Here is a 115343-nt window from a genome sequence, read left to right as displayed (position 1 = left end):
GCCCGACTTTCCGACCGCCATGACAACGCGGCCCCAATTGGCATCCTCGCCGGCCACCGCCGTCTTCACCAGCGGCGAATTGGCAATCGACAGCGCGATGCGCTTGGCCGCGGCATCACTTTCGGCACCGGTCACGGTGACTTCAACCATCTTGCGGGCGCCTTCGCCATCGCGCACCACCTGCAGAGCAAGGTCCTTCAGCAGATCGTTCAGCGCTGCGCGGAAGGAGGAAAGCCGCGGATCATCCGCCGTCTCCACCACCACCTGGCCATCGTCTTTCGCCTTGCCCGTCGCAAACAGCAGAAGCGTGTCCGAAGTCGAGGTATCGCTGTCGACCGTTACGGAATTGAAGGTTGGCCCAACGCCTTGGGACAACAGCGCCTGAAGCGCGGCCGGAGCGATATCGGCATCGGTCGCCACGAAGGAGAGCATGGTCGCCATGTCGGGCGCGATCATGCCGGCACCCTTGGCGATGCCGTTGATCGTCACCGTCACGCCGCCGATCTCGGCGGTGCGGGTCGCGACCTTCGGATAGGTATCGGTCGTCATGATCGCCTTGGCGGCTTCCAGCCAGAAATCGCCGGTCGCCTGACCATGCATGTCGCCCAAAACACCGGCAAACTTGGTGGCATCGAGCGGCTCGCCGATCACGCCGGTGGAGGCGAGATAGACCTCGTTGGTGGCGCATCCCACCGCTTCCGATGCGGAACGCGCCGTCAGTTCCGTCGCGGCCTTGCCCTTGACGCCGGTAAACGCATTGGCATTGCCCGAATTGACGACCACGGCGCGCGCCTTGCCGGTCGGCAGGTTGGCACGGCAGAAATCAACCGGTGCCGACGGGCACTTGGAGCGCGTGAAGACGCCGGCGACGGCAGCCGGTTCGTCGAACACCATCAACAGAACGTCGGTGCGGTTCTTGTACTTGATGCCGGCGGCAGCCGTTGCCATGCGCACACCGCGCAGGGTCGGCATTTCGGGATAGGATTTCGGGGCGAGCGGGGAAACGGTTGCGGACATGAGCCTTGAGATCCGGATATGGAAAGGCCCGCAAATGCGGGCCAGGTTGATCTTTCGACGAGCGGATTATTCGCCCTTGGTCAGTTCCTCATAGCCTTTGCGCATGGCCTCGTCCATGATCTCGACCTTCTGGTCCTTCTTCGCATCGTCGATGATCTGGGTATACTTCTCCTGCATGACGATCTGGCGAACCTGCGGCTCGACCTGGTCGAATGCCGGCGGCTGTGCGTCACGCTTGTCTTCGACCTTGATCACGTGCCAGCCGAACTGCGACTGGACCGGGGTCTTCGTGTAGGCACCCTTTTCCAGAGCAAAGGCAGCCTGTTCGAATTCCGGAACCATGCGGCCCTTGGTGAAATAACCGAGGTCGCCGCCATCGGACTTGCTGGTGTCTTCCGACTTTTCCTTGGCCAGTTCGATGAAGTCCTTGCCGGCATCCAGCTGCTTGATGATCTCCTTCGCCTCTTCCTCGGTCTTCACCAGGATATGGCGGGCATGCACTTCCTCTTCCTTCGGAAGGGCAGCGACTTCCTTGTCATAACGTGCCTTGACCTCTTCCGGCTTCAGCTTGTCGAACTGGTCACGCAGGTAAGCGTTGTGCAGTTCGCGCTCCTGCAGGTAGGCCATGCGCTTCTTGAAATCGTCGGCATTCTGCAGACCGGCCGCTTCCGCCTTCTTCGCCACCAGCTTGATGTCGATCAGCTGCGAGAGGGCGGCGATCTTGCGCTGGTCTTCCGGCAGCTGCTGATACTGCTGGCTCAGATTGGCAAGCGCCGTGTCCAGATCCGACTGGCGGATTTCGACAGTGCCGATCTTGGCGATAACGGCATCGTTCTGAGCGAATGCCGGCGCCTGGAAGGAAACCGCGACGGCCAGGGCGGCAGCTGCGATGAATGTGGGGCGAAACATTGAACTACCTTTCGGATTGAACACCGGTCCGATGACAACCGGGACCGGCCGGAACACTCTCAGAAACACCGGATTATGGCCTTTCTGTATCGGTCGGAACCGTTGACATCATTCGACCCCCCTCTTATCTGTCACGCTACTTCGCGTCCAGAAGAGTTTCCGGGCAGATCCGGCATTTTGCCTGTGTAAAAACGGCAGACAGATGCTGGGTCATCCGGTCACGTGATGACACATCAGTCTAGAAAGGACCATTCGTATGGTCAGCCTTGGTGGGATTGCCCGCAAGTTCTTCGGTTCAGCCAACGACCGCCGTGTACGCTCCTATCGTTCCCGTATCAGTGCCATCGGCGCACTGGAGGAGAACATCAAGGCTCTGAGCGATGCGCAACTGGCAGCCAAGACCCAGGAATTCAAGCAGCAGCTTGCCGACGGCAAGTCTCTCGACGACATTCTCGCCCCCGCCTTTGCCGTTGTCCGTGAAGCCTCGCGCCGTGTGCTGGGCATGCGCCCCTTCGACGTGCAGCTCACCGGCGGCATGATCCTGCATGAAGGCGCGATCGCCGAAATGAAGACCGGCGAAGGCAAGACGCTGGTGGCGACGCTGCCGGTCTACCTGAATGCCCTGTCAGGCAAGGGCGTGCACGTCGTAACCGTCAACGACTACCTGGCAAGCCGCGACGCCGCCATCATGGGCCGGCTTTACGGCTTCCTCGGACTGACCACGGGCGTCATCGTTCACGGCCTCGACGACGAGCAGCGCCGCGCGGCCTATGCCTGCGACATCACCTACGCGACGAACAACGAGCTCGGCTTCGACTATCTGCGTGACAACATGAAATATGACCGCGGCCAGATGGTGCAGCGCGGCCACAATTTCGCGATCGTCGACGAAGTGGACTCGATCCTGATCGACGAGGCGCGCACGCCGCTGATCATTTCCGGCCCGCTGGACGACCGCTCCGATCTCTACAACACGATCGATGCCTTCATTCCGCTGCTGTCGGCGGAAGACTACGAAATCGACGAGAAGCAGCGCTCTGCCAACTTCTCCGAAGCCGGCACCGAGAAGCTGGAAAACCTGCTGCGTCAGGCGGGGCTTCTGAAGGGCGAGTCGCTCTACGACGTGGAGAACGTCGCGATCGTCCACCACATCAACAATGCGCTGAAGGCCCACAAGCTCTTCCAGCGCGACAAGGACTACATCGTCCGTAACAACGAGATCGTCATCATCGACGAGTTCACCGGTCGCATGATGCCGGGCCGCCGTTATTCGGAAGGCCAGCACCAGGCGCTCGAAGCCAAGGAAAAGGTGCAGATCCAGCCGGAAAACCAGACGCTGGCCTCGATCACCTTCCAGAACTACTTCCGCATGTATGAAAAGCTTGCCGGCATGACCGGCACGGCCTCCACGGAAGCGGAAGAATTCGCCAACATCTACCGGCTCGACGTCATCGAAGTACCGACGAACCTGCCGATCCAGCGTATCGACGAGGACGACGAGGTCTACCGGACCAACGAGGAAAAGTTCAAGGCGATCATCGAGGAAATCAAGACTGCCCACGCGCGCAACCAGCCCGTGCTCGTCGGCACCACCTCGATCGAGAAATCCGAGCTGCTGGCCGCCATGCTGAAAAAGGCAGGTTTTGACGCATTCAGCGTTCTGAACGCCCGGTATCACGAACAGGAAGCCTATATCGTCAGCCAGGCCGGCGTTCCGGGTGCCGTCACGATCGCAACGAACATGGCAGGCCGCGGTACCGACATCCAGCTCGGCGGCAATATCGACATGCGCCTGGAGCGTGAACTGGAAGGCATGGAGCCCGGTCCGGAGCGCGACGCCAAGGAGGCGGCCATCCGCGCCGAGGTCAAGCAGCTCAAGGAAAAGGCGCTCGCCGCCGGCGGTCTCTACGTGATCGCCACCGAACGCCACGAAAGCCGCCGCATCGACAACCAGCTACGTGGCCGCTCCGGCCGCCAGGGCGATCCGGGCCGCTCGAAATTCTACCTGTCGCTGCAGGACGACCTGATGCGCATCTTCGGCTCCGACCGCATGGACGGCATGCTGCAGAAGCTCGGCCTCAAGGAAGGCGAGGCGATTGTTCACCCCTGGATCAACAAGGCGCTGGAACGGGCCCAGAAGAAGGTCGAAGCCCGCAACTTCGACATCCGCAAGAATCTCCTGAAGTATGACGACGTCACCAACGACCAGCGCAAGGTGATCTTCGAACAGCGCATCGAACTGATGGATGCGACCGATCTCACCGAGACCGTCAGCGACATGCGCCATGAGGTCGTCGACATCCTCGTGACGAAGCACATTCCCGAGCGCGCCTATGCCGAACAGTGGGATGCGGCAGGCCTCAAGGAAGCGGCCCAGCGCCTGCTGAACCTCGACCTGCCGATCGAAGAATGGGTGCAGGAAGAAGGCATTGCCGAAGACGATATCCGCGAGCGCCTGATGCAGGCGGCCGACGCCGCCGCCCAGGATCGCGCCGAACGCTTCGGCCCGGAAATCATGACCTATGTCGAGCGCTCGGTGCTGCTGCAGACGCTGGATCACCTGTGGCGCGAGCACATCGTCAACCTCGACCATCTGCGCTCCGTCGTCGGTTTCCGCGGTTATGCGCAGCGTGACCCGCTGCAGGAATACAAGGCGGAGGCCTTCGAACTCTTCCAGGCCCTGCTGGCAAACCTGCGCGAGGCCGTCACCGCCCAGCTGATGCGCGTCGAACTCGTGCGCGATCAGCCAGCCCCGGAACCGCCGCCGGTCATGCAGGCCCATCACATCGACGCGACGACCGGCCAGGACGAATTCGCGCAGGCCGCCATCCTGCCGGCCGTGGCGCCGGAAAATCGCGACCCTGTGGACCAGTCCACCTGGGGCAAGGTCGGCCGCAACGAACCCTGCCCCTGCGGTTCCGGCCGCAAATACAAGCATTGCCACGGCGCGTTCGAACAGGTGTGACGCTGCCGCCGGACAAGATCCGAACAAGACATTCAAGGGTCGCCCACCGGGCGGCCCTTTTGTTTGTCCGCGGCAAGGGAAAGGTGTCGTTGCAACCACGGGCAATCGTTTCTTAACCCTGTCGGGAGCATAGTCGGCTGCGGAAAGTCCTGCGTCCCACGGGTAGTGCGCCTTACATGACAGTGATCGAAACAGCGGAGAAACTCATCCCGCTCAGCCTCCGGATTCGGCTTGTGCCGATCGCCCGGAAGCTTGCCCCGATCCTGAGCGGCAGCGACGAAACCGCCCGCGCCCAGCGCATGGCCCTGATCGCCTTCGTCATCCGTGTCATCAGTGCCGCGATCGCCTTCGTGTCGCAGATCATCATGGCGCGCCTGATGGGCGAGTTCGAATACGGCATCTTCGCCTTCGTCTGGGTTCTCGTCGTCGTTTTCGGCAATCTGTCCTGCCTCGGCCTGCATACCGCAGTGATCCGGTTCCTTGCGCACCACGCAACGCGCGGTGAGATCGAACTGCTGCGTGGCCTGAACTGGACGGCGCGTGTTCTTGCCATGCTCGCCGCCACCGTGCTGGCCGCATCGGGTTTCACCGTCCTGCAGGTCTTCGACCACATCATTCCGGATTACTGGATGGTTCCGGTCATCCTTGCACTCTTCACCCTGCCGATGATTGCGCTGGGCGACGTTCTGGACGGTACCGCGCGGGCCAATGGCTGGACGGTGACCGCGCTCAGCCCGACCTACATCATCCGCCCGCTGCTCATTCTGGCCTTCATGCTCATCGCCGTCTGGCTCGGCCAGCCGCGTGCGGCCCGCACTGCGATGGAGGCGGCCCTTGCCGCCACCTATCTGACGACGCTCTTCCAGTTCATCCGCGTCACGATGCGGCTGAAGCGACTGCACGGCCGGGGAAGCCTTGCCTTCGACCTCGGACCCTGGATGCGCTTCGCCTTCCCGCTCTTCCTGGTCGATGGCATCGGTTTCCTGCTGACCAATTCGGACGTCGTGGTCGTCGGCCTCTATCTGCCGCCGGATCAGGTCGCCGTCTATTATGCGGCGGCAAAATCCATCGCGCTCGTCCAGTTCGTCTATTTTTCGGTGAAGGCCGCAGCGGCTCCGCGCTTCTCCGCCATCATGGCCGCGAACGATCAGACGGCTCTTGCCTCCTTCGCCGTCCAGGCCGCCCGCTGGAGTTTCTGGCCGGCGCTGGCGGTCGGCCTCACCGTACTTGCGCTGGGTGAATTCCTGCTGGCGCTCTTCGGCCCCGGATTCACGGAAGGCTATATCCTGATGGTCATCCTGTTTGCCGGGATCCTTGCCAAATCCTCCGTGGGACCCGGCGAAGTGCTCCTCAACATGGCCGGCCGGCAGACGCTGTGCGTCGCCCTCTACACCTTTGTGCTGGCCTGCAATATCGGCCTCAACATCACGCTCATTCCGCATTTCGGGCTTTCGGGCGCCGCCTCCGCCACCGCCCTTGCGATGATCATCGAAGCGATCCTTCTCCACGTCGCGGTCCGTCTCACCCTCGGCATCACCCTCTTTGCCTTTGCCGCAAACCCATCGACAGCAGGCGTAGAAAGGCCGGACCACCATGGTTGAGCTTCCGCCCGTCGCACGTCCACTGGCCAATGCCGCGCAAACGCCAAACGGCGCGGGTTTCGTGCGTCAGACCGTCGCGATCCCCGATGCGCCGCTGAAGGTAGCGGTTGGCCGTCCGGGCCGTTCCCTTTCCATTTATCCCGCCACCATGGGCTATGACCTGCAAGAGGAGCTCGATTTCCTCTCCAACCGCGTCATGGAGCCGAACGTCTTCTTCAGCGGACGGATGCTGGCGCCTGCCATGCCGCGCGTCGAAGACCGCCAGGTGCAACTCGCGCTGATCCGGGACCAGAGTGACCGCACCAGCCGCATGCGCCTGCTGATGCCGTTTTCCGTCGAGAAACCTGGCTTTTCCGTCGGCGCCTCCATCCTGCGTGTGTGGGCGAACCCCTTCGGTCCGCTCGGCACGCCCCTGGTCGACGCGGAAGATGCCGCTGAAACGCTGGACAATCTGTTGGAAGCACTCGCCAACCGGCAGACGCGCCTGCCGAAAGTGCTGGTTATGCCGGATCTTCGGCTGAACGGCCGTTTCGCCCAGTTGATCCGTGCCGTCGCCGTTGCCCGCAACCTGCCGCTGTCGATCACAAGCCCCTATCAACGCCCGACTCTCGAAAGCCTCGTCGACGGGGAAACATATCTGCGGCAGGCCGTGTCCGCCCACCATCTGCGGGAAATGCGGCGCCTGTGGCGCAAGATGGAAAAGACCGGCACACTGACCTATGAGATTGCCCGCCAGCCCGGTGATATCCGTCGCCGCACCGAGGAATTCCTGGCCCTTGAAGCCAAGGGCTGGAAGGGCCGCAAGCGCTCCGCCCTGATCAACGACCGCTACCGCGCCGCCTTTGCCCGCGAAGCGATCGGCAATCTCGCCGAAGCCGACGCGGTTCGTATCCACACGCTCGACTGGAACGGCCGCGCCATCGCCTCGCTCGTCGTCTTCATCATGGCCGGTGAAGCCTATACCTGGAAGACCGCTTACGACGAGGAGTTCGCCCGTTTCTCGCCGGGCAAGCTGCTGATGATGAAGGTCACGGACTGGCATCTGGACGATGCCAACATCCTGCGCACCGACAGCTGCGCGGTGCCGGACCATCCGATCATGAGCAGGCTCTGGACTGAACGCGAAGAGATGGGAACTCTCGTCATCGGGCTGAATGAATCGGGCGACCGGGACGTGCGCCAGGTCGCAGCCCAGCTTCACCTCTACCGCAACACGCGCAACATGGCGCGGATCCTGCGCGAAAAGATCATGGGACTTGCCGGCCGCGACGCATGACACCACGGCCGGCCGTTTTCTTCATTTGCTAAGATTAATACTTAATGATGCCCCCCGTTGAAGGTGGCGTTGATTATGCTAGGAAATATCCGCCCGATTTTGGGTACGGGGATCCAACATGATCAGGACTTTATTTACTGCGGCGGTTGCTTTGATGGCGCTGTCTGCAACGATTTCAACGTCTAAAGCCGAAGATCTCGTCTTTACGTTGAAGAACAACACGAATGGAACGATTGAACGTTTCTTCACCTCGCCTGTCGGCGTCAACAACTGGGAAGAGGACGTCTTCGGGGACGACGTCATCGAGCCGGGCGAAAGCATGGAAATCACCATCGGAGACGGTCGCTCCGTCTGCCAGTACGACATGCGCTTCGAGTTTACTGCCGATTCCAACATCGAGACGCTGGAAGATACGCAGGACCTGTGCGCCATGGGCTCCTACACCATCAGCCTGTCGAAGAATTGAGGCACGCCATGACCGGATTGCGCAAAAACACCATCAAGGCCGCATTTGTCGTTGCCGGCCTCCTTGCAACCTGCAGCAGCGCGCTGGCCTTCGGCGCGATTGCCGTCAACGATTCCCAGGGGACGGCCGCGCATGAAGTGGGCTACGGCATCGGCTGGGGCAGCACTCGGAAGGAAGCAGAACGCAACGCCATGCGCGAATGCCTGTCTGCCGGCAATGACGACTGCGAAGTGGCCGTCTGGTTCGAAACCTGCGGCGCCTATGCCGGCGACCGCGTGAAATACGGCATCGGTTGGGGCCGCACGCTGCGCGAAGCCGAACGCGGCGCGCTCGAAGACTGCCCGAACTGCAAGATCGTCGTCTCCGACTGCCAGTAAGGCAAAAGATACCCACCCGCCGCTATCAGCCCTGATGGCGGCGGAAGACATCTGCAGAATAGATGTGTCAGGCAATGGGAAGTCGATGGTGCCCCGTGCCGGAATCGAACCAGCACTCCTTTCGGAACCTGATTTTGAGTCAGGCGCGTCTACCAATTCCGCCAACGGGGCATCGAAAGTGGTGGTTGCCGTCTAGCACAGGAAATTCTAGTCGCGCAAGCATGCACACCTGCCAGCCGACGAACTTATTGCATCTCACAAAGAATTGCCCGTGGCAGAATGATGCGCCCGGCCGGTTCGGCGTTTACAGGTTTGAAACCAATCATTAGAGCAGGAGCCAAGAAGTCCAGCGTCCGGAGATCCTGATGGCAGCCACAGACGACACCCGCCCCTCCCTGATGGCGCATTCCGCCATTCTTGCACTCGGCATGGCGGCAACCGTGGGAACGGCGCTCGGTTTCCAGCATATCGGCGGCTACATCCCGTGCGCGCTCTGCCTTCTGCAGCGCGAACCCTATTACTGGGGCATTCCGGTGGCGCTCGGCGCGCTTGCGACCGCAGCCTTCCGCCTGCCGCCCGCCGTCACCCGCGGCCTCATCGCCGTCGTCGGCATCATGATGGTCATCGGTGCAGGCATGGGGATCTATCATTCCGGCGTCGAATGGGGTTTCTGGGAAGGCCCCGCCACCTGTTCCACGACGGCCAACGGCATGACGACCAGTGCCGCCAACCTGCTGAATGACCTCAACACGATCAAGGGCCCCTCCTGTACGGAAGCGGCGCTGCGTGTACTGGGTCTTTCCTTCGCCGGCTGGAACGTCATTGCAAGCCTGGCGCTCGCGGCATTCGCCTTCCGCTCCGCTCTCACGCGGCGCGGCTGATCCTCGCAAAAGAACCGGGCGTTACGGCTGCAGTTCGGTATCCCAGTAGAGATAGTCCATCCAGCTTTCGTGCAGATAGTTCGGGGGGAAGAGCCGGCCATTGTTGTGCAGGTCCTGCACGGTCGGCTGATAGGGCGCCTGGTGGGGGAACATGCCCGCCTGCTTGGGAAGTTTGCTGCCTTTTTTCAGATTGCAGGGGGAGCAGGCAGCCACCACATTTTCCCAGGTTGTTTCCCCGCCATGGGCTCGGGGTATCACGTGATCGAAGGTCAGGTCCTCGCGGGAGCCACAATACTGGCACTCGAATTTGTCGCGGAGGAAAACGTTGAAGCGGGTGAAGGCGGGGTTTCGAGTGGGCTGAACGTAGGTCTTGAGACTGACGACACTCGGTAATCGCATCGAGAAGGTGGGAGAGGAAACCGAGTGTTCATACTCTGCGATGATATTCACACGGTCAAGAAAGACTGCCTTGATCGCGTCCTGCCAGGACCACAGCGACAAGGGGTAATAACTCAGCGGCCGGTAGTCAGCGTTCAAGACGAGCGCCGGCAGGGCCTGCGGGGAGACTGCAATCGTCAACGGACGCTCCTCACCGATTCGGCTTATGTCCTTTCTATATTAGGTCCGTTGTTACAGGAATGTGAAGCCGAATTTATGACGCAGTCCCTGTCACAGGCGATCACGTCACCGGGAGCGCGTCACGCCGCATTTCGCGGGCATAATAGGCCCAGAAGAGGCGTGCGGCGACAGACCGCCACGGGCGCCACAATGCCGCCCGTTCCGCCGCAAGCGTAAGCGACGGACGTTCGTTCATGCCGAAGGCGTGGCCAAGCGCTGCCCTCAACGCCACGTCGCCCACCGGAAAAATGTCCGGCGCGCCGAGGCAGAACATCAGATAGACCTCCGCTGTCCAGGGACCGATCCCCTTCAGCGCCATGAGCCGAGCCATCGCCTCTTCGACCGGCATGTCGCCAAGCCGGGCAAGATCGAGCTCACCATCGACGATCGCCCGTGCCACGCCGGAGATCGTCAGCGTCTTCGCCCGCGACAGGCCGAAACCGGCAACGACATCCGGTGCATGGGCAAGGAAACTCTCCGGCGTCACGGGACCCTGCGCCACCATTCGCGACCAGATGGCATTCGCGCTGGCCTTCGAGACCATCTGCGAGACGATGATATGCGCGAGCCCGGCAAAACCGGGTTCGGAGAGGCGCAGCGGCACCGGACCGGCCGCTTCGATCACCGGCCGCAAGGCCGGATCCAGATCCATGAGCGCGGCAAGCCCTTCCGCAATATCGCGCTCATCCCGTATCACGGCCATCGAATTGCCTCCCGATTCGTGGCAGAAGAAACCATGGTCCACATCGAACGTCAAAAGCCCGTCTTCCGCTTTGCCCCAAGCCCCAACGGCTTCCTGCATCTCGGGCATGCGCTGTCCGCGCTCATCAATCAACAGATGGCGCTGGACGCACAGGGGCGCCTTCTCCTGCGGATCGAGGACATCGACCAGACGCGCTGCCGTCCGGAATTCGAGCACGAGATCTTTTCCGATCTCGCTTGGATCGGTTTTGCCTGGGAAGAGCCGGTGCGCCGCCAGTCCGAACATTTTGACGACTACCATGCGGCGCTGCGCCGGCTGGAAGACCAGGGGCTGATCTATCCCGCCTTCCTGACCCGCGGCGAGGTGAAGGCGCGTGTGCATGCGGCGGAGGCGGCCGGCAAACCCTGGCCGCGCGATCCGGATGGCGCGCCGCTCTACCCCCCGGACGACCGGGACCGAAGCCCGGCGGAACGCCAGAGACTGCTGCAAAGCGGGCTTCGCCATGCGCTGAGGCTCGACATGCAGAAGGCGCTGGCTCTCATCGGCACGCCGCTTGCCTGGACCGAAACCGGCGATGGCGAAAAAGGCGAGATCCAGGTCAACGCGGCCGCCTGGGGCGATGTCATCCTGTCCCGCTCGGATGCGCCCTCCAGCTATCATTTGTCGGTGGTGGTGGATGATGCGGCCCAGGGCGTCACCCATGTGGTGCGCGGGCTCGACCTCTTCCACGCCACCTCCGTGCACCGCCTGCTGCAGCACCTGCTGGACCTGCCGCAGCCGCTGTACCACCATCACCGGCTGATCCTTGGTCCGGATGGGCGAAAACTGTCGAAGAGCCAGGGATCGACGGGCATTGCGGCGCTGCGCGCCTCCGGCCATTCACCGGCTGATATTCGCGACCTGCTTGGTCTTTGACGGCACATCGTCGGGAACGGCCGCTTTATCGCCAGAGGCCCGCCTTGCGTGTTTGAGGGTCGAATAGACGCGGTATTTCATCAGCGCTGCATTCACCTCCGCCCCCAATATGAAGATCACGCCGACCATGTAGAGGAAGACCAGCACGATCATCACCGAGGCAAGGCCGGCATAGGTGGCGGCGTAATTGGCGAAGGTAGACAGATAGGAAGCGAAGGCAAACCCGAAGGCGCTCCAGCAGATCAGCGTCAGAACGATCCCCGGCAGGATGTCGATCAGCCTGCGGTTTCCGGCCGGCAGCCATTTGTGGCAGACGATCAGGCCGAGGAAGAGCACGATGGCGGTGCCGAGCAGCCCGAAGCTGGAGATGTGGGTCAATTCATCCTGCAGCCAGGGCAGACGCGCGCCCGCATACCGGATGGCGATCGGGATCGCGACGAGCACGATGCTGATCGCGGCGAAGATCACCACGGCCACGATCACGTAACCGAGGCTTGCGAGGCGCGTCACGTACCAGGCGCGGCTTTCCGCCACCCGGTAGGCCCGGTTCAGCGAGATCCTGAGCGCCTCCACCCCGTTGGAGGCGAAATAGGCCGCGGCCAGCACCGAGATTGTCAGAAGCCCACCGCGCGGAATGTCGAGAACCCGACGAATTTCCGCGGCGAGCGGCTCGGCAATATCCGCCGGCCAGGTGTCGAACAGAAGATGCACCGCCGTGTCGGAAAAGCTGTTGGCGCCCAGGAAACCGGCAAGCGCCGTGCCGAAGATCAGGAACGGAAACAGGGCCAGCAGGCCGGAGAGCGCCACATGGCTTGCCAGCGCCCAGCCATCATCATCGTTGAAATGACAATAGGCGTCATAGAAGACTTTGAAGCAAAGCCGGAAAGGCCGGATCGTCTGTCCTTGCTCGCTCAAGGGGAACTCCGTTGTCACTGAAGCCCAAATATGGGAAATGCAGAGGCAATGTACAGGAGGGGCCATGTCCGATCAGCGCACGATCATCATTACCGGCTGTTCATCCGGGATTGGCGCCTATTGCGCCCGCGCCCTGCAGAAGGACGGTTGGCGCGTCTTTGCGACCGTGCGCAAGCCGGAGGATGTCGCATCCCTTGAAGCGGACGGCATCGAGACCCTGCTCATGGACTACACGAAGCAGGAGACGATCGACGCATTGGTGAAGGAGGTCAGCCAGCGCACCGGCGGGCGGATCGACGCTCTGTTCAACAACGGCGCCTATGGCCAGCCGGGCGCCGTCGAGGACCTGCCGACGGACGTGTTGCGCCTGCAGTTCGAGACCAATGTCTTCGGCTGGCACGAACTGACGCGGCAGGTCATTCCATTCATGCGCGCGCGTGGGACAGGCCGCATCGTCCAGTGCTCGTCCATTCTCGGCCTGGTTCCCTATCGTTATCGCGGCGCCTACAATGCCTCCAAACATGCGATCGAGGGGCTGGGCGTAACTCTCCGGATGGAACTCGACGGCAGCGGCATCTTCGTCAGCCTGATCGAGCCCGGTCCGATCGCGACCCGTTTTACCGCCAATGCGCTGGCGGCGATCGAAGCCCATATCGATGTCGAGAACTCCGCCCATGCGCGCGAATATAAGCGGCAGCTTGCCCGGCTGGATGGGTCCGGCCCGATCAACAAGCACAAACTCGGGCCGGAAGCCGTGCACGAGGTTCTTGTGCACGCCTTGAATGCACCGCGCCCCCGGCCACATTACCTGGTGACCAAACCCGCCAAGCAGGGTGTGTTGCTGAAGCGGCTGCTGCCGGCAGATCTGTTCTACAGGCTGTTGCGTAAGACGGACTGAAACCTCAGAAAAGGCATCTCCATGTCCAGCTTTACCACCATTCTGGCCCTCATCGTGATGGGTCTCGTGGTTCTCGTCCTGATCCGCGGCCTGTTCAACATGCTGCAGGGCAAGGATGTCAACAAGTCCAACAAGCTCATGCAGCTGCGTGTCATGCTGCAGGCGATCGCGATCGTTCTGATCATGCTGACGCTGTGGCTGACCGGCGGAGGTCGCTGATCGTGGTGAAGCTCAACAAGATCTACACCCGCACCGGCGATGACGGAACCACGGGCTTGGTCACTGGCCCACGCCGACTGAAACACGACCTGCGGGTGGATGCCTATGGCACGGTGGATGAAACCAATTCGGTGATCGGCGTCGCCCGCCTGCACACCGGTGCGATGGCGGAACTCGACGGCATGCTGTTTCGCATCCAGAACGATCTTTTCGATCTCGGCGCTGACCTGGCGACACCCGATACGGGCCAGAAGGTGGAATGGGAACCGCTGCGCATCGTCCAGTCGCAGGTGGACCGGCTGGAAGGCGAAATCGACACGCTGAATGCCAATCTCGACCCCCTCACCTCCTTCGTCCTGCCGGGCGGTTCACCGGCGGCCGCACAGCTGCATGTGGCGCGCACCATCTCGCGACGGGCGGAACGGTTGATGGTCGAGCTCTCCAAGCAGGAGGGCGAAATCGTTGGGGCGCCTGCCCTCAAATACATCAACCGCCTGTCCGACTTCCTGTTTGTCGCAGCCCGGTATGCGAATGGCGGCGGCAAGGCTGACATCCTCTGGGTTCCGGGCAAGAATAGGTAACTGAGCAATCATGGCGCCGGGAGCGGAGTAAAAGGTCACCGATGTTTATTCCGCTCTACGACGTCAATCACCTGAAGCACATCCGCGTCCAATACGTGACGATCGGCCTGATCGTCACGAATGTCCTCGTCTGGGCCTTCGGCAGCGTCGTGCCGGACGGCGCGGCCGATCTTGCGGCGCTCACCCTCGGCTTCATCCCCGCTGTCGCTTTCGATCACGCCATTCTGCCGCCAAGCCTCGATATCCTGCCCGGCGAAGCGACCTTCCTCACCTATGCCTTCGTGCATTTCGATTTTTGGCATCTCGCCCCGAACATGGTCTTCCTCTGGGTCTTCGGCGACAATGTCGAGGATGCGCTGGGGCACATTCGGTTCCTGCTCTTTTACCTCCTGTGCGCCGCGGCCGGCGCCCTCTTCCACGGCCTCATCAACCCGCTCTCGGAGGCCCCGCTGGTCGGCGCCTCCGGGGCGGTGTCCGGCATCGTTGTCGCCTATCTCATCCTCCACCCGCGCGTCCGTCTCTGGACCCTGGTGTTCTTCCGCATTCCGCTGCCGCTGCCGGCCTTCATTCCACTCATCCTCTGGGTCGCCCAGCAATTCGTCATGCTGGTGCTGGATCTGGAAGGCAGGGTGTCCTGGGGCGCCCATGTCGGCGGCATCCTGGCGGGGTCGATTCTCGTGGTCGTGCTGCGCCGACCGGGCGTGCCGCTGTTCGACCGCCGGATCGTTGCGCCACGCGCAGTCGAACTCGAGGATTAGTCTCGATCACCCCACGCGGGAATGGGGGGATGACCAAATTGCACCCCTGAAAAAGCTGAAAAGCCTTTGTGTTCGGTGCAAAAATGCGTATCCATGTCGCCCATTGACAATCGGCCGCTTGGGAGAGGCCGCATTTTCCCCACTGGTTTTATCTGAGGAAGGAAGTCATGAAGATCCTGGTGCCTGTGAAGCGGGTTGTCGACTACAACGTGAAGATCCGCGTGAAGGCGGACGGAACCGGCGTCGAGCTGGCCAACGTGAAGATGTCGATGAACCCGTTCGACGAGATCTCCGTGGAGGAGGCCCTGCGGCTGAAGGAAGCTGGCAAGGCGGAAGAAATCGTCGTGGTCTCGATCGGCCCGGCCAAGGCGGAAGAAACGATCCGCACGGCGCTCGCCATGGGTGCAGACCGCGGCATTCTGATCGAGACGGACGAAACGGTCGAGCCGCTGGCTGTCGCCAAGCTGTTGAAGGGTGTGGTCGAGGCGGAAAATCCCGGTCTCGTCATTCTCGGCAAGCAGGCGATCGACGATGATTCGAACCAGACCGGCCAGATGCTGGCAGCGCTCCTGAAATGGGGCCAGGCAACGTTTGCCTCGAAGGTCGAGCTTTCTGCCGACAGCGCCAAGGTCACCCGCGAAGTCGATGGCGGCCTGCAGACGATCGAGGTCAAGCTTCCGGCGATCGTCACGACCGACCTGCGCTTGAACGAGCCGCGTTACGCTTCGCTGCCGAACATCATGAAGGCCAAGAAGAAGCCGCTCGACAAAAAGGCGCCTGCCGATTTCGGCGTCGATCTCGCACCGCGCCTGAAGGTCCTGAAGACGGAAGAGCCCGGCGGCCGCAAGGCCGGCATCAAGGTCAAGAGCGTCGCCGAGCTGGTCGAAAAGCTCAAGGTCGAAGCAGGCGTCCTCTAAGGAACGGATAAGGAGATACGAACATGGCTATTCTTCTTCTCGCAGAACATGACGGCGCAAGCCTTTCCGATCAGACCGCCAAGGCGCTGACGGCCGCTGCCAAGATCGGCGGCGACGTGCATGTGCTGGTGGCTGGCGCCGGCGCACAGGCCGCAGCCGACGCCGCGGCAAAGCTCTCTGGTGTGTCGAAGGTGCTGCTCGCCGATGATGCGGGCCTCGCCAACAATCTTGCCGAGCCGCTCGCCGATCTCATCGTGTCGCTGTCCGGTGCCTATGACGTCATCATCGCCGCCGCCACCGCCTCGGCCAAGAATGTCATGCCGCGCGTGGCAGCCCTGCTCGACGTGATGCAGGTTTCGGAAATCATCGACGTGATCTCCGCAGACACTTTCAAGCGCCCGATCTATGCCGGCAACGCCATCCAGACGGTGCAGTCGACCGATGCCAAGAAGGTCATCACCGTTCGTTCGGCCGCCTTCTCTGCCGCTGGCGAAGGCGGTTCGGCCGCCGTCGAGACGATCTCGGCCGCCGCAAATCCCGGCCTGTCCACCTTTGTCGAAGACGCGCTGTCCTCCTCCGACCGGCCGGAACTCACCTCCGCGAAGATCATCGTTTCGGGTGGTCGTGCGCTCGGTTCGTCGGAAAAGTTCCAGGAGGTCATCCTGCCGCTCGCCGACAAGCTGGGTGCCGCCGTCGGTGCCTCGCGCGCTGCCGTCGATGCGGGTTATGCACCGAACGACTGGCAGGTCGGCCAGACCGGCAAGGTGGTTGCTCCGGATCTCTACATCGCCTGCGGCATTTCCGGTGCCATCCAGCACCTCGCCGGCATGAAGGATTCCAAGGTGATCGTCGCCATCAACAAGGACGAAGAAGCCCCGATCTTCCAGGTCGCGGATTACGGCCTCGTCGGCGATCTGTTCCAGATCATCCCGGAACTTGAAAAGGCGCTCTGAGCCTTACGACAAAGTCCGTCGACGCCATACAAGGAAGGCCGTGTCCGACGTCGGACACGGCCTTTTCGTTTGAAACATCGGGAAAGATCAGAACTCTTCCCAGTTCTGATCGCCGGTCTTGGCCGGCGCTCCGCCCGCGGCGGACTGGATGCCCTGCGCCACCTTGTTCAGAAGGTTTCTGGCAGGCGAACTGATCTGGCGGCTGCTCGCATCCGCCGGCTTGATCCGCGGCTTGGTCGATGAAGGCACGACTGCCGGTCGTGCCGGAACCGAAACCGGAAGCGGCAGATCCATCAGCGGCCGGCCCGCGGAAGGCCTCGGCTGATCCTCCGAAAGATGGAACCGCGACACGAGACCGGACAATTCCTGCGCATCCTGCGTCAGCCGGGCCATGTCGTTGTTGGTCCGTTCGGCCATCTGCGAATTCTGCTGGGTCGTATTCTCCATCTGGCGAATGGCGGTGGAGATCTCCCGCACGCTTTCCGTCTGTTCGCCTGCCGCCTCGGCAATCGATCCGATGCGTTCGTTGATGCGCGAAACCTGCGTCGCGATCTCGTCAAGCGCGCTGCCGGTATCCTGCACCAGATGGACGCCGGTCTTGACCGCATCCCCGGACTTGCCGATCAGTTCCTTGATCTCGCGCGCCGCCTGGGCGGAGCGTTGTGCAAGTTCGCGGACTTCCTGTGCCACGACGGCAAAACCCTTGCCAGCCTCGCCGGCGCGTGCGGCCTCGACGCCGGCATTCAGCGCCAGCAGGTTGGTCTGGAAGGCGATTTCGTCGATCACGTTGATGATCTGCGAGATTTCCTTGGACGCCGCTTCGATCCGGCTCATGGCATCGACGGCGGAGCTGACGATCTCGCCGGACTTGTCGGTCGATTGTTTGGCTTCGGCCACCATCTTGCGGGCATCGGCGGCGCGCTCGGTCGACAGACGGATCGCCTCGAGGATCTGCGAGATGACGGCCGAGGTTTCCTCGATCGCCGCCGCCTGCTGTTCGGAACGCCGCGACAGGTCGTCGGTGGCCGCCACCATGCCGGCTGCGGTACCGTTGATCGAGGCCGTATTGTTGGAGACCTGCTGAAGCGTGCTCGAAAGATTGCGGATCGACTGGTTGAAGTCGGTTCGAAGGCGGTCGAGACCTTCCATGAAGGGCGTATCGATGGTCGTCGCCAGGTCGCCGGAGGCCAGTCGCTGCAGGCCTGCCCCCAGGATCTCCACGGTCTGCTGGAGGCGAGCGGTCTCCTCGGCACGGGCACGGTCACGGGCCAGGCGTTCTTCCTCGGACAACTGCCGATCCCGCTCCGCCTGACTCTGCATATGCATCTTCTCAACCGCCGCATCCCGGAAGACGGCAACGGAACGGACCATGTCGCCGATTTCGTCGGACCGTGTTTCGCCTTTCAGCGCGATGGAGGTATCGCCACCGGCAAGCTTCGTCATGGCGTCGACCAGATCACGGATCGGCCGGGAGATGCTGCGGGACACGAGCACCGCCGCGATGATGGCCAAGACCAGAATACCGATCGCCATGATCAGGATGGTGTTGCGCATGCTGATGAGGCTGGACAGCGCCTCGTCCTCTGCCATCACGGCAAGCACGGCCCATTTGTGCCCGCCAAAGGCAAGCGGCGTGGCGGCAGCATAATTCACCCGGTCGCGATAACCGGTCAGCGTATCGGTCACCTTCTGGCCGCCGATGGCATTGGCCACCATCGGGGAGTCGATCTTGCCCAGCAGCGCGTCGTTGTCGCCCGTCAGCGCCGAATCCGTCACGATGACGCCGGCTTCATTAACGAGCAGGGTCTCGCCGGTCTGGCCAAGGCCGGTCCGGTTGGCGAACATTGCGTTGAGGCGCGTCGCCGGAATGCCCGCCACGATGACGCCGACCTTGATATCGTTCATGAACAGCGGCAGGGCGAGGAAGGTGGTGGCCTGCTTTTGTGGCCCATAAAGCACGTAATCGGAAAAGGCGTATTGTTCGCGATCCTCGGTTTCCGCCACCGCCCGGAAGGCCTTTGCCAGCGCCGTATCCTTGAGTTCCGGATCGGCAATATTGGCGGCATACTCCGCATTCTTCTGGACCGTATACATGATCGTGCCCTTCGCATCGATCAGGTAGAGGTCGGAATATCCGTAGCGCTTCAGCGAGGCGTAAAGCGCCGGGTGATAAAGGGCGTGGTTGCTGTCATAGGTATCGACACGCGCCGTATCGAGTTCAGCGCGTTTGCCCGCCGGGTTCGGATTGTTGGTGATGTAGCGGTCGGTCAGCGTCTCGCGCGGCTTCTCACCCAGGTAACGCCAGTCACGGCGGAACTTGTGCAGCGCCTCGCCTGTCGTTGCAACACCTGCCAGCGAGCGAAGATTGGTCAGCATATTGGCGAAATAGAGTTCGGCCTCGTTGCGCCGTCCGTCCGCCGTCGCCTCCAGCTTTTCCATCGCCTGGGCCTTCACCACCCGCGAACTCTCGAACAGGCCGGCAAAACTTGCTGCACCAATGGAACAGATCACAACCAGTGTGACAAAAACTGGAAGTTTTCTTGCAATCCGCATCGCGTGTCTTCCCTCGCCAATCGCCGTCATTCAGCAGGAAATCCGGCCATTCTCACAGGATAGACTATGGATGAATCGCTTAAGATCTGCCTAAATTATGCGACATCACCTGCCGAAAAGAGATGCAGGCATCCGCGCCGCTGCCTTTGAAACGGCGGCGGGGGCTGGAAAATCCCGCGCTGCGGCATTATCACAGCTGTGGACGTGCGGGACCCTGTCCGGGCGCGCGCCGGGCTGGGACAACAATCGCTGCAGCCGCAATACCTCTTGATGAGAAACGGGGCGTCATGATCACGAATGTCGGAATAGTGGGAGCAGGTCAGATGGGCTGCGGTATCGCGCATGTCAGCGCGTTGGCCGGCTACAAGGTGACGATCTACGACCTGTCCAGCGAACGGATCGAGGCGGGTCTTGCCACCATCAACGGCAACCTCGCCCGTCAGGTCTCCAATGGCAAGATGAGCGACGAGGACCGAAAGGCAGCCCTTTCGCGCATCAGCGGCACGGTCGATTACCATGATCTCGCGCCTGTCGATCTTCTCATCGAAGCAGCGACGGAAGACGAAAGCGTCAAACGCAAGATCTTTGGCCAGATCTGCCCGGTGCTGAAGCCGGAAGCCATTCTTGCGACCAACACGTCTTCCCTCTCGATCACGCGCCTTGCCGCCAGCACCGACCGGCCGGAACAGTTCATGGGCATTCATTTCATGAACCCGGTTCCGGTGATGAAGCTCGTGGAACTGGTGCGCGGCATTGCGACCGGCGAACAGACTTTCCGCGCCGCCAAGGAGTTCGCCGCCTCGCTCGACAAGACGGTCACCGTCGCGGAGGATTTCCCCGCCTTCATCGTCAACCGCATCCTGCTGCCGATGATCAACGAAGCGATCTACACGCTGTATGAAGGCGTGGGCTCGGTCGAGGCCATCGACACCGCCATGAAGCTCGGCGCCAACCATCCGATGGGACCGCTGCAGCTTGCCGATTTCATCGGTCTGGATACCTGCCTGTCAATCATGCAGGTGCTGCATGACGGGCTGGCCGACAGCAAATACCGCCCCTGCCCGCTGCTGGTGAAATATGTCGAGGCTGGCTGGCTCGGCCGCAAATCCGGCCGCGGCTTCTACGACTATCGCGGCGAAGTGCCGGTTCCGACCCGTTGAGACACAGATCGACCGGGTTTCAGTGCTTCAAAGCGCCGAGACCCGATCGATCAGGGTCTTTGCCTGTTCGCCATCCCAGGCGGCCGGGCCGTTCATCGAGCCGATCAGGCAGCCCTGGCGGTTGATGACGAGCGTCACCGGCAGGCCGAAGGCAAGCCCCTCCTTCTTGAGCGTGTTGAACACACCCATCGAACTGTCGCGGTAATAGGCGAGCTGGTGCACCCCGGTTTCTTCCAGGAAGGCCTTCGGTTTGTCGTCGCCGCCGGTATCGATATTGACGGCCACCACCTCGAAACGATCGCTGCCCTTGGCGGCCTGCAGGTTGTTGAGCGCCGGCATCTCCTCGCGGCAGGGGCCGCACCAGGTGGCCCAGAGGTTCAAAAGCACCGTCTTGCCCTCGAAATCCGAAAGCGTCAGCGTCCCGCCATCCGGCCCCTTGAAGGTCAGCGCCTGCAGCCGGCGCGGCGCGTCGGTTCCCGACAGCGCGGCAATATCGCCCTTGGCAAGCTCGGAGACGGTCTTTGCCTGCTGAACGGCACCTTCGCACTGCGTTTCAGCCGTTTCAGTGGCATTGCCAGACAGGGTCGGCTTCACGTATACCGCCACGGCACCGGCAATGATGCCGGCGACGGCAGCAATCAGGATCAGGCGGGCGGACGGCAGACCCATGGGTCTCTTGTTCGGCATTTCAAAACTCCAGGACGGATACTCATGGCAGACGGCACGAAGGACCAGGCTTCCTCCAACCAGATGTGGGGCGGGCGCTTTGCCTCGGGACCGGACGCCATCATGGAGGAGATAAATGCCTCCATCGGCTTCGACAAGAAGCTCTACGCCCAAGATATCCGCGGCTCAATCGCGCATGCCACCATGCTGGCGAAACAGGGCATCATTTCCGCCGAAGATAAAGACAAGATTGTCGACGGCCTGAACACGATCCTGTCAGAGATCCAGGAAGGCCGTTTCGAGTTCTCCCGCAAGCTCGAAGACATCCACATGAACATCGAGGCGCGGCTGGCCAAGCTGATCGGCCCCGCCGCTGGCCGCCTGCACACCGCCCGCTCGCGCAATGACCAGGTGGCGCTCGATTTCCGTCTCTGGGTCAAGGAAGAGCTGTCCAAGACCGAAGCCATGCTGAGCGACCTGATCGCCGCCCTGCTCGACAAGGCGGAAGAACATGCCGATACGGTGATGCCGGGCTTCACTCATCTGCAGACCGCCCAGCCGGTCACCTTCGGCCACCACTGCATGGCCTATGTCGAAATGTTCGGCCGGGATCGCGCCCGCGTTCGCCATGCGATCGACCATCTGGACGAAAGCCCGATCGGCGCTGCCGCCCTTGCCGGCACCGGTTTTGCGATCGACCGCCACATGACGGCGGAAGCGCTCGGGTTCCGCGAGCCGACCCGCAATTCCATCGACACGGTCTCCGATCGCGATTTCGCGCTGGAATTCCTGTCGGTCGCCGCGATCTGCGCCGTGCACCTGTCGCGGTTTGCCGAAGAGATCGTCATCTGGTCGACGCCGCAATTCGGTTTCATTCGCCTGTCGGATGCGTTTTCGACCGGCTCTTCCATCATGCCGCAGAAAAAGAACCCGGATGCCGCCGAACTGGTGCGCGCCAAGACCGGCCGCATCAACGGGTCGCTGGTTGCGCTTCTGACCGTGATGAAGGGCCTGCCGCTCGCCTATTCCAAGGACATGCAGGAAGACAAGGAACAGGTCTTCGATGCCGCCGAGAACCTGGAACTGGCGCTTGCCGCCATGGCCGGCATGGTGCGCGACATGACGGTGCGTTCTGACCGCATGCGCGCGGCAGCCGGCTCCGGTTATTCGACCGCCACCGATCTCGCCGACTGGCTGGTGCGCGAGGCCGGGCTTCCCTTCCGCGACGCCCACCATGTGACCGGCCGGGCCGTTGCCATGGCGGAAGACAAGGCCTGCGATCTCGCAGACCTGTCGCTTTCCGACCTGCAGTCGATCCATGCCGCGATCACCGACAAGGTCTTCGACGTTCTCTCCGTCGATGCCTCTGTTGCCAGCCGCACGAGCTTTGGCGGCACGGCCCCATCGGAGGTGCGCAAGCAGATCGCCTGGTGGCGCTCGCGCAACTGATCCATCACGAGAATTGACTGCACAAGCGGGCTGAACTTCGCTAAGAACAGGCAGCCCTCTTGCTGACAAAGGCCCGCTGGCAAGGGCCATCCGATAAAGGAAGAAGAATGTCGACCCTGCGCAACACTGCCCGCATCGTCATCGTGCTCTGCATTGCCGGCATCGCCGTCACCGGCTGTGGCCGCAAAGGGTCGCTCGACAAACCGAGCACGCCGGTTGACCAGCAGAACGTGCGCAAGACGCCGGGCCAGAAGAACCAGCCGGTCGCAGAGCGCCCCTTCCTCCTCGATCCGCTTCTCTAAGCCGAGCACGCCCCCGTGAACCATTTCCAGTATATTGACGGCGTGCTGCACGCTGAAAACGTCGCCATTCCCGAAATTGCCAAGGCAGTCGGAACGCCTTTCTACTGTTATTCCACTGCCACGCTGGAGCGGCACTACCGCGTCTTCTCGGAAGCCTTCGCCGATGTCGACGCCATGGTCTGTTACGCCATGAAGGCGAATTCCAACCAGGCGGTGCTGAAGACCCTCGGTCGTCTTGGGGCGGGCGTGGACGTGGTCTCGGGTGGCGAGTTGCGCCGGGCACTCTCCGCCGGCATTCCGGCAAACCGCATCATGTTCTCCGGCGTCGGCAAGACACCGGCGGAAATGGATCTGGCGCTCGAAGCCGGCATCTACTGCTTCAACGTCGAATCCGAGCCGGAACTGGAAATCCTGAACCTTCGCGCCGTGAAGATGGGCAAGAAGGCGCATGTCTCCTTCCGCATCAACCCGGATGTCGATGCGCGCACCCATGCGAAGATCTCGACCGGCAAGAAGGAAAACAAGTTCGGCATTTCCTACGAGCGCGCGCGTGCGGTCTACGCCCATGCCGCGACACTTCCCGGCATCCACGTCAGCGGCATCGACATGCATATCGGCAGCCAGATCGTCGAACTGCAGCCCTTCGAGGATGCCTTCCGCCTGCTGCGCGAACTGGTGGAAACCCTGCGCGGCGATGGCCACACCATCGAACATGTCGATATCGGCGGCGGCCTCGGCATCCCGTACAAGGATGACAACACACCTCCGCCGCTCCCCGATGCCTATGCCGACATCGTCAAGGCGCAGCTCAGAAGCCTCAACTGCAAGATCGTCACCGAACCGGGACGGCTGATCGTCGGCAATGCCGGCATCCTGGTGACCGAAGTCATCTTCGTGAAGGACGCCGGCGAAAAGACCTTCGTCATCGTCGACGGCGCCATGAACGACCTCATCCGCCCGACGCTCTACGAAGCCTACCATGCGATCCGCCCCGTCCTGATCCCGGCACCGGATGCACCGCGCATCAAGGCCGACGTCGTTGGTCCCGTCTGCGAGACCGGCGATTACCTGGCGCTTGACCGCGAAATGGCCCGGCCGGCGGCGGGAGACCTGTTTGCCGTCGCCTCCGCCGGGGCCTATGGCGCCGTTCAGGCCGGCACCTACAATTCGCGTCTGCTGATTCCCGAAGTGCTGGTGAAGGGCGATGAATTCCACGTCATCCGTCCGCGCACGACCTATGAGGAGCTGATCGGGCTCGATTCCATCCCCGATTGGCTGGCCTGACCTGGTCTTGCCGGCACATTAGCATTCACATTTCAGCGAAACGGCGAGAAAGCAGGGGCAAAATCGGCCCATGCCCTCGTCTTCGCCACAAACACTGGTATCCTGTGACGTGTCGGTTCGCGCGAAGCGACATCGACCCCGGTTGACGCCGCCACCACAGGAGACGGACCGCATGAGCCTCATTCGCAAGGGCGCCTTCGACGCGCATCCCGCTTTAGCGCGTCGCGTTGCGCTCAAACGATCGCTCGCACGTTTCGTCCTGTTCCTGGAGCGGCTCGCGCCTCTGCTTTTGGCACCCCTCGCCGTCATAGCTTTGTTTCTCGCCACCGCCTGGTTCGGCCTCTTCCGGCAGATGCCGGACCTGATGCGCTGGGTTGCCTTCGGCCTCTTTGTTTTTGCCTTCCTCACATCGATCCTGCCGCTTGGGCGTCTGCGTTGGCCGACGCCGCCGGAAGCGGACCGCCTGCTGGAAGAACGCAACAACCTGCCGCACCAGCCGGTGGCGGTGCAGGAAGAAGAACCCGCCTTCGATTCGCCCATCGCCCGAGCGCTCTGGAAGGAACACCAACTGCGCATGGCGCGGCGCATCGCAGCGCTCGATGCCGGTCTTCCGCAGCCCGATATCGCCCGCCATGACCGGTTTGCCCTCCGCGCCGTGCCGGCCCTGCTGCTGGCGGCGGCCTTCGGTTTTTCCTATTCCAATGGCGGCGGCAGCCCCTCGGACGTCCTGCAGCCCTCGGCACCGGCGGCACGCATCAACCCGGATCTGCGCGTCGATGCTTGGCTGACACCGCCGCCCTATACCGCCCGCGCGCCGATCTTCCTGACCGGCCGCGAAGCGCCGGTCACCGGCGGGGTGCAGATCCCGCAGTTTTCAGAGCTCACCATCCGCGTCACCGGCGGTGAAGGTGACGAAGCGGTGACCTTCGCGCCTCTGGAAGGCGGGCCGGCGACCACTCTTTCGCCGGAAGAGGCCCGCGTGGCAAACGCCGCCTCCGGCAGCCAGGCAGCTGGCGGACAGTCCGCCGCGAACAAACCTGCCGCAACGCAGGTAACCGTGCGCCCGGAAGGCCAGCCCCTGCCACCGCGCACCTACAAGATGAAGGTTAACGACAGCGGTGACCTGACCGTCAACGGCCAGCAATGGATGTTCGACGTCATTCCCGATCGGGCACCGGAAATCGCCTTCGACAAACAACCGCGCCGCGCCGTGAACGGAGCGCTCGAAATCGGCTTTACGGGCCGGGACGATTACGGCATCCAGCGTGCCTTCGCGCTGATCGAGCCGGCGGACAAACAGGCGGAAGGCGCAACGCCGCTTTATCCGCTTCCCGAGTACAAGCTGGACCTGCCGCGGCAGAATGCCCGCGAGGTGAAAGGGCTCACCAGCCGCAACCTCACCGAACATCCGCTGTCCGGTAAGCGCGTCAAGATCACGCTGGTGGCGACCGATGGCGCCGGCCAGGAGGGCCGCAGCCAGCCGCTGGAGATGGTGCTGCCCGCACGCCGTTTTGTGGAACCGCTCGCCGCCTCGGTTGCCGAGCAGCGCCAGGTCTTCGCGCTCGACACGCGCCAGATGCCGCGCGCGGTGGCGCTCAACGAAGCGCTCGCCATCCGTCCGGACGAAACCATCCCGAACCTCAGCCACTTCCTGCTGATCCGCTCGGCGCTGGAGCGCATGAAGCTTGCCCGCAACGAGGAGCAACTGAAGGATACCGCCGATTACCTCTGGGAGATCGCGCTCGGCATCGAGGATGGCGGGCTGTCGCTTGCCGAACGTCGCCTGCGCGATGCGCAGGAGGCACTGTCGGAAGCGCTGGAAAATGGCGCCTCGGACGAGGAAATCGCCAAGCTGATGCAGGAACTGCGCGAAGCGATGCAGAACTTCATGTCGGAACTGGCCCAGCGCATGCAGAACATGCCGCAGTCCCAACAGAATGCGCAGGCCCAGAACGTCATCCGCCAGCGCGACCTGCAGAACATGATGGACCAGATCGAAAACCTCGCCCGGTCCGGCAATCGCGACGCCGCCCAGCAGATGCTGTCCGAACTGCAGCGCATGATGAACAACCTGCAGGCCGGCCGCATGCAGCGTCCCCAGCAGGGCCAGCAGCAGAACAGCCAGATGCGCCAGCAGATCGACAAGCTCGGCGAGATCATGCAGGAACAGCAGCGGCTGATGGACCAGACCTTCCAGCTGAACCAGGCGTTGCGTGACCGTATGCAGCGCGGCAACCCCAACCAACCCTATAATCAGGGCCAGCAGCAACAGGGTCAACAGCAGCCGGGCCAGCAAGGCCAGCAGCAGCAGGGACAGCAAGGTCAACAGGGTCAGCAGGGACAGACCCCGACCGACCAGATGACCGCCGAACAGCTGCGTGAGGCGCTGAAGAATCTGCGCGCCCAGCAGGAAGGTCTCGGCAAGAAGCTGCAGGAACTGCAGCAGGGCCTCAAGGATCTCGGCATGGAGCCCGGCCAGGGTTTTGGCGAGGCCGGTCGCGAGATGGGCAATGCCGGAGAGGCGCTCGGCCAGGGCCAGGGCGATCAGGCTGTCGAAGGCCAGGGCAATGCACTGAATGCGCTCCGCCAGGGGGCCCAGAACATGATGCAGCAGATGATGCAGGCCATGCAGCAGGGCCAGGGCCAGCAGCCGGGACAAGGTCCTGGTCAGGGCATGGCAAGCGAGGGTGGCCAGAACGGGCGCGATCCGCTTGGCCGTCCGCGCGCGACATCAGGGCCGGAATTCGGCGATCAGGTGAAGGTGCCGGACGAGATCGACGTGCAACGCGCCCGCGAGATCCTGGAAGCAATCCGTGAAAAACTCGGCAATGCACTGTCGGGAGAAGCAGAGCGGCGTTATCTCGAACGCCTGCTCGATATCCGGTAATCCGGATGAAGCGAAGGCCGCGTCAGGCGGCCTTCGGGGCCGCCGTCAGAGCCTGGGCCACGGCCCGGCGGATATCCGGAAGCGCAAATGGCTTGTCCACCACATCGATGATCTTCGCCATCAGGTCGTCGGCGCGTTCGCGCTGCTCGGCATAACCGGTCATCAGCAGGATTTTCAGACCCGGAAACTGCGCAGCCGCCCGGTGGGCGAGCTCGATGCCGTCCATCACCGGCATGCGGATATCGGAAAGAAGAAGGTCGAAACGGTCTTCCTCAAGCAGCTGCAGGCCCTCGGCCCCATCCGCCGCCTCGTGTGTTTCATGGCCATCCAGGCGCAGAGCCCGCGCCACGAATGAGCGCAGCGAATCTTCGTCCTCGGTGATCAGGATCTTGGCCATGGTGAATCGGTACTCCGTGCATCAAATCGGGAACCAACTGACCAGTATTTCCTTTGCGAGGAGTAAACATTTGCCGGGACGGGGCTGGCATGGTTAACACCCCGTCACCGGATTCCGATTATGATTCAGATTGGACATCACCCGTGACGACGCCAACAAAGGGCAGCTCGCGGAAGGCGTAGGCCACATCCATGCCGTAACCGACAACGAAATAGTCCGGGCATTCGAACCCGACATAATCGGCTTCCAGCTCTTCCTTGCGCTTGACGCTCTTGTCGAGCAGCACCGCGAGCGTCACATGGCGGGCGCCACGCTCATAGAGCAGTTCCTTGGCGAATTTCAGCGTGCGGCCGGATTCCAGGATGTCGTCGATCAAGAGAACGTCGCGGTCCTTGACGGAGGAATCGATGTCCTTGACGATCCGGACCCCCTGCGACACCGTGCCGGCGCCATAACTGGAGAGCGTGATGAACTCCACTTCCGGCGCAAGCCCCGTCTCATGCAAGGCGCGCAGCAGATCGGCCGCAAAGATGAACGAACCTTTCAGCACGGCAATCACCAGCAGGTCCTTCGTCGGACCGGCGGCGATCTGTTCGGCGAGAGTGCGGTTGCGCTCGGCAATCTGTTCGGCGGTGAATAGCGGCTCGATGATCTTGCCGCGCACGATGGGCATGGGCGTCTCCAATGTCTTGAAGACCCGCGATAGCACAATCAGGAGGCTGTGGCACCCGTCTCGGCAAACGAAAGGCGAAGCTGTGGATTCTTGCCGCCCGGATGCGGGATTTTGGCGGTAAAGCCCCGGCTGTGATCACGCGCCAGATCGTTCATCGGAAGGGCGATCAGCGTCGATGCGACCGGCTTGCCGTCCACCAGGATGTCGGCGCGGATCGGCGGAACCTCGACGCGGGAACCCGCCCGGTTCTCGACAATGCCGTTGATGACGAGGACGCGCAGTCCATCGGCATCCTGCGGGGTGAGCGTCACGTGGGTAATGTCCAACCCGGCCGCCTGCGCGGGATCTCCGCCAGCACCGGCAACAAGCGAAAATCCGCCGGCAAGGCCAAATACAACGATGAAGACGAAAGCCACGAGCGCGGAAAAGAAATCCGCCGACATGCGCATCAGCATCGCCTCGAAACGTGCGATGATCCGCTGTGTCATCGACGCCGGCGCATCTGCCACCCTCATCGCCGGGCGCGGCGCCCTCTGCCGATTGTCGTTCTGGAAACGTGGCGCCCTGCCATCCTCGCTGAGGGTCACGAAATGGGCATCTTCCACATCGTGTTTTGCCGTCACACGGTTGGGACGGCTGGATCCGATCGCCTCCGGCGGCAGAATGTCGTAAGCGGTGGCGTTATCCCGGCGGCGCGAGCGGAAGGCGTGCATGGATCTTCTCCCCTCCCCCGCTGTGGCACCACAGGAATCGGGGGCATTGCAACGAATCCCGCTCAGTCGTAAATTTAATTGGTTAATGCTTCGCAAATCCGGCCCGGAAACCGCCTGCTTTCCGGGGGATGATTCAGCTTCCGTCAACCCTTGCCGTTTACCAACGGTCGCAGAATGACCACCCAAAGAACTGGACGACGCGTTGATCCACTTTGAAAATGTCGGCTTGCGATACGGGATGGGGCCCGAGATCCTGCGCGACCTCACCTTCGACATCCCGAGGCGATCCTTCCAGTTTCTGACCGGTCCCTCCGGTGCGGGCAAGACGACGTTGCTGCGCCTTCTCTTCATGTCGCTGCAGCCGACGCGCGGCCTGATCCGCATGTTTGATCGCGACCTGTCGCAGATCCCGCGCGCGGAGCTGCCCATGTTGCGCCGGCGCGTCGGCATCGTCTTCCAGGATTTCCGGCTGCTGGACCATTTGACGACCTACGAGAATGTCGCCCTTCCGCTGCGCGTGCGCGGCAAGGAGGAATCCACCTATCGCAACGATGTCATCGAACTCTTGAAATGGGTCGGGCTTGGCGAGCGCATCAACGTGCTGCCGGCAGTGTTGTCCGGCGGCGAAAAACAGCGCGCCGCGATCGCCCGAGCTTTGATGGACCGGCCGGAGATCCTGCTCGCCGACGAACCGACGGGCAATGTCGATCCGCCGATGGCACGGCGTCTCCTGAACCTCTTTATGGAACTCAACCGGCTGGGCACGGCCGTCGTGATCGCCACGCATGATCTCGGCCTGATGGACCAGATCGATGCAAGGCGCATGATCCTCACCGATGGGCGGCTCGACATCTATGAATGAGATCAGCCGCCCCCGCCCCACGCAGAAACAGAACAAGGACCAGGCACCGGCCGCACAGCCCAAGCGCGCCGAAATGCGCGTGCGGCCGATGGGCCCGATCCTGCCGCCTTCCAACATTCAGGGCAATGCGCTGATGGTGGTCATCGCCATCATGTCCTTCCTCGCCTGCCTCACGCTCGGTGCCGTCAGCATGGTGCGTTCGACGGCGTCGAGCTGGGAAAGCCAGATCTCGCGCGAAATCACCATCCAGATCAAACCGCAGGACGGTCTCGACATGGAGGCGGCGCTGACCAAGGCCCGTGATCTGGCGCTGACCTTCGTCGGCACGAAGGACGGCAAGATCATGGATGACGCGGCCACCGCACGCCTCCTCGAACCCTGGCTCGGCGCAGGGCTTGACCTGAAGGAACTGCCGGTTCCCCGTCTCGTGATCATCACGATTGACGAGGACAATCCGCCGGATTTTGCCGGCATGCGCGATCTGTTGCGCAACGAAGTGCCGCAGGCCTTTCTGGACGACCACCGCACCTGGGTCGATCGCCTCGTCTCCATGGCGCGCACGACCGTGCTCATAGGAACGGGCGTGTTGGTGCTCGTCTTCACCGCCATGATCCTGACCGTCGTATTCGCGACGCGCGGCGCGCTTTCCGGTAACCGCCATATCGTGGAGGTGCTGCATTTTGTCGGCGCCGAAAGCGGTTTTGTCGCCACCGAATTTCAGAAGCATTTCCTGAAGATCAGCCTGAAGGGCTCCGCTGCCGGCGGCGTTCTGGCAGCCCTTCTGTTTGCCACGGCCAATCTGTGGCAGAGCCGCTCGCTCGCGACGCCGGAAAGCGACCAGGCAACGGCGCTCTTCGGCACTTTCACCATCGGCTTTTCCGGTTATCTCGGCATTCTCGCCACAATGATCGTAATTGCCTTGCTGACGACACTGACGGCTCGATTCACGGTGATGCGCACCATCGACGAGATCGATCTGATCCGCTCGGACCCTGCGCGCTCCGACGGCTTGCCGTCTTCATGATCAGGTCTCCGCTCTGTTCTCTGGAGCGGATTGGGTATAAGGACTTTTGGCCATGACCCTTGGCCAGACGATGCAGACCAATGGTGCTCAAGAGGAGCCGCCGCCGCGCAGATGGAGCAATCTGTTCCGTCGCAGCGGGCCGATCCGCCGTACCCTGCGTTATGTCGGCATTCTGGTCCTGCTTCTGGCGGCCACCTCCGTCGGCGGTTTCCTCTGGTTTGCCGATACGGTGACATCGCTGAGAGCCCCTGACGGCGTCAAGGCCGACGCGATCGTCGTGTTGACCGGCGGTTACCAGCGGATCGACCAGGCACTTGGCCTCTTGCGCGACGGGGCCGGGCGGCGTCTGCTCATATCGGGTGCTCATCCGTCCGCTTCGCCCAACCAGATCCGCCGCACCACGCAAGGTTCCGAGGATCTCTTCAAGTGCTGCGTGGACGTCGGGTATGCGGCGATCGACACGATCGGCAACGCCAACGAGATCACCCGCTGGATCTCCGACCATCATTACCGGGCGGTGCTGGTGGTCACCTCAAACTATCACATGCCCCGCAGCCTGCTGGAACTGCGCCGCCTCGACCGCGGCACTGAATTCATCCCCTATCCGGTCGTCAACTCGGATCTGACCCGCAAGGCCTGGTTCACCGAGCCGGATGTCCTGCGGACCATGCTCTCCGAATACGTCAAGATGGCCGCTGCCAGCCTGCGCTGGGTGGCCGGCATGCCGCAAGGAACCGGGCTTCGCACCGAGGAGGAGATCGAGAAGGAAAGCGTAAAGCCACGCCACTGACGCCCCCAGTGCTTCCGTCTTCCAGCGCGATGGTGTAGGGACCGCGTGCACCCGCAATTTCTGGATCTCCTTCATGCTGATGCTGCGTTCGACCCTTTTCAACGTCGCCTTTTATGCCAACCTCATCCTGCGCATGATCGTGCTGACCCCGGTCTATTTCCTGCTTCCGCGCAAGAAGGCGTTCCGCATCCCGAAGGACTGGGCGCGCTCGAACCACTGGCTGATGGAAAAGATCGTCGGCACCACCTTCGAAATCGAGGGGCTGGAGAACATCCCGAAAACCGGCTGCATCTTTGCGCCGAAACACCAGTCGTTCTGGGATACCTATGCGCTGCTGCCGTGGATGGATGACCCGGTCTACATCCTGAAGCGCGAACTGACCTGGATTCCGCTGTTCGGCTGGTATGTCATGAAACAGCGGATGATCCCGGTCGATCGCGGCGCCCGCGGCAAGGTGATGCTGGAAGTCATGCGCCGCACCAAGATCGAGATGGAGGCCGGGCGCCAGCTGATCATCTATCCGGAGGGCACCCGCCGCCCGCCGGGCGCCGAGCCCGCCTACCGTTATGGTATTGCCCGCATCTACCGCGACATGGACGTGCCGGTCGTGCCGATTGCCCTGCATCCCGGCCTCTTCTGGCCGCGCCGCAGCACCATGCGCTATCCCGGCCACTTCAAGGTGCGCATCCTGCCGCCGATTGCGCCCGGCATGGATCCGGACGCCTTTTTTGCCCATCTCGTCGAGACTCTGGAAAAGGCAAGCGACGATCTGTTGCTGGAAAACGTTGCCACCAATCCCGACCTGCCGTTGCCGCCGACCGCTGCCAAGCGGATTGCGGAACTGAAGGCCGAGCGCGCCAAGGCTCAGGCGACCGCCTGACCCTGCAACGAGGCGACCGTCCGCGCCACCCCTTCCAGCCAGGCATCGCGAATGCCCATCTCGTTCATGTGAGCAACAGTGTTGGCCACATAGGCATGGTTGGGTCCTGACTGTCCGGCAGAGACATGCACGATGCGCGCTGCCTCCTCCACATCGAGCGCGCCGGCATATTGCGGATGTGCCCGGTCTACCACATAACCCAGGGCCTTCACCTGGCGACCGTCTTCCAGCGCCACCGGGAGATGCCGCTCAAGATAGACATGCGTCACGAGTTCCCGTTTGCGCAGGTAATCGATCACCGCCTCACGATCCGGCGGCGCGACACGGAAGGCGACCCCGCGGCAGGAGCCGCCACGATCAAGCCCGAGCACAAGGCCGGGGCGATCCGGTGTGCCCCGGTGAACGAAGGAGCGAACGCACAGCGCCCGCCGATAACCGAATGCCCGCGCCTGCATCCTTGCATCAAAGGCAAAACCCGGATTCCACATCAGGGAACCGTAGCCAAACACCCAAAATTCGTCCATATCCCACGCCACACCGCATGCAATTCGAACGAGCACCATTGGAGAAGATCATGGCAGCGTCAAGCCGAAGCGGCATCAGCGGCAAGATTTGGGGGCTTGCGGCAGCGATCATCCTCGTCATCGCCGTCTACACGGCGGGCTGGTTTTATGCCGCATCGCTGCTCAAGGAAAAAACCCTGGCGATTCTGGGCGAACAGCAGCGCAGCGGCGTGACCGCCGAATGCAGCGATGCGGATTACCGCGGTTTCCCCTTCCGGATCGGTCTCTTCTGCTCGAAGGTCGCGATCGATGACCGCGACAACGGCGTCGCCGTGACCTTCGGCGCGCTCCGCTCGGCTGCTCAGGTCTACGAACCGAGCCATATCGTCTGGGAGTTGGACGGCCCGGCCGAGACCCGCACCAGCCATGGCTTCACCGCCTCCTCGCAATGGCAGACCCTGCAGTCAAGCCTCGTCACCACGCTTGGCGGCGTCGAGCGCAGTTCCACCGTGATCAAGGGGCTGCAAACAAACATCGTCTCCACCCAGACACAGCAGACCATCAATCTGGCGGTCGCCGATACGCAAGCGCATCTCAGGCAGAACGGCGCCGATCTCGACGCGGCCATCACGCTGAAGGATACGGCGCTGACCGCCGCCGGCCTGCCGCAGGCCCTGCCGAAATTCACGGCCGTCGCCGACGTGACGCTGGCCGGCAAGGCGGCGATGCTGGCCGGGCAGGACAGCGGCAAGGGTCTTTATGGAACGCAGGGCGAGATGCGCCAGGTCGGCATCGACCTCGGCAATGGCCAGCTTCTCTCGGTCAGCGGACCATTTTCGATCGACGAACAAGGCCGGATTTCCGGCAAGCTGAAGCTTCGGGTGGACAAGATCGCCGCCTGGCGCGATCAGTTGAAGGCAAACCTGCCGCAGGCCGCCCCCACCATCGACACGGCCTCCAAGATGCTGTCGGCGCTGACCGGCGGCGGCGACAGCGCCAGCCTGGATCTGACGCTGAACCGCGGCAAGGTGCTCGTCGGCGGCTTTATCGCGATCGGCGAGATCCCGCCGATCTAAAGCCAAACTTGAGAGCATCTCACGTTTCCGGCAAAAGCCCTTCCCCAAAGGTGTAAGAGGCTATCGTATATGGGAGAAAACCCCCTCTGGCTGCCGCCATCTCCCCCACGAGGGGGGAGACCCTTCGCGGCACCCGCCCGGGCTTCAATCGGCTTCGGCGGGTCGGCTGGGTTAAAGCCCTCCCCCTTGTTGGGAGGGGTCTTGCGTCAAATCAGCTCTTCGGGTCCAGAGCGTGGCGGCCGAAGTCGGGTGCGTCCACGTCCTGGCCGGCCTGCACGATCGAGCGGCGAATGGTGCGGGTGCGCGAAAACAGCTCGAACAACTTGTCGCCCTCGCCCCAGCGGATCGCCCGCTGCAGATAGGCCAGATCTTCCGAAAAACGCGCCAGCATTTCCAGGATCGCATCCTTGTTGTGCAGGCACACATCCCGCCACATGGTGGGGTCGGATGCGGCAAGGCGGGTGAAATCGCGGAAACCGGAGGCGGAATATTTGATGACTTCCGATTCCGTCACCGTCTCCAGGTCATCGGCCGTGCCGACGATGTTGTAGGCGATGATATGCGGCAGGTGCGAGACGATCGCCAGCACCTTGTCGTGATGCTGCGGGTCCATCTCGTCCACCCGCGAACCGAGCGCAATCCAGAAATCCTTGAGCTTTTCCAGTGCCGTGGCGTCGGTCTCCGGCAGCGGCGTGAAGATGCACCAGCGGCCCTTGAAGAGACCGGCAAAACCGGCGTCCGGGCCGGACTTTTCCGTGCCCGCCAGCGGATGGCCGGGGATGAAGTGAACGCCCTGCGGCACATGCGGTGCCATCTGCGCGATCACGGACGCCTTGGTCGATCCGACATCGGTCAGGATCGCGCCGGGCTTCAGGTTCGGCGCAATCTGCTCCGCCACTGCGCCGGACGAACCGACCGGGACCGAAACGATGACGAGATCGGCATCCTTCACCGCCTCGGCGGCAGACGTCTCGTACCGGTCACCAAGCGCCAGTTCTTCGGCGCGCTTCAGGGTCGCTTCGCTACGCGTCGAAATCACCACCTCGCGGGCAAGGCCAAGTTCCTTGATATCGCGCGCGATGGACGAGCCGATCAGGCCGATGCCGATCAGCGTGATGCGGTCGAACAGAATACCCGTCATGCCTTGCCCATAAACTCGCCGAGAGCCTCGATGACGCCGCGATTGGCCTCTTCCGGGCCAACCGTCATGCGCAGCGCGTTCGGGAAACCATAACCCTTTACCGCCCGCAGGATATAACCGCGGCTCGTCAGGAACTCATCTGCCTCGGGCGCCCGCTTGCCATCGACATCCAGGAAATGGATGAGCAGGAAATTGGTGACGGACGGCGTGACCTTGAGGCCGAGCGTCGTGAAGGCATGCGTCAGCTTGTCGAGCCACAGCGTGTTGTACTCGATGGCCTTGCCGATAAACTCCTGGTCGCGGATCGCCGCGGCACCGGCGGCAATGGCAGGCGCATTCAGGTTGAACGGGCCACGCACACGGTTCAGCGCGTCGAGGATATCGGCCGGGCCGTACATCCAGCCGATGCGCAGGGCCGCAAGTCCATAAACCTTGGAGAAGGTGCGGGTCATCACGACATTCTGGGCGGAGGACACGAGTTCGATGCCGGACTCGTAGTCGTTCTCGCGCACATATTCGGCATAAGCCGCGTCGAGCACCAGGATGACGTTCTTCGGCAGGCCGGCATGCAGGCGGCGCACTTCGGCGGCAGGCACATAGGTGCCGGTCGGATTGCCCGGATTGGCGATGAAGACCATTTTCGTCTTCGGCGTGACTGCCGCCAGGATCGCATCGACATTGACCCGGCATTCGGTTTCCTTGACCGTCACCGGGGTCGCGCCCGCGCCCATGATCTGGATCTTGTAGACGAGGAAACCGTGCTCGGTGATGATCGCCTCATCGCCGGCGCCGAGATAGACGTGGCACAGCAGGCCGAGCAGTTCGTCGGAGCCGTTGCCGCACAGGATGTTGGCGGCATTCAGCCGATGGGTTTCGGCGATTGCGGCGCGCAGCTCGTGAGCCTGGCCGTCTGGGTAGATTTCCAGGTGCCCGGCAGACTGGCGGAAGGCATCGAGCGCCTTGGGGCTGGCACCGAGCGGCGTTTCGTTGGACGAGAGCTTGAAGACGCGCGCGACACCCGGCGCATGTTCCTTGCCCGGCACATAAGCGGCGATATCCATGATTCCGGGGCGGGGAACGGGCTTCAGCTGTGCGTTGTCCATGGGAAAGACCTTCGAAAAAGATGATCCTTCGCCTTAATCCCGCACACCGCTTTTGTCGAGCAGGAAGAAGGGATCGGCTTTCGTTCTCGTGGTCGGCACCCCTTGTGCGCCGAGTACCGGCACAAAGACGCGGCGCGAGGCGCGTGCCGCCACGGGCAGCCCCTGATAGAGCCGTTTCTGCGCCTCCAGCACCAGCACACCGCAGAAGGCGGGCCACAGCCTGCGTCCGACCCGCTCGAAGCCGTGACGCAGCTTCAGCACGGCCCTCAGCTTCGACGGCGGAAAGAAGAGCGCTTCCGCACTGGCGGCGGGTGTAAAATTGGTTTCCCGCAGGAGATTGGTCAGCTGCCGGCGGGAATAGGGCCGGCCAGACCCGAAGGGCGTATGTTCCATGCGGGCCCATACGCCCCGCCGGTTCGGCACGACGATGATCAGTCGGCCGCCCGGCGCCAGCACACGCCACAATTCCTTCAGCGTCTCGCGCGGGTTTTCGGCAAATTCCAGCGAATGCACCATCAGCACGCGGTCGATGGAACTGTCCGGCAGCGGCAGTTCCTCCTCGAAGACCAGCGCGGTGGAGGACAGTTCCCCGACCGGCCAGTTCACCGCCCCCTGCCCCGCCGGCATAAAAGCGAAGGTGCGTTCGGTGTCCGCGCGAAAGCGGTCAAGATAAGGAACGGCATAACCGAGCCCCACCAGACGCTCCTCCGGCAGGCGCGTCCACAGCGACGACAGCGCCATGGCGATCGAATGCTCGGCAAAGCGGCCCAGTTGCGAGTGGTAGAATTCGCGGAGATCGACGATATCGGCGTGCATGCCGCAAACCTAGCAAAGGGTGGTTGGACTTCAAGTCCGGGGCCTCTACATTGTGTCGACGCACCGCAAGAACAATGGGTTCCCGCCATGAAAACTCTGGCCATCGACGTCTTTCCATGTCGCAGCGACAATTTCGGCGTCCTGCTGCATGATCCGCAAAGCGGCCTCACTGCCTCCATCGACGCTCCGGAGGAAAAACCGATCGTTGCCGCCGCAGAAGCGCGGGGCTGGACGATCACGCACATCTTCACGACGCATCACCACACCGATCATGTGGAAGCCAATCTCGCGCTGAAGGAGCGCTACGGCTGCGAGATCATCGGTCCGGTCAACGAGGCGGTGGCGATCCCCGGCCTCGACCGCACCGTCGGCGATGGCGACGAATTCCTGTTCGGCGAGCATCCGGTGCGCGTCTTCGAGACGCCCGGCCACACGGCAGGCCATGTCTGTTACAGTTTTCCGGAGGACAAGCTGCTGTTTGCCGCCGATACGCTGTTTGCGCTCGGTTGCGGCCGGCTGTTCGAGCGGCCCGCCGCCGACATGTGGCACTCGCTGCAGAAACTCTGCGTGCTGCCGGATGAGACGGCGATCTATTTCGGCCACGAGTACACGCTGTCGAATGCCCGCTTTGCCGTCACCATCGATCCGGACAACGAGGTGCTGCAGCGCCGCCTCCGGCAGATCGAGGAGTTGCGGGCCGAGGGCAAATTCACCATCCCGACCATGATGGGGCAGGAAAAGGAAACCAATCCCTTCCTGCGCGTCGCCGATCCGGCGATCCGCCGCAATCTCCTGATGGAAGGCGCCACCAACGAAGAGGTGTTTGCCGAGATCCGCAAGCGCAAGGACAATTTCAAGTGACCGCCGACGAGATCATCACCACGCTTGCCATGCAGCCGCACCCGGAAGGCGGCTGGTACACGGAAACCTTCCGCGACGAGAACGGCGCTGCGCGCGGCCATTCCACCGCGATCTACTATCTGCTGAAGGCCGGCGAGCGTTCGCACTGGCACCGTGTCAAGGATGCCGCGGAGGTCTGGCATTTCTATGCGGGCGGTCCGCTGAAGCTCCGGCTTGCGAAAGACGGGGAATCGGCACGGGAGGAGATCCTCGGGCTTGATCTGGCGAAGGGCGAACGCCCGCAGGTCGTCGTCGTGGCCGATGAGTGGCAATGCGCCGAACCGCTCGGCGCCTTCACCCTGGTCGGCTGCACCGTGGCACCCGGTTTCGTCTTCGAAAAGTTCGAGATGGCGCCGCCCGGCTGGGAACCGGGCGCCTGACATCATTCCGCCGGCGCGGTCTCCCTCTTGCGCCGGTTAAAGATCATGTCCTTCGCAGCCAGCACCGCGCCGCCGGTGATCAGCAGGCAGGCGAGCGCAATACGAAGGCTCGGTTCGGCGAAACCGAAGAGCACGAGGATCAGCGTCGAGAGCAGCGGCGCCGCATAACTTGCGGCACCGAGGATCTGGATGTCACCGGTCTTCACCCCGTAATCCCAGGCATAGAAGGCCGCACCCACCGGCAGAAGGCCGAGGCCGATGATCGCCAGCCATTCCCCGCCATTGGCGGGCCAGACGGTGGTTTCCAGCGCAAGATGGCAGATGAGCGACAGGAGCGAGGTGGCGAGGCAGAAGCCGGTCACCACATCCGTCGACACCGCCTCGAAACGCCGGGTGAGCAGCGAATAACCGGACCAGGTGAAGGCGCAGAGGAAGGCCGCGCCATAACCGACGAGATAGGTGCCCTCGAAGGAAATGCCGGCGCGCGAGACGATGGCGACCGTGCCCGCCAGCCCCGAAACGGCGCCGGCCAGATGGTACCAGCGCAACCGCTCGCCCGGCAGAAGCGCCGAACCGACGACGATAAAGAGCGGCCAGAGATAGGCGATCAGCCCCGCCTCCACCGCCGGCGCGTTGCGCAACGCCGTGAAATAGAGAAAGTGATAGCCGAACAGCCCGCCAATGCCGGTGAGCCAGACCTTGGCCGGCTGGCGCAAAAGCTTCAACCGCTCCGGCCGCACGGCCAGAAGAATGATGCCGGGAAGGCTGCCGATCGCAAAGGTGATGGCCGACAGCTGGAAGGGCGGCATGGTGCCCGAGGCTGCCGTCATCAAGGCAAGCAGCGACCACATCAGGATGGCCGTAAAACCGATCAGCGTTCCCTTGATCTTCACATCCGCCCCCGTTGGGGCGATCCATGCGCCCGCTTAACCGCCGTATTTCACCGCCGTCACGAAGACGTCCCCGACCTTGGTCGGGATGCGGGCATAGACCGGAGCATATACATTGACGCCCTCGGCCTTGGCAAACCACACTTCCATGCGCGCCTGCTTCAGGAACTCGATATCGCTGCGGCCCTTGCGATAACCCGATTTCGGCATGTAGCGCACCTCGCAGACCGTCACGTCGCCCTTGTAACCATCAGTCGAGATTGTCTTTTTGCCCTTCGAGGTCAAAACGAGGTCCATGCGGGATTCCCCGTCATAGATCGGCAGGCGGCTCGGGCAGATCTGCGCGCCCTCCGGAAAGATCAGGCCGGAGAGCGGATCAAGCACCGATTGCAGGTCACCGTCCGACACCGGGATCCAGGTCGGCGGGCGCGAGCCGGGCTCCGGCTTGATGGTGGAGGACACCACGTCGCCGTTCCGGTAGGCAATGTCGTAGACCCGCGTCTTTTTGCCCTGCGTATAAACCAGCGAATAGGCATCCGCCTGCAGCCGCCGGCCGCGGATCGTGCCCTTCACGCTGGTATCGGCGGAAATCCGCGTGAAGAGATTGACGAGGCCCGACGAGCGGAAGGCGCCGGAGATGGTGTAGGAGCGCCCGTCGAATTCGCTGGCAAACGAGGCCTTGGCGATCGGCAGCAGGCCAAGCGAAACATCATATTCGCTGATATGGCGGGTGCCGGCCGTCACCGCCGGCGTGGCGGACAGGCCGATCGCAGCCACCGCGAGGAGAACAAGGGAGCGGCTCCGCTGGAGCATGGGCGATTCCTGAAAGCGGGGTTGGTGTGCTTGTTATAGATCGGCAACTATGGCAACAAAATAGCGATTGTGCCGGGCCTTGCGGTGGAATTCGCCCATCGGACGCAGGTTCGACTTGACGGACGCGGCCCCACTGACTATAGAACCGCAACTTTCCATACAGGACCAGTTGGATCGGCTGGGCGGGCTTTGCCCGAATCCCCGTTCAATTGCAAAGAAGAACAAAGGTGTACCCATGTCCCGTAAGTGCGAATTGACCGGCAAGGGCGTCCAGTCGGGCAACAACGTCTCTCACGCCAACAACAAGACCAAGCGTCGGTTCCTGCCGAACCTGTGCGACGTCACGCTGATCTCCGACGCGCTTGGCCAGCGTTTCCGCCTGCGCGTTTCCGCTCATGCCCTGCGCTCGGTTGAGCATCGCGGTGGCCTGGACGCCTTCCTGATGAAGGCCAGCGAAAACGAACTGTCGATGCGCGCTCGTCTGCTGCGTCGCCAGATCGCCAAGAAGACCGCAGAAGCCGCGTAAGGCTGCCTTCTGCTTCATCACTGGTTCCAGACAGGGCTTGACGGTCTTCCGTTCAAGCCTTTTCTGTTGCCGAATTTTCTCCAGCTGGTGGCATCACCCAGGGTAAAAAAATGCAGTATCTGCGCGCGACTTCCCTTTACGTTCTCCTGATGACGCTTGTCGTCGTCGCCTCGAATTTCCTCGTCCAGTTCCCCGTCCTCGGCAGCCTGTTCGGCATCCAGCTGAGCGACCTTCTGACCTGGGGCGCCTTCATCTATCCGGCCGCCTTCCTCGTCACGGACCTGACCAACCGCCAGTTCGGGCCACAGATTGCCCGCCGCGTGGTGTTTGCCGGCTTCGTCGTCGGCGTGGCGATCTCCTATTACACCTCGATGCCGCGCATCGCGATGGCCTCCGGCACGGCCTATCTGGTGGGCCAGCTTCTCGATATCTCCGTCTTCAACCGCCTGCGCCGCCAGACCTGGTGGCAGGCGCCGCTCGCCGGTTCGCTCATCGGCTCCATGCTCGATACGGTGCTGTTCTTTTCGCTGTCCTTCGCGCCGGCCTTTGCCTTCCTCGGCGCCAATGACGATTTCGCCATCGGCCAGGCGCCGATCCTCGGCGTGTTTGCGATGGAAGCTCCGCGGTGGATCTCCTGGGCGATCGGCGATTTCGTCGTCAAGCTTATCGTCGGCCTGCTGATGCTTTTGCCCTATGGCGCGCTGATGAGCGTGATCAAGCCGATGCCGCCGGCCAAGGCCGCCTGAGCGGATCACTCCACCAGGCGGAACTCCAGCATCACGTTCCGCTGCAGGATGGAATGATTGTCATCCGAGACAAGCAGGATATGCGGGCGCCCATCGGCGCCCGTTATCACGTCGATGCCTTCCATATTGTCGATCTGGAACCCCATGTCGGCCTCCAGCAGCACCGGGCCGTCGATCAACGCACCGGGACGAATGGTCTCGCCGGAAACGCGGCGAATGCGCATCCCCACCCCGCCGATGAAGCTGAAGCGGCGCTCGAGCAGCAGGAGATCGCCGGAGGGCAGGAAGACCCCGTCAGTCACATCCCAGGGGTCGTTCCGCTTCACCTTGAACTGGCCCTTCAGGGGCCCTTCCAGAATGGCGGCAAACAGATTGCCGTCGCGATCCACACTGCGCTCGGCAATGGTGATGGCAGCCCCCTTCAGCGCGCTCTCAGACGGCGCCACGGCAATCGTCTCGAGACCACCATTGCCGCGCAGCTCCCGCACCGGGATCAGGATCGGCAGAGTGCCGTTCGGCCGGGCCGCCTCAAAGCCCGGATCGGGATAGGTATCCACGCGGTGCGTGCGCTCATAGCTCACCAGCACCTCGCCCTCACGCAGCGCCACCCCTTCCGCATCCATGTCGCCCTTGTAGCGGGGTTCCGCGCCACGGGCATCCAGCATCGGCGCAATCGTCACATCCGAGAGGCCGGACAGACGGCCATCGACATTGCGGGTGATCGCACCGGTCAGCCAGTGACCGGTATCGAGCACGGCGACGAAATGCTCTCCGTCCGGCCGGAAGCGCAGGCTGGAGATCGACCCCATCAGCTTTTCACTGGAGGTGAACTCGATGCCGCCCAGAAATTCGAAAGCGCCGAAACGGGTCTCGTCGGACCCCGGCTTGAAGTTGGAGAGCAGCTTGGATTGAACGGGTGCAATGAGGGGATCAGCCCAGGCAGTAGGGCTGATCCACATCGTCGTTGCCAGAAGCAGCGCGGAGAAAAGCGGCTTGCTCGCCATCCGGCCCGTCAGCCCGCGCGCCGCAGACGACCGCGACCCGTACCGGCCTTCTCGTCGAAGAGCGAGGCAAGCTGTTCGGTCATCGCACCCGCCAGCTCGTCCGCATCGACGATGGTGACAGCGCGGCGATAATAACGCGTCACATCATGGCCGATGCCGATCGCCAGAAGTTCGACAGGCGAGCGGTTTTCGATCTGGTCGATCACGGCACGCAGGTGCCGTTCAAGATAATTGCCCGGATTGACCGAAAGCGTGGAATCATCCACCGGCGCACCGTCGGAGATCATCATCAGGATCTTGCGCTGCTCAGGCCGGCCGATCAGGCGGTTGTGCGCCCACATCAGCGCTTCGCCGTCGATGTTTTCCTTCAGCAGGCCCTCGCGCATCATCAGGCCGAGATTGCGGCGCGAGCGGCGCCAGGGCGCATCCGCCGCCTTGTAGACGATGTGGCGCAGGTCGTTGAGGCGACCGGGCGTCGGCGGCTTGCCGTTGGCCAGCCACTGTTCGCGGCTCTGGCCGCCCTTCCACGCTTTGGTGGTGAAACCGAGGATTTCCACCTTCACGCCGCAGCGTTCCAGCGTGCGGGCGAGAATATCGGCGCAGGTGGCCGCCACCGTGATCGGACGTCCGCGCATCGAGCCGGAATTGTCGATGACGAGCGAGACGACCGTATCGCGGAACTGCGTGTCGCGTTCCCGCTTGAAGGAGAGCGGCTGCATGGGATCGATCACCAGACGCACCAGGCGGGCCGGATCGAGATACCCTTCTTCCAGGTCGAAATCCCAGGAGCGGTTCTGCTGCGCCATCAGGCGGCGCTGCAGGCGGTTCGCCAGGCGCCCGACCGCACCCTGCAGATGCGAAAGCTGCTTGTCGAGAAAGGCGCGCAGGCGCTCCAGTTCCGCCTCGTCGCAGAGTTCCTCGGCGGTGATCTCCTCGTCGAAGGCCTCCGTGAAGATGTGGTAATCGACCTTCTCGTTGAAATCGTCGAAGGGCAGGTTCGGCCGTTTGGTTTCGCCTGGCGTCTCGGACTGGTCGTCGTCCTCATCCGACATGTCATCGTCGGAGATTTCCGCGCCGTCCATTTCGCCTTCGTCGAGCTGCTCTTCCGCGGCCTGGCTCTCCTCGGCCGGGGCCGCATCGGAGCCCGCATCTTCCTCGACCTCTTCGTTTTCGGTCTCGTTGCTACGCGGCTGCTCCTCGTCGTTCTCGTTCTCCATCTCCTCCGGCTGGTTTTCCTCGTCGCCGTAATCCTCCGCCATCTGCATGGAGGAGAGCATGTGGCGCACGAGCTTGCCGAAAGCCTGCTGGTCGTCAACGACGCCCTTCAGGTTGTCGAGATCCTTGCCGACCTTCTCATCAAAAAAGGGACGCCACAGATCGAGAACCTTGCCAGCGCTGGCCGGCGGCTTGGTGCCGGTCAGCTTTTCGCGCACCAGCATGGCCATGGCCTCGCCGATCGGCGCATCTTCCTGCCGGTCAACGCCGGTGAAGTTGGCCTTGGAGTATTTCTCGGCATTCATGCTGTTGAGGTTGGAGGCAACGCCCGCCATACGCAGCGCGCCAAGCGATTCGACACGCGCCTGCTCGACGGCATCAAACACGGCGCGTGCATCGGTGCCCTGCGGCGACATGGTGGCATGGACGTTGGTATCATGGCAGGCGAGCCGCAGCGCCATGGAATCGCCGAGCCCGCGGGTCACCGCAAGCTCGTGCGCCGTCGGACGCTTGGAGATTTCCGGCAGGCGGATGCGATCACCCGCCATGCCCGGCCGCTCGTTGGCGAAGGAAACCTCCACCTCGCCGCTGCCGGCAATCGAACGCACGCAGCCGGTGATCGCCCGGCGCAACGGCTCGGTGTCCACTGGTCCGCCTGTTTTTGCCTTCGTATTGTCGCCGCGGCCTGCCATTGTCTTTACCTTGTATGCCGTTCCTGCTGCGTCACGCTCCGAGAACGATGTTCGCAGCGCTTTCCTTCAGTTCCACACCGAAGGCCCGCTGATACTGCTCGGCCACCAGCGTCCGCTCCAGCTCGTCACACTTGTTGAGGAAGGTGATGCGGAAGGCGAAGGCGACATCGCCGAAGATTTCCGCATTTTCCGCCCAGGTGATGACGGTACGCGGGCTCATGACGGTCGAAAGATCGCCGTTGATGAAGGCCGAGCGCGTCATGTCGGCGACGCGCACCATCTTGGAGACGGTTTCGCGGCCCTGCGCGGTGGCACCGAAGCTTTTTACCTTGGCGGCAACGATATCGACTTCCTTCTCGTGCGGCAGGTAGTTCAGCGTCGTCACGATCGACCAGCGGTCCATCTGTGCCTGGTTGATCTGCTGCGTGCCGTGATAGAGGCCGGTCGTATCGCCGAGGCCAACGGTGTTGGCCGTCGCAAACAGGCGGAAGGCAGGGTGAGGACGGATGACGCGGCTCTGGTCGAGCAGGGTCAGACGGCCGGAGCTTTCCAATACGCGCTGGATAACGAACATCACGTCCGGGCGGCCGGCATCGTATTCGTCGAAGACGAGCGCAACATTGTGCTGGTAGGCCCAGGGCAGGATGCCGTCCTTGAATTCGGTGACCTGCTTGCCGTCCTTAAGAACGATCGCGTCCTTGCCGACGAGGTCGATACGGCTGACATGGCTGTCGAGGTTGACGCGCACGCACGGCCAGTTAAGGCGCGCTGCCACCTGCTCGATATGCGTCGATTTGCCCGTGCCGTGGAAACCGGACACCATCACGCGACGGTTGTGCGCGAAGCCAGCCAGGATGGCGAGCGTTGTGTCGCGGTCAAACAGATAGTCAGGATCGAGGTCCGGAACGTAGGGGTCGCCATTGCTGTAGGCCGGAACCCGCAGATCCGTATCAATGCCGAAGACGTCCCGGACAGAGACCGTCGTGTCCGGGAGGTTTGAAATATCAAGATCGATTTTGCTCATCACCACTCCACGCCGCACCGGGAAACGGTCCGGCCGCAATCATTCGCTGCCATGTTGCCTTGCACCAGAACGGCTTAGCAGAAACCGGACTGCTTTAACAATTGGTAGGCTTGCACGACAGCCCGAAAACGTTCCTCCGAGCCGCGATCGCCGCCATTCGCGTCCGGATGGTGCTTCTTGACCAGTTCCTTGTAGCGGCTCTTGATTTCTGGCGCTGTTGCGCCCGCCGTCAAGCCCATTGTGTCGAAAGCTTTGGCTTCAAGTGTCTTCAATTTTCGCACGGCCGGCTGGGCGGTGCGGCCGCCCATGTGCCCCTCGCGCACGAAACCGAACGGATCCTTGACCCGCTGGTAGCTCTGGGCAGAGCCGGAGCGCATCGTCGCATGGATGGGCGCATCCTTCGCCGCCTTGTTCACGCCAACCGTCCAGGTGGGGCGATGACCGGTGATCGCCTCCTTCTGGTAGCGCGCGATCTCGTTGTCGGAAAGGCCGGAGAAGTAGTTGTAGCCCTTGTTGTATTCCTTGACGTGCTCGAAGCAGAACAGGAAAAACTGGCCTTCGGCGTTGCGCCCCACGGGTGCGCGATGCGCGCCCGGTTTGTCGCACCCGTCCCACTGGCAGGTCGGCGCCTGCGGCACCGATTCCTGCTCCCGTTTCCGGCGCGTCCGGATGCGATCGAAGTATTTGGAATCCAGTTTCATCTCGCCACATTATGGGGTGCCGCCACAGGCAGGACAAGAATTGACAAAGCGGTTTGTTGCTGCTTTCTGGGACCCCCTCTTGGCGATCCGGAAAGAGCCTCATGTCCGTCCGTTCACGCATCGAATCGATCCTCGCCAGCCAGCTTGCCCCCGTGCGGCTGGAGGTGATCGACGAGAGCCATCACCATGCCGGCCACCAGCCGGATATCACCGGAACCGGCGAGACCCACATGCGGGTGCGGGTCGTCTCGGAAAAACTCGAAGGTCTGGGCCGGCTGCAGCGCCACCGGCTGATCAACGAACTGCTGAAGCCGGAGCTGGATGCCGGCCTCCATGCGCTCGCCATCGAGGCTACGGCCCCTGGCGAACCAACGCGCTGGTAATCTGTCCGCCGGTCAGGTCTGCAGCGGGATGTCTTCCGCCGGGCGAATGCGCAGCCGGGTGATGCGGTTCTTCTCCCGCTTCATCACCGTGAACCGTTTGCCGTGGAAGGTAAAGCTCTGCCGCTCCTGCGGGATGAGCTTCGATTCGTGGATGACGAGGCCGGCGATCGTCGTCGCCTCTTCGTCCGGCAGGTTCCAGTCGAGTGCCCGGTTGAGGTCACGGATCGGCACCGAGCCATCCACGACGATCGAACCGTCCGCTTCCTGACGCACGCCCTGGATCTCGAGATCGTGTTCGTCGGCGATGTCGCCGACAATCTCTTCCAGGATGTCTTCCAGGGTCACGATACCCTGCACCTCGCCATATTCGTCGACGACGACGGCGAAATGCACCTTGCGGCGCAGGAAGGCGTTGAGCTGGTCCTTCAGGCTCGTCGTATCCGGCACGAACCACGGCTTCTGGGCGATTTTGACGATGTCGAGATCGCGCGGCTCCATGTCCGGCTCGGCGAGCGCACGCAGGAGATCCTTGGCATGCACCACGCCGATGATGTTTTCCGTCGTGTTGCGCCACAGCGGCATGCGGGTGAACGGGCTTTCCAGCACCGTGCGCACCACCACCTCCGGCGGGTCATCCGCATTGATAGCCCGCATGGCCGTGCGGTGCTTCATCACGTCCGACACTTCCAGCTCTTCCAGGTCGAGCAGCCCGCCCAGGCGGTCGCGGTCGGCCTTGATGAAGGAGCCTTCCCGGTGCAGGAGATCCAGCGCGCCGCGCAGCTCCTCATGGGCCGTCAGCATCGACGTCTCGCGAGACAGGTTGACGCCGAAGAGCGACAGGAGAAGCCGCACGATGGCATTGACGCCGCTCGACAAGGGCCCGGCAATGCCGACAAAGATACGCACCGCCGGCGCCACGAACATGGCAAACCGGTCCGGCGAGGAAATCGCCCAGCTCTTTGGCAGCACTTCGGAGAAGACCACGAGCAGCACGGTCATGACGATGGTCGCCACCGCAACACCCGTCTGTCCGAACAGGCCGAGGAACAGGCTCGTCGTCAACGACGAGGCGAGAATGTTGACGAGGTTGTTGCCGATCAGGAGCGCCCCGATCAACCGGTCACGCCGTTCGATCAGCTGGCTGACCAGACCCGCCCTTTCATCGCCATTGCTCTCCAGCGTGTGCATGCGGGCCCGCGAGGCGGCCGTCAGCGCCGTCTCGGAGCCGGAGAAGAAGGCGGACGCCATGATCAGGCCGAGGATCGAGATGATCGTCAGCCAATATTCGGCGAGAGTGGCGAGCAAAGTTTGCAACATCAGCCGTTTCGTGTTTCCTCGAGGAAGGACCGGACTTCGGAAATCGGCACGTCATCGGCAATGAACGACTGGCCGATGCCGTGCGTGAGAATGAAGGTCAGCCGGCCGCTCTTGACCTTTTTGTCCTGGGCGATGGCATCGAGCAGTACGTCAGTCGGCGGCAAGTCTCCCGGAATGTCGGAGATAACCGTCGGCAGGCCGACGGCCTTCAGATGCGCCTCGACGCGTTTCGCGTCATCGGGGCTCGCAAGGTTCATGCGCGCCGAAAAACGATGCGCGAGCACCATGCCGATCGCAACGCCCTCGCCATGCACCAGCCGTCGGCTGTCATACTGCGTTGCCGCTTCCAACGCATGGCCGAAGGTGTGGCCAAGGTTCAAAAGCGCCCGACGTCCCGCCTCGCGCTCGTCCTCGACCACCACATCGGCCTTGGCCTGGCAGCTGATCGCGATCGCTTCCGCCCGCGCGGCACCGCCTGAAAACACATCCTGCCAGTTCTTCTCCAGCCAGTCGAAGAAACCCGGCTTGTCGATCAGCCCGTATTTCGCGACTTCCGCATAACCGGCGCGGAATTCCCGTTCGCTCAAGGTATCGAGCGCGCTGGTATCCGACAGAACCAGGTCCGGCTGGTGGAAGACGCCGAGCAGGTTCTTGCCGTGGCGCGTATTGATGCCGGTCTTGCCGCCGACGGAGGAATCGACCTGCGACAGGAGCGTCGTCGGGATCTGCACGAAACGCACGCCGCGACGCACGATGCCGGCGGCAAAACCGGCGAGATCGCCGATCACCCCGCCGCCAAGGGCGATGATACAATCATTGCGCTCGATGCGCGCCGTCAGCGCCATGTCGCAGACGGCCATCAGAGGTTCGACGCTTTTGGTCTTTTCGCCCGCCGGCAGCGTCAGCGACACCGCTTCGATGCCATCGGTCTGCAGGCTGTCCATCAACTGGTCGAGATAGAGCGGTGCGACGTGCTCATCCGTCACGATCGCAGCACGACGGCCCTTCAGCCGCGAGGTGATCTCGCCGCCGGCATGGGAGATGAGATCCGGCCCGATCAGGATATCATAAGCGCGCTCGCCGAGCGGCACATGCACGATGCGTTCGGGATTACAGCTCGTTTCGCTTGTCATCGGCTTCATTTTCCTTCGCCATGGCGGCAATCACGGAAAGCACCTCGTTGGCCATGGTCTCCTTGCGAACATCGCGGGAATCCACCGTCACGTCCGCCTCCGCATAAATCGGGTATCGCTGGGTCATCAGGTTCTCCAGCGTCTGCTTCGGGTTTTCCGTCTTCAGCAGCGGACGGTTGTTGCGCTTGTTGACGCGTTCCCACAGCGTGTCGAGATCGGCTCTGAGCCATAACGACAAACCGCCGGATTTGATGCAGGCGCGCGTGCGTTCGTTGATAAAGGCACCACCGCCCGTCGACACCACCCGCGGGCCCGAGCGCAGCAGGCGTTCGACCACGCGCGTCTCCAGCGCCCGGAACTCCGCTTCGCCATAGGCCTCGAACAGTTCGGGGATCGTCATGCGCGAGACGCGCTCGATCTCCGCGTCGGTATCAACGAAGGGCAGCCCCATCTGCTGCGCCACGAGCCGGCCGATCACCGACTTGCCGGCTCCCATCAACCCGACAAAGATCAGGTTGCGCTTGCCGAGCGCCGAACGCGCGCGGTCGGACAGCGTCATCGGCACCGTCAGATGTTCAACAAGATCGGGCATCGTGATCGATCGCTGTCCTCTCGCAGTCTTATCCCGCACCCTATCGACAAATGCGCAGGAAGCGTCAAGTCACGCCGTGCTAAAACGAGGGCGGCGCGGTGGTTCTTGCACTCATCCGCCACATCTCGCATAAAGCCTGCGCAAGCGCCGGAGTCCGCCATGCCCACTCTTTTCCGTTTCCTCTTCATCGTCGGCATCATTGCCGGTCTGATCTACGGAAGCATGGTTGCGCTCGTTTTCCTGGTGGAGCCGAAGGAGCGCGAGGTCACCATCCGCATCCCGTCCGAACGTCTGAACCCGGTCAAGACCGAGCAGCAGTGATGGATCTGTCGCGCGCTCATCTGGAAGCCTTCCTGGAAATGATGAGTGCCGAACGTGGCGCGGCCAACAATACGCTGGAATCCTACCAGCGTGATCTCGATGATCTGCATCTGTTTCTGAAGGGCCGCAAGGTTGCACTGATCGCCGCCACGCCTGGCGATCTCACGGCCTATCTCGCCCATCTGACGGCGCAGGGTTTCGCCGCCTCCTCGCAGGCAAGGCGGCTTTCGGCCATGCGGCAGTTCTACAAGTTTCTCTATGCGGAAAACCTGCGCGGCGACGATCCCACCTCGATCCTCGACGCACCGAAGAAACAGCGCGCTTTGCCGAAGATCCTCAGCGAGGACGATGTGACCCGGCTTCTGGCACTTGCCGCATCCGAGGCCGCCACGGAAGGTCCGGGCCAGCTTTTGCGCCTGCGCATGCTGGCATTGCTGGAGCTTCTTTATGCCACCGGCATGCGTGTCAGCGAACTCGTGTCGCTCCCCGCGAAGGTGCTCGATCAGGAGGGACGTTTCCTGATGATCCGCGGCAAGGGCAACAAGGAGCGGCTCGTGCCGCTCTCCCGTTCAGCCATCCGCGCGCTTGCCGCCTATGGAGAGGCGCGTGCCGCCGCCGAGAAGGCGGGACTTGCCGAAAGCCCCTGGCTGTTTCCCTCGGCGGGCAAGGAGGGGTACCTGCCCCGCCAGGTTTTTGCCCGGGATCTCAAGGATCTTGCCTCGCGCGCCGGCATTCGCGCCACCAGCATCTCCCCGCATGTGCTGCGCCACGCCTTTGCCAGCCATCTTCTGCAGAATGGCGCAGACCTGCGCGTGGTGCAGGAACTGCTAGGACATTCAGACATTTCCACAACGCAGATCTACACACATGTGCTGGAGGAACGGCTTCGGCAGGTGGTCGAAACACATCACCCTCTTGCAAAAAGCGCCAAAAACCCTGATTAGAGCCCGGGCGGAGGGCGGCCCGGCCGCAAGAACGATCGGAACACGGAGCTCATGCAGACTTATCTCGACTTCGAAAAGCCAATCTCCGACCTGGAAGGCAAAATCCACGAGCTGAAGAAGCTTGCGACGGAAGATGAAAGCATCGACACGTCCGACGAGATCCAGCGGCTTGAAGTTCGCGTGCGCGAAGCCATGCAGGACATCTATTCGAAACTGTCCGCCTGGCAGAAGACGCAGGTCGCGCGCCATCCGCAGCGGCCGCATTTCGTCGATTACGCCGCGCGCCTGTTTTCGGAATTCACGCCGCTGGCCGGCGACCGCTCCTTTGGCGAAGATGCCGCCATCCAGGCCGGCCTCGGCCGTTTCCGCGGCCAGCCGGTCGCGATCCTCGGCCAGGAAAAGGGCAATGACACCAAGTCGCGCATCAAGCACAATTTCGGCAGCCCGCGGCCTGAAGGTTACCGCAAGGCCATCCGCGTGATGGAAATGGCCGATCGGTTCGGCCTGCCGGTGATTTCGCTGGTGGATACCGCCGGTGCCTATCCGGGCGTCGGCGCCGAAGAACGCGGCCAGGCCGAAGCGATCGCCCGTTCGACGGAAATGTGCCTCGGCCTGCGTGTGCCGATGATCTCGATCGTCATCGGCGAAGGCGGCTCCGGCGGCGCAATTGCCATTGCGGCCGCCAACAAGGTCTACATGCTGGAGCATTCGATCTATTCGGTGATCTCGCCGGAAGGTGCAGCCTCCATCCTGTGGCGAGACTCCACCCGCGCCCGCGAAGCCGCGACGAACATGAAGATCACGGCGGAAGACCTGAAGGCGCTCGGCATCATCGACGGCATCATTCCCGAACCGCTGGGCGGTGCCCACCGCGATCCGGAGACCGTCATCGATGCGGCCGGCACGGTCATCGAGCAGGCGCTCGCCGAACTCGGCCAGCTGTCGCCGAACGACGTGCGCTCAGCGCGCCGGCAGAAATTCCTCGAGATCGGCAGAAACCTCTGAGAAAACAGGCGCGGCGGGACCATTTGCCGCGCTCCCATCACATTTTTGTGCGACCAGTGCCACCCGGCCCGGTAAGATAATGTAAAGCTTACCACTTTATTATTCTTGGCAGAATGGGTATGAGCAGATGAACTGCACCCATTGGTCGACCTCTGTGTGATCCTGTGCCGATGCGCTTAAGACATATCGCCTACGCTCTTCTCATGGCCACCGCGCTTGCCGGTTGCAACGACACTATTGATGGCGCCATCGATATTTCGAAGGTGAAGAACAAGGTCGAGCAGCCTCTGCCGGACCGCATCGTCGCGGAAATGCAGAAGAAGAACATGCCGCGCAATTCGCCGATCATGATCCGTGTCTTCAAGGAAGAAGGCAAGATGGAGATCTGGAAGGCGAAGGCGGACAACCGTTTCGACAAGATCGCCGACTACGATATCTGCGCCTGGTCCGGCAAGCTTGGCCCGAAGGTGAAGGAAGGCGACCGCCAGGCGCCGGAAGGTTTCTACAACCTGACCCCGGCGCATCTCAATCCGAACTCCAAATATTACCTCGCCATCAATACCGGCTTCCCGAACCGCTACGATGCGGCGAACGGCCGAACCGGCTCCAACCTGATGATCCACGGCGCGTGCTCGTCGTCCGGTTGTTATTCGATGACGGACGAGCAGATCCTCGAGATCTATGCCTTTGCCCGCGATGCCTTCCGCGGCGGCCAGACCTCCGTCCAGCTCCAGGCCTTCCCCTTCCGCATGACCGCGGAAAACATGGCCCGGCACCGCAACAGCGAGAACATCGAGTTCTGGAAGATGCTGAAGGCGGGTTACGACAATTTCGAAGTGACCAAACGTCCGCCGGACGTCAATGTCTGCGAGAGAAAATACGTCTTCAACCAGCAGATCCAGGGATCCGGCCAGTTCTCCGCTGCCGCCGCATGCCCGCCGATGTCCACGCCGCCGGCCCTGACGGCAGCCCTTGCCTCCTATGACAAGGAATATCAGCTGGCCTATGCCAAGGCGATGGACAAGCTGGATGGCAAGCTCTGGTACGAGCCGACGGAAGCCGAACGCAAGGCGATCGTCGCGGCAAAGCGCAAGGGCCGCGATCTCGCCTATGCACCGACCGGCACCTCGCTTGAGGCCGGCAAGCTCGTCGAGCCGGAAGAATTCGAAAAGCTGATGGCGGCCCGCCTTACCAAACAGAACGCCAAGCCGGGCCAGGTCCTGACAGCGTCTGCCCAGGGAAGTGCAGCGAAACAGGGACGCGTCGTCCTGCCGGGCGCCGCACCGGGCAACCGCTCGACGATGTCGGTCCAGACGGCAATGGCAATGCCGGTGGCAGCAGGCTCAACGGCAACAACCAACCAGACCGCAAGACCCCAGACAACGATGGCGCAGGCCACCACGACCGGCTCCGTTCCGGTCCCGGCACCCAATCCGCTGGCCTATGCAGCGGTTCAGCAGCCGGCCGAAGGCCAGGACAAGAAGCCGTTCTGGAAATTCTGGTAAGCGCGTGTCCGTTTCGGCACCGCCTCTCCACTACGATCTGAAGGGGCTGAAATGCCCCCTCCCCGTTCTGAAGACCCGCAAGCGGCTGGCCGCACTCGCTCCCGGCGACGAATTGCAGATCGAGACCACCGATCCGCTCGCCGGCATCGACATTCCGCATTTCTGCCAGCAGGAAGGCCACACCGTTCTGGCCATGGAGCGGACGGAAACCGGCCACCGTTTTCTCATCCGCCGCGCCGACCAGTTGAAGCCGGAGACGGATCCGTTCTGATCAGCGCCGGAAACCCGGCACCGCAAGAGGATTGTCCTCGAGCGCTGCACGATCCGGCCGGTCGATCCTGGGTTCGCCGGTAAAGGCGGCAAACAGGTCCGTGACGAACTCTTCCGCGAGCCCTTGCGTGATCAGCACCATGCGCGTCTTGCGGTCCGAGCCTTCCGGCCAGCGCGGCAGGCGCTCCGGCGGGTGAAAGATCGTCTGGACCCCGTGCAGCACAAGCGGGCGCTCCGGATTATCGGAAAGTTTCACCACCGCCTTCATGCGCAGAAGCTTTTCGCCATGGGCGGAGCGCAGGAGATCGATGAACATCTCGACCGCCAGCGGATCGATCGGCGCCTCGTGCACGATCGAGAAGGAGCGGATATCGGCGCCGTGCCGGTTGACGTCGTGATGGTGGTGATGGTGTCCCCGTGGACCGTGGTCGTCATGACCATGATGCGCATCATCGTGGTCATGGTGGTGGTGGTCGTGACCATGATCGTGATGATGGCCGTGTTCGTCCGCCTCCTGCTCGTCATGCAGCCAGCGCGCCACATCGGCGATCTTGCTGCCCGGCTCATAAAGCCCGTTGGTGAGCACCGAGATCCGGCCTGCCTCCGGACTGTCTCCATCAAGAACCACGGCGCGCGGATTGAGGCTGCGCAGGCGCGCCAGAAGCCGCGCCTTGGCGTCGTTCTCGGCAAGCGCCTGTTTGGTGATGATCAGGCGATCCGCCACGGCGACCTGCTTCAAGGCCTCGGGATGCCGCTCGATGGTCGCTTCCCCATGCACGGCATCCACGACCGTGATCACGCCGTCCAGCTGGTAGCTTTGTGCGATGACCGGATTGCCCATCACCGCCTGCATGACCGGCGCCGGATCGGCAAGACCGGTGGTTTCGATCACCACGCGACGGATCGGCTTGATACGGCCCGTCTGCATCTGGTCGATCAGCGAGGCGAGCGTTTCGACCAGTTCCCCGCGCACCGTGCAGCAGAGGCAGCCGTTGGACAGTTCGAGCAACGTATCGCCAGAACTCTCGACAAGCAGGTTGTCGATGCCGACCTCGCCGAACTCGTTGATGATGACGGCCGTGTCCTGCGCCGCCTCGTCCTTGAGGATCCGGTTGAGCAGGGTCGATTTTCCCGCCCCCAGAAAGCCGGTCAGGATGGAAACCGGCAGGCGCTCGCTGGGTACTGGCATGGGATTACAGGTCCTGAAATTAACGGTCAGAAGGATGCCGGTCGCGGAATCGGCACGGGGACATTGGCGATTTCCCCCTTGGCAGGCGTCGGCGGCGGAAGGATGGCCGCCATGCTGAATTGCGGCGGCGCCGTCATTTCCTTGATATAGGGAGAATGCACGACCATGCGACCGGCGTCGTCGCGGTTTTCGCTGCGCACCTTGGCGGCCTGCGGATTGCAGATCTCGGCGCTGACATCCACCACCTGATCCTGGTCCGGACCATAAGGCTGCAGGCTGCCTAACGGTTCGCCGGATCCCTGCGGCAGGGTCAGCCCCTTCTGCAGCAGGTCGGCGGATTCATCCGCCCGGCCGGCAAGACTGTCGGAGCCCAGCACGACGGAGACCACCGTGCGGCCGTTACGGGTGGCGGACGAGACCTGGTTGAAGCCGGAGGCGCAGATGAAGCCGGTCTTCATGCCATCGGCTCCGTCGAAACGGCCGATCAGCATGTTGTAGTTCGGATAATCCTTGGAGCCTGTCGTAACCCCTTCAAGTGCGAAATAGCCGGCATATTCCGGAAACTCGCGGCGCAGCTGCACGGCAAGAACGGCGAGATCACGCGCGGTCGTATATTGCCCCTTGCCGGGCAGGCCGTGCGGATTGATGAACCGCGACGAGGTCATGCCAAGTTTTGCCGCTTCCGCATTCATCATCGCAACGAAGTTTTCCATCGACCCGCCGATCGTTTCGGCCACGCCGACGGCGACGTCATTGGCAGACTTCACCATCAGGATCTTCAACGCGGCATCGAGCGTCATCGAGGCGCCGGGTTTCAGATACATCTTGCTGGCCGGCTCATCGACGGCACGTCGGCTCATCACGACTGGCGTGTCGAGGCTTGCCTTGCCGGACTTCAGCGCCTTGAAGGTCACGTAGATCGTCATCAGCTTGGTGAGCGATGCCGGATACCATTTGCGGAAGGCTTCCTGATGCACCAGCACCCGGCCGGAGCGGACATCCACGACCATCTTGGGATTGGCAAACGCCGCCGTGCTGGACGCCAAAGCAAGCCCAGCGGCAATCGTCGCAGCAAGCAGTCTCGATGCGGTCAGGCGGAGCGTCTGGTCGTACAAGGAGGAAGCCTCGTCAAGGTCGCGGGAAACGCAAAGGCGCTTACGGTGCACTTATGGCCAAGCAATGGCAAAGATCATTGATTCCGTCAATTCTGCAGCGCAATATCAGCGCTTCGGATCACCGATCGCAGTCGTCAATGACAACAGGAAGTCCAATGCCGATCTTGAACAGAGCCGCCGAACTGCAGCACGAAGTGACGGAATGGCGGCGTCATATCCATGAAAATCCAGGCCTTCTTTACGATGTCGAGGAAACCGCAGCCTTTGTCGAGGACAAGCTGAAGGCGTTCGGCGTTGACGAAGTCGTGACCGGGCTCGGTCGCACCGGCGTCGTCGGCATCATCCGCGGAAAGGGGCCGAGCGACCGGGTGATCGGCCTGCGCGCCGATATGGACGCGCTGCCGCTCGAAGAAATCACCGGCAAGCCCTGGGCCTCCAAGACACCCGGCAAGATGCATGCCTGCGGCCATGACGGCCACACCGCCATGCTGCTTGGCGCGGCAAAACATCTCGCCGAGACCCGCAATTTCAACGGCGCCGTCGCCGTGATCTTCCAGCCGGCCGAAGAGGGTGGCCGCGGCGCACTGGCCATGGTCGAAGACGGCATGATGGACCGGTTCGGCATTCAGGAAGTCTACGGCATGCACAACATGCCGGGCATGCCGCTTGGCACCTTTGCCATCCGCAAGGGTGGCATCATGGCAGCACCCGACAAGTTCTCGATCAAGATCACCGGCCGTGGCGGCCATGCGGCCGAACCGCACCGCACGGCCGATCCGATCGTCATCGGTTCGCAGATCGTCGGCGGCCTGCAGATGATTGCCGCCCGCAACGCCAATCCGCTGCGTTCGGTCGTCGTCTCGGTGACGCAGTTCCACGCCGGCACGACGCACAACATCATTCCGGAAGAGGCCTTCCTCACCGGCACCGTGCGCAGCCTGGACGAGGCGGTGCGCGACCTTGCCGAAAGCCGCATCCGCCAGATCGCCGAAGGCATTGCCGCCGCCCATGATGCGACGGTGGAGGTGGAATACGAACGTGCCTGCCCGGTGACCGTCAATCATGCCGACGAGACGCTGCACGCCGCCCGCGCCGCGATCGACATCGTTGGCGAAAAGAACGTCAACACCGATGTCGATGCCAGCATGGCGGGCGAGGATTTTGCCTTCATGCTGCAGGCCCGCCCCGGTGCCTACATCATGATCGGCAATGGCGAGACGGCGGCCCTTCACAATCCGGCTTACGATTTCAACGATGAGGCGATCGCCTACGGCATCTCCTACTGGGTCAAGCTGGCCGAACAGCGGCTGACCGATTGATCGGCCGCACCCTCACCGGCAGCCGGCGTGAAAGGCTTGTCCACCGCGCTCGGCTGCGGTATGTAGCGAGGCATCCGCAAGCGGCGATGTCCACGTAGCTCAGCAGGATAGAGCACAGGATTCCTAATCCTGGGGTCGGAGGTTCGAATCCTCTCGTGGACACCATTTTCTCAAAGATATCAGCTTCTTGATGCGGCAGCCGGAGGCTCCGATCCTGCCGGCCATTGTGGGCCGGCGGGCACGCGGGAGGGCGTTATGCCGGTGCCGAACCGGACGACAACCCGAACCAGCCGCTGATCAGCCACCAGCCGCCGAGCAGGATAAAGGCGGTAAAGGCAATGGCGGCGATGCCGAACACAAGGCCGATGCCGATTGCGACGCCATCCCGTTGCGCCAGTCCAAGCGCGATGAAAAACACCGACAGACCGGGAAGCACGTTACCGAACGGGACCGGCAAGGCGATGATGACACCCATCACCACAACAACGAGACCGAGCGGGCGAAGAGCTGCACGGCCGCTCAGCCCCGTCCAGCGCGGCCTCAGCCAAGTTTCGATCCACTGAAGCTTCGGGCCCAGTCGCACGACCATGCCCGAGAGCACGGAGCGGGGCACCTCGATGCGCGCCAGCCGTTTGGGCAACCAGAACCGTCGTGTCCCCACCACAAGCTGGCAGGAAAGAATGACCAGCACCGTGCCGAAAATCATGCCGGCCGGCACGCCGGGTGTCGGGATGATGGCCGGGATCGAGAACACCAGCAGAACCATGGCGGTGGCCTGCTCACCCAGAACGGCAAGCAAACGCCCGAGCGTCACGGGGCGTCTCTCGAAGTATTCCAGCAAACCGCCGAGAACCAGGGAGAGGCTTTTGTCTGTCTGCACCGTCACGAGGCCCTTGTTTCGAGACCAGGCGAAATTGCGCGGTCAGGAGCCCAGATATGGTATGCCGATGAGGGTTTGACCAGCCGACCGCAGCCAGCACGACGGAACGTGCCGTGCCTGCGGTTGCTAGCGCTAGCAAAGCTGCCGGATTACATCCGCTCGCCGGCCCGCAAAGCGTCCATGAACACGACGCTCTGCTGGCTGAGCCGCGCCTCGTCGATAAAGGCGTCGAGGCACTCCAGCAGCCGGCGGCGGCGATTGGCAACCTCGCCGTCCGGCAGTGGCGAGCGGTTGAACACGCCCATGCCGTTCAGAAACGACTGAGTTGCCGCGCTCAGGGAGGGGAGAAGATCGATAAGATACACGCTCGGCTCACGCGGATCCATCACGGATGCAATATAGCCGAAAAGTGCGTTGGGCACATAAGTCGCGGTCTGAGGATCACACGTCGCAACGAGATCTCGAACCAGAATTCCGTCCATGGTTTCCATTGTCATGGTCATTCCTCGCCAGGGATGATGAAATCGAAAGAGAACACAGTCATTGCATTCTTGCTCTTTCGCAAAACAGCCGACCCACGGGACGCCCGAAGGCATCGCGCTGGCCGGTTGAACTCAGCATCTCAACTAATCGTGCATCATGGTAAATTTTCCGTAAAAAATGACTAATCAAGAGAACGAGGTTGTCAACTCTCGAGCAAAAATGTTTTCGTCAGAAGAGAAAAACTTGATCAAAAGAGAGAAAACCTGATTATTTGACAGAAAAAAGGCAGCCATACTTCAGATATTTCGCACATGCTCCATGCGAAAACCAAGGCCCATCAGCCGCCCGGCAAGATGTGCCAGCAGGGGAAAACGGGCAATGCCGCGAATGAAGGCCGGCGGCCCTTTCCGGCGTTCCTCATCACCCTGATCCTTGCGCCGGCTCGAGCGCATCATCAGTTGCAGCTTCTGCGTCGCCTTCGTCGGAAACAGCCGGCGTTTCTCCACCGCCGCCAGATGGGCGTCCGTGAGGCGCCCCTCCTTCAGCGGCCGCGCGAGGAGATTGCCAGCCGCCACCGCATCCTGAATGGCGAGATTGACGCCGACGCCACCGATCGGCGACATGGCGTGCGCCGCATCACCGATGGCCAGCAGGCCGGGCTTCCACCAGCGCTTCAGCCGGTCGATCCGCACCTGCAGGAGGCTGACATCCTCCCAGCCGGCAATCTCATTCATCCGCGACGCCGGCAAAGGCGAAACCGCGCGCACCATGTCACGGAAGGCTTCCAGCTCTCCGGCGCGGATCTCCGCAAAGGTGCCGCGCCGGACGATGTAACCGCACTGCCAGTAATCGCCGCGATCGATCAACACAAAACCCTGGCGCGGCCCCGCATGGCCCATGGTCTCGGCCGGATCGCCCTCCTGCTTCGACAGCTTCATCCAGACCACTTCGCTGGGGCTGCCAAAACTTTCCACCTCCAGCCCCGCCTTTTTGCGCACCACCGAATGGCGGCCATCGGCAGCGACGACGAGCGTCGAGCGCAAATGCACGGGGCCATCGGGCGCTTCCAGCGCAAGACCCGCGATGCAACCGCCCTCCTCCAGCACATCCACCACCTTCGTTGCCATCATCAGCCGGAAGTTGGGGTACTTCCCCGCCTCCTTTGACAGGAAATCGAGAAAATCCCATTGCGGCATGAAGGCGATGAAACGGTTGCGCACCGGAAGCCGGGAAAAATCCGCCATGGTGATGGTGCGTCCGCCCATCTCCGCCGAGAGTTTTGGCGCGCGGGTGTGCGGAAGCTTCAGGAAGGCCTCTTCGAGTCCCAGTTCGTGGATCACTTCGAGGGTCGAGGGGTGAATGGTATCGCCACGGAAATCGCGCAGGAAATCGCCGTGTTTTTCGATGACGGTGACATCGACACCCGCGCGGGCCAGAAGCAGACCGAGCATCAGGCCCGCAGGGCCGCCGCCGGCGATGGCGCATGTCGTCAGAACCGTTTCCGCCATATCACGTCTCCGCCAATCCATCTCATTCCAGTTTAACGCATCTGGCACCGTGGGGAATGAAATTCAATGCGACCGATACGCCCTTGTGAGCTGTCTGCGGCCCCTGTAAACGAGCGGTAACAAACGCGGACCCATGGCATGACAGTGACGAAGCGCAGCATCTCCATTCTCGGCTCGACCGGCTCCATCGGCACGAACACGCTGGATGTGCTGACGCATCTGGAGGATCACGACGCTTTCGAGGTCGTTGCGCTGACTGGTGCAGGCAATATCGAACTGCTGGCCGAGCAGGCGAAGGCACACCGGGCGAAGCTCGCCGTGACCGCCGACGAAAGCCAGTATGTGGCGCTGCGCGATCTTCTCTCCGGCACCGGTATCGAGGTGGCGGCGGGCCAGACGGGGCTGCTGGAAGCCGCCAGCGCAGAAGCCGGCATGGTGATGGCGGCAATCGTCGGCACGGCCGGCCTTGCGCCAACACTTGTCGCGGCACGGCGCGGCGCCGACATTGCGCTTGCCAACAAGGAATGCCTGGTTTCGGCCGGCGACCTGTTCGTCTCGGCGGTGAAACAGGGCGGCGGACGCCTGCTGCCGGTCGACAGCGAACACAATGCGATCTTCCAGGTGCTGGAAGAAAACCAGCGCCACGCCATCGAGCGCGTCATTCTGACCGCCTCCGGCGGACCCTTCCGCACCTTCACCAAGGCGCAGATGGCGGACGTGACGGTGGAGACGGCGCGTGCCCATCCCAACTGGTCGATGGGCCTGAAGATCTCCATCGACAGCGCCTCGATGTTCAACAAGGCGCTGGAGATGATCGAGGCAAAACATCTGTTTGGCCTGTCGCCCGAGCAGGTGGAGGTGATCGTCCATCCGCAATCGATCATCCATTCCATGGTGGGTTACGCCGATGGCTCCGTGCTGGCACAGCTCGGCTGCCCGGACATGCGCCACGCGATCGGTTACGCCCTGCATTATCCCCGCCGGGGAAAACTTCCGGTGGAGCGGCTGGACTTTGCAAAGCTCTCCCGTCTTGACTTCGAGGCACCCGACGAGGAGCGCTTTCCGGCGCTCAGGCTGGCGCGGCTGGCCATGATCCGCGGCGGTGTGCAGGGCGCGGTCCTGAACGCGGCCAAGGAAGTGGCGCTCGACGCCTTCATTGCCGGCGACCTTCCCTTCCTCGCCATGGCGGAGATCACCGAAGCGGTGATGGAAGAGCTGGCGCATCTGCCGCCGGCGGCCACGATGGAGGATGTATTTGCCGCGGACCTCGAAGCCCGGCACCGGGCGAGGGCGAAGTTGCGATAGGGTCAGGCAGCGCGAACTTCGCTCAGCAATTCTGGATGCTGGTCCAGCAGGCGCAGCAGCTTGACGAGGGCCACGGGCGGGCGGCTTTTGCCATTTTCGTAGCGGGAAAAGGCATTGACGCCGCCGCCGAAAATTTCGCCCGCCTGCTTCTGGTCCAGTTTCAGCTTGCGGCGAACGGCTGCGATATAGGCAGGATCAACACGCACGGTATTCACCTGCCGCTGGAATTCGCCGATCAGACGGCTGAACCGGTCACCCTCAACAGCATCGAGGATCACCTCACCGCAGGCAGGACAAAAGTCTCCCGTGACCGCGGGGATCAACGTCTCTTCACCCTTGTAGACATAGGGTACATCGCGCGTGTCTCGCACCAGATCGGCAGCACCACAGCACGGACATTTCATGATCACAGCTCCTTGAACGACACGATCAGCACGTCATCGATGACGGTGAGCTTCAGATAGACAAGATCGCCAAGCTGGGTCCGCGTCCGGTAGACATCCTGCCAGATGGCATGATCGGCATGCGTGGTCATCGCCTTGTAAAAGTCACGCAAAGTGAGCGCCATGACCACCTCGCACATGCCGGCAAGATCAACGATGCCAAGCGCCCGTGCCCCGATGAAGGCCGATCCGGTCGCCCCGACGCGGCCCGCCTGCACCAGCAGTTTCACACGATCCAGAGGGCAATGCGGCTTCCGTTTCTCCATAAATAACCTAGTAGGTTAACCGAGGCAAGCCTTACGCGTTTCGGCGCCGGCCCTCCATGAGGTCCAGAATGGCGCGCGCCGCATCGAGCACATTGGTGCCGGGGCCGAAGACGGCGGCAACGCCGCAATCGAGCAGGAACTGGTAATCCTGCCGAGGGATGACGCCGCCCACCACGACAATCACATCCTCCGCACCCTGTGCCTTCAGCGCCTCGATCAGTTGCGGGGCGAGTGTCTTATGGCCGGCGGCAAGCGAGGACATGCCGACCACCTGCACCTTTTCCGCGACCGCGAGGCTCGCGGCCTCATCCGGCGTCTGGAAGAGTGGCCCCGCCACCACCTGGAAGCCGATATCGCCGAAGGCAGAGGCAATCACCTTGGCGCCGCGGTCGTGCCCATCCTGGCCGAGTTTGGCGACCAGCATTTTCGGCTTGATTCCCGTGGCTTCGGCATAGGTGGCGAGACGGGTCGTGAGCGTCTGGTATTCCGGATCATCCGCATAGGCCGGGCCGTAGATGTCGCTCACCACTTCCGGCACGGCGGAATGATCGCCAAAGACGGAGCGCATGGCATCGGAGATTTCTCCGACGCTGGCGCGAGCCCGCGCAGCCTCCACGGCAGCGGCCAGCAGATTGCCCTCACCGGTCTGAGCCACCCTGGTGAGCGCGGCAAGTGCTTCTTCGACACGCCGCGGGTCGCGCTGGCGGCGGATCTGCTCCAGCCGCTTGATCTGCGAATTGCGCACCGCGGTGTTGTCGATGTCGAGGATATCGATGGGCTCCTCGTTTTCGAGCCGGTATTTGTTGACGCCGACGATGATTTCCTCGCCGCGGTCCACCCGCGCCTGGCGCCGCGTCGCCGCCTCCTCGATCAGCCGCTTCGGCAGGCCATCGGCCACCGCCTTGGTCATGCCGCCCATGGCCTCGACCTCCTCGATCAGCGCCCAGGCCTTGTCCGCGAGCTCCTTGGTGAGGCTTTCGACATAATAGGAACCGGCCAGCGGATCGACCACCTTGGTGACGCCCGTTTCGTGCTGCAGGATCAACTGCGTATTGCGGGCAATGCGGGCGGAAAATTCCGTCGGCAGCGCAATCGCCTCATCCAGCGCATTGGTGTGCAGCGATTGCGTGCCGCCGAGCACGGCCGACAGCGCCTCATAGGCGGTGCGGATGACGTTGTTATAGGGATCCTGTTCCTGCAGCGAGACGCCGGAGGTCTGGCAGTGGGTGCGCAACATCAGCGAGCCCGGTTTCTTCGGCTCGAATTCTTCCATGATCTTCGACCAGAGCAGGCGGGCGGCGCGCAGTTTGGCCGCTTCCATGAAGAAGTTCATGCCGATGGCAAAAAAGAAAGAGAGCCGCCCGGCGAATTCATCGACGTTCAGGCCGCGAGCGAGCGCGGCGCGTACATATTCCCGGCCGTCGGCGAGCGTAAAGGCCAGTTCCTGCACCAAAGTCGCGCCGGCTTCCTGCATGTGATAGCCGGAAATCGAGATGGAGTTGAAGCGCGGCATTTCCTTCGCCGTATAGGCAATGATGTCCGCGATGATCCGCATCGAGGGTTCCGGGGGATAGATATAGGTGTTGCGGACCATGAACTCCTTCAGAATATCGTTCTGAATGGTGCCGGACAGCAGGTCGCGGGACACGCCCTGCTCCTCGCCGGTCACGATGAAATTCGCGAGGATCGGGATCACCGCGCCGTTCATCGTCATGGAGACGGAGATATCCTGCAGCGGAATGCCGTTGAACAGGATCTTCATGTCCTCGACGCTGTCGATCGCCACCCCTGCCTTGCCGACATCGCCGACGACGCGCGGATGATCCGAATCGTAACCGCGATGGGTGGCGAGATCGAAGGCAACGGAGACACCCTGCTGGCCGGCGGCGAGTGCCTTGCGATAAAAGGCATTGCTTTCTTCCGCCGTGGAGAAACCCGCATATTGCCGGATCGTCCAGGGGCGGCCGGCATACATGGTGGCGCGGGGACCACGCACAAACGGCTTGAAGCCGGGCAGGCTGTCGAGATGGTCCATGCCCTGTAGATCATCTGCCGTATAGAGCGGCTTGACCGGGATGCCTTCCGGGGTGTGCCAGACGAGCGTCTCCGGCGACGCCTTCAGCTCCTTCTCGGCCAGAGCCTGCCAGTCCTGCTTAACCGTGCTGCTGATCTTCTCGGACATCTGCTCTCTCCTCGGTTTCACGGTGTCGTTCAAGGTCTGCCTGAAGGGTTGCGATCAGAGCCCGTCCCGCGGCGCGGGCGTCCGCCATGGACTGGCGAAGCGCAGCCAGGCTTTGTCTTCGCTCCCCCGTCGGAGGCGGCAAAGCGGCCGGCTTGCCACCGGACGTGCCGGGCCATACCGGTGCCGGAACCTTCCTTTTCGGTCGCATGCAGAAGTCCTCCTTGGGCAAGGCACAGTTTTCCCTTGGCGATCCGTGAACTGGTCGGTCGGGGCACTGAAAGATGCGCCGAATTGAGTTTTAATGAATGCATCTTTCAGCACCCCGTTCGGCAGTTTATGCCCGCAGCCCGATCACTCCGAGATGGACAACACCAGCTTAACCTGATGTCTCGTCCGTCGCCTTCCACGCGGCTTAGACGTGGTCTGCGACGGGTTTTAAAGGACGGCGGTGTTTCACCCGCCGCCGCGCATCTCGTCGGCCCGAAGCCCGGCCGGCGCAATTTGCACCAGCTGTGACCCTTTCGCGGACCCGGACGATGGGCATTTGCGTCTTCTTCCCACCGCCCGAACCGGCCCCGCATCGCCGGCACGCCTGCCGGTGTATCCGCTGCGGGACGGGATGAGTGTAGGCATGGGAACAGAGGGCGGGGATAAACGGTATGCGATTTTTCACGCATGTCTCTGAAATTGCTCGACCCGACGGGCTGGATCATCCCCAGGATCGGCGCGTGAACGGCGGCTTTGACGCCGGTGCCACTCAGTAGTATTCTTGGAGAAGAACGAGGATGAAACCGCCATGACCGTAAAGACATCCGTCTCGATTTCCGACCAGCAGGACGCCTTTGCCCGTCGACTGGTGGAAGAAGGCCGTTATTCCAGTGTGAGCGCCGTGGTGCAGCAGGGGCTGGAACTGCTGCGCGAGCAGACTGAGAGGAATGAGGCAGAACTGGCAGCGCTACGGGCTTTGATTGAAGAGAGAAGTAAGGGGCCTTTCTTGAGCGCGGAGGAAAGCAGCCGCCGTATTGATGCGTTGATTGCGCGCAAGAAAGCTGAATATGGCCTTTGAGCTGTTCCGGGCCCCTGCAGCGGACCGAGACCTCGACATGATTTTCGAGCATCTTGTCGAGTCCTATCTCTCTCTCGGAGATGACTTGCAGGATGCCGTTACGCGTGCTGCAGCACGTTTGAAAGCTATAGACAGGGATATGCTTGCGCTTGTTCGTGCTCCGCACCAGGGGAGTCTGCGACATCAGATCTCGCCGGGACTGCGTCAAGTGACCAAGAACCGCACGATTTTCTACTTTAAAGTCGATGAAGCAAAGCACGAAGTGAAGGTCTTGGCGGTGTTTTTCCGTGGCCAAGACCACGAAAAGCACATCCTCAAACGGCTCGGCAACCAGCCCGGCGATGCGTGACCATTGATCCAAGCCGTAAGAACCCATCTCACTCGAACTCCATGATCAGTTCGTCCACCGCCAGGCTCTGACCGGCGCTCGCGGCAACACGTTTGACCACCCCCCGGCGTTCCGCCTTCAGCACGTTTTCCATCTTCATGGCTTCGACGGTCGCGAGCGTCTGACCGGCTTCCACCGTCTCGCCCACCGTGACCGCAACGCCGGTAATCACCCCCGGCATGGGGCAGAGCAGCATTTTCGACGTATCCGGCGGCAATTTCACCGGCATCAGTTTGGCCAGTTCCGCCACGCGCGGCGACCGCACCCGCGCCGAGACATCCATGCCATTGCAGCGAAGCCGGATGGCGGAACCGACCAGATTGACCTTCACGCCAAGCTTTTGTCCATTCACCAGGAAATGCGCATGCGTCTGGCCGGGATGCCAGGAACCGGCAATGGTGACTGCCTCGCCACTCTGCGCAAAGGCGACGACCTGCGCATCCGCACCGGGCGTAAGCGTCACCGCATGACGGGTATCTCCCAATTGCACCACCCAATCCTTGCCGACGACGCGGGCATGGTTGCCGATCGTGCCGGAAATCTGCGCCGCCCGACCCTGGATCTGGGCATGGATGACGGCGGCAATGGCGGCAAGCTTCTGCGATGATGCGGCATCCGGCGCGACACCGGAGAAGCCATCGGGAAACTCTTCCGCGATATAAGCGGTGGTCAATTTGCCGGAGCGGAAACGCTCCTGCCCCATGACGGCGGAGAGGAAGGGCAGATTATGGCCGATGCCCTCCACCTCGAAATCATTGAGCGCCGCGGCCATGGCATCGATTGCCATGTCGCGCGTCTGCCCCCAGGTGCAGAGCTTGGCGATCATCGGGTCGTAATACATGGAGATCTCGCCGCCTTCGTAGACGCCGGTATCGTTACGCACCACCGTGCCATCGGCCTGGACGCCTTCGACCGGCGGGCGATAACGCGAGAGCCGGCCGATGGAGGGCAGGAAATTGCGGAACGGATCTTCCGCATAAAGCCGGCTTTCGATGGCCCAGCCGTTGAGCTTGACCTCATCCTGGCTGAGCGCCAGTTTTTCCCCGGAGGCCACGCGGATCATCTGCTCGACGAGATCGATGCCGGTGACGAGTTCGGTGACCGGATGTTCCACCTGCAGGCGGGTGTTCATTTCCAGGAAATAGAATTTGTTGGCCTTGCCATCGACAATGAATTCCACCGTGCCGGCTGAATGGTAACCAACGGCTTTCGCAAGCGCGACGGCCTGCTCGCCCATGGCACGGCGCGTCTCCGGCGTCAGGAAGGGCGACGGCGCCTCCTCGATCACCTTCTGGTTCCGCCGCTGGATGGAGCATTCACGCTCGCCGAGATAAAGGCAGTTACCGTGTTTGTCGCCCAGCACCTGGATTTCGATATGGCGCGGTTCGGTGACGAATTTTTCGATGAAGATGCGGTCATCACCAAACGAGCTTTTCGCCTCGTTTTTCGAGGACTGGAAACCTTCGCGCGCTTCCGCATCGTTCCAGGCAATGCGCATGCCCTTGCCGCCACCGCCGGCGGACGCCTTGATCATCACCGGATACCCGATCGAGGCGGAAATCCTGACCGCTTCATCGGCATCCTCGATCAGGCCCATATGGCCGGGAACGGTGGAAACGCCGGCTTCCGCGGCGATCTTCTTCGAGGTGATCTTGTCGCCCATGGCCTGGATCGCGCCGACCGGCGGGCCAATGAAGGTCACGCCCTCCTTCTCAAGGGCCTCGGCAAACAGCGGGTTCTCCGAGAGAAACCCGTAACCCGGATGCACGGCATCGGCGCCGGTCTTTCGGATGGCGTCGAGAATCTTGTCGATGACGATGTAGGACTGTGACGAGGGCGCCGGCCCGATATGCACCGCCTCGTCGGCTTCGCGCACGTGAGCCGCATTGGCATCCGCATCGGAATAGACGGCGACCGTCTTGATGCCCATTTTCTTTGCCGTGCGGATGACCCGGCAGGCGATTTCGCCGCGATTGGCGATCAGGATTTTGGTGATCATGGTGTCAGGTCTCATTCAGCGGCTTGAGCGGGAGGAACGGCGCCCGGCGCGGCACCGCCAATGATGAGCGCCTTGGCGCTGATATATTCGTCAATCTCTTCCCAGCCCACCGCATCGCCGAAAGGCAGAGTACTCCAGGCGGCCCGCTGGTGCGGTGAAGCGGCCTGAAGGCGCGGATACCACCACAAGGGTGCTTCGATGCGGCGACCGTCTGCCATGCCGAAAATGAGGCTCTCCGCCGTCACTTCGACATTTGCGACCTGTAACTGCCCCTCATCAATCTCCAAAATAGTCATCCCACGCCTCCTCGAACTGCTGCCGGTGTTGCGCGATGATCTTGAGGATAACATTACCTCATGATCCGCGAAGCCGGCGTTGCGGGCCACACCGAGATCCCGCAGCCAGACTTTCAACTGCTTTGCATCCTTCAGCACATGCACATGCGGCGGCTCTCCGATCTCCTTGGAGTAGAAGAAAAAACGATGCCCTTTCCAAAACAGCAGTGTGGGCACCGGCCTTCCTCCGCAGGTCACACCTCGAACACGTCCTCAAAACTCTCCGGAAAATTCTGCCGCGCCAGGCGCTCGTTGATCTGCAGCAGGGCTTCGTAGGACATCGGATCGAAATCCTTTTCCACCGCCACCACTTCGCGGCCGAAGAGCAGGCTGAGGCGCGCGGCATCCAGATTGCCGCGCTCGAAGGGTTCAGAGCCGAAATGGTGCCAGAGCGCATGCAGGAAGGCGGCATCGATGCGATGTTCCTTGGTGCCGGGACGGGCCTTGCGCGGAATGGCTTTCAGCGGGGTGACGCCCCTTGGATTGGCGCGCCGGATGGTGAACTGGACACCCGTGCCCGGCATGCCGCCGGGAAAACCGCGATGTTTCGTCATGTCGGGCAGGTTGGCCATAATCGTCTACTCTCTCGTCAGGCTGTCGCGATCTTGTCTTGCGTCTTCAATTCGAAGTCGGACGCATCGTGACGCTCGCGCAATTGGGTGGAAGGATCGCCGAAGGTGCGGTTCACCATGGCGCCGCGCTGAACACCGCGGCGTTCACCGATCTGTTTCGTCCAGCGCTGGACATGTTCATACTGATCGACGGAGAGAAAGTCGCCTGCGTCGTCATAGGCATCCTTCAGCGCCAGCCGGCCATACCAGGGCCAGATCGCCATATCGGCGATCGTATAGTCGCTGCCGGCCATGAATTCATGGTCGGCCAGATGGCGGTTCAGCACGTCCATCTGGCGCTTCACCTCCATGGCATAACGATCGATGGCATATTGGATCTTCATCGGCGCATAGGAATAGAAATGGCCGAAACCGCCGCCGAGGAAGGGCGCGGAACCCATCTGCCAGAACAGCCAGTTCATCGCTTCCGTGCGGGCGCGCAGGTCGGTCGGCAGGAAGGCGCCGAATTTTTCCGCGAGATAAACGAGAATGGAGCCGGATTCGAAAAGGCGCAGAGGCTTATCCCCATCCTTCGGCTGATGATCCATCAGTGCCGGGATCTTGGAATTCGGATTGACCTCGACAAAACCGGAACCGAACTGCTCGCCCTTGCCGATATTGATCAGCCAGGCATCGTATTCCGCACCCGCATGACCCGCCGCCAGAAGCTCTTCCAGCATGATCGTGACCTTCACGCCGTTCGGGGTGCCGAGCGAATAAAGCTGCAGCGGATGCTTGCCGACCGGCAGGTCCTTGTCATGCGTCGGGCCGGCAATCGGCCGGTTGATATTGGCAAAGGCGCCGCCATTGCCCGGCTCCCAGGTCCAGACCTTTGGCGGTTCATAGCCGGCGGGAAGGTTGTTTTCCGGCGGAAATTTGGTGTCGGCCATCGAAATCCGTTCCTTCGTTCGTGAGGGGCACAGTGTCTGCGCCTCGGTCATATGGGGAGGCAGATGGGACTGTTCCGCCCTCGCCCGCTATTTTCAACCTCACATCAAAATTATTCAGCAGCCTCGGCGGGCGGTTTGGCCTCCGGGTATCTTCGGCCCTTCAACATGCCTTCGATGCTGAGATCTTCGTCCAGATCACGCCAATGAACGCCCGAGGGCGACAGTTCGATGCGATTTCGCGCTTGCGGCGTGGCCGCCAGCAGCGGCGGATACCACCACAGCGGCGTCGACAACTTCAGTCCATTGGCCAGCACGACAATCAACTCGCTGTCGCTGCACGAAGCCTCGACCGGCTCGAAATCTTCCCAGTTCTCATCCGAAATAACGGTTCCAGGCATCAAGGAACTCCTTCCGATGTTCATTCACGACCGCGACGATGGCGTTCCTCGTGATCCGCGACACGGCGATTATACGCCACGCGTACGGGATCTAGCCACAGTTTCAGTTCCTTCCGATCCTTGCGGACATGGACGTGTGGCGGTTCGCCTCGGTCCAGACTGAAAAACAGAAACGTCCAGCCCTTCCATTCAAAGATCGTCGGCATCTTGGACCCCGCCTCACAACGGGATCGTGTCGTGCTTTTTCCAGTGTGTGGTCACCTGCTTGTTACGCAGGCTCGCGAAGGCCCGCGCAATACGACGGCGCGAGGAATGCGGCATGATCACCTCGTCGATGAAACCGCGTTCGGCTGCCACGAAGGGATTGGCGAAACGTTCCTCATATTCCTTCGTCCGCGCGGCGATCTTGTCCGCATCGCCGAGTTCCGAACGGTAGAGGATTTCGGTCGCGCCCTTGGCGCCCATCACCGCGATTTCCGCCGTCGGCCAGGCATAATTCACGTCGGCGCCGATATGCTTCGAGGCCATCACATCATAGGCGCCGCCATAGGCCTTGCGGGTGATCAGCGTCACCATCGGCACGGTGGCTTCCGAATAGGCGAAGAGGAGTTTGGCACCATGCTTGATGACGCCGCCATATTCCTGCGCGACGCCCGGCAGGAAACCCGGCACGTCCACCAGCGTCAGGATCGGGATCGAAAAGGCATCACAGAAGCGCACGAAACGGGCGGCCTTGCGCGAGGCATCGATATCGAGGCAGCCGGCCAGCACCATGGGCTGGTTGGCGACGACGCCGACCGTCTGCCCCTCCAGCCGGAAAAAGCCGGTAACGATATTCTTGGCAAAGGCTTCCTGGATCTCGAAGAAATCCCCCTCATCGGCAATCGCGTAGATGAGTTCCTTCATGTCGTAGGGTTTCGTGGCCGAATCCGGGATCAGGCTGTCGAGCCGCATTTCCACACGCGCCGGATCGTCGAAGAAGGGGCGCACCGGCGGCTTCTCACGATTGTTGAGCGGCAGGAAATCGAAAAGCTGGCGCACGGCCTCCAGGGTCTCGATGTCATTTTCATAGGCCGCATCGGCAACGGAAGACTTCTTTGTGTGGGTGGAGGCGCCGCCCAGTTCTTCCGCCGTGACGATCTCGTTCGTCACCGTCTTCACCACATCCGGGCCGGTGACGAACATGTAGGAACTATCGCGCACCATGAAGATGAAATCGGTCATCGCCGGCGAATAGACGGCACCACCGGCACAGGGGCCCATGATCACCGAGATCTGCGGGATGACGCCGGAGGCCTCCGCATTGCGACGGAAGACCTCCGCATAACCGGCCAGCGAGGCGACCCCTTCCTGGATACGCGCGCCGCCCGAATCGTTCAGGCCGATGACGGGCGCGCCGACGCGCACGGCCATGTCCATGATCTTGCAGATCTTTTGCGCATGGGTTTCGGAGAGCGAACCGCCCAAAACCGTGAAATCCTGGGAGAAGACATAGACCTGCCGGCCGTTGATCGTGCCCCAGCCGGTGATGACGCCATCACCCGGCACCTTCTGCTCGGCCATGCCGAAATCGACGCAGCGATGCGTGACATACATGTCGTATTCTTCAAACGAGCCTTCATCGAGCAGGACCTCGATGCGCTCGCGGGCGGTGAGTTTGCCCTTGGCATGCTGCGCGTCGATACGCTTTTGCCCGCCGCCGAGACGCGCTTCCGCCCGCCGTGCTTCCACTTCGCTCAAGACTGCGCGCATGCTGCCTCCCCAAATGCCGTTCCCGCTGTTTTATCGCGTTGAACGCGCACACGAAACATGGATTTTCGTTGAACGGGTGGCAATGTGTATTCTATGAATATGCAAACAGTAACTTGCAAAGTTGCAAACCCATGGCCATCGGCAAGCTCTATATCGGTCGTAAGGTCCGCGAGGTGCGCGAAGGCGCCCGTGCCACCCAATCTCAGTTCGCCGAGCGGCTCGGCATTTCCACCAGTTATCTCAACCAGATCGAGAACAACCAGCGGCCGGTTTCCGCCGCCGTTCTGCTGGCGCTGGCGGAAAAATTCGGCGTCAGCATTGCCGACCTCTCCTCCGGCGAGGGCGACCGCCTGCTCTCGGCGCTCTCGGAAGCGCTGTCCGATCCGCTGTTTAATGGCTGCACGGCCAATCTGCAGGAGTTGAAACTGGTGACGCAAAATGCGCCGGCACTGGCGCATGCCCTGATTGCCGCGCACCAGGCCTATCGCCGCTCCAGTGAACAACTGGCCAGCATGGACGACCGGCTGGACCGGGCAGCCCTGACGGAGGCCACGCCCTATGACGAGGTGCGCGACTATTTCCACTTCGTCGACAACTACATCCACGATCTGGACGTGATGGCGGAGAAGCTCGCGGCAGAGTTGTCGCTCGGCAGCGGCGACAACTCTGCCGCCCTCCAGCATTTCCTGCTGGAACGTTACGCAGTGCGCGTGGAGCGCACGGCCCTGAAGGACGAACTGATTCGCAGTTTCGACCCGGCCGGCCGCAGGCTTGCGCTGAACGCCTATGCGACGCCGGCGACGCGCGATTTCCAGATGGCGCTGCAGATTGCCCAGCTTCATGCGGCAGACGTGATCGACCGGATTGCCCGCGAGGCCGGGTTTCGGGCACCGGAAGCGGTGGAGATCTGTCGTATCGGCCTGCAGAACTATTTTGCCGGCACGCTGCTGCTGCCTTACGAGAATTTTCTGAAACGCGCCCGCGATCTGCGCCACGATCTCGACCTGCTGGCCGCCCATTTCGGCGCAAGCCTGGAGCAGATCTGTCATCGCCTCAGCACGCTGCAGCGGCCGGGCCAGAAGGGCGTGCCGATCTTTTTCGCCCGTGTCGACCGGGCCGGCAACATCACCAAACGGCACAGCGCCGCCAAACTGCAGTTTGCCCGTTTCGGCGCTGCCTGCCCTTTGTGGAACGTGCACCAGGCCTTCGAAATGCCGGGCCGCATCATCCGCCAGCTGGCGGAAACACCGGATGGCGTGCGTTATCTCTGTCTTGCCACCCAGATCACCAAGGGCAGTGGCGGCTTTCGCGCGGTGCAGCCGCGTTACGCGCTGGCGCTCGGCTGCGAGATTTCCTACGCCGACAGTTTTGTTTATGCCGATGACCTGGACCTCGCCAACCGCGCCGCCTTCGAGCCGATCGGCATTTCCTGCCGCATCTGCGAGCGCCACACCTGCCCGCAACGCGCCATGCCGCCGTTAAAAAGCCGGCTGACCGTCGACCACGACAACCGCTCGATCATTCCCTACCGGATCGTGTGAGGCACAAAAACACAAAGCCCCGCGCGGGCGGGGCTCTGATCTAAGGTCGTCACTGACTTGTTATCATCATCGTAACGACCTGCCACAGTCGCCTGTGGTCTTCCAATCCGCCTGAGCGGTAACACCAACAAAATAAGCCTTCACCAATGCTGCGTCAAGGATTGCATGCCGGTGGAGTGCAGGATGCATCGTCTCACCTCCTTGAGGACATCCGGCGGAACCTGCGGACTGACATACTGCCGTGGCCCAATCTTTATGCGATCGAGCCGCTCACAACTGACAGCCGCGACCGTATCACCCTTCACCCACGCCTCTTCGTATTTCAAACCAGGCAACAAGCCGTTTGGGAGCTTGTAGTGGTGATAAAGAGGCGGATTCGGAGGGCGACTGCTGATTGGAACGACGATACAAAGCCTGGTCCAGAGACGACTTTTCGGAGAAATCACAATAACCGGTCGAGTTTTGATCATCTCAGGCGGGCGAAATCCCAGGCCGAAATGACAGATGAGGATCTGTCCGGGGTGTGGTTGCCAAGTGATCCCCTGAACACGCTGCTCTGCCTCAAGCCCATGGGCGAAATCGCGCAATTGTCTAGCGAAGGCATCATTGGCTTTCAGACAGTCGGCCAACTTTTTGAGAACCTCACCGTCGGCCTCTTCATGGACGCTCAGCAGGATGTCTTTGGTCATGGCTGTCACCATCGAACGGCAAACAACCACAACTTTAACAAGAATTCCAACCGGGTCTATCCGGAAATGCAGAAGCCAGTCCGACACAATTCCGCTGCCTCCGGGGAAAAGGCACTGGATTAGAGGCTTGCGCAGACGGCCGCGCGCAGTTCCTCCGGATAGGCGCCGTTGCAGCCTTCCAGGGCATTGTTGGAGAGGCTGACCACCGTGACATTCTGTTCCGGCAGGATGAACCAGGTATTGCCATAGACGCCGCCCCACTGGATGGCGCCGGCGGGCAGCGCGGTTCCGGCCGCCGCCGGATCGGTGATGATGGCGCCGAAATAACCGAAACGCTGGCCGGGATTGCCGGGGACGTCGCCGATCCGGTTGGAGAGACCCGCCTTCGCCAGGTCTCGCGAAAAGAGCGGATCGCCGCCGGTGCGGATCGTTTCCAGAAGCCGCATCACATCACGCGCCGTTCCGGCCATTCCGGCACCGCCCGACTGGAAGGCCTGGGCGTTAAAGATGCGCGAGGGAGAAAAATAGCCCTCGAAGCGGCCTTCGACCTGCGCATGCCAGGGATCCGGCATGCGCACCGGGCCATCGGGCGAATCCGCATAGGCGACCGCCAGCCGCGAGAAATCCGTGACGCGGAAACGGGCGTCGCGCATCTGCAAAGGCTCCGCCACATAACGAACGACGGCATCTTCGAGCGTGGCGCCATGCACCTGCTCCAGGACGCCCCCCAACACGTCGATGGCCGTGGAATAGGCCCATTGCTCGCCCGGGCGGAAGGCGAGTTTTGTGCCGCTCAGCCGCGAGAAATTTTCCTCCAGCGAAAGCCGGGTATCGCTGAGGCCCTGGTTGACGGCGCGATCGGGGGTAAGCCGTTCGAGGCTTGCGTCATAAGAGAGACCCGCGGTGTGGGTGATGAGGTGGCGCACCCGGATGTCCGCCAGCGACCCATCCGGATCAAGCGGCCGGAACCAGGGCAGATGGTCGGCCACGGCATCGTCGAGCGTCAACAGGCCACGTTCGACCATGGCGAGCGTGGTGGCGGCAACGATCGGTTTGGTGACAGAGGCATAACGAAAGATGGTGTCGAGGCTGACCGGGACGCCCCCTTCGCGATCCTGATAACCGACGGCGCGCTCCAGAACGGGTTCGCCATCGCGGTAGATCAGCACCACCGCACCGGTGATGCGGCCGCTGGCCGTTACCTGGTCGAGAAGAACATTCACACGATCCATGGCCACGGCTGACACTCCCGGAAAAACAAAGGACGGATCATGTGTCCATGATCCGTCCCCCAAATTCAAGCCGCGAATTCATGCAAAGAATTCAGCCGGGAAGGTAAGCCGCGACTACAAGCCTCAAGCAACCGCACGCGCGAGCGCGCAACGCGACCAGAGCTGATGCAGGGCGCCGACCAGATGCTCGATATCGGCATCCGAATGGAGCGGCGTCGGCGTGATGCGCAGGCGCTCGGTCTTGCGCGGCACCGTCGGATAGTTGATCGGCTGGACATAGATGTCCGAATGGTCGAGCAGAAGGTCCGAGATCCATTTGCACTTGGCCGCATCGCCAACCATCACCGGCACGATGTGGCTGGGGTTCGGCATGTGCGGAATACCGCGGGCATCGAGCGAAGCGCGCAGCTTGCGCACGCGATCCTGATGACGGGCGCGCTCGAACGGGCTCGCCTTCAGATGACGGATCGAGGCGACCGCACCGGCGGCGAGCGCCGGCGGCAGAGCCGTCGTGAAGATGAAACCGGAGGCAAAGGAACGGATGAAATCGCAGACCGCATGCGAGCCGGTGATGTAACCGCCCATCACGCCAAAGGCCTTGCCGAGCGTGCCTTCGATGATGGTGATTCGGTCCATCAGGCCTTCCCGTTCGGCAATGCCGCCGCCGCGCGGACCATACATGCCGACTGCATGCACTTCATCGAGATAGGTCATGGCGCCGAATTCGTCGGCGAGATCACAGATCTCCCGGATCGGCGCGATATCACCATCCATGGAATAGACGCTTTCGAAGGCAATCAGCTTCGGCGCCTTCGGATCGGCAGCCTGAAGCTTGGCGCGCAGATCATCAAGGTCATTGTGCTTCCAGATCACGCGCTCGCACTTGCCGTGGCGGATGCCTTCGATCATCGACGCGTGGTTCAGCGCGTCGGAGAAGATGATGAGGCCGGGGATCTTCTGGCCAAGCGTGCCGAGCGTCGCCCAGTTGGACATGTAGCCGGAATTGAAGATCAGGCCGGCTTCCTTGCCGTGCAGATCGGCCAGCTCCTGCTCCAGAAGAACATGGTAGTGGGTGGTGCCAGAGATATTCCGGGTGCCTCCCGCACCCGCGCCACAGTGATCAATCGCCTCGTGCATGGCGGCGATCACCGCCGGATGCTGGCCCATGCCGAGATAATCATTGGAACACCAGACGGTGACTTCGCGTTTGCCTTCCGGAGTGTGCCGCGTCGCGCGCGGAAAATTGCCACGGTGACGCTCAAGATCGGCGAACACACGATAGCGGCCTTCCTGGTGAAGGCTGTCCAGTTCGCCCTTGAAATATGCCTCGAAATCCATTCTCACACTCCAGAACCTGCCCTTTTTTGGGTCTCCGCGTTAAACGCGTCAACCCCGGCGGGTGCAATTCGCAGTCACCTGCGGCATTTGGCCCATTTTTTTGAACAATTCCAATTTGAATTTATGACACGATCGATAAGAGAAAGTTGATTCACATCAAGCTGAGCGCAAAAAGAGGCGGCCGAAGCCGCCCCTCTTGCCGGTCCGCCGCGTTTCAGGAAGCCTGTACGGCCCGTTTGGCCATGACACGCACCAGATTGGCACGGTATTCGGATGTGGCATGCATGTCCGACATCAGCATGCCCGGATCGACGGACACACCCGCAACCGATTCGGGGGACCAGGACGCCGCAAGCGCGGCCTCCATCTCCGGAACGCGAAAAACGCCATTTGCGCCAGCGCCCGTCACCGCGACGCGGACACCGGAGGTAAACTTCGCGACGAAGACGCCGGTCAGTGCATAACGCGAGGCGGGGTTGGCGAATTTGGCATAGCCCGCCCGTTCCGGCGCCTCGAAGCGGATGGCCGTGATCATCTCCGCCTCTTCCAGTGCCGTTTCGAACATGCCGACGAAGAAGTCGTCGGCTGCGATCTCCCGCCGGTCGGTAATGACAGTGGCGTTGAGCGCGAGCACCGCCGACGGATAATCCGCCGCCGGGTCGTTATTGGCAACCGAACCGCCGATCGTGCCCATGTGGCGCACATGCGGATCGCCGATCATGCCGGCGAGATTGCAGATGGCCGGACAGACGGCACGCAGCGCCGCAGACCCCGCGACATCCGCATGCGGGGTCGCCGCTCCGATCCGCACCGCGCGGCCCTCAACGCTGATGCCCTTCAATTCGCCGATATGGCGCAGGTCGATCAGGTTGGACGGCGCGGCAAGACGCTGTTTCATGGTGGCGATCAGCGTCATGCCGCCGGAGATGTAGCGCCCCTCTTCCTGGGAGGAGCGCAGATTGACGGCCTCGCCGACGGAAGAGGCACGGTGATAGCTGGTGGCATACATGGTTCTCTCCTCTTCCCTTATTCGGCGGCCATGCGCATGGAGGAGCCCTGCAGGGCGCTCCAGACTTTCAGCGGTGTGGCCGGCATGGTGAGATCATTGATGCCGATGGCATCGGTGATCGCATTGATGAGGGCCGGCGGCGAACCGATGGCGCCCGCCTCGCCACAGCCCTTGATGCCGAGTGGATTGCCGGGGCACGGCGTGTTCTGGTGCGACAGCGTGAACGACGGCAGGTCATCGGCGCGCGGCATGGCATAATCCATGTAGCTCGCCGTCAGGATCTGGCCCGTCGCCTCGTCGTAACGCACCTCTTCCAGCAGTGCCTGACCGATGCCCTGCGCAAGCCCGCCATGCACCTGGCCCTCGACGATCAGCGGGTTGATGATATTGCCGAAATCATCGGCCGCGACGAATTGCAGGATCTCGGTCTTGCCGGTTTCCGGATCGACCTCGACTTCTGCGATGTAGCAGCCGGCCGGGAAGGTGAAGTTGGACGGGTCGTAGAAGGCGCCCTCCTTCAGGCCCGGCTCCATGCCGGCCGGCAGGTTGTGCGCGGTATAGGCAGCGAGCGCCACCTGGAACCAGGGCAGGCTCTTGTCGGTGCCGGCCACCTTCAGTTCGCCGTTTTCGATGACGATGTCGCTTTCGTCCGCCTCCATCAGGTGGGCGGCGATCTTCTTCGCCTTCATCTCCACCTTGTCGAGCGCCTTGACGATGGCCGACATACCGACGGCACCGGAGCGGGAACCATAGGTGCCCATGCCCATCTGCACCTTGTCGGTGTCGCCATGCACGATGTTGACGCTGGCGATCGGCACGCCGAGGCGGTCTGCCACCAGCTGGGCAAAGGTGGTTTCATGGCCCTGGCCATGGCTGTGCGAACCGGTGAGCACTTCGATCGTGCCGACCGCATTGACCCGGACTTCTGCCGATTCCCACAGGCCGACGCCGGCGCCGAGCGAACCGACCGCCTGTGACGGGGCAATGCCGCAGGCCTCGATGTAGCAGCTCATGCCGATGCCGCGTTTTTTGCCGCGTGCTTCCGATTGCGCCCGGCGCGCCGGGAAACCGTCCCAATCCGCCGCCTGCATGGCAGCAGACAGCGAGGCTTCGTAGTCGCCGGCGTCATAATTCATGATGACGGGTGTCTGATAGGGGAAGGAGCGGATGAAGTTCTTGCGGCGAAGCTCCGCCGGCGAGATGCCGAGTTCGCGGGCAGCCGTTTCCATCGTCCGTTCCAGGAGATAGGTCGCTTCCGGCCGCCCGGCGCCGCGATAGGCATCGACCGGCACCGTATTGGTGTAGACGGTGCGGACATTGGCGTGGATGGCCGGGATGGCATATTGGCCAGACAGCAGCGTCGCATAGAGATAGGTCGGCACCGCCGACGAGAAGAGCGACATGTAGGCGCCGAGATTGGCGATGGTATCGACCTTCAGGCCGATGATGCGGTGGTCCTTGTCGAAGGCCATCTTCACCTTCGACACATGGTCGCGGCCATGCGCGTCCGTCAGGAAGGCTTCGGTACGGTCCGACGTCCATTTCACCGGCACGCCGGTCTTCTTCGATGCCCAGAGACAGACGATCTCTTCCGGATAGATGTAGATCTTCGACCCGAAACCGCCGCCGACATCCGGCGCGATGACGCGCAGCTTGTTTTCCGGCGCGACATTATAGAAGGCGCTCATCACCAGACGCGCCACATGCGGGTTCTGGCTGGTGGTGTAACAGGTGAAGTGATCCTCGGCGCTGTCATAGATGCCAAGCGTGGCGCGCGGCTCCATCGGGTTCGGCGACAGACGGTTGTTGTGGATCTCGATCTCGGTGACATGCGCCGCCGAGGCGATTGCCGCGTCGGTGGCCGCTCCGTCGCCGATCTGCCAGTCGAAGATCAGATTGCCCGGCGCTTCCGGGTGGATCTGCGGCGCGCCCTCGCCAAGAGCCGCGAGCGATGTGGTGACCGCCGGCAGTTCATCATAATCGACGACGACGGCTTCCGCCGCATCGCGCGCTTCGGCGGCCGTATCCGCCACGACGATTGCCACCGCATCACCGACATACCGTACGGTATCGACGGCGAGCGGACGCCAGGCACCCATCTTCATCGGCGAACCATCCTTGGAATGGATCATCCAGCCGCAGATGAGATTGCCGATGCCGTCGGCCTGCAACTGCTTGCCATCCAGCACGTCGATGACACCCGGCATGGCCTTCGCCGCGGATACATCGATGCCGGTGATCCTGGCATGTGCATGCGGGCTGCGGACAAAATATGCGAATTTCATACCCGGAACGATCATGTCGTCGGTGTAGCGGCCCTTGCCGGTCAGGAAGCGCTTGTCTTCCTTGCGGGCCACGCGTGCACCAATACCTTCCATGCCCATTTTCGTCTCCTCCAGAAACGAGCGAATAGTGAGTAGCGAATAGCGAATAGGGGAGTGAGAACGCGACGGGCCACGCAGCGGCCAACTATTCGCTATTCGCTACATCCTATTCGCTTCTGTCTATTCGGCGGCCTGCCTTGCGGCCCCGTGCATCTCTTCATTGGCCGACAGCACCGCCTTGACGATGTTGTGGTAGCCGGTGCACCGACAGATATTGCCTTCCAGCTCGTGGCGCACCGTCGCCTCGTCGAGCGCGCCGCCGTGGCGGGCGATCATATCGACGGCGGTCATCACCATGCCGGGCGTGCAGAAGCCGCATTGCAGGCCGTGATGCTGGTTGAAGGCCGCCTGCACCGGATGCAGTTCGCCCTGCGCGGCGATGCCCTCGATCGTCGTGACGGTGGAGCCGGAGGCCTGCACCGCCAGGATGGAACAGCTTTTGACAGACCTGCCATCCATGTGCACGACGCAGGCGCCGCACTGGGTGGTATCGCACCCCACATGCGTGCCGGTCAGGCCCAGCTTCTCCCGGATGAAGTGCACGAGCAGCGTGCGATCGTCGCACTCGCCCGACATCGTCCGGCCATTCACCGTCAACGTCACTTTCGCCATATTGTCCTCCCGTTTGCCTTCTCGAAAAAGGCCGTGTCTCCTCAAACACGAGCCGCATCATTTGCCTTTTTTGGCGGGGGATCAACAGATAGTTTTCGGGGAGCGACCAAATGTCAGGCCTGAAGATTTCCACTTTCTGAAGAGAATCAGTCGGTGCTGATATGGACTTCCCGAGGTCGGACCTTATTCTTGCCTGTATGCGGGGAGATGACACCCGGCCGCGTTCCAGCGGCTGAAGAGCGACGACAAGCGCGTGACAAGTGGAGAGAGTGATGAAAAAGGCTTTGGTGCTAGTGGTGGTCGGCCTGACGATGGCAGGTTGCACGCAGACGGAACGTGGCGCAGGCATTGGTGCCGGTACGGGCGCGGTCATTGGCGGTCTCGCAACGGGTAATGTCCGCGGCGCAGCAGTTGGTGCGGCCGTCGGTGGCGTCAGCGGTGCGCTGATCGGTTCCGTCGCCGAACAACCCGGCCAGTGCTATTATCGCGACCGTTACGGTCGCCGCTACATCGACAATTGCTGAGCCGAGGCAAGCGAATAGTCAACGAGAAGGCTCCGGCGATCCCACCGGGGCCTTTTCCTGCATCTGAGGCAGATGTGACACACCCTGCCCGTGCATTTTCGGTTACATTAGGATCAAGTGGAATGGGCATGACGCCCGCAGCGTGGGAACGGCACACTGAGTACGAGCGATGACATGCCCGAGCCGGAACGCGTTTCACCTCTCCGCAGGACCGGCCTTGTGGCAGCACTGGCCGCAAGCCTGCTGGCGCTGCCGCCGCTTGCCACCGAGGCACAGGCGCTGAAGCTCTTCGGGCTGACCCTGTTCGGCAGTGACGAAGAGGACGAAGCCGCCGACGTGATCGATCCCGTCCGCTATGAAGCCACCCTGAATACGCAGGGCGCCGAGGGCGAACTGCAGGAACGCCTGGAGACCGCGACCTCGCTCGTCAACGACGAGGAATTGCCGGTGTCGGGTGATCTCGGCCTCGTCGTCAAGGCGCGGGAGGACCGGGAGCGGCTGGTCGCCGTGCTTTACGAGGAAGCTCGTTACGGCGGCGTGGTGCGGATCAGCATTGCCGGCACCGATCTCGACCGCCTGCCGCCGAACCCGGTTTTCGATCATAACCAGCCCGTTCCCGTGACGGTCACCGTAGAGCCAGGCCCCGTCTTCACGCTTGGCCGTATCACGCTGGCCGGCGATGCCGCGCGGCTGGACGCTGCCACCTATGACCTCGAACCCGGCGGTTCCGCGGGATCGGTGAAGATCATCCAGGCCGGAGAGCGCATCGTGCGCGACCTCAAGGCCGAAGGACGGCCACTGGCGGAACTGACGGAACGCGCGGTTGTGGCGGACCATGCCAGCCGCACCGTGGACGTGACGATCTCCGCCCAAGCCGGTCCCGTGGCGCCGCTTGGCGAGGTTGCGGTGAAAGGGTCGCGGGCCGTCGATGCCGGTTTCATCCGCCGGTACTCCCGGCTGGACGAGAAGCAGCGTTATTCACCCGACCAGTTGCGCAAAGCCGGCGAAAGGCTTCGCGAACTCGGCGTCTTTTCCAGTGTCAGCATTCGTGAAGCGGGGGCTTTGGCACCGGATGGGACGCTGCCGCTCACCATCGAGGTGTCGGAAGGCAAGTTCCGTTATTTTGGCTTCGGCGCCGAATATTCCTCGATCGACGGGGCCGGCCTCTCCGGTTATTGGGGCCACCGCAACCTGTTCGGAAAGGCCGAGTCTCTCCGCATCGAAGGCAAGGTCTCCGGCATCGGCGCCACCACCGATTACACCACCTTCGATTATTCGGCCGGTATCTTCTTCACCAAACCGGGGATCTTCATGCCCCGCATGACACTGGATGCGAGCCTGGAGGGCGAACGGGAGACACCGGACGCCTATACGGCCAACACCATCAGCGCGAAGGCCCTGCTGTCTTACGAACTGAGCGACCAGGACATCATCAAGGGCGGCGGCGACATCTCCTGGAGCAAGACCGAGGACGCCTTCGGCAAAAACACCTACCTCACCTTTTCCATCCCGCTGTCGTTTGAACGGGATGCGCGCGACAACAAGCTGAACCCGACCGAAGGATACCGTGCAACGCTTGCCGCGCAACCGAGTTATGAGGCCTATGGCGGCTCCGTCTTCTCCTCCTTCGAAGGATCGGTCTCCGGTTATCTGGGTCTCGGCGAAGAGGATCGCCTGGTTCTTGCGGGACGTCTGGCCGCCGGCTCGCTCGTCGGAGCCGACCGCCTGCAGGACATCCCGACGACGAGGCGCTTCTTTGCCGGTGGCGGCGGCTCCGTGCGTGGTTATGCCTATCGGGAAATCTCGCCCTACACGGCAGAGAACGAGGCCACGGGCGGTCGCTCCTACATGACGGCCTCCTTCGAAGCGAGAGTGACCGTGACGGAAAAGGTTGGGATCGTTCCTTTTTTTGACATTGGCAGTGTTTCGGACGAAATCGTGCCCGATTTCTCCGATATCCGCATGGGCGCGGGCCTTGGCCTGCGTTACGCCACCCCGTTTGGTCCGCTGCGGCTCGATGTTGCTCTACCTTTGGATCGTTATAAAGGTGGCAGCGCATACGGCATCTATGCGGGCATCGGGCAGTCATTCTGATGTCGAAATGTAACGAAGATCAGGATAAATACGTCCGGCAGTTAGAAGGTTGAACCCGCGTTCATGTCATCATCCTCCCGCCCGAAGTCAGGGGTCGTCCGCATTGCGATAGCCGCGATGGCGCTCCTGCTCGTGGTGGCGCTGGGCTTCATTCTGTTCATCGGCTTTCTGCCGGCAGGCGGCCAACTGGCCGGCAGGCTGATCAGTTCGCTCGCGTCCGGCCCCGACAGAGGCGTGACGATCACGGCACCACGCGGTCTTTTGACCGGCAATCTGCAGGTGGAAAGCGTGGCCTTGTCCGACAGCCAGGGCGTCTATGCCCGGGCAGACGACATCACGGTCGACTGGTCGCCGCTGTCGCTTCTGCGCGGCACATTCCATGCTGACAGCATCCGGGTCGGAAACCTGACGGTCAACCGGGCTCCAGCCGCCGTCGACCAGCCACAGACGCAGGACCAGACCGCCTCCGGCAGCGGCTTTTCGCTTCCCGTGGCCGTCAAGGTCGAGAGGATCGACCTGCCGAACATCGACCTCCAGCGCGAACTGGCTGGACGCCCCTTCCAGCTGGCGGCGGAGGGAGCCGCCGATGCAACCGACGAGCGCGTGGCACTGCAGCTTTCGGCCAAACGCAAGGATGCGCCGAACGCGCTTGCCAAGACGGACCTCGTTTTCGCGCCCGCCCAGAACGAGCTGAAGCTGCAGGCGCTGATCTCCGAACCGCAGGGCGGCCTTCTGGCCCGTCTTCTGCACCTTCCGGGCGCGCCCTCGCTGGCGCTGGCGCTCGATGGCCGGGGTCCGCTGTCCAACTGGACGGGAGAACTGCGCGGTACGGTGGACGGCAAACCCGTCATCAGCATCGACGGCAAGCACGTCATCACGCCGCAGGCCGCCCACAGCATTCACATCGAAGGCGGCGGCCAGCTTGCCGAACTTCTGCCGCCGACGATCCGCCCGCTGTTCATCGGCCGCACCGATGTGATCGTGACGGCCAATATCGGCACGAACGGCCGGATCGAGATCAAGAACGGAACGCTGACCAACGGGGCGATGAAGCTTTCTGCGTCCGGTGCACTCGACCCCTCGGGCGACAACAGCCTGACCGGCAGCCTTGCCGCCGCCAATGGGCCGGTGCAGATCGAATGGCCGCTCAACGGACAGCCTGCGCGTTTTGCGCTCGACAACCTGAACTTCACCCTGACGGGGCCGGCCGAATCCTCCCGCTTCAATGCGACGGCGGCCCTTCGCACGGCAACGGTCGGCGGTGCGCGGCTGGGGCAGATCCGCCTTCAGGCGGAAAGCGAGGATCTGAACCTCGTGACCTATGCCGGCAGCGTTCGCACACGTCTGAGCGCAGCCCAGGCCGATTTCGACGAACCGAACCTCGACCGGCTGATCGACGGCCCGATCCGGCTTGACGCGCCGATCCGGCTCGCCATGCCGGCGATCGGCCTCGATGCGGCCACCTTCGAAAGCGCCAACCTTTCCGGCACGATCAGCGGCGCCTACAATCAGTCGAAACAATCGGTGACCGGCAATATCCGCCTGTCGCTCAATCCGGCCGGCCTGCCGGAAGCCGTGGGCCGCAACTTCAGCGAGTCGATCGGTCTCGAAGGTTACATCGACAGCATCATCGGCGGCCGGATGAGCCTCGAAAACATCGTGCTGAAGTCGAACGTGCTGGATGGCCACGGCAGCGTGGTTCTGGAAGGCGGCAAACTCGACGGGCAGCTCGCAGGCCGGATCGCCGATATCGCAAAGCTGCGCAAGGACGCCAAGGGGCCGGTCGGTTACGATCTGCGTGTCTCCGGCCCGCTCGATGCCATCACGCTGAAGGGCGTGCTGAACGCCGCAGAAATGCGCATCAGCGGCCATACGCTGCAGGCGCTGAGCACACAGGTTCAGGCCACCAACACCCCGGATGGGCTGAAGGGCACGGTCGTGGCAAGCGGAACGCTCGACGCCAAACCCATCCGTCTCGAAACCGCGATCAACCGGGTGAACGGCCAGTTGTCCCTTCCGCAGCTCGGTCTGGAGGCGGGACCCAATCGCCTGAGCGGCGCGCTTGATCTGTCGGAGGATTTTCTCCCGGCCGGGCAACTCACCTTCGACTTTCCCGATCTTGGCCTTCTGGCAGGCCTTGCCGGACAAAAGGCCGAGGGGAACCTGAAGGGCACCGTCACGCTGACCAATGCCGGTGACGTTGCGGCCGCCACCATCACGGCGAGCGGCCAGGCATTGACGGCACAGGGGGCCACACTCACCAACCCTGAGATCGATCTTGCCAGCACGGATCTTGCCGCCCTCAGGCTGCAGGGCACGCTTCGCGCCGACCAGCTGTCGGCCGGCGGCCAGACGCTGTCGGGAGTTGCCCTGTCGCTGGCGCAGGAGGGCAACCGGACGACGTTCGATCTCGCTGCTACCTATTCCAACGCACCGCTTGCACTTTCGGGAGCGCTGAACCGGACACCCGAGAGCGGCGATCTGACGCTGCGGCTCGACCGCTTCAGCGCCACACCCGGCGGCGTGGCCGTGCGGCTCTCCGAACCGGCCGACATTCGCCTGCGCGACGGCAACGTGGTTCTGGAGACGATCCGGCTCGCCGCAGGCGGTGGACAGGTCCTCCTGGAGGGCAGCGCCTCCGACCAGCTGAACCTCGCCATGCGCATCAACCGGCTGCCCGCAGCGCTCGCCAACGGTTTCGTGCCCGAACTCGGTGCCGAAGGAGAGATCGGCGGCGTCGTGACGGTGGGCGGACCGTCGACCAAGCCGGTCGTCCGCTACAGCCTCGCCTGGGAGGACGCGAAGGTGGCCCGGGCCGCAGAGATCGGCCCCTTCGGCCTGTCGCTTCGCGGGCGGTTCGAGACAGGTGTCGCGACGATCGACGCAGCGACCCTTGAGGGCGACGACGGCCTCTCCCTCCGTGCCTCCGGCACCGTTGCGACGGCCGATCCCGGTGCTCTTGATCTGACGGTCGATCTTGATGCCGTGCCGGCCGCCTTTGCCAACCGCTTCCGCCCACAATTGCAGGCCGAAGGCACCGTGTCCGGTATTGCCCGCATCGCCGGCAGCTTTGACGCGCCTCAGGTGCGTTTCGATCTTGCGCTGAAGGACGGCTCGACGGCGCAGACACGCAATGCCGGCCTTGCCGGGCTGACGGCAGATGCCATCGGCAGCTTTGAAAACAACACCGTTGCCGTGCAGCAGCTGACCATTGGCGGCGGCGATGGCATCTCCGCCCGCGCCAACGGCTCGCTGAACCTTGCAGGCGAGCGGCAACTCAACCTCAACGTCACCATCGACGCACTTCCGGCGAACCTGATCGACATCGCGCGGCCCGGGCTTGGCGCGGAAGGACGGCTGACCGGCACGGCCTCCGTCGCCGGCACGCTTGCCGCGCCACAGGCGGATTTCAATCTCACCTGGAACGACGGCTCGCTTGCCCAGACACGCAGCGCCGCGCTTGGCCCCCTGTCTCTGACAGCCAGCGGACGGTTTGCCGATCAGGTCCTGACATTAAATGAAGCACGCCTGAGCGGCCAGAACGGGCTTGCCATGACCGCAAACGGCACGGCCGGCCTTGCCGCGGGCGCACCGCTTTCCATCACTGCGACCTTCAATCAGCTGCCGGCATCGCTCGCCAACGTCGCAAGACCAGACCTTGCTGCCTCCGGCCTGCTGAACGGTTCGGTGACCGCAAGCGGCACACTTCAAGCACCGAATGTCGGTTATGACATCAGCCTGGCGGACGGCTCGACAGCGCAGACGCGCCAGGCAGGCGTGAACGCCATCGCTGCCCGTGCGCGCGGAACCTTTGCCCCCGGCCAACTGACGCTCGACGAAACGGTGATGAGCGATCCCTCCGGATTGTCGGTGACCGCAAACGGCCGGGTTCAGCTGGCGGACCAGCAACCGCCGTCCATCGATGTGAACGCCACGATCGCCGCACTTCCGGCAAACCTTGCCAATGCCTTCCTGCCGGATCTCGGCGCTGCCGGCATGATTTCGGGAACGGTGGCCTCGACCGGCGCGCCGGATGCGCCATCGACGCGCTTCGACCTCGCCTGGGCGGATGCCGGACTGAACCTCACCCGCAGCGCCGGCCTTGCCGGGCTTGCCGTGCGCACGCGCGGCTCTCTGGTGAACGGCACGCTGACGCTGGACGAGGCAAGCCTCGATGGCCCATCGGGTCTTTCGGCAACGGCAAGCGGCACCGTGGGGCTGACCGGCGAACGACCGCTCAACCTCACGGCACGGCTGCAGTCGGTCCCCGCCGATCTCGCCAATGCCTTCCTGCCCGGCATCCGCGCCGGCGGCACCATCACCGGCAATGCCGCGGTGACCGGCACGGTCGCGAGCCCCAACGCCACCTATGACCTGCAATGGGCGGACGGCGTCATCCAGCGCCAGGGCGATGCCGGCATCCGCGGCCTGAATCTGCGCAGCGCCGGCAGCTTCGCAGACAATCGGCTCACTCTGAGCGACACACGGCTGACGGGGCCGGAGGGACTGTCGGTGACCGCCAATGGCAGTGTCGCCTTCGGCGAGAACGGCCCGCAACCGAACCTGAACGCCGAGATCAACGCGCTACCGGCCCGCCTTGCCAACGCCGTTCAGCCCGGGCTCGATGCGGCGGGAACGATTTCCGGACGCGTCTCCGCGCTGCCGGCGAATGGCGCGGGTGGTGGGCGTTTCGACCTGCGATGGAACGGCGCCTCGCTTGCCCAGACGCGAAGCGCGGGCCTTGCACCCTTCGATATCACCGCCTCCGGCACGCTCGGCGGAGAACGTCTCGAGTTCGACACACGGCTTTCGGGCGCGAGCGGGCTGAACGTCACGGGGAACGGCCGCGTCGGGCTCTCGGGTGAGCGTCCGCTCGATGTCCGGGTCAACGGCACTCTGCCCTTTGCCCTTGCGGCAGCACAATTGTCCGGCCAGGGACTGGCGCTCGAGGGCAGCGCCACAGTGAACGTCGCGATCGGCGGGACTGCCGCAGCACCCGCGATCACCGGCACGGCCTCGACTTCCGGCGCGCAGCTGATCGATGTTCGGCGCAACCTGGCACTCAACGGCATCAGTGCCAATGTCACCTTCAACCGGGATTCGGCGACGATCTCCAATCTGACGGCCAATGTTTCCACCGGCGGCACCGTCTCGGTGCAGGGTTCGATCGGGCTGCGTGACGGTTACGCCGCCGATCTTCGCATCCTGCTCGACAATGCCACCTATGTGGACGGCAATCTGGTGACGGCCACCGTGAACGGAACGCTGAACCTCAACGGTCCGCTGATCCAGACGCCGACGCTTTCGGGCGAGATCGCCCTGGTACGCGCCAACATCACCGTGCCCGCCTCCCTGCCGGCATCCCTGGCGCAGATCGACGTGAAGCATGTCAATGCGCCGCCGGATGTGCGGGCGCTGCTCGCAAGCCTTGCACCGAAGGGCGGCAGCGGGACGAGCGCCGGCACCAATCTGGACCTGACGCTTCGGGCACCGAACGGGATCTTCGTGCGTGGCCGCGGCATCGACGCGGAGCTGGGCGGATCACTGACCATCCGCGGCACGACGGCAGCCCCCAATGTGGCGGGCGCCTTCGAGATGCGCCGGGGCCGTATCGTGATCCTGACCAAACGGCTGGACTTCACCACCGGCCGTATCACTTTCGGCGGCAGCCTGATCCCCGTTCTGGATCTTGCCGCCACCACGAGCTCCGGTCAGACAACGATCACCATCACGGTGACGGGTCAGGCCAACGATCCGGACATCGGCTTCAGCTCGTCACCCTCGCTGCCGCAGGACGAGATCCTGGCGCAGCTGATCTTCGGGCAGTCGCTGTCGCGGCTCTCTGCCCTGCAGATCGCCCAGTTGGCCGATGCGGTGGCACAACTGGCAGGTGGCGGCGACAATTCCCTGCTGCAGTCGCTGCGTTCCAGTCTGGGGGTGGACGATCTCGACATCAAGACCGACGAAGCGGGGCAGACGAGCGTCTCCATCGGGCGCCGGCTGAACAACCGCACCTATCTGCAGCTGGAACAGGGCGGCAGCGGCGGCGGCGCGCGGGCGACCATCAACCTCGACATCGGTCGGGGTGTAAAGCTCAAGGGATCCGCCGGCAGCGATGGCGGTTCGGGCGGAATATTCTACGAAAAAGAGTATTAGAGCGGACAGATACAGTCGCTCATCAACGAAATATTTGACAAACGACAAGATTGGGCAGGGTCAGGCCGGAAAGCCAGCCCGGACCAGATCACATCCATTGCGTGATTATGGACTTACACTGAACACTTCAGCGTGAGAATGTGTCTTGCTTTGATACAAAGCCGGAAAAGATCACCTTACTTGAACTCATTGCAGTTCGTTTTGACTTAAATTTAACGAGTTAGTCCTACTTTAGTGACCACTTGATAAGTTGACGCTGCGAACGCTGGGCGCCGCGGCTGGACGTTTTACAATGGAGAGGATGGATCCGTGAAATTCGCATTGAGCGGTATCAATGACGCCAAGAGCATGCTGGCCGCCATCGGGCGTTCTCAAGCCATCATCGAATTCAGCCCGACAGGGCAGATCATCACGGCCAACGAGAATTTCTGCAAGGCGCTTGGATATGATCTCGCCGAGATCAAGGGAAAAAGCCACAGCATGTTCTGTGAGCCCTCCTACGTCTCTTCCGAGGCCTACAGGGCCTTCTGGGCAAGGCTGGCACGCGGAGAATTCGATGCTGCGGAATATAAGCGCATCGGCAAGAATGGCAGGGAAATCTGGATCCAGGCCTCCTACAACCCGGTGATGTCCGGCGGCAGAGTGGTCAAGGTCGTCAAGATTGCAACCGACATCACCGCGGCCAAGCTGAAGGCTGCCGAAGACGCAGGCAAGCTGAATGCGATTTCGAGAACGCAGGCCATCATCGAATTCACGCCGAGCGGCGAGATCCTGACCGCCAACGAGAATTTCCTCTCCTGTCTCGGCTACAGCCTCTCGGAGATCCAGGGCAAACATCACAGCATGTTCTGCGATCCGAGCTTTACCGCAAGTGCAGAATACCGCACCTTCTGGAGCAGGCTCGCCGGCGGCGAACCCATTGCCGCCGAGTTCAAGCGCATCGGCAAGGGCGGCAAGGTGGCCTGGATCCAGGCCTCCTACAATCCGATCTTCAACGCGGACGGACGCGTCTTCAAGGTGGTGAAATTCGCCACCGACATCACCGAACGTGTGCGCGCCGTGGACGACATCGGCGAGGGTCTGGGCGCGCTTTCCGACGGTGATCTGACATACCGCATCGAGCGGCCCTTCATTCCTTCGCTGGAAAAGATCCGGACGGATTTCAACACGGCGCTCGAGAAGCTGCGCCAGGCCATGGAAAGCGTAGGACATAATTCGGAGGCCATCGCATCCGGATCCCAGCAGATCCGCGAGGCATCCGACAGCCTGTCGAAGCGCACCGAGCAACAGGCGGCCGCGGTGGAAGAAACCGCAGCAGCGCTCGACGAGATCACCCAGACCGTAGCCACCAGCGCGAAGCGCGCGGAAGAGGCGGGAGAGCTCGTCGCCCGGACCACAACCGGCGCCACACGTTCGGGCGAGGTTGTGTCCAATGCCATTTCCGCCATGGGCGAAATCGAACGCTCCGCCGGCGAGATCTCCAACATCATCTCGGTGATCGACGAGATTGCTTTCCAGACAAACCTTCTGGCGCTGAATGCGGGCGTTGAGGCAGCCCGCGCAGGTGAAGCCGGCAAGGGTTTTGCCGTCGTCGCCCAGGAAGTGCGTGAACTCGCCCAGCGGTCTGCCAAGGCGGCGAAGGAGATCAAGGCGCTGATCAACACCTCCGGCGAGCAGGTGAAGAAGGGCGTGGCGCTCGTTGACGAAACGGGCCGGGCACTGCAGGCGATCATCACCGAAGTGGGCGAGATCAACACCAATGTTCAGGCAATCGTGGAAGCCAGCCGCGAACAGTCCATCGGGCTGAAAGAGATCAACAATGCCATCAACCTGATGGACCAGAACACCCAGCAGAATGCGGCCATGGTGGAGGAAACCAACGCTGCAAGCCACGGACTTGCCAAGGAAGCGGGCGCACTGCGTGATCTCATCAGCCGATTCAGCTTTGGGAAACAATCTTCGTCTACTCTCCGAATCGCGCGACCCGATGCACGCCCCGTCGCATCCCCGGCTCGCTCACTCATGGCTAAGGTCGCACGCGCCAGCACCGGTGCAGCCGCCGCGGTCCAGGCATCGGAGAATTGGGAAGAATTTTGATGGCGACCACGATCAACACCACAAGCTTCAGCGGCGAAACGCTCGAGATCATTGCCTTTCGCCTTCACGATCAGGAATTCTGCGTGAAGACGACCACGATCCGTGAAATCCGCGGCTGGGCGCCGTCGACACCGATCCCGCATGCCCCGGCGGATGTGATTGGCGTGATGAACCTGCGCGGATCGGTCATCCCGATCATTGACCTCGCCTACAAGCTCGGCATGCGAAGCACGGTCGCCAATGAACGCTCCGCCATCGTTGTGGCGGAAGTCCACAACATGGTGATCGGCATGCTGGTGGACCGGGTCTCCGACATCCTGACGATCTCCTCCTCGCAGGTACAGCCGGTTCCGGAAGTCTCCGCCTCGTTCGACAAGTCCTTTTCGGAAGGCATCATCGCCACGGAAAATGGCATGATCTGCTTCCTGAACCTCTCCAAGATGTTCAAGGGCAGCGACCTGGAAGACCTGGCGGCCTGATCCGCCTGACGACGAGACAAACGCCATCGAGACCAAGGGCAGCCTGACCGCTGCCCTTTTGGCGTTTGAGCCTCCTGTTGATCTGCTGACAGGCTTCCAATAGGAAGCGGGCAGTTTCATCGAGGGAGAGACCATGCGCCTGCTTCTCATTCACACCGGCGGCACGATCGGCATGGCGGAAGGCACAAACGGGCTCGCACCGGTCGAGGGACTGGTGGAAGAGGCCGTCAAGACACGATTGCCGGACGGCCTCGCACTGGACATCCATGTCTTTTCACCGCTGCTCGACAGTGCCGATATCGGTCCCCGCCACTGGAACGAGATGCTGTCGGTCATCCGCGCCCATCCGGACCGGCCGGTGATCGTGACACACGGCACCGATACCATGGCCTATACCGGGGCGGCCCTCTCGCAGGCGCTGGCTGGCGAAGGCAGACGGGTTGTCTTGTGCGGCTCCATGCTGCCGCTTGGCCAGAACGGTGATGCCGAGGGCAATCTGTCGCTTGCCCTTCAGGCAGCGCTTCAACCTGGTGGGGGCGTGCACCTGGCCTTTGCCGGCAAGCTTTTGCCAGCCGCAGGCCTTGTCAAACATGACAGCCATGCCGCCGACAGTTTTCGCGCACAGCCGCAGGCAGAGCCCGTTTCGCCCAAAAGCGCGGAATTCGCGGAGGATCGCCGGCTTGCCATCCTGACGCTCTCGCCCGGCGTTCCGGCAAAGGCCTTGGAGGCGATGCTGGACCAGCTCGATGGCGCGGTGCTGCGGGTCTTCGGATCGGGAACCGCGATGTCGGATGCGGCAGTGCTTGCCGTGCTCCAGAATGCCGTCAGCAGCGGCAAGCGCCTGCGCGCCGTCAGCCAATGCGAGGCGGGCGGTCTCTCACCCGGAACCTATGCGGCCGGTGCCGGCCTCTGGAGCACCGGCATCGAAAATGGCGGCACGCAAACACCGGAAGCCGCCCTCATCCATCTCTGGCTGAACTGAAGGCCAGACGCAAAGAGCCGGCACAAAGGCCGGCTCTTGCACCATTCGGATCTCCGGTGATCAGCCGAAAATCGCCAGACTGTTCCTCAGCGTGACCCAGACACCCCACAGAAGCGGAATGCCGACGACCGCCCAGGCGAGTGCCGCCTTGGCATCGAGACCGCCCTTGCCGATGCCGAAGGAGCCGGTCGGGCCGGCATTGGCGGCAGCCGTTTTTGCCTGCAGCGATGCAACCTCTTCATCCGACATGTACCATTTGTCCGGAAGCGGCTTGACGAAGGCATTGGCCACCAGGCCGAGTGCCAGCATGCCGGCGAGGATATACATGGTGCTGGTATAAAGTGCCGGCCCCGGTGCAACGCCTGCCGCAATCTGCGCCTCGCGGATGTAGTTGACGACCACCGGCCCGACAATGCCGGCCGTTGCCCATGCTGTCAGCAGACGACCATGGATCGCCCCGACGAACTGCGTGCCGAAGATATCCGCCAGATAGGCCGGGATCGTTGCAAAGCCGCCGCCATACATCGACAGGATGATACCGAAGGCGAGAACGAAGAAGGCCTTGGAGCCCAGCATGGCCAGCGTGGGGGCCGCGGCATAAAGAAGGATGCCGAGGACAAAGAAGCAGAAATAGGTATTCTTGCGGCCGATCTTGTCGGACATCGAGGCCCAGAAGAAGCGGCCACCGATGTTAAAGAGCGAGAGCAGGCCGGTGAAACCGGCGGCAATCGCCGCGATCTGCGCCTTCTGACCCGCATCGAGCTGCGCGAAGGCGACGCCCGGCAGACCGATCAGAGAACCGGCGAAGATTTCCTGCAGCATGGGCGAAGCCATGCCGATGACGCCGATGCCGGCGGACACGTTGAGGCAGAGCACGGCCCAGATCAGCCAGAACTGCGGTGTCTTGTGGGCGTCACGCAGATGCACATGGCGATGGGTGATCATGGTGCTCTTGGCCGCCGGCGGCGTCCAGCCTTCCGGGCGCCAGCCGGCCGGTGGGATGCGGTAACCAAAGGCGCCGCCCATCATGAAAACGAAGTAGACCAGCGCCATCACCACGAAGGTCTGCCAGACTCCGACGGAGGTGTCCGTCTTGAAGGTGTTCATCAGCAGGTTTGCCAGCGGCGCGCCGATCATCGCACCACCGCCAAAACCCATGATGGCCATGCCGGTTGCCATGCCACGACGGTCCGGGAACCACTTGATGAGGGTCGAGACCGGCGAGATATAACCAAGGCCGAGGCCAACGCCGCCGATGACACCGGCACCCAGCCACATCAGCCAGAGCTGGTGGGACATGACGCCAAGTGCGGCAACCAGAATGCCACCGCACCAGCAGCAGGCGGACACGAAACCGGCCTTGCGCGGCCCCACCCGCTCCAGCCAGCCGCCCCAGATGGCTGCCGAGCAGCCGAGCAGGACGAAGAACAGCGTATAGATCCAGCCGAGATCCGCCACGCGCCAGTTGCAGGCGGTGGTGAACAGCGCGCCGGCCAGCGTCAGGCCGGAGCAGCTCGGATCCGCATTCGGAATGGCGCGGCTCAACGGCAGCCAGAACACGCTGAAGCCATAGGCCATGCCGATACACAAATGAATGGCGAGCGCCGCCGGCGGCACAAGCCAGCGATTGAAACCGGGTCTGGCGATAATTCGCTCTCGATCGAGGATGCCGACGCCTGTCAGATCCCCACCACTTACGCCTGCAACTGCCATTGACAATGCCTCCCTCTTGGAATGTCAGGACAATAAATATCTCTGCCCGTTCCCGTGACGGGAGCGGGATGAAAGGTTTTTTAGTGACCGGCAACTTTTGGTCGTCGGCCTCCGCTTACGCATCGGATTGATCTTTCACCGGTTGCGGTTTCCCGAAATCGGCATCGATCACACTGCACCGGCCGGAACGCTTTGTTCCGACAGGGATTCGCCAGCAGCCGGGCCCTTGCCGCCCGGCGCTCCCCTTGCCGCGTCCGCCCCAAGCCCGACCGCATTGGTGGTTGGGTTGCCCGGACGCTTGATCTTGTTCGAGGCCGCAATCACCAGCGGCAGGAAACCGCCGATACCGGCATCGATCATCTCGAAGAACCGGCGGCGCATCCGTGGTTCCCAGAATTTGTTGATGTGGGTCGCAACACCATCCACCCGCACCGCTTCCGGCTGCGAGGCAAAGAACGTGGCGATCTGGTTTGCCATGCGGACGAGCTTTTCGTCGGTATGATCAAGCGACATGACTGGTCTCTCCCGTCGTCAGACGATCAGGCCTGGTGAACACTTCAAATTCATCCCCGCGGGCAATGCCGATCAGCGTGATGCCGGCCCGTTCCGCCGTTTCGATCGCAAGCGCCGTGGGCGCCGAGATCGCAATCAGATAAGGGCAACCGAGCAGCGTCGTCTTCTGCACCATCTCCACCGACAGCCGGCTGGTGACGACCACCGCCCCCTCGCCTGCCGTGAGCGAGGCGCGGAGCACCGCGCCGACCAGTTTGTCGAGCGCATTGTGGCGGCCGACATCCTCGCGGATTGCAAAAAGACCCTTGCCCGGCCGATAGAAGCCCGCACCATGCACCGCCCGGGTTTCCCGGTTCAGCACCTGGCCATCGGCGAGAAGCCGGGTGGCTTCCGCCACCATGGCCGGTCTCAGCACAAAACGGGCATCCGGCACCTTGGCCACGTCGCGTGCCGCCTGCTCAATCGATTCGATGCCGCAGAGGCCACAACCGACGGGGCCCGCCATACGACGGCGACGCGCGGTGAGCGCATCGGCGGTCGCATCCCTCAGGCTGATCTGCACATCGATACCGGCACCGGCCTCGACCGGTTCAACGTCGAGAATGTCCGCGGCCGAGGTGATGATCTCCTCGGCCAGCGAAAAACCATAGGCGAAATCGATCAAATCGGACGGTGTTGCCATCATAACCGCATGGGTCGAGCCGCCGTAGGAGAGCGCAATCGGCACCTCTTCCGGCACGATGCGATGGCCTTGTGCCATCTGCCCCTGCCGGAAGCGCCATTCCTGAACCGTACGGCTTTGGCTTTCCGTCATCACCTCGTCCTTACTCCGCCGCTTCCAGTTTGCCGACGATACGGCGGGAGCGGCGGCTGAGTTCCTCATAATCCTCCTGCCAGTCCGTCGGGCCGTTGGAGGGCGAAATCTGCACGGCCGTCACCTTGTATTCCGGACAGTTGGTCGCCCAGTCGGAGAAATCCGTGGTGATGACGTTCGCCTGCGTGTTCGGGTGGTGGAAGGTGGTGTAAACCACGCCCGGCGCCACACGATCGGTGATCAGCGCCCGAAGCGTCGTTTCGCCAGCGCGGCTGGCAAGCTTCACCCAGTCACCATCCTTGATGCCACGCTGTTCGGCATCGTGCGGATGGATTTCCAGCCGGTCCTCCTCGTGCCAGACGACATTCTCCGTGCGGCGCGTCTGCGCGCCGACATTGTACTGGCTGAGAATGCGGCCGGTGGTGAGCAGCAGCGGGAAACGCGGGCCGGTGCGTTCGTCGGCCGCCACATATTCCGTGCGGATAAACTTACCCTTGCCACGCACGAAGCCATCGACATGCATGATCGGCGAGCCATTGGGGAATTTTTCGTTGCAGGGCCACTGCACCGAACCCTTTTCCTCCAGATAGGCATAGGACACGCCGGCAAAGCTTGGCGTGGTCGCGGCAATTTCGTCCATGATCTCAGACGGATGCGTGTAAGCCCAGGCAAGGCCCATGGCCTGCGCCAGCTTCTGGGTCACTTCCCAATCCGCATAACCGTTCTTTGGCGTCATGACCTTGCGCACGCGATTGATGCGGCGCTCGGCATTGGTGAAGGTCCCGTCCTTTTCCAGGAAGGTGGAGCCCGGCAGGAAGACATGCGCGTAATTGGCTGTCTCGTTGAGGAAAAGGTCGTGCACGACAACGCATTCCATCGCCGCCAGACCGGCGGAGACATGTTTGGTGTCCGGGTCGGACTGGAGAATGTCTTCGCCCTGGATGTAGATGCCCTTGAACGAACCGTCGACGGCGGCATCCAGCATGTTGGGAATACGAAGCCCCGGTTCGTTGTTGAGCGTCACACCCCAGAGTTTCTCGAAGGTTTCGCGCGTCGCATCATCCGAGATGTGGCGGTAACCCGGCAGTTCGTGCGGGAAGGAACCCATGTCGCAGGAGCCCTGCACATTGTTCTGGCCGCGCAGCGGGTTCACGCCAACGCCCGGCCGGCCGATATTGCCGGTGGCCATGGCAAGGTTGGCAATCGCCATGACCGTGGTCGAGCCCTGGCTGTGTTCGGTGACGCCAAGACCGTAATAGATCGCGCCATTGCCGCCCTTGGCGAACAGACGGGCGGCCCCGCGCAGCTCCTCTGCCGGAACGCCGGTGAATTTTTCCGTCTCTTCCGGCGAATGCTGCGGTTCGGCGACGAAGGCCGCCCAGTCCTCGAATTCCGACCAGTCGCAGCGGGTGCGGATGAAGGCCTCGTCGAAAAGGCCCTCGGTGACGATGACATGCGCGAGGGCCGTCAGCACCGCGACATTGGTGCCGGGCTTCAGCGGCAGATGGAAGGCCGCTTCCACATGCGGGGTGCGGACCAGATCGATGCGGCGCGGATCGATGACGATCAGCTTCGCGCCCTGGCGCAGCCGCTTCTTCAGCCGCGAGCCGAAGACCGGGTGGCCATCGGTCGGATTGGCGCCGATCACCAGCACCACGTCGGAATGTTCGACGCTGTCAAAATTCTGCGTGCCGGCAGAGGTGCCGAAGGCCTGGCCGAGACCGTAGCCGGTCGGCGAATGGCAGACGCGGGCGCAGGTATCGACATTGTTGTTGCCGAAACCGGCGCGGATCAGCTTCTGCACGAGATAGGTTTCTTCATTCGTGCAGCGCGACGAGGTGATGCCGCCGATCGATTCCCGGCCATACTGGTACTGGATCCGGCGGAATTCCGAGGCGACATGCGCAAAGGCCTCTTCCCAGGTGACTTCGCGCCAGGGATCGGAGATCTTCTCGCGGATCATCGGATTGAGGATCCGGTCCTTGTGGCTTGCGTAACCGTAGGCGAACCGACCCTTGACGCAGGAATGGCCGCGATTGGCCTGGCCATCCTTCCACGGCACCATACGCACCAGCTCTTCGCCGCGCATTTCCGCCTTGAAGGAACAGCCGACGCCGCAATAGGCGCAGGTGGTGACGGCCGAATGTTCCGGCTGACCGATCTCGATGACGGACTTTTCCGTCAATGTGGCCGTCGGGCAGGCCTGCACGCAGGCGCCGCAGGAGACACATTCGGATTCCAGAAAGGCCTCGTGCGCGCCGGGCGAGACGCGGCTGTCGAAACCACGGCCCTCGATGGTGAGCGCAAACGTGCCCTGCACCTCTTCGCAGGCCCGCACGCAGCGCGAACAGACGATGCATTTCGACGGATCATAGGTGAAATAAGGATTGCTCTCGTCCTTCGGCATCCACTGCGCATTGATGGTGCCGGTGGCGGAGCGCGCCTTCACATGGTTGTCGCCCTCATAACCATAACGCACATCGCGCAAGCCCACGGCGCCCGCCATGTCCTGCAGCTCGCAATCGCCATTGGCGGCACAGGTCAGGCAGTCGAGCGGATGGTCGGAGATATAAAGCTCCATCACACCCTTGCGGATCTGCTTCAGCCGTTCCGTCTGGGTGTGGACGACGAGGCCGGGGGCAACCGGCGTGGTGCAGGAGGCGGGCGTGCCGTTGCGGCCCTCCACCTCGATGAGACAGAGGCGGCAGGAGCCGAAGGCATCCACCATGTCGGTGGCGCAGAGTTTCGGCACCTGGATGCCGGCCTCCATCGAGGCGCGCATGATCGAGGTGCCGGCCGGTACGGTCACTTCGCGACCATCGATGGTGAGCGTCACGAGTTCGGCGGATTTCGAAGCGGGCGTGCCATAGTCGATTTCAGGAACGAGGGGCATGGAGGGCCTCCTGTTTGAACGATGAATTCGTAAGCGAGGCTGTGTGCCCCTCATCCCCCTGCCGGGACCTTCTCCCCGCAGGCGGGGAGAAGGGGAGCGCCGCGACGTCGCAGCGTCCCTCAACGGCAGAGATACCCGGGCGGGCGGCGGCAATCGCGTCCCCTCTCCCCGCCTGCGGGGAGAGGGTTAGGGTGAGGGGCTTGTGCACGACCTGTTTTGTCATTCCGCAGCCTCCCGAACAGGTGCCGGGGCAAAATCCTCCGGGAAATGCGTCATGGCGCTCATGACCGGATAGGGGGTGAAACCGCCCAGCGCGCAGAGCGAGCCGAACTTCATGGTGTTGCAGAGATCTTCCAGCAGCACCTTGTTCTTCTCCGGCTCGATGCCGCGGGCGATCCTGTCGACCACTTCGATGCCGCGGGTGGAGCCGATGCGGCAGGGCGTGCACTTGCCGCAGCTTTCGACCGTACAGAATTCCATGGCAAACCGCGCCTGGTTCAGCATGTCGACGGTCTCGTCAAACACCACGATGCCCGCATGACCGATGAGACCACCGGCCGCCGTGAAGGATTCGTAATCGAAGATGGTGTCGAACAGCGACGGCGGGAAATAGGCACCAAGCGGCCCACCGACCTGCACCGCCTTGACCGGTCGCCCGGAGATGGTGCCGCCACCGATCTCGTTGATCAACTGGCCGAGCGGCAGGCCGAAGGCCGTCTCATAAAGTCCGCCGTGCTTCAGGTTGCCGGCGAGCTGGATCGGGATCGTGCCATGCGACCGGCCAACGCCGAAATCGCGATAAAATTGGGCGCCGCGGTCCATGATGACGGGGATCGTGGCGAGCGACATGACATTGTTGACGACGGTCGGTTTGCCGAACAGGCCCTGCAGTGCCGGAAGCGGCGGCTTGGCACGCACGATACCGCGCTTGCCTTCCAGGCTGTTCAAAAGCGAGGTTTCCTCGCCGCAGACATAGGCACCGGCGCCCATGCGGACTTCCATGTCAAACGCGTAAGCCGAACCCAACACGGACGGACCGAGGATCCCTTCACGCCGGGCAATTGCGATCGCCTCGTCCATGATGGCGATCGCATGCGGATATTCGGAACGTGTATAGACATAACCCTTCGTGGCGCCAACCGCGATGCCGGCAATCACCATGCCTTCGATCAGCACGAAGGGGTCGCCCTCCATGATCATCCGGTCGGCAAAGGTGCCGCTGTCGCCCTCATCGGCATTGCAGACGATGTATTTCTGGTCGGCCTGTGCATCGGCCACCGTCTTCCACTTGATGCCGGTCGGAAAGCCCGCGCCGCCGCGGCCACGCAGGCCGCTCTCGGTGACCTGCTTCACGATCTCGGCCGGCGCCATGGCAATCGCTGTTTCCAGTCCTTTCAGGCCCTGGTAATGGCGGTAATCCTCGAGCGACAGCGGATCTGTCACGCCACAGCGCGCAAAGGTCAGCCGGGTCTGCCCCTTGAGGAACGGGATTTCTTTGGTCAGGCCATGGCCGAGCGGATGCGCGCCGCCAGTCAGAAAGCCGGCATCAAACAGGGAAGGCACATCTTTCGGCGTCACCGGACCATAGGCCACGCGCCCCTGCCCGGTGCGCACCTCGACCAGCACTTCCAGCCACAACATGCCGCGCGAACCGTTGCGCACGACCTGAACATAGAGATTGCGGGCCTTCGCCTCGCGCTCGATGGCCGCCGCCACCTTGTCGGCACCGACGGCAAGCGCTGCCGCATCCCGGGGAACGAAAACAGTGATGGTTTCGGTCACGCTCATGCCCGCACCTCCGCCACGATGTCGTTCAGACAGTCTTCGTCCAGACGCGCATACAGTTCGCCATCCAGCATAGCAGCCGGCGCCTGCGCGCAGAGGCCGAGACAGAAGACCGGTTCCAGCGTGATAGCCCCATCGGCGGTCGTTTCATGCCAGTCGATACCGAGTTTCGCCTTCGCCTTTTCCGCCAGAGACTCGCAGCCCATCGACTGGCAAGCCTCGGCGCGACAGAGCTTCAGAGTGTGTCGGCCGGCCGGATGATCGCGGAAATCATGGTAGAAGGTCACCACGCCATGCACCTCGGCGCGCGACAGATTCAGCGCCTCGGCAATGATCTGTTTGGCACTTTCCGGAATATAGCCAAACTCCTCCTGCACCTTGTGCAGGATCGGCAGCATCGGCCCTTCCAAGTGACGACAGTGATCGATGATTTCAGAAATTCGGGTTGCTTCCTGGGTGGCAACCGCTCGGATGTTCATGGTCAGTCCTCCCAAACCGACGCAAGGCAAGCTGCGTTGTGGACTTGCCCGGCCTCAGATCAGTTGATCAAAGCGCCAGCAGCAACACCGGCTAGACTTGGCTTTTGCGAAGGATGGCCAGGATGCATGCATCAGGTCAATAACGCCATTTCGTTGTGCGATAGAAAATTTCTATCAAACGCGGATGCTGCAGCGCGAGATCTTGCCTCGTGCAGCAAAGCAGAGACGAGAGGCGTGTGCGGCTCGCGATGAGTGGCCACGAGGCCAACCAGGTGCTCCGCATCCGGCTCAGAGATCGGGATCATCCGGATCTGTTCCGGAAAACCAAAGGATTCCGCGACGTTACGCGGCATGATCGAAGCCCATTGGCCCGTGCGGATATGCGAGAACAGCACGATCATCGAATTGGATTCCAACGTTGGTTTGACCCAGACGCCGGCTTCCGTCATGTGTTTGTTGATGATCCGGCGGTTCTGCATGTCCGGCGTCAATAGGCAAAGCCGAAGACCGGAAACCTCCTTCCAGGTCACCGTTTCCCGGTCCGCGAGCGGCGTGCCGGCCGCCGCAATCAGATGATAGCGTTCGGAATAGAGCGGCACCGTCGTGACACGGCCGAGCGGTTCGTTGTCGAGATAGGTGATGCCGGCATCAATTTCGAGGTTTTCGAGCTGGCTCAGAACCTGCAGCGAGGTGCGCGAGGTGACCGAAAAGGTGACGGCCGGGTGCCGTGCCTGGAACGGTTCGGTCAGTTTCGGCACCATGGCAAGCGCCGTCGGAATGACGGCGATGCGGATGTGACCGGCAAGCCCCTTGCGGGCAGCACGCATCTCCTCGCGCATGGTGCGGGTATCGCCGACGATGCGGCGCGCCCATTCCAGCACGCGCTGGCCCTCCGGCGTCAGGCCCTGATAACGGGAGCCGCGCACCACAAGCACGACGCCCAGCTGGTCCTCGAGCTGGCGGATAGCGGCCGAGAGTGTGGGTTGTGAGATGCCGCATTCCTCCGCGGCGCGTCCGAAATGCCCGGCACCGGCGAGCGCAATGAAGAATTCCAGCTTGTCGATCATCGGTCTTCTCCGTTCGTCCACGCAGTCCCAGGCTTGTCAGCCCACGGGGTGTCAATCGGTGCACAGCATACCGATTTGCACCGCTGCGGCGCTGATGGCAATTGCCGCCACCCGTTTAGACCCTAAGTGCCACAAGCATGACGACATCATCATCTTCCAACCGACACTGATTGAGAGGTTCCGTGACGACAACAGACAAACTCTCATTCCTCCAGGGTGGCGGTCGCTCAGCGGAGCTAGTTCGGGAGCTGGACTGGACACAAACGCCGCTCGGTGGACCTGATGACTGGCCCGTGGCGCTCAAGACTGCCGTTGGAATGATCCTCAGCTCCGCCTTTCCTGCCCTGATTGCCTGGGGCCCGGAGCTGACCATCATCTATAATGACCCCTTCCGTCCTATCCTCGGCAACAAGCCGGAAGCCATGGGACGTCCGCTTACCGAGAGCTGGACGGAAATCTGGGACGACATCAAGCCAATTGCCGATGCAGCCCTTGAGGGCAAGGCGACCTTTCTCGAGGACTTTGCTCTGACGGTCGATCGCAACGGTTTTGCCGAAGAAGCCTATTTCACCTTCTGCTACAGCCCCTTGCGGGATGACGAGGGGCGCATTGCCGGTTTTCTCGACACCGTGGTGGAAACAACGGAGCGTGTCCAGTCAGAGCGTCAGGTCCGGCTGATGAATTCCGAGCTTCACCACCGGATGAAGAACCTGTTTGCGACCGTCACCTCGATCGTCAGCCAGACACTGAGGGTCGAACGGCCGATCGCCGAGGTGCGCCCGCTGCTGCTGCAGCGGCTCGGCGCCATTGCCAATGCGCAATCCCTGCTGCTTGATCAGCAGCACGGCGACCTGGCGCTCCTCAAGGTGCTGGAGGCTGCGCTCTCGCCGCACGCCACCGGCCAAAACAGGATCGGCATTGCCGGGCCGCGGGATATCGAGCTCAACGAGAAACAGTCGCTGTCATTGTCGCTGGCGATCAATGAACTGGTGACCAATGCCATCAAATATGGCGCGCTCTCCGTGGAGGGCGGTCGTGTCGAGGTGGAATGGCAGGGGAAAAACGGCGGCCCTTTTGCATTCCATTGGCGCGAATCCGGCGGCCCAGCGGTTCGCGCGCCGGCAAGGCGCGGCTTCGGCACCACGCTGATGGAGCGGATCGCCCCGCATGATTTCGGCGGCGAGGGACAGCTCAGTTATCATCCCGACGGCGTGCACTACAGGCTGGAGACCGAGCGGCTCCTGTCGTAGCCCGGCCAGGTCACAGGCGGATGGAGGAAGCCTTTTCCTTCAAAAGGGTGGCGCTCCTCAGCAGCGCCGCATGTTCCTGGTCGTCCAGATCCGGAAAAAGATCCATCAGGACGCCGGCCGCCCCCACCACCCGCGGGATCGACAAGGCGACATCACGCACGCCTTCCACCTCGCGGGTCACGATGGAGACGGAGAAGATCGCCCGCTGATCGAGCGAGATGGCCTTGACGAGCCGCGACAAGCCGGCACCGATGCCATAATAGGTCGAACCCTTGCCTTCGATGATGCGATAGGCGGCGTTGCGCACATCGTCGTCGATCTGGGCCCGCACCTCCTCGGTCAATGGCCGACCCATCTGCGCCGCAAAAGAGGCGACCGGCACCGAACCTGCCAGCGCGTTCGACCAGCTGAGCACTTCGCTGTCACCATGTTCGCCCAGCACATAGGCATGCACCGATTGCGGCGAGATGCCGAGATGGCGCCCCAGCAGGCTGCGAAAGCGGGCCGTATCGAGGATGGTGCCGGAGCCGATCACCCGTTGCGGCGGAAGGCCGGAAAGCCGCGTGGTGATATCCGTCATCACATCGACCGGATTGGAGGCAATCAGCAGGATGCAATCCGGTGCGACGGCGAGCACTTCACCGACCACCTGGCGAAACACCTCGGCATTGCGCTCCAGAAGCGCCAGCCGGGTTTCGCCCGGTTTCTGGCTGACACCGCAGGCCAGGATGACGATGCCGGCACCGGCCAGCGCCTCGTAACCGCCGGCGGTAACCTTGGTGGCGGAATGGAAGGGCGTGGCATGCGCAATGTCTTCCGCCTGCGCAATCGCGAGCTTTTCATTGAGATCGACCAGGACAACTTCGCTGGCCGTGCCGGTCAGGGCGAGCGCATAACCTGCGGAACTGCCGACCATGCCGGCTCCGACGATTCCAACCTTCATCCGTTTTCTCCCGTGGCTGAGGACGGCCAAGAGTTGCACAGGCTGCTGCCATCGTCATGACATGGCGCAAGGCTTTCGGAAAGACAGCAGAAAGCGGGTGACGGTTTCCATCTCCCTCTGTTTAAATGCGGGGAGACCGGGGGAAGATCATGCGACGGCTGCCAGCGCTGACGGCAATGAAGGTGTTCGAGGTGGTGGGCCAGACGCGCAGTTTTACCCGCGCCGCCGAACGCCTGAATCTGACCCAGAGCGCGGTGAGCCGCCAGGTGCGCAATCTGGAGGATCAGCTGGGCGAAAAGCTGGTGATCCGCCATCACCACCATCTGGAACTGACGCCTTCGGGCGCCGAGCTTTATCAGAGCCTGCAGAATGCCTTTCATTCCGTCGAACTGACGGTGCGCAACATCGTCGAAAAAAGCAACCGCCACCGGTTGCGCATCAATGTTCCGCCGACTTTTGCCAAGCGCTGGCTTTTGCCGCGGCTGGGCAACCTGCGCGCCGCATTGCCCGATCTCGACATCAGCATCACCACCGATGCGACCGACAGCCTGACGGATCGCAGCCTGCTTGATTGCGCCATCCGCTTCGGTGATGGCGAATGGCCGCTGCTCTCCTGCACCCGGCTGATGACGGAGCGCCACATCGCCGTCTGCGCGCCGCACCTGCTGGAGGACGACCATCCGATCGACCTCTCCCGTTTCACCTTCCTGCATGTGCTGGCCACCGCCGACCAGCGGTACCTCACCTGGCAGCGCTGGCTGGATGCAGCGGGCCTTGGCCAGACCGATACCCGCGGCGGCATGGAATTCGATCTTCTCGATCTGGTGATCGAGGCCGCCTGCAATGGCCTCGGTGTCGCCGTTGCCGACCGGGCCATGGTGGTGCCGCTGATGGCGAACGGTCAGCTGGCGCAGGTGCTGGATGTGGAGGTGGAAGGCCACGAGGCCTATTGGCTGGTGACCCGTGCAGACGCGCCGGAGCCGCTGAAGGTGAAAGCCTTCCGCACATGGCTGTTGGCCGAACTGGCTGCCGCTGCCTGAAGCGCCTCCGAACCGGGTCGCGTCAAACCAAACATTCCCTTTTGGAATGGTCTGACCGCAAAAACCTCGCTTGCGAAAGCCCCCTCGCCTGACATCTGCTGATGGGTGCAGCAAGGGAGGTCGAGATCCATGCGCCACTGCCAGAACTTTATCGCAGGCCACTTTGTCGAGGCCAGGACCGATGCCGTGAGCGCGGTTGTCAATCCGGCGACCGGCGAGCCCTTCGCCACGGTACCGCTGGCGACAGATGCGGATGTCATACAGGCCGCCAGCCGCGCCTTTGCCGCCCAACGGGCCTGGGGCCGCCTGCCCTCGATCGAACGGGGCAATGCGCTGAGACGATTGGCGGATCTTCTCGAACGGCAGGCGGCAAAGATCGGCGCGGCGCTCTCGGAAGAAAGCGGCAAGAGTCTCGCGGATGCGACGGCGGAGGTGGTTTATGGCGTCGAGCTGATGCGCTACCATGCCGAATGGGCGCGGCGCATCGAGGGCGAACTGATCGACAGCGATACGCCGAACGAGACGCTGATGTTGCAGCGTGTGCCGATCGGTGTGGTGGCCTGTCTGATCCCCTTCAACTTTCCGATCTATACACTGGTGCGCAAGATTGCGCCTGCGCTGATTGCCGGCAATGCCGTTGTCGTGCGGCCGAGCAACACGACGCCGACCTCGGCCTTCGCCTTTGCCGAAGCGGTGGTTGAGGCCGGCCTGCCGGAGGGTCTGATCAGCATCCTCACCATGACGCACGAGGTGGCTGCCACGCTCTGTAGACGCCCGGAAATCGGCATGATCACGCTGACCGGCAGCGTGACCGCGGGCCAGGCCGTGCTGGATTTTTGCAAGGAAAACATCGCCAAACCCTCGCTGGAACTGGGCGGCAAGACGCCGGTCATCGTCGAGCCGGATGCCGATCTCGATGCGGTGGCAAAGAGCCTTCTGGCCGCCAAGACCGCCCATTGCGGCCAGGTCTGCACCTCCGTCGAGCGGCTTTACGTACATGCCTCCGTGCATGATGCGCTGCTGGAACGGTTGAAGGCCGGGTTTGCCGCCCGCGGTTTCGGCGACCGGGCGACGGATGCGAGCCTGATGGGGCCGCTGGCCTCCGAGACCGCACGCCGGCGCGTGCATGCCATGGTGGAACAGGCGGTCGCGGACGGGGCAGTGCTGGAAGCGGGCGGCACATTGCCGGACGGGCCGGGTTTCTTCTACCCGCCGACGCTGCTCTCGCACTGCCGGCAGGACATGCAGATCATCCGCGAGGAGATTTTCGGGCCGGTGCTCCCCGTGATCTCCTATGCCGATTTCGACGAGGCGCTGCGGCTTGCCAATGACAGCCCCTTCGGCCTCGCCTCCGTGCTCTGGTCCAATGACTATGCAAAGGTGATGCGCGCGGCAAACAGCATCGAGGCCGGCGAACTCTACATCAACCGATTCCCGGCCGATCCCTATCAGGGTTACCACGCCGGCTGGAAACGCTCCGGCCTCGGCGGCGACGATGGCAAATATGGCATGCTGGAATTCACCCAGACCCGTCTCGTGATCCTGAAACATTGAGGAGGAGAGACCGATGAAGCTGACCTCGCTTGTCACCCATGTGGTCGCCGTGCCGCCCCCGCATATCGGCGGCATGTACTGGATCTTCGTGGAGCTGGAGACCGCCTGCGGCATTCGCGGGCTGGGTGAAATCTATTCGACCGCCTTTGATCCGAACGCGCTGGTGCCGCTGATCGAGGATGTCTTCCAGCGATATCTTGAGGGCCATGACCCGCACCGCATCGAGCGCTTCTGGCGCGCCGCCTATTCGAGCGGTTTCACCCAGCGCCCGGACCCGACGATGATGGGCATCGTCTCGGGGCTTGAAATCGCCTGCTGGGACATCATCGGCAAGGCGGCGGGGCGCCCGGTTGCGGATCTTCTCGGCGGCACGGTGCATGAAAGGCTGCGTGCCTACACCTATCTCTACCCGAAGACTGCGAGCGGCGAGTACGACTACAACGATCCGGATCTCGCCGCCGAAGAAGCGGTGCGCATGGTGGAGATGGGCTTTACCGCCGTGAAGTTCGATCCCGCCGGCCCTTATACGCAGTATAGCGGCCACCATCTGTCGCTCGGCGTGATGGAGCGCTGCGAGACCTTCTGCCGCAAGATCCGTGACGCGATCGGCGCACGGGCCGACATCCTCTTCGGCACGCACGGGCAGATGGTGCCGGCCTCCGCCATCCGGCTGGCAAAGCGGCTGGAACAATACGATCCGCTGTGGTTCGAGGAGCCGGTACCGCCCGGCCAGGAGGCAGCGATGGCGACGGTCGCCCGCGCCACCTCCATCCCGGTTTCCACGGGCGAACGGCTGACGACGAAATACGAATTCCAGCGCGTGCTGCAGGAAGGAGCCGCCTCGATCCTGCAGATGAATGTCGCCCGTGTCGGCGGTCTTCTGGAGGCCAAGAAGATCGCCGGCATGGCGGAGAGTTTTTACGCCGAGATCGCGCCGCATCTCTACAATGGGCCGGTGGGGGCCGCCGCCAGCATCCAGCTCGCCGCCGCCACGCCGAATTTTCTCATCCATGAGGCGATCATGGATTTCTCCGGTTTCCACGCCGAGGTGCTGAAGACCAAGCTTGTGGTGGAGGACGGTTATCTGATCCCGTCCCGCGAACCGGGCATCGGGGTGGAGCTGAACCACGCCGTGGTGGCCGCCCATACGCCCTATACGGGTGAGCGGCTGCATCTGCAGATGGCAGCGGACCATGCCGATGTGAAGCAGTTTGCCCCGGCCAAGGGGTGACACACGATGGAGGTCGATTTCATCGTGGTGGGTGCCGGTTCCGCCGGCTGCATTCTCGCCAGCCGCCTGTCGGAAAGCGGGCGGTATTCAGTTCTGCTGATCGAGGCCGGCGGCAAGGATCGTTCGCTCTGGCTGAAAATCCCGGTCGGTTATGCAAAGAGTTATCATAACCCCGCGGTCAACTGGATGCATTGGAGCGCGCCGGAGCCGAAGCTGAACAACCGGCGCCTTTACGTGCCACGCGGCAAGGTGATCGGTGGGTCCGGCGCCATCAATGCCATGATCTATGTGCGCGGTGATCGCGCCGATTTCGACGACTGGCAGGCAGCGGGAAATCCCGGCTGGGGTTTTGACGACGTCCTGCCTTTTTTCCGCAAGCTCGAAACCCATCAGCGCGGCGAAAGCGAATGGCACGGTGGCCAAGGCCCGATCCACATCACGCCGATGCGCGACGGCATCCATCCGATCAGCCGGGCCTTTCTGCGCGCCGGGGCCGAACTGGGTTTTGCCCAGAATCTCGATTTCAACGGCGAGACGCTGGAAGGCGTCGGCGTCTACGACATCAATACCCGTAACGGGTTCCGCTCCCATTCCGGGGTCGAATATCTGAAGCCGGCGCTGCGGCGTGCCAACCTTGTTCTGGAAACAGACGCGCTGGCTGAGCGACTGCTTTTTGACGAGACGGGTCGCGTCACCGGCGTGGAGGTTTCACAGCATTGCCGGTTGCGGCAGTTCCACGCGCGCCGCGAGGTCATCCTGTCGGCCGGTGCCGTTCAGTCCCCGCTTCTCCTGCAACGATCGGGGCTGGGAGCTGGAGACCATCTGCAACAACTAGGGATACCGGTCAGACGCCACCTGCCGGCCATCGGGCAAAACCTGCAGGATCATCTGTGCGCGAGCTTCTATTACCGTTCAAAAAAGCCAACGCTGAACGGGCTCTTCGGTTCGCTCGCGGGCAAGGCCTGGCTCGGCGCCCAATATATGCTCACCCGTAAGGGGCCTTTTGCCATGAGCGTCAACCAGGCCGGCGGCTTCCTGAGGGGAAATCCGGCGGCGGACCGCGCCAATCTCCAGATCTATTTCAACCCCCTCTCCTATCGCATCCCCAATAATCCGAAAGCCGGCTTGTTGCCGGAGCCCTATCCCGGTTTCCTGATCGCCTTCAGCGCCTGCCGCCCGGAAAGCCGCGGCGAGATCCGGCTTGTTTCGCCCAACATGGCCGCCGAACCGCTGATCCGGCCGAACTATCTTTCGGCCGACAAGGATGTCGCTGAAGCCCTTGACGGCATGCGGCTGATCCGCCGGCTGGCAGGGACTGCCGCACTTTCGGATTGGGTGGATGCGGAAGTCTCGCCCTCACAGGCGATCAACGGCGACACGGCGCTTCTGGATTATTTCCGCGACAACAGCGGCTCGATCTACCACCTCTGCGGCACCTGCGCGATGGGGCCCGAAGTGGCACGCGCCGTGGTGGATGCGCGTCTGCGAGTTCATGCTGTGGCGGGACTGCGGATTGCCGACGCCTCGGTGTTTCCCAGCATCACCGCGGGCAACATCAACGCACCGACCATGATGGTGGCGGAAAAGGCCGCAGACCTCATTCTTCAGGATGCAGATGCCTGAACATGAAAAAGCCGGACACGAAGCCCGGCTTTTGCAAAAGATTGGTCGGCAGCAATCAGCCGGGCAGAACCGCATGATTGAGATGCGTCAGATCGGCCAGCATGTGCTCGAGCTTCGTGCGATGCTCATCGGTCGGCGCATCCGAGATATCCTGGCGCAGCGCATCGATACGCTGCTGCAGGAGGTCACGATTGGCTTCGTCCTGCGGCACGGCCGATTCGGCGAGCAGCGTGCAGCCGGTCGGCAGAATGTCTGCGAACCCGCCGAACACGACGTATTTCTTGGTGCCGCCGGATGCGAGCTTCACCGTCACCACACCGGGCTTGATGGTCGTCATCGTCGGCGCATGTTTCGCCATCACGGTCATTTCACCGAGCGTCGCCGGGATCACGACTTCCGTCACCTTTTCCGACAGGAGAAGGCGCTCGGGCGAAACCAGTTCAAAATCGAAAGAGTCGGCCATGACGGTCCACTTCTTTGGGCGTTATGCGGAAAGGAAAAGCGCCCGGCAGATCCGGGCGCCGTTCCGTCTAGGATCAGGCGCCAGCAGCGAGCTTCTTGGCCTTTTCGATCGCTTCTTCGATCGAACCAACCATGTAGAAGGCAGCTTCCGGCAGGTGGTCGTATTCGCCGTTCACGAGGCCCTTGAAGCCCTTGATCGTGTCTTCCAGCGAAACGAGCTTGCCCGGCGAACCGGTGAAGACTTCGGCAACGTGGAACGGCTGCGACAGGAAGCGCTCGATCTTACGGGCGCGGGCAACGGTCTGCTTGTCTTCTTCAGACAGTTCGTCCATGCCGAGGATGGCGATGATGTCCTGCAGGGCCTTGTAGCGCTGCAGCGTCGACTGAACCTTACGAGCCACTTCGTAGTGCTCTTCGCCGATAACCATCGGGTCGAGCATACGGGACGTGGAGTCGAGCGGGTCAACGGCCGGGTAGATACCCTTTTCGGCGATCGAACGGGACAGAACGGTCGTTGCGTCCAGGTGGGCGAACGAGGTTGCCGGTGCCGGGTCGGTCAAGTCGTCGGCCGGAACGTAAATCGCCTGAACCGAGGTGATCGAACCCTTGTTCGTGGTGGTGATGCGTTCCTGCAGGGCACCCATGTCGGTTGCGAGCGTCGGCTGGTAACCAACGGCCGACGGGATACGGCCGAGCAGAGCCGACACTTCGGAACCGGCCTGCGTGAAGCGGAAGATGTTGTCGACGAAGAACAGAACGTCCTGGCCCTTGTCACGGAAGTCTTCAGCGATCGTCAGACCCGTCAGAGCGACGCGAGCACGCGCACCCGGCGGTTCGTTCATCTGGCCGTAAACCAGCGCGCACTTGGAGCCGGCAGCAGAGCCGTTGTTTTCATGCGGGTCCACGTTGACCTTGGACTCGATCATTTCGTGGTAGAGGTCGTTGCCCTCGCGGGTACGCTCACCGACGCCGGCGAAAACGGAGTAACCGCCGTGCGCCTTTGCCACGTTGTTGATCAGTTCCATGATGAGAACGGTCTTGCCGACGCCGGCGCCGCCGAACAGGCCGATCTTGCCGCCCTTGGCGTAAGGAGCCAGCAGGTCGACGACCTTGATGCCGGTGACGAGGATCTCGGCTTCCGTCGACTGCTCGACATATTCCGGAGCCGCCTGGTGGATGCCGCGGCGGGCTTCCGTCGGGATCGGGCCGAGTTCGTCAACCGGCTCGCCGATGACGTTGATGATGCGGCCGAGCGTTTCGTCACCGACCGGAACGGAGATCGGAGCGCCGGTGTTGACGACCTTCTGGCCGCGGACGAGACCTTCGGTCGAGTCCATGGCGATCGTGCGGACCTGGTTTTCACCAAGGTGCTGCGCCACTTCCAGAACCAGACGGTTGCCGTTGTTGTCGGTTTCCAGCGCGTTCAGGATTGCCGGCAGTTCGCCGGAGAAGGCAACGTCGACGACGGCGCCGATAACCTGGGTGACGCGGCCGACGGATTCGGTCACGCTGCTCGAGGTGGTATTCAGGGTCGCTGCTCTAGCCATGTGTTCTTACCCTTCTTCTCTGGGCCTTCAGAGCGCTTCCGCGCCCGAAATGATTTCGATGAGTTCCTTCGTGATCTGCGCCTGACGCTGGCGGTTGTAGGACAGCGTCAGCTTGTTGATCATCTCGCCGGCGTTGCGCGTTGCACTGTCCATTGCGGACATCTGCGCGCCGTAGAAGGAAGCGTTGTTTTCAAGAAGCGCACGGAAGATCTGCACCGCGATGTTGCGCGGCAGAAGGTCTTCCAGAATTTCCTGTTCGCTGGGCTCGTACTCGTAAAGCGCAGCTGCCGAAGACGGCTGGCCTTCCTGTTCGAACTTGGCCGGAATGATCTGCTGGGCTGTCGCAACTTGCGAGATCACCGACTGGAAGCGCGCAAAGAACAGCGTCGCGACGTCGAACTCGCCGGCGTTGAACAGCGCCAGAACCTTCTGCGCCACCTCGTTGGCGTTCACGAAGCCAAGCTGCTTGACTTCGCGGAACGTCACGTAATCCACGATGTTCTCGCGGAAAGTGCGGCGCAGAATGTCGTTCCCCTTGCGGCCGACGGTCAGGATCTTGACGGTCTTGCCTTCCGCGAGAAGCTTCAGCGCGTGGTCACGGGCAAGGCGGATGATGGAGGAGTTGAAGCCCCCCGCCAGGCCGCGCTCGCCGGTCGCAACGATCAGAAGATGGGTCTGGTTCTGGCCGGTGCCCCTCAGGAGCAGCGGTGCCTCTGCATTTTCAGCATTGGCAGCGCTGAGGCTGGCGAGAACGCGGTTCATCCGTTCCGCATAAGGACGCGCCGCTTCGGCGGCCTCCTGCGCACGGCGCAGCTTCGCCGCGGCGACCATTTTCATCGCCTTGGTGATCTTCTGCGTCGCCTTGACGGAGGCGATCCGGTTTTTCAGATCCTTAAGTGAAGGCATCCGTTATCGGTCCTTGAGCTTTTCCGTTCAGGCGAAGGTCTTGGAGAATGCGTCCAGAGCCGACTTCAGCTTCGCACGGGTATCATCCGAGAGCTGCTTTTCGGTGCGGATCGCGTCGAGGATCGCCTTGCCTTCGGTACGCAGGTAGTTCAGCAGGCCCTGTTCGAACTTGCCGACCTGAGCGACCGGAAGCTTGTCGAGGTAGCCGTTGACGCCGGCGAAGATCACCGAAACCTGTTCTTCCGTCTTCAGCGGCGAGAACTGCGGCTGCTTCAGAAGTTCGGTCAGGCGGGCACCGCGGTTCAGGAGGCGCTGCGTGGAGGCGTCGAGGTCGGAACCGAACTGAGCAAAGGCCGCCATTTCGCGGTACTGAGCGAGTTCACCCTTGATCGAGCCGGCAACCTGCTTCATCGCCTTGATCTGCGCAGCAGAACCGACGCGCGAAACCGAGAGACCCACGTTCACGGCCGGGCGGATGCCCTGGTAGAACAGGTCGGTTTCGAGGAAGATCTGGCCGTCGGTGATCGAGATTACGTTGGTAGGAATGAAGGCCGACACGTCGTTACCCTGGGTTTCGATGACCGGCAGAGCCGTCAGCGAACCGGCGCCACGCTCGTCGGAGAGCTTTGCGGCGCGCTCGAGGAGACGCGAGTGCAGGTAGAAAACGTCGCCCGGATAAGCTTCGCGGCCCGGCGGGCGGCGCAGCAGGAGCGACATCTGACGATAGGCGACAGCCTGCTTGGACAGGTCATCATAGGCGATCAGGGCGTGCTGACCGTTGTCGCGGAAATATTCACCCATCGCGCAACCGGCGAACGGTGCGAGATACTGCATCGGAGCCGGATCGGAAGCCGTTGCGGCAACAACGATCGAGTACTGCAGCGCGCCACGCTCTTCCAGAACCTTCACGAACTGGGCAACGGTCGAACGCTTCTGGCCGATAGCGACATACACGCAGAACAGCTTGTCGTTGTCCGGGCCATTGTCGTGGATCGGCTTCTGGTTGAGGAAGCTGTCCAGGATGATGGCGGTCTTGCCGGTCTGACGGTCGCCGATGACGAGCTCGCGCTGGCCACGGCCAACCGGGATGAGGGCGTCGATGGCCTTGAGGCCGGTCGACATCGGCTCATGCACCGACTTGCGCGGGATGATGCCCGGAGCCTTCACGTCGACGCGCGAACGGCGGGTCGCGTTGATCGGGCCCTTGCCGTCGATCGGGTTGCCGAGCGCGTCGACAACGCGGCCGAGCAGTTCCGGACCAACCGGAACGTCCACGATGGCGCCAGTCCGCTTGACGGTGTCGCCTTCCTTGATGTCACGGTCGGAACCGAAGATAACCACGCCGACATTGTCGGATTCGAGGTTGAGGGCCATACCGCGGATGCCGCCCGGGAACTCGACCATTTCACCGGCCTGAACATTGTCCAGACCGTAGACGCGGGCGATACCGTCACCAACGGAGAGAACCTGGCCGACTTCGGAAACCTCAGCCTCCTGGCCGAAGTTCTTGATTTGATCTTTGAGAATTGCGGAAATTTCCGCGGCGCGGATATCCATCAGCCAACCTCTTTCAGTGCAAGCTTAAGGGTGGAAAGTTTGGTGCGGAGAGACGTATCGATCTGACGGGAGCCGACCTTGACGATCAGGCCACCGAGGATCGAAGGGTCGACAGACACGTCGATGGCGACGTCCTTGCCGGTTACGCCCTTCAGCGCCGACTTCAGTTCATCTTCCTGCGCCGGAGACAGCGCATGCGCCGAGGTGACCTCGGCGGTAACTTCGCCACGATGGCGGGCGAGGATCTCGCGGTAAGCGCGGATCATGCCCGGCAGCGCGAACAGGCGGCGATTGCCGGCAACAACCTTGAGGAAGTTTGCAACGACACCCTTGATGCCGGCCTTTTCGGCGAGAGCCGAAACCGCACGCGACTGTTCGTCCGCCGAAAACACCGGGCTTGCGATCAGTCGCTTCAGGTCGTCGCTCTCATCGATCATGGCCTGGAAGCCATCGAGATCGGCACGCACCTGATCAAGGACATTCGCTTCGAGCGCCAGCTCAAAAAGCGACAAAGCGTAACGTTCTGCTACGCCGGATGTCTGCTGGGATGTGTCTGCCACGGGCACAATTTCCCTGATTTTCACCCAAGCCGCCGACCAACTCCCCCGAGTCAGGCAAAGACTTGAATCTGCTTCTATTTCACAATTCGGGGAGAGGCAGGCCTCAACCTGTTTCCGAAATTCGCGGTTCGTCTAGCATAGGACGTAGGGACTCGCAACACGCGTAACCCCTGAAAGAGCCTTAACTGCAAAGGCTTTAAACGATTTTGTGTCATTCCTTAGACGAATCCCGCCCGCGCCGGGGCGGGCTGCCGTCTGCCGGATCAGAAGTAACCCAGCACGTAACCGAGCGGCAGCGCCGCAATTGCAACCTGCAGCAGCATCAGTCCCAGATTTCGGGCAGTCGCACCGCGATCGGCGACGACCGCAATCAGCCGACCGAGCGCCGAGAGACCCATGGCCGCGCCGACCGCCAGGTACAGCCAGTCCTGGGCGAGAAGAAGAGCCGTCAGACCGAGCCCCAGGTAGCTGCCGCCCGTGGAGCGCACGCCGGCATAACCATCGGCAGTCACCTCACCGACACTGAAGCCA

At 62.5% G+C, this 115343-nt stretch carries 107 protein-coding genes and 2 tRNA genes (2 of these 109 cut by a window edge); 50 read left to right on the top strand and 59 right to left on the bottom strand.

Annotated elements, in window-relative coordinates; genetic code table 11:
• Positions 1-1017: the 5' portion of a bifunctional glutamate N-acetyltransferase/amino-acid acetyltransferase ArgJ gene (gene argJ / locus OU993_RS10010; RefSeq protein WP_268156674.1), read on the bottom strand. The gene continues 225 nt to the left of window position 1, outside the view; 1017 of the gene's 1242 nt are visible here — the first part of the coding sequence; it begins with the start codon at positions 1015-1017; the stop codon falls past the left edge of the window.
• A 66-nt stretch (positions 1018-1083) separates the two neighbouring features.
• Positions 1084-1926, bottom strand: coding sequence for a peptidylprolyl isomerase (locus tag OU993_RS10005; protein WP_268156673.1), 843 nt, complete (start codon positions 1924-1926; stop codon positions 1084-1086).
• A 256-nt stretch (positions 1927-2182) separates the two neighbouring features.
• On the opposite strand from OU993_RS10005, the gene secA reads away from it, so the two are divergent.
• The 5 genes from secA to OU993_RS09980 all read left to right on the top strand — a co-directional run bounded on the left by secA (position 2183) and on the right by OU993_RS09980 (position 8611).
• A complete protein-coding gene (gene secA, locus OU993_RS10000; RefSeq protein WP_268156672.1) occupies positions 2183-4891 on the top strand; it encodes a preprotein translocase subunit SecA in 2709 nt (902 codons plus the stop codon).
• A gap of 176 nt (positions 4892-5067) precedes the next feature.
• Entirely contained in the window at positions 5068-6492 is a 1425-nt protein-coding gene (locus tag OU993_RS09995; protein ID WP_268156671.1) for a lipopolysaccharide biosynthesis protein, read from the top strand.
• Positions 6485-7768: a GNAT family N-acetyltransferase gene (locus OU993_RS09990; RefSeq protein ID WP_268156670.1), complete on the top strand. Its 1284-nt coding sequence runs from the start codon at positions 6485-6487 to the stop codon at positions 7766-7768. Before OU993_RS09995 ends, OU993_RS09990 begins: the two co-directional genes overlap by 8 nt.
• A gap of 118 nt (positions 7769-7886) precedes the next feature.
• Entirely contained in the window at positions 7887-8234 is a 348-nt protein-coding gene (locus tag OU993_RS09985) for a hypothetical protein (protein ID WP_268156668.1), read from the top strand.
• Between the two features lie 8 nt (positions 8235-8242).
• On the top strand, positions 8243-8611 hold the full coding sequence (locus OU993_RS09980) for a DUF4189 domain-containing protein (RefSeq protein ID WP_268156667.1): 369 nt from the start codon (positions 8243-8245) through the stop codon (positions 8609-8611).
• 86 nt (positions 8612-8697) lie between these two features.
• Here the strand turns inward: OU993_RS09980 and OU993_RS09975 are convergent.
• Positions 8698-8782, bottom strand: a tRNA-Leu gene (locus OU993_RS09975).
• Positions 8783-8976: 194 nt separating this feature from the next.
• On the opposite strand from OU993_RS09975, the gene OU993_RS09970 reads away from it, so the two are divergent.
• Entirely contained in the window at positions 8977-9492 is a 516-nt protein-coding gene (locus tag OU993_RS09970) for a disulfide bond formation protein B (RefSeq protein WP_268156666.1), read from the top strand.
• A gap of 21 nt (positions 9493-9513) precedes the next feature.
• Here OU993_RS09970 and OU993_RS09965 read toward each other — a convergent pair whose 3' ends face one another.
• Both OU993_RS09965 and OU993_RS09960 read right to left on the bottom strand, forming a co-directional pair.
• Positions 9514-10071: an HNH endonuclease gene (locus OU993_RS09965; protein WP_268156665.1), complete on the bottom strand. Its 558-nt coding sequence runs from the start codon at positions 10069-10071 to the stop codon at positions 9514-9516.
• Between the two features lie 100 nt (positions 10072-10171).
• Entirely contained in the window at positions 10172-10813 is a 642-nt protein-coding gene (locus tag OU993_RS09960) for a DNA-3-methyladenine glycosylase family protein (RefSeq protein ID WP_268156664.1), read from the bottom strand.
• 33 nt (positions 10814-10846) lie between these two features.
• Between OU993_RS09960 and gluQRS the strand changes: the two genes are divergently transcribed.
• Positions 10847-11728, top strand: coding sequence for a tRNA glutamyl-Q(34) synthetase GluQRS (gluQRS, locus tag OU993_RS09955; protein WP_268156663.1), 882 nt, complete (start codon positions 10847-10849; stop codon positions 11726-11728).
• Here the strand turns inward: gluQRS and OU993_RS09950 are convergent.
• Complete coding sequence (locus OU993_RS09950; RefSeq protein WP_442792896.1) at positions 11693-12709, bottom strand: YihY/virulence factor BrkB family protein; 1017 nt, start codon at positions 12707-12709, stop codon at positions 11693-11695. The two genes, gluQRS and OU993_RS09950, sit on opposite strands and share 36 nt — an antisense overlap.
• Between OU993_RS09950 and OU993_RS09945 the strand changes: the two genes are divergently transcribed.
• The 6 genes from OU993_RS09945 to OU993_RS09920 all read left to right on the top strand — a co-directional run bounded on the left by OU993_RS09945 (position 12708) and on the right by OU993_RS09920 (position 16969).
• A complete protein-coding gene (locus OU993_RS09945; protein WP_268156660.1) occupies positions 12708-13541 on the top strand; it encodes an SDR family oxidoreductase in 834 nt (277 codons plus the stop codon). The two genes, OU993_RS09950 and OU993_RS09945, sit on opposite strands and share 2 nt — an antisense overlap.
• Positions 13542-13562: 21 nt before the next feature.
• Positions 13563-13760 carry a twin transmembrane helix small protein gene (locus OU993_RS09940; protein WP_268156659.1) on the top strand — a complete coding sequence of 66 codons (198 nt, stop codon included), beginning with the start codon at positions 13563-13565 and terminating at the stop codon, positions 13758-13760.
• Between the two features lie 2 nt (positions 13761-13762).
• Complete coding sequence (locus OU993_RS09935) at positions 13763-14341, top strand: cob(I)yrinic acid a,c-diamide adenosyltransferase (protein ID WP_268156657.1); 579 nt, start codon at positions 13763-13765, stop codon at positions 14339-14341.
• Between the two features lie 41 nt (positions 14342-14382).
• Complete coding sequence (locus tag OU993_RS09930; protein WP_268156656.1) at positions 14383-15099, top strand: rhomboid family intramembrane serine protease; 717 nt, start codon at positions 14383-14385, stop codon at positions 15097-15099.
• Positions 15100-15266: 167 nt separating this feature from the next.
• On the top strand, positions 15267-16016 hold the full coding sequence (locus OU993_RS09925; protein WP_268156655.1) for an electron transfer flavoprotein subunit beta/FixA family protein: 750 nt from the start codon (positions 15267-15269) through the stop codon (positions 16014-16016).
• Between the two features lie 23 nt (positions 16017-16039).
• Positions 16040-16969, top strand: a complete 930-nt coding sequence (locus OU993_RS09920; protein WP_268156653.1) for an electron transfer flavoprotein subunit alpha/FixB family protein — start codon at positions 16040-16042, stop codon at positions 16967-16969.
• A gap of 87 nt (positions 16970-17056) precedes the next feature.
• Here OU993_RS09920 and OU993_RS09915 read toward each other — a convergent pair whose 3' ends face one another.
• A complete protein-coding gene (locus tag OU993_RS09915; RefSeq protein WP_268156652.1) occupies positions 17057-19522 on the bottom strand; it encodes a methyl-accepting chemotaxis protein in 2466 nt (821 codons plus the stop codon).
• A 287-nt stretch (positions 19523-19809) separates the two neighbouring features.
• On the opposite strand from OU993_RS09915, the gene OU993_RS09910 reads away from it, so the two are divergent.
• Positions 19810-20682, top strand: coding sequence for a 3-hydroxybutyryl-CoA dehydrogenase (locus OU993_RS09910; protein ID WP_268156651.1), 873 nt, complete (start codon positions 19810-19812; stop codon positions 20680-20682).
• 27 nt (positions 20683-20709) lie between these two features.
• Here OU993_RS09910 and tlpA read toward each other — a convergent pair whose 3' ends face one another.
• Positions 20710-21369, bottom strand: a complete 660-nt coding sequence (gene tlpA, locus OU993_RS09905) for a thiol:disulfide interchange protein TlpA (RefSeq protein WP_268156648.1) — start codon at positions 21367-21369, stop codon at positions 20710-20712.
• A gap of 24 nt (positions 21370-21393) precedes the next feature.
• Here tlpA and argH point away from each other — a divergent pair, with 24 nt between their 5' ends.
• From argH to OU993_RS09885, 4 genes are all read left to right on the top strand, one after another.
• A complete protein-coding gene (argH, locus tag OU993_RS09900) occupies positions 21394-22797 on the top strand; it encodes an argininosuccinate lyase (RefSeq protein ID WP_268156646.1) in 1404 nt (467 codons plus the stop codon).
• A gap of 107 nt (positions 22798-22904) precedes the next feature.
• The gene (gene lptM / locus OU993_RS09895) at positions 22905-23099 is read left to right on the top strand and encodes an LPS translocon maturation chaperone LptM (protein ID WP_268156645.1); all 195 of its coding nucleotides are present in this window, start codon (positions 22905-22907) and stop codon (positions 23097-23099) included.
• Between the two features lie 15 nt (positions 23100-23114).
• On the top strand, positions 23115-24383 hold the full coding sequence (lysA, locus tag OU993_RS09890; protein WP_268156644.1) for a diaminopimelate decarboxylase: 1269 nt from the start codon (positions 23115-23117) through the stop codon (positions 24381-24383).
• 172 nt (positions 24384-24555) lie between these two features.
• The gene (locus OU993_RS09885; protein ID WP_268156642.1) at positions 24556-27270 is read left to right on the top strand and encodes a TIGR02302 family protein; all 2715 of its coding nucleotides are present in this window, start codon (positions 24556-24558) and stop codon (positions 27268-27270) included.
• A 22-nt stretch (positions 27271-27292) separates the two neighbouring features.
• On the opposite strand, the gene OU993_RS09880 is transcribed toward OU993_RS09885, so the two are convergent.
• The 3 genes from OU993_RS09880 to OU993_RS09870 form a co-directional block, all read right to left on the bottom strand.
• Complete coding sequence (locus tag OU993_RS09880; RefSeq protein ID WP_268156640.1) at positions 27293-27667, bottom strand: response regulator; 375 nt, start codon at positions 27665-27667, stop codon at positions 27293-27295.
• 118 nt (positions 27668-27785) lie between these two features.
• Entirely contained in the window at positions 27786-28340 is a 555-nt protein-coding gene (gene hpt, locus OU993_RS09875; RefSeq protein WP_268156638.1) for a hypoxanthine phosphoribosyltransferase, read from the bottom strand.
• 38 nt (positions 28341-28378) lie between these two features.
• Positions 28379-29053 (bottom strand): hypothetical protein, encoded by a 675-nt coding sequence (locus tag OU993_RS09870; RefSeq protein WP_268156636.1) that lies wholly within the window; start codon positions 29051-29053, stop codon positions 28379-28381.
• 202 nt (positions 29054-29255) lie between these two features.
• On the opposite strand from OU993_RS09870, the gene ftsE reads away from it, so the two are divergent.
• The 4 genes from ftsE to OU993_RS09850 all read left to right on the top strand — a co-directional run bounded on the left by ftsE (position 29256) and on the right by OU993_RS09850 (position 32609).
• Positions 29256-29915 (top strand): cell division ATP-binding protein FtsE, encoded by a 660-nt coding sequence (gene ftsE / locus OU993_RS09865; RefSeq protein ID WP_268156635.1) that lies wholly within the window; start codon positions 29256-29258, stop codon positions 29913-29915.
• On the top strand, positions 29908-30939 hold the full coding sequence (locus tag OU993_RS09860) for a cell division protein FtsX (RefSeq protein ID WP_268156634.1): 1032 nt from the start codon (positions 29908-29910) through the stop codon (positions 30937-30939). Before ftsE ends, OU993_RS09860 begins: the two co-directional genes overlap by 8 nt.
• A 52-nt stretch (positions 30940-30991) precedes the next feature.
• Positions 30992-31729: a YdcF family protein gene (locus OU993_RS09855; protein ID WP_442792895.1), complete on the top strand. Its 738-nt coding sequence runs from the start codon at positions 30992-30994 to the stop codon at positions 31727-31729.
• A gap of 73 nt (positions 31730-31802) precedes the next feature.
• Positions 31803-32609 carry a lysophospholipid acyltransferase family protein gene (locus OU993_RS09850; RefSeq protein WP_268156633.1) on the top strand — a complete coding sequence of 269 codons (807 nt, stop codon included), beginning with the start codon at positions 31803-31805 and terminating at the stop codon, positions 32607-32609.
• Here the strand turns inward: OU993_RS09850 and OU993_RS09845 are convergent.
• On the bottom strand, positions 32594-33133 hold the full coding sequence (locus OU993_RS09845; protein ID WP_268156632.1) for a gamma-glutamylcyclotransferase: 540 nt from the start codon (positions 33131-33133) through the stop codon (positions 32594-32596). The two genes, OU993_RS09850 and OU993_RS09845, sit on opposite strands and share 16 nt — an antisense overlap.
• A gap of 50 nt (positions 33134-33183) precedes the next feature.
• Between OU993_RS09845 and OU993_RS09840 the strand changes: the two genes are divergently transcribed.
• Positions 33184-34188, top strand: coding sequence for a DUF2125 domain-containing protein (locus OU993_RS09840; RefSeq protein WP_268156630.1), 1005 nt, complete (start codon positions 33184-33186; stop codon positions 34186-34188).
• Between the two features lie 211 nt (positions 34189-34399).
• Here the strand turns inward: OU993_RS09840 and OU993_RS09835 are convergent, their stop codons facing one another.
• From OU993_RS09835 to OU993_RS09825, 3 genes are read right to left on the bottom strand one after another with little or no spacing between them, the layout of a single operon-like run.
• The gene (locus OU993_RS09835) at positions 34400-35329 is read right to left on the bottom strand and encodes a prephenate/arogenate dehydrogenase family protein (protein WP_268156628.1); all 930 of its coding nucleotides are present in this window, start codon (positions 35327-35329) and stop codon (positions 34400-34402) included.
• Positions 35326-36432, bottom strand: coding sequence for a histidinol-phosphate transaminase (hisC, locus tag OU993_RS09830; protein WP_268156626.1), 1107 nt, complete (start codon positions 36430-36432; stop codon positions 35326-35328). The genes OU993_RS09835 and hisC overlap by 4 nt, the downstream gene beginning before the upstream one ends.
• A gap of 33 nt (positions 36433-36465) precedes the next feature.
• Positions 36466-37248, bottom strand: coding sequence for a class I SAM-dependent methyltransferase (locus OU993_RS09825; protein ID WP_268156625.1), 783 nt, complete (start codon positions 37246-37248; stop codon positions 36466-36468).
• An 87-nt stretch (positions 37249-37335) separates the two neighbouring features.
• On the opposite strand from OU993_RS09825, the gene gloB reads away from it, so the two are divergent.
• Both gloB and OU993_RS09815 read left to right on the top strand, forming a co-directional pair.
• Positions 37336-38109, top strand: a complete 774-nt coding sequence (gene gloB, locus OU993_RS09820) for a hydroxyacylglutathione hydrolase (RefSeq protein WP_268156624.1) — start codon at positions 37336-37338, stop codon at positions 38107-38109.
• Complete coding sequence (locus OU993_RS09815; protein WP_268156622.1) at positions 38106-38528, top strand: cupin domain-containing protein; 423 nt, start codon at positions 38106-38108, stop codon at positions 38526-38528. Before gloB ends, OU993_RS09815 begins: the two co-directional genes overlap by 4 nt.
• 2 nt (positions 38529-38530) lie before the next feature.
• On the opposite strand, the gene yddG is transcribed toward OU993_RS09815, so the two are convergent.
• Together yddG and OU993_RS09805 are read right to left on the bottom strand one after the other, a co-directional pair.
• Positions 38531-39421, bottom strand: coding sequence for an aromatic amino acid exporter YddG (yddG, locus tag OU993_RS09810; protein ID WP_268156620.1), 891 nt, complete (start codon positions 39419-39421; stop codon positions 38531-38533).
• Between the two features lie 33 nt (positions 39422-39454).
• Positions 39455-40231, bottom strand: coding sequence for a DUF3108 domain-containing protein (locus OU993_RS09805; protein ID WP_268156618.1), 777 nt, complete (start codon positions 40229-40231; stop codon positions 39455-39457).
• A gap of 235 nt (positions 40232-40466) precedes the next feature.
• Between OU993_RS09805 and rpmB the strand changes: the two genes are divergently transcribed.
• On the top strand, positions 40467-40757 hold the full coding sequence (gene rpmB / locus OU993_RS09800) for a 50S ribosomal protein L28 (RefSeq protein WP_268156616.1): 291 nt from the start codon (positions 40467-40469) through the stop codon (positions 40755-40757).
• A gap of 110 nt (positions 40758-40867) precedes the next feature.
• Positions 40868-41503 carry a queuosine precursor transporter gene (locus OU993_RS09795; protein ID WP_268156614.1) on the top strand — a complete coding sequence of 212 codons (636 nt, stop codon included), beginning with the start codon at positions 40868-40870 and terminating at the stop codon, positions 41501-41503.
• Positions 41504-41508: 5 nt separating this feature from the next.
• On the opposite strand, the gene OU993_RS09790 is transcribed toward OU993_RS09795, so the two are convergent.
• The 4 genes from OU993_RS09790 to OU993_RS09775 all read right to left on the bottom strand — a co-directional run bounded on the left by OU993_RS09790 (position 41509) and on the right by OU993_RS09775 (position 46139).
• Positions 41509-42462, bottom strand: a complete 954-nt coding sequence (locus OU993_RS09790; protein ID WP_268157643.1) for an esterase-like activity of phytase family protein — start codon at positions 42460-42462, stop codon at positions 41509-41511.
• 53 nt (positions 42463-42515) lie between these two features.
• Positions 42516-44414: a cobaltochelatase subunit CobT gene (cobT, locus tag OU993_RS09785; RefSeq protein ID WP_268156612.1), complete on the bottom strand. Its 1899-nt coding sequence runs from the start codon at positions 44412-44414 to the stop codon at positions 42516-42518.
• A gap of 31 nt (positions 44415-44445) precedes the next feature.
• On the bottom strand, positions 44446-45438 hold the full coding sequence (gene cobS, locus OU993_RS09780) for a cobaltochelatase subunit CobS (protein WP_268156610.1): 993 nt from the start codon (positions 45436-45438) through the stop codon (positions 44446-44448).
• Positions 45439-45512: 74 nt separating this feature from the next.
• On the bottom strand, positions 45513-46139 hold the full coding sequence (locus OU993_RS09775; RefSeq protein WP_165216485.1) for a J domain-containing protein: 627 nt from the start codon (positions 46137-46139) through the stop codon (positions 45513-45515).
• A gap of 101 nt (positions 46140-46240) precedes the next feature.
• On the opposite strand from OU993_RS09775, the gene OU993_RS09770 reads away from it, so the two are divergent.
• Positions 46241-46522, top strand: coding sequence for a BolA family protein (locus OU993_RS09770; RefSeq protein ID WP_268156607.1), 282 nt, complete (start codon positions 46241-46243; stop codon positions 46520-46522).
• Positions 46523-46534: 12 nt separating this feature from the next.
• Here the strand turns inward: OU993_RS09770 and OU993_RS09765 are convergent, their stop codons facing one another.
• The 3 genes from OU993_RS09765 to OU993_RS09755 are packed head-to-tail and all read right to left on the bottom strand — an operon-like array spanning position 46535 to position 49564.
• Positions 46535-47839 (bottom strand): HlyC/CorC family transporter, encoded by a 1305-nt coding sequence (locus OU993_RS09765; protein ID WP_268156605.1) that lies wholly within the window; start codon positions 47837-47839, stop codon positions 46535-46537.
• Positions 47839-48972, bottom strand: coding sequence for a 3-dehydroquinate synthase (gene aroB, locus OU993_RS09760; RefSeq protein WP_268156603.1), 1134 nt, complete (start codon positions 48970-48972; stop codon positions 47839-47841). The genes OU993_RS09765 and aroB overlap by 1 nt, the downstream gene beginning before the upstream one ends.
• Positions 48950-49564 (bottom strand): shikimate kinase, encoded by a 615-nt coding sequence (locus tag OU993_RS09755; protein WP_268156601.1) that lies wholly within the window; start codon positions 49562-49564, stop codon positions 48950-48952. The genes aroB and OU993_RS09755 overlap by 23 nt, the downstream gene beginning before the upstream one ends.
• Positions 49565-49723: 159 nt before the next feature.
• Here OU993_RS09755 and OU993_RS09750 point away from each other — a divergent pair, with 159 nt between their 5' ends.
• From OU993_RS09750 to OU993_RS09730, 5 genes are all read left to right on the top strand, one after another.
• Positions 49724-49885, top strand: coding sequence for a hypothetical protein (locus tag OU993_RS09750; RefSeq protein WP_268156600.1), 162 nt, complete (start codon positions 49724-49726; stop codon positions 49883-49885).
• Complete coding sequence (gene xerD, locus OU993_RS09745) at positions 49882-50829, top strand: site-specific tyrosine recombinase XerD (protein WP_442792894.1); 948 nt, start codon at positions 49882-49884, stop codon at positions 50827-50829. Before OU993_RS09750 ends, xerD begins: the two co-directional genes overlap by 4 nt.
• Before the next feature lie 51 nt (positions 50830-50880).
• Positions 50881-51834 (top strand): acetyl-CoA carboxylase carboxyltransferase subunit alpha, encoded by a 954-nt coding sequence (locus tag OU993_RS09740; protein WP_268156597.1) that lies wholly within the window; start codon positions 50881-50883, stop codon positions 51832-51834.
• Positions 51835-52004: 170 nt separating this feature from the next.
• A complete protein-coding gene (locus OU993_RS09735) occupies positions 52005-53339 on the top strand; it encodes a L,D-transpeptidase family protein (protein ID WP_268156596.1) in 1335 nt (444 codons plus the stop codon).
• Positions 53340-53343: 4 nt separating this feature from the next.
• Positions 53344-53610, top strand: a complete 267-nt coding sequence (locus OU993_RS09730) for a sulfurtransferase TusA family protein (RefSeq protein WP_268156595.1) — start codon at positions 53344-53346, stop codon at positions 53608-53610.
• Here the strand turns inward: OU993_RS09730 and OU993_RS09725 are convergent, their stop codons facing one another.
• Both OU993_RS09725 and OU993_RS09720 read right to left on the bottom strand, forming a co-directional pair.
• On the bottom strand, positions 53611-54798 hold the full coding sequence (locus tag OU993_RS09725; protein ID WP_268156593.1) for a CobW family GTP-binding protein: 1188 nt from the start codon (positions 54796-54798) through the stop codon (positions 53611-53613).
• Between the two features lie 26 nt (positions 54799-54824).
• Positions 54825-55913 (bottom strand): D-alanyl-D-alanine carboxypeptidase family protein, encoded by a 1089-nt coding sequence (locus tag OU993_RS09720; RefSeq protein ID WP_268156591.1) that lies wholly within the window; start codon positions 55911-55913, stop codon positions 54825-54827.
• Between the two features lie 155 nt (positions 55914-56068).
• On the opposite strand from OU993_RS09720, the gene OU993_RS09715 reads away from it, so the two are divergent.
• Together OU993_RS09715 and OU993_RS09710 are read left to right on the top strand one after the other, a co-directional pair.
• A complete protein-coding gene (locus tag OU993_RS09715) occupies positions 56069-57232 on the top strand; it encodes a M20 aminoacylase family protein (protein ID WP_268156589.1) in 1164 nt (387 codons plus the stop codon).
• 88 nt (positions 57233-57320) lie between these two features.
• A tRNA-Arg gene (locus OU993_RS09710) sits at positions 57321-57397 on the top strand.
• Positions 57398-57485: 88 nt separating this feature from the next.
• Here the strand turns inward: OU993_RS09710 and OU993_RS09705 are convergent.
• The 3 genes from OU993_RS09705 to OU993_RS09695 all read right to left on the bottom strand — a co-directional run bounded on the left by OU993_RS09705 (position 57486) and on the right by OU993_RS09695 (position 60103).
• Positions 57486-58118: an exopolysaccharide biosynthesis protein gene (locus OU993_RS09705; RefSeq protein ID WP_268156587.1), complete on the bottom strand. Its 633-nt coding sequence runs from the start codon at positions 58116-58118 to the stop codon at positions 57486-57488.
• A gap of 143 nt (positions 58119-58261) precedes the next feature.
• The gene (locus tag OU993_RS09700; RefSeq protein WP_268156585.1) at positions 58262-58609 is read right to left on the bottom strand and encodes a hypothetical protein; all 348 of its coding nucleotides are present in this window, start codon (positions 58607-58609) and stop codon (positions 58262-58264) included.
• Positions 58610-58891: 282 nt separating this feature from the next.
• Complete coding sequence (locus OU993_RS09695; RefSeq protein WP_268156583.1) at positions 58892-60103, bottom strand: FAD-dependent oxidoreductase; 1212 nt, start codon at positions 60101-60103, stop codon at positions 58892-58894.
• 138 nt (positions 60104-60241) lie between these two features.
• Between OU993_RS09695 and dxr the strand changes: the two genes are divergently transcribed.
• Positions 60242-61408: a 1-deoxy-D-xylulose-5-phosphate reductoisomerase gene (gene dxr, locus OU993_RS09690; RefSeq protein WP_268156581.1), complete on the top strand. Its 1167-nt coding sequence runs from the start codon at positions 60242-60244 to the stop codon at positions 61406-61408.
• 2 nt (positions 61409-61410) lie between these two features.
• Here the strand turns inward: dxr and OU993_RS09685 are convergent, their stop codons facing one another.
• From OU993_RS09685 to scpA, 3 genes are read right to left on the bottom strand one after another with little or no spacing between them, the layout of a single operon-like run.
• The gene (locus OU993_RS09685) at positions 61411-61812 is read right to left on the bottom strand and encodes a type II toxin-antitoxin system MqsA family antitoxin (RefSeq protein ID WP_268156579.1); all 402 of its coding nucleotides are present in this window, start codon (positions 61810-61812) and stop codon (positions 61411-61413) included.
• 2 nt (positions 61813-61814) lie between these two features.
• The gene (locus tag OU993_RS09680; RefSeq protein ID WP_268156577.1) at positions 61815-62117 is read right to left on the bottom strand and encodes a type II toxin-antitoxin system MqsR family toxin; all 303 of its coding nucleotides are present in this window, start codon (positions 62115-62117) and stop codon (positions 61815-61817) included.
• A 31-nt stretch (positions 62118-62148) separates the two neighbouring features.
• Positions 62149-64299: a methylmalonyl-CoA mutase gene (gene scpA / locus OU993_RS09675; protein WP_268156575.1), complete on the bottom strand. Its 2151-nt coding sequence runs from the start codon at positions 64297-64299 to the stop codon at positions 62149-62151.
• A gap of 796 nt (positions 64300-65095) precedes the next feature.
• On the opposite strand from scpA, the gene OU993_RS09670 reads away from it, so the two are divergent.
• A complete protein-coding gene (locus OU993_RS09670) occupies positions 65096-65365 on the top strand; it encodes a type II toxin-antitoxin system ParD family antitoxin (RefSeq protein ID WP_215567103.1) in 270 nt (89 codons plus the stop codon).
• On the top strand, positions 65355-65714 hold the full coding sequence (locus OU993_RS09665) for a type II toxin-antitoxin system RelE/ParE family toxin (RefSeq protein ID WP_268156574.1): 360 nt from the start codon (positions 65355-65357) through the stop codon (positions 65712-65714). Before OU993_RS09670 ends, OU993_RS09665 begins: the two co-directional genes overlap by 11 nt.
• Positions 65715-65742: 28 nt before the next feature.
• On the opposite strand, the gene OU993_RS09660 is transcribed toward OU993_RS09665, so the two are convergent.
• From OU993_RS09660 to OU993_RS09630, 7 genes are all read right to left on the bottom strand, one after another.
• Positions 65743-67752 carry an acetyl-CoA carboxylase biotin carboxylase subunit gene (locus OU993_RS09660; RefSeq protein WP_268156572.1) on the bottom strand — a complete coding sequence of 670 codons (2010 nt, stop codon included), beginning with the start codon at positions 67750-67752 and terminating at the stop codon, positions 65743-65745.
• An 11-nt stretch (positions 67753-67763) separates the two neighbouring features.
• Positions 67764-68264, bottom strand: a complete 501-nt coding sequence (locus OU993_RS09655) for a DUF2442 domain-containing protein (protein ID WP_268156570.1) — start codon at positions 68262-68264, stop codon at positions 67764-67766.
• A 17-nt stretch (positions 68265-68281) separates the two neighbouring features.
• Positions 68282-68659: a hypothetical protein gene (locus OU993_RS09650; protein WP_268156569.1), complete on the bottom strand. Its 378-nt coding sequence runs from the start codon at positions 68657-68659 to the stop codon at positions 68282-68284.
• Between the two features lie 17 nt (positions 68660-68676).
• Positions 68677-69588: a glutathione-dependent disulfide-bond oxidoreductase gene (gene yghU, locus OU993_RS09645; RefSeq protein ID WP_268156567.1), complete on the bottom strand. Its 912-nt coding sequence runs from the start codon at positions 69586-69588 to the stop codon at positions 68677-68679.
• A 110-nt stretch (positions 69589-69698) separates the two neighbouring features.
• On the bottom strand, positions 69699-69986 hold the full coding sequence (locus tag OU993_RS09640; protein ID WP_268156565.1) for a DUF2442 domain-containing protein: 288 nt from the start codon (positions 69984-69986) through the stop codon (positions 69699-69701).
• Between the two features lie 20 nt (positions 69987-70006).
• A complete protein-coding gene (locus tag OU993_RS09635) occupies positions 70007-70192 on the bottom strand; it encodes a DUF4160 domain-containing protein (protein ID WP_268156563.1) in 186 nt (61 codons plus the stop codon).
• Between the two features lie 13 nt (positions 70193-70205).
• Positions 70206-71738, bottom strand: coding sequence for an acyl-CoA carboxylase subunit beta (locus OU993_RS09630; RefSeq protein WP_268156561.1), 1533 nt, complete (start codon positions 71736-71738; stop codon positions 70206-70208).
• A 131-nt stretch (positions 71739-71869) separates the two neighbouring features.
• Here OU993_RS09630 and OU993_RS09625 point away from each other — a divergent pair, with 131 nt between their 5' ends.
• Positions 71870-73279 carry a helix-turn-helix domain-containing protein gene (locus tag OU993_RS09625; RefSeq protein WP_268156559.1) on the top strand — a complete coding sequence of 470 codons (1410 nt, stop codon included), beginning with the start codon at positions 71870-71872 and terminating at the stop codon, positions 73277-73279.
• A 140-nt stretch (positions 73280-73419) separates the two neighbouring features.
• Here OU993_RS09625 and OU993_RS09620 read toward each other — a convergent pair whose 3' ends face one another.
• From OU993_RS09620 to OU993_RS09595, 6 genes are all read right to left on the bottom strand, one after another.
• A complete protein-coding gene (locus OU993_RS09620; RefSeq protein ID WP_268156557.1) occupies positions 73420-73968 on the bottom strand; it encodes a type II toxin-antitoxin system PemK/MazF family toxin in 549 nt (182 codons plus the stop codon).
• A 119-nt stretch (positions 73969-74087) separates the two neighbouring features.
• Complete coding sequence (locus tag OU993_RS09615; RefSeq protein ID WP_268157641.1) at positions 74088-75200, bottom strand: serine hydrolase domain-containing protein; 1113 nt, start codon at positions 75198-75200, stop codon at positions 74088-74090.
• A gap of 123 nt (positions 75201-75323) precedes the next feature.
• Entirely contained in the window at positions 75324-76538 is a 1215-nt protein-coding gene (gene hemA, locus OU993_RS09610; protein WP_268156555.1) for a 5-aminolevulinate synthase, read from the bottom strand.
• A gap of 214 nt (positions 76539-76752) precedes the next feature.
• Positions 76753-77547, bottom strand: coding sequence for an FAD binding domain-containing protein (locus OU993_RS09605; protein WP_268156552.1), 795 nt, complete (start codon positions 77545-77547; stop codon positions 76753-76755).
• Between the two features lie 17 nt (positions 77548-77564).
• Positions 77565-79931 (bottom strand): xanthine dehydrogenase family protein molybdopterin-binding subunit, encoded by a 2367-nt coding sequence (locus tag OU993_RS09600; protein ID WP_268156546.1) that lies wholly within the window; start codon positions 79929-79931, stop codon positions 77565-77567.
• A gap of 120 nt (positions 79932-80051) precedes the next feature.
• Positions 80052-80543 (bottom strand): (2Fe-2S)-binding protein, encoded by a 492-nt coding sequence (locus OU993_RS09595; RefSeq protein ID WP_268156544.1) that lies wholly within the window; start codon positions 80541-80543, stop codon positions 80052-80054.
• 272 nt (positions 80544-80815) lie between these two features.
• Between OU993_RS09595 and OU993_RS09590 the strand changes: the two genes are divergently transcribed.
• The 6 genes from OU993_RS09590 (at position 80816) to OU993_RS09565 (ending at position 92875) form a co-directional block, all read left to right on the top strand.
• Positions 80816-81067 (top strand): YMGG-like glycine zipper-containing protein, encoded by a 252-nt coding sequence (locus OU993_RS09590; protein ID WP_165216543.1) that lies wholly within the window; start codon positions 80816-80818, stop codon positions 81065-81067.
• A 174-nt stretch (positions 81068-81241) separates the two neighbouring features.
• Positions 81242-83161: an autotransporter assembly complex protein TamA gene (locus OU993_RS09585; protein ID WP_268156541.1), complete on the top strand. Its 1920-nt coding sequence runs from the start codon at positions 81242-81244 to the stop codon at positions 83159-83161.
• A 117-nt stretch (positions 83162-83278) separates the two neighbouring features.
• Positions 83279-89317, top strand: a complete 6039-nt coding sequence (locus OU993_RS09580) for a translocation/assembly module TamB domain-containing protein (RefSeq protein WP_268156539.1) — start codon at positions 83279-83281, stop codon at positions 89315-89317.
• Positions 89318-89665: 348 nt separating this feature from the next.
• The gene (locus tag OU993_RS09575; protein WP_268157639.1) at positions 89666-91414 is read left to right on the top strand and encodes a methyl-accepting chemotaxis protein; all 1749 of its coding nucleotides are present in this window, start codon (positions 89666-89668) and stop codon (positions 91412-91414) included.
• Entirely contained in the window at positions 91414-91893 is a 480-nt protein-coding gene (locus tag OU993_RS09570) for a chemotaxis protein CheW (protein ID WP_268156537.1), read from the top strand. The genes OU993_RS09575 and OU993_RS09570 overlap by 1 nt, the downstream gene beginning before the upstream one ends.
• A 133-nt stretch (positions 91894-92026) precedes the next feature.
• A complete protein-coding gene (locus tag OU993_RS09565; protein ID WP_268156535.1) occupies positions 92027-92875 on the top strand; it encodes an asparaginase domain-containing protein in 849 nt (282 codons plus the stop codon).
• Between the two features lie 60 nt (positions 92876-92935).
• On the opposite strand, the gene OU993_RS09560 is transcribed toward OU993_RS09565, so the two are convergent.
• The 7 genes from OU993_RS09560 to OU993_RS09530 all read right to left on the bottom strand — a co-directional run bounded on the left by OU993_RS09560 (position 92936) and on the right by OU993_RS09530 (position 102139).
• Positions 92936-94588 carry an OFA family MFS transporter gene (locus OU993_RS09560; RefSeq protein ID WP_268156533.1) on the bottom strand — a complete coding sequence of 551 codons (1653 nt, stop codon included), beginning with the start codon at positions 94586-94588 and terminating at the stop codon, positions 92936-92938.
• Between the two features lie 168 nt (positions 94589-94756).
• Positions 94757-95101, bottom strand: coding sequence for a formate dehydrogenase subunit delta (locus OU993_RS09555; RefSeq protein ID WP_268156532.1), 345 nt, complete (start codon positions 95099-95101; stop codon positions 94757-94759).
• Positions 95091-95915, bottom strand: coding sequence for a formate dehydrogenase accessory sulfurtransferase FdhD (gene fdhD / locus OU993_RS09550; protein ID WP_268156531.1), 825 nt, complete (start codon positions 95913-95915; stop codon positions 95091-95093). Before fdhD ends, OU993_RS09555 begins: the two co-directional genes overlap by 11 nt.
• Positions 95916-95925: 10 nt before the next feature.
• Positions 95926-98808, bottom strand: a complete 2883-nt coding sequence (gene fdhF / locus OU993_RS09545) for a formate dehydrogenase subunit alpha (protein WP_268156529.1) — start codon at positions 98806-98808, stop codon at positions 95926-95928.
• Between the two features lie 219 nt (positions 98809-99027).
• A complete protein-coding gene (locus tag OU993_RS09540; protein WP_268156527.1) occupies positions 99028-100596 on the bottom strand; it encodes a formate dehydrogenase beta subunit in 1569 nt (522 codons plus the stop codon).
• Positions 100593-101072, bottom strand: a complete 480-nt coding sequence (locus OU993_RS09535; protein WP_268156525.1) for a formate dehydrogenase subunit gamma — start codon at positions 101070-101072, stop codon at positions 100593-100595. Before OU993_RS09535 ends, OU993_RS09540 begins: the two co-directional genes overlap by 4 nt.
• 131 nt (positions 101073-101203) lie before the next feature.
• Positions 101204-102139, bottom strand: coding sequence for a LysR family transcriptional regulator (locus OU993_RS09530; protein ID WP_268156524.1), 936 nt, complete (start codon positions 102137-102139; stop codon positions 101204-101206).
• Positions 102140-102432: 293 nt separating this feature from the next.
• Between OU993_RS09530 and OU993_RS09525 the strand changes: the two genes are divergently transcribed.
• A complete protein-coding gene (locus OU993_RS09525) occupies positions 102433-103389 on the top strand; it encodes a sensor histidine kinase (RefSeq protein ID WP_268156522.1) in 957 nt (318 codons plus the stop codon).
• Positions 103390-103399: 10 nt separating this feature from the next.
• Here the strand turns inward: OU993_RS09525 and OU993_RS09520 are convergent, their stop codons facing one another.
• Positions 103400-104332 carry an L-lactate dehydrogenase gene (locus OU993_RS09520; RefSeq protein ID WP_268156520.1) on the bottom strand — a complete coding sequence of 311 codons (933 nt, stop codon included), beginning with the start codon at positions 104330-104332 and terminating at the stop codon, positions 103400-103402.
• Positions 104333-104481: 149 nt separating this feature from the next.
• Here OU993_RS09520 and OU993_RS09515 point away from each other — a divergent pair, with 149 nt between their 5' ends.
• From OU993_RS09515 to OU993_RS09500, 4 genes are all read left to right on the top strand, one after another.
• A complete protein-coding gene (locus OU993_RS09515) occupies positions 104482-105372 on the top strand; it encodes a LysR substrate-binding domain-containing protein (RefSeq protein ID WP_268156518.1) in 891 nt (296 codons plus the stop codon).
• A 129-nt stretch (positions 105373-105501) separates the two neighbouring features.
• A complete protein-coding gene (locus OU993_RS09510) occupies positions 105502-106926 on the top strand; it encodes an aldehyde dehydrogenase family protein (RefSeq protein WP_268156517.1) in 1425 nt (474 codons plus the stop codon).
• A gap of 13 nt (positions 106927-106939) precedes the next feature.
• Positions 106940-108157 (top strand): mandelate racemase/muconate lactonizing enzyme family protein, encoded by a 1218-nt coding sequence (locus OU993_RS09505; protein WP_268156515.1) that lies wholly within the window; start codon positions 106940-106942, stop codon positions 108155-108157.
• Positions 108158-108163: 6 nt separating this feature from the next.
• Positions 108164-109780, top strand: a complete 1617-nt coding sequence (locus OU993_RS09500) for a GMC family oxidoreductase (protein WP_268156513.1) — start codon at positions 108164-108166, stop codon at positions 109778-109780.
• Positions 109781-109835: 55 nt separating this feature from the next.
• On the opposite strand, the gene OU993_RS09495 is transcribed toward OU993_RS09500, so the two are convergent.
• From OU993_RS09495 to OU993_RS09470, 6 genes are all read right to left on the bottom strand, one after another.
• Positions 109836-110243, bottom strand: coding sequence for a F0F1 ATP synthase subunit epsilon (locus tag OU993_RS09495; RefSeq protein WP_268156511.1), 408 nt, complete (start codon positions 110241-110243; stop codon positions 109836-109838).
• A 73-nt stretch (positions 110244-110316) separates the two neighbouring features.
• Positions 110317-111789: a F0F1 ATP synthase subunit beta gene (gene atpD / locus OU993_RS09490; RefSeq protein WP_268156509.1), complete on the bottom strand. Its 1473-nt coding sequence runs from the start codon at positions 111787-111789 to the stop codon at positions 110317-110319.
• A gap of 27 nt (positions 111790-111816) precedes the next feature.
• Positions 111817-112695: a F0F1 ATP synthase subunit gamma gene (locus OU993_RS09485; protein WP_268156507.1), complete on the bottom strand. Its 879-nt coding sequence runs from the start codon at positions 112693-112695 to the stop codon at positions 111817-111819.
• 27 nt (positions 112696-112722) lie between these two features.
• Positions 112723-114252: a F0F1 ATP synthase subunit alpha gene (gene atpA, locus OU993_RS09480; protein WP_268156505.1), complete on the bottom strand. Its 1530-nt coding sequence runs from the start codon at positions 114250-114252 to the stop codon at positions 112723-112725.
• Entirely contained in the window at positions 114252-114818 is a 567-nt protein-coding gene (locus tag OU993_RS09475) for a F0F1 ATP synthase subunit delta (protein ID WP_268156503.1), read from the bottom strand. The genes atpA and OU993_RS09475 overlap by 1 nt, the downstream gene beginning before the upstream one ends.
• A gap of 257 nt (positions 114819-115075) precedes the next feature.
• Positions 115076-115343 carry the 3' portion of an AGROH133_08824 family phage infection protein gene (locus OU993_RS09470; RefSeq protein WP_268156501.1) on the bottom strand. It continues 116 nt past the right edge of the window, so the window shows 268 of its 384 coding nt (coding positions 117-384); its start codon lies off the right edge, out of view; it ends in the stop codon at positions 115076-115078.

This window comes from Rhizobium sp. SL86 (assembly GCF_026672545.1).
GTDB lineage: Bacteria > Pseudomonadota > Alphaproteobacteria > Rhizobiales > Rhizobiaceae > Neorhizobium.
This window is presented reverse-complemented; position numbering and strand designations above follow the sequence as displayed.

Bases quoted from the DNA above. Each gene is read 5' to 3' on its own strand.
- gluQRS (WP_268156663.1), top strand. From the start codon at position 10,847: ATGGTCCACATCGAACGTCAAAAGCCCGTCTTCCGCTTTGCCCCAAGC.
- atpD (WP_268156509.1), bottom strand. From the start codon at position 111,789: ATGGCTAGAGCAGCGACCCTGAATACCACCTCGAGCAGCGTGACCGAA.
- OU993_RS09660 (WP_268156572.1), bottom strand. From the start codon at position 67,752: ATGATCACCAAAATCCTGATCGCCAATCGCGGCGAAATCGCCTGCCGG.
- OU993_RS09600 (WP_268156546.1), bottom strand. From the start codon at position 79,931: ATGGGCATGGAAGGTATTGGTGCACGCGTGGCCCGCAAGGAAGACAAG.
- OU993_RS09495 (WP_268156511.1), bottom strand. From the start codon at position 110,243: ATGGCCGACTCTTTCGATTTTGAACTGGTTTCGCCCGAGCGCCTTCTC.
- OU993_RS09990 (WP_268156670.1), top strand. From the start codon at position 6,485: ATGGTTGAGCTTCCGCCCGTCGCACGTCCACTGGCCAATGCCGCGCAA.
- OU993_RS09940 (WP_268156659.1), top strand. From the start codon at position 13,563: ATGTCCAGCTTTACCACCATTCTGGCCCTCATCGTGATGGGTCTCGTG.
- OU993_RS09615 (WP_268157641.1), bottom strand. From the start codon at position 75,200: ATGGATCGTGTGAATGTTCTTCTCGACCAGGTAACGGCCAGCGGCCGC.
- fdhD (WP_268156531.1), bottom strand. From the start codon at position 95,915: ATGACGGAAAGCCAAAGCCGTACGGTTCAGGAATGGCGCTTCCGGCAG.
- OU993_RS09595 (WP_268156544.1), bottom strand. From the start codon at position 80,543: ATGGCGAAAGTGACGTTGACGGTGAATGGCCGGACGATGTCGGGCGAG.
- OU993_RS09535 (WP_268156525.1), bottom strand. From the start codon at position 101,072: ATGAACATCCGAGCGGTTGCCACCCAGGAAGCAACCCGAATTTCTGAA.
- OU993_RS09930 (WP_268156656.1), top strand. From the start codon at position 14,383: ATGTTTATTCCGCTCTACGACGTCAATCACCTGAAGCACATCCGCGTC.
- OU993_RS09740 (WP_268156597.1), top strand. From the start codon at position 50,881: ATGCAGACTTATCTCGACTTCGAAAAGCCAATCTCCGACCTGGAAGGC.
- OU993_RS09860 (WP_268156634.1), top strand. From the start codon at position 29,908: ATGAATGAGATCAGCCGCCCCCGCCCCACGCAGAAACAGAACAAGGAC.
- OU993_RS09885 (WP_268156642.1), top strand. From the start codon at position 24,556: ATGAGCCTCATTCGCAAGGGCGCCTTCGACGCGCATCCCGCTTTAGCG.
- OU993_RS09585 (WP_268156541.1), top strand. From the start codon at position 81,242: ATGCCCGAGCCGGAACGCGTTTCACCTCTCCGCAGGACCGGCCTTGTG.
- OU993_RS09880 (WP_268156640.1), bottom strand. From the start codon at position 27,667: ATGGCCAAGATCCTGATCACCGAGGACGAAGATTCGCTGCGCTCATTC.
- OU993_RS09505 (WP_268156515.1), top strand. From the start codon at position 106,940: ATGAAGCTGACCTCGCTTGTCACCCATGTGGTCGCCGTGCCGCCCCCG.
- cobT (WP_268156612.1), bottom strand. From the start codon at position 44,414: ATGGCAGGCCGCGGCGACAATACGAAGGCAAAAACAGGCGGACCAGTG.
- OU993_RS09485 (WP_268156507.1), bottom strand. From the start codon at position 112,695: ATGCCTTCACTTAAGGATCTGAAAAACCGGATCGCCTCCGTCAAGGCG.
- tlpA (WP_268156648.1), bottom strand. From the start codon at position 21,369: ATGCCGAACAAGAGACCCATGGGTCTGCCGTCCGCCCGCCTGATCCTG.
- OU993_RS09775 (WP_165216485.1), bottom strand. From the start codon at position 46,139: ATGAAACTGGATTCCAAATACTTCGATCGCATCCGGACGCGCCGGAAA.
- argH (WP_268156646.1), top strand. From the start codon at position 21,394: ATGGCAGACGGCACGAAGGACCAGGCTTCCTCCAACCAGATGTGGGGC.
- OU993_RS09790 (WP_268157643.1), bottom strand. From the start codon at position 42,462: ATGTGGATCAGCCCTACTGCCTGGGCTGATCCCCTCATTGCACCCGTT.
- OU993_RS09650 (WP_268156569.1), bottom strand. From the start codon at position 68,659: ATGGCCAACCTGCCCGACATGACGAAACATCGCGGTTTTCCCGGCGGC.
- rpmB (WP_268156616.1), top strand. From the start codon at position 40,467: ATGTCCCGTAAGTGCGAATTGACCGGCAAGGGCGTCCAGTCGGGCAAC.
- OU993_RS09560 (WP_268156533.1), bottom strand. From the start codon at position 94,588: ATGGCAGTTGCAGGCGTAAGTGGTGGGGATCTGACAGGCGTCGGCATC.
- OU993_RS09945 (WP_268156660.1), top strand. From the start codon at position 12,708: ATGTCCGATCAGCGCACGATCATCATTACCGGCTGTTCATCCGGGATT.
- OU993_RS09915 (WP_268156652.1), bottom strand. From the start codon at position 19,522: ATGCGGATTGCAAGAAAACTTCCAGTTTTTGTCACACTGGTTGTGATC.
- OU993_RS09840 (WP_268156630.1), top strand. From the start codon at position 33,184: ATGGCAGCGTCAAGCCGAAGCGGCATCAGCGGCAAGATTTGGGGGCTT.
- OU993_RS09735 (WP_268156596.1), top strand. From the start codon at position 52,005: ATGCGCTTAAGACATATCGCCTACGCTCTTCTCATGGCCACCGCGCTT.
- OU993_RS09835 (WP_268156628.1), bottom strand. From the start codon at position 35,329: ATGACGGGTATTCTGTTCGACCGCATCACGCTGATCGGCATCGGCCTG.
- OU993_RS09825 (WP_268156625.1), bottom strand. From the start codon at position 37,248: ATGCACGCCGATATCGTCGATCTCCGCGAATTCTACCACTCGCAACTG.
- OU993_RS09765 (WP_268156605.1), bottom strand. From the start codon at position 47,839: ATGTTGCAAACTTTGCTCGCCACTCTCGCCGAATATTGGCTGACGATC.
- OU993_RS09755 (WP_268156601.1), bottom strand. From the start codon at position 49,564: ATGCCCGATCTTGTTGAACATCTGACGGTGCCGATGACGCTGTCCGAC.
- OU993_RS09770 (WP_268156607.1), top strand. From the start codon at position 46,241: ATGTCCGTCCGTTCACGCATCGAATCGATCCTCGCCAGCCAGCTTGCC.
- OU993_RS09980 (WP_268156667.1), top strand. From the start codon at position 8,243: ATGACCGGATTGCGCAAAAACACCATCAAGGCCGCATTTGTCGTTGCC.
- OU993_RS09870 (WP_268156636.1), bottom strand. From the start codon at position 29,053: ATGCACGCCTTCCGCTCGCGCCGCCGGGATAACGCCACCGCTTACGAC.
- OU993_RS10005 (WP_268156673.1), bottom strand. From the start codon at position 1,926: ATGTTTCGCCCCACATTCATCGCAGCTGCCGCCCTGGCCGTCGCGGTT.
- OU993_RS09620 (WP_268156557.1), bottom strand. From the start codon at position 73,968: ATGACCAAAGACATCCTGCTGAGCGTCCATGAAGAGGCCGACGGTGAG.
- scpA (WP_268156575.1), bottom strand. From the start codon at position 64,299: ATGTCCGAGAAGATCAGCAGCACGGTTAAGCAGGACTGGCAGGCTCTG.
- OU993_RS09580 (WP_268156539.1), top strand. From the start codon at position 83,279: ATGGCGCTCCTGCTCGTGGTGGCGCTGGGCTTCATTCTGTTCATCGGC.
- lptM (WP_268156645.1), top strand. From the start codon at position 22,905: ATGTCGACCCTGCGCAACACTGCCCGCATCGTCATCGTGCTCTGCATT.
- OU993_RS09725 (WP_268156593.1), bottom strand. From the start codon at position 54,798: ATGCCAGTACCCAGCGAGCGCCTGCCGGTTTCCATCCTGACCGGCTTT.
- OU993_RS09630 (WP_268156561.1), bottom strand. From the start codon at position 71,738: ATGCGCGCAGTCTTGAGCGAAGTGGAAGCACGGCGGGCGGAAGCGCGT.
- OU993_RS09715 (WP_268156589.1), top strand. From the start codon at position 56,069: ATGCCGATCTTGAACAGAGCCGCCGAACTGCAGCACGAAGTGACGGAA.
- dxr (WP_268156581.1), top strand. From the start codon at position 60,242: ATGACAGTGACGAAGCGCAGCATCTCCATTCTCGGCTCGACCGGCTCC.
- OU993_RS09625 (WP_268156559.1), top strand. From the start codon at position 71,870: ATGGCCATCGGCAAGCTCTATATCGGTCGTAAGGTCCGCGAGGTGCGC.
- OU993_RS09920 (WP_268156653.1), top strand. From the start codon at position 16,040: ATGGCTATTCTTCTTCTCGCAGAACATGACGGCGCAAGCCTTTCCGAT.
- OU993_RS09700 (WP_268156585.1), bottom strand. From the start codon at position 58,609: ATGACAATGGAAACCATGGACGGAATTCTGGTTCGAGATCTCGTTGCG.
- OU993_RS09925 (WP_268156655.1), top strand. From the start codon at position 15,267: ATGAAGATCCTGGTGCCTGTGAAGCGGGTTGTCGACTACAACGTGAAG.
- OU993_RS09575 (WP_268157639.1), top strand. From the start codon at position 89,666: ATGCTGGCCGCCATCGGGCGTTCTCAAGCCATCATCGAATTCAGCCCG.
- OU993_RS09845 (WP_268156632.1), bottom strand. From the start codon at position 33,133: ATGGACGAATTTTGGGTGTTTGGCTACGGTTCCCTGATGTGGAATCCG.
- atpA (WP_268156505.1), bottom strand. From the start codon at position 114,252: ATGGATATCCGCGCCGCGGAAATTTCCGCAATTCTCAAAGATCAAATC.
- gloB (WP_268156624.1), top strand. From the start codon at position 37,336: ATGAAAACTCTGGCCATCGACGTCTTTCCATGTCGCAGCGACAATTTC.
- OU993_RS09510 (WP_268156517.1), top strand. From the start codon at position 105,502: ATGCGCCACTGCCAGAACTTTATCGCAGGCCACTTTGTCGAGGCCAGG.
- OU993_RS09500 (WP_268156513.1), top strand. From the start codon at position 108,164: ATGGAGGTCGATTTCATCGTGGTGGGTGCCGGTTCCGCCGGCTGCATT.
- OU993_RS09670 (WP_215567103.1), top strand. From the start codon at position 65,096: ATGACCGTAAAGACATCCGTCTCGATTTCCGACCAGCAGGACGCCTTT.
- OU993_RS09635 (WP_268156563.1), bottom strand. From the start codon at position 70,192: ATGCCGACGATCTTTGAATGGAAGGGCTGGACGTTTCTGTTTTTCAGT.
- OU993_RS09515 (WP_268156518.1), top strand. From the start codon at position 104,482: ATGCGACGGCTGCCAGCGCTGACGGCAATGAAGGTGTTCGAGGTGGTG.
- OU993_RS09685 (WP_268156579.1), bottom strand. From the start codon at position 61,812: ATGAAATGTCCGTGCTGTGGTGCTGCCGATCTGGTGCGAGACACGCGC.
- OU993_RS09950 (WP_442792896.1), bottom strand. From the start codon at position 12,709: ATGGCCCCTCCTGTACATTGCCTCTGCATTTCCCATATTTGGGCTTCA.
- OU993_RS09570 (WP_268156537.1), top strand. From the start codon at position 91,414: ATGGCGACCACGATCAACACCACAAGCTTCAGCGGCGAAACGCTCGAG.
- OU993_RS09970 (WP_268156666.1), top strand. From the start codon at position 8,977: ATGGCAGCCACAGACGACACCCGCCCCTCCCTGATGGCGCATTCCGCC.
- OU993_RS09520 (WP_268156520.1), bottom strand. From the start codon at position 104,332: ATGAAGGTTGGAATCGTCGGAGCCGGCATGGTCGGCAGTTCCGCAGGT.
- OU993_RS09590 (WP_165216543.1), top strand. From the start codon at position 80,816: ATGAAAAAGGCTTTGGTGCTAGTGGTGGTCGGCCTGACGATGGCAGGT.
- OU993_RS09910 (WP_268156651.1), top strand. From the start codon at position 19,810: ATGATCACGAATGTCGGAATAGTGGGAGCAGGTCAGATGGGCTGCGGT.
- OU993_RS09640 (WP_268156565.1), bottom strand. From the start codon at position 69,986: ATGCCTGGAACCGTTATTTCGGATGAGAACTGGGAAGATTTCGAGCCG.
- OU993_RS09995 (WP_268156671.1), top strand. From the start codon at position 5,068: ATGACAGTGATCGAAACAGCGGAGAAACTCATCCCGCTCAGCCTCCGG.
- aroB (WP_268156603.1), bottom strand. From the start codon at position 48,972: ATGACAAGCGAAACGAGCTGTAATCCCGAACGCATCGTGCATGTGCCG.
- secA (WP_268156672.1), top strand. From the start codon at position 2,183: ATGGTCAGCCTTGGTGGGATTGCCCGCAAGTTCTTCGGTTCAGCCAAC.
- hemA (WP_268156555.1), bottom strand. From the start codon at position 76,538: ATGGATTTCGAGGCATATTTCAAGGGCGAACTGGACAGCCTTCACCAG.
- OU993_RS09750 (WP_268156600.1), top strand. From the start codon at position 49,724: ATGCCCACTCTTTTCCGTTTCCTCTTCATCGTCGGCATCATTGCCGGT.
- fdhF (WP_268156529.1), bottom strand. From the start codon at position 98,808: ATGCCCCTCGTTCCTGAAATCGACTATGGCACGCCCGCTTCGAAATCC.
- cobS (WP_268156610.1), bottom strand. From the start codon at position 45,438: ATGAGCAAAATCGATCTTGATATTTCAAACCTCCCGGACACGACGGTC.
- OU993_RS09985 (WP_268156668.1), top strand. From the start codon at position 7,887: ATGATCAGGACTTTATTTACTGCGGCGGTTGCTTTGATGGCGCTGTCT.
- OU993_RS09565 (WP_268156535.1), top strand. From the start codon at position 92,027: ATGCGCCTGCTTCTCATTCACACCGGCGGCACGATCGGCATGGCGGAA.
- OU993_RS09795 (WP_268156614.1), top strand. From the start codon at position 40,868: ATGCAGTATCTGCGCGCGACTTCCCTTTACGTTCTCCTGATGACGCTT.
- OU993_RS09695 (WP_268156583.1), bottom strand. From the start codon at position 60,103: ATGGCGGAAACGGTTCTGACGACATGCGCCATCGCCGGCGGCGGCCCT.
- hpt (WP_268156638.1), bottom strand. From the start codon at position 28,340: ATGCCCATCGTGCGCGGCAAGATCATCGAGCCGCTATTCACCGCCGAA.
- OU993_RS09540 (WP_268156527.1), bottom strand. From the start codon at position 100,596: ATGAGCGTGACCGAAACCATCACTGTTTTCGTTCCCCGGGATGCGGCA.
- OU993_RS09665 (WP_268156574.1), top strand. From the start codon at position 65,355: ATGGCCTTTGAGCTGTTCCGGGCCCCTGCAGCGGACCGAGACCTCGAC.
- OU993_RS09605 (WP_268156552.1), bottom strand. From the start codon at position 77,547: ATGTATGCCACCAGCTATCACCGTGCCTCTTCCGTCGGCGAGGCCGTC.
- OU993_RS09680 (WP_268156577.1), bottom strand. From the start codon at position 62,117: ATGGAGAAACGGAAGCCGCATTGCCCTCTGGATCGTGTGAAACTGCTG.
- OU993_RS09530 (WP_268156524.1), bottom strand. From the start codon at position 102,139: ATGATCGACAAGCTGGAATTCTTCATTGCGCTCGCCGGTGCCGGGCAT.
- hisC (WP_268156626.1), bottom strand. From the start codon at position 36,432: ATGGACAACGCACAGCTGAAGCCCGTTCCCCGCCCCGGAATCATGGAT.
- OU993_RS09805 (WP_268156618.1), bottom strand. From the start codon at position 40,231: ATGCTCCAGCGGAGCCGCTCCCTTGTTCTCCTCGCGGTGGCTGCGATC.
- yghU (WP_268156567.1), bottom strand. From the start codon at position 69,588: ATGGCCGACACCAAATTTCCGCCGGAAAACAACCTTCCCGCCGGCTAT.
- OU993_RS09855 (WP_442792895.1), top strand. From the start codon at position 30,992: ATGACCCTTGGCCAGACGATGCAGACCAATGGTGCTCAAGAGGAGCCG.
- OU993_RS09555 (WP_268156532.1), bottom strand. From the start codon at position 95,101: ATGTCGCTTGATCATACCGACGAAAAGCTCGTCCGCATGGCAAACCAG.
- OU993_RS09960 (WP_268156664.1), bottom strand. From the start codon at position 10,813: ATGGCCGTGATACGGGATGAGCGCGATATTGCGGAAGGGCTTGCCGCG.
- OU993_RS09850 (WP_268156633.1), top strand. From the start codon at position 31,803: ATGCTGATGCTGCGTTCGACCCTTTTCAACGTCGCCTTTTATGCCAAC.